Below are 114,776 nucleotides of genomic sequence, written 5' to 3'. Positions count from 1 at the left end.
GGGAAACCCGGCGCCACCGGCGGGTGCGGCGCGGGGCGCCGCGCGACGGGGCGCATCATCGGGGGTACGCGCCGGACCGCGGCCACGGTGGCCGACGGTTCCCGGCGACCGGGTGCGAGCCGGGGGTGGCCGTGGGTGTGAAGGTGCACGTCGACGCGTGGGACCCGTCGTACGGGCGGTCGTTCGAGGCGGACGCCGGCCCGGGTGGCGGTCCGGCGGCGGCGAGCAGCGCGCCGGTGGAGACCGGGGTGGAGCGTCCGGCGGCCGCCTGGTCGCCGCTGACCCCGGCGCCGGACGCGCGCCCGCCGCGGACGGTACTGCTGGTCGACGGCGTACGGCGGATCGACGCGCGGGTGTGGGTGGAGGACGACGAGGGCGTGGCCCGGCCGGGCGTCTGCGCGTCGTACGCGGCGGGGGTGGTGCGCTGCGACCTGGCGGCGGGCGTCGCCGAGCTGGGGTTGTCGGGGGTGTCGCACGGGCTGTTCGCGCCGGGGCCGTCGGTCGCGCCGCTGCGCGCGCACGCCACCGCCGTGTACCGGCCGCACCGGGTCGTGGGCGACGATCCGAGCCAGGTCGACGCCGAGCTGCAACGCCGGCTGTACGAGCTGGAGGTGCAGGTGTCGGAGCGGGCCCGGCGGGACGCCACGGACGACGAGCCGGACCTGCTGGTGGTCGACGGCCCGCTGCGCGGGCGCACCGCGCTCCCCCGGGCCCTGGGATATGCCAAGACGCACCACAAGCAGTACCTGGACGGGGAGCTGACGCGGGTGGTGACGAGCCTCGCGCCCAGTCAGCGCACCCCGTTGTTCCTGCTCGGCGGCCAGTGGCACCGCTACTCGTGGTACCTGCGGCTGCCGTGCGCGCCGGGCTCCCCGTGGTCGGGCATCGTCCGGCTGGAGTGCCCGGCGGACTGGCCCCGCCCGGACGCCGTGCGCTACGCGGACATCTCGGCGGTGACGCTGCCGCGGTTCGCGTCCAGCGCGTACAAGGATCCGCGGGCGCCGCAGAACCTGGTGCCGATCGCGGGGTTGGAGCGCCGGTTGCGCGCGCTGCTCGGCGATCCGCGGTTGCTGTTGCGCGGCCTGCGGTCGGCCGCCGCCCGGACCGCGGCATGACCACCCGCACCGTCACCCTCGCGGCGCCGGACGGTTACGACTTCCGCCGTACGGTCGGGGTGTTGTGTTGCGGCCGTTCGGATCCGACCACCCGGCTGGGCCGGGCGAACCTGTGGAAGGCGGTGCGGACACCCGACGGGCCCGGCACCGTCCACATTGGACACCGCGAGGGCACGCTGTCCGTTGCCGCGTGGGGCGACGGCGCCGGCTGGCTGCTGGACCGCGCCGACGCGCTGACCGGGCTGCGCGACGACCCGGCCGGCTTCCTGCCGCTGGCCCGACAGGACCCCGTGGTCGCGGTGCTCGCCGACGCGATGCCGGGCATCCGGCTGGCCCGTACCGAGCGGGTCTTCGAGGAACTGCTGCGCGCCGTGCTGGCGCAGAAGGTGACCACCGTCGAGGCGACCCGGTCGTACGCGGGGCTCGTGCGGCGGTTCGGCGACCCGGCGCCCGGCCCCGTCGACCTGCTCGTACCGCCGGCGGCGCGGACCGTCGCGGCGGCACCGTACTGGGCGTTCCATCCGCTCGGGATCGAACGACGCCGCGCCGACACCCTGCGCCGGCTCGGCACCGTCGCCGACCGGCTCGAACGTACGGTCGACGGCCCGCCCGCCGAGGCGTGCCGGCTGATGATGACGCTGCCCGGGGTCGGCCCGTGGACGGCGGCCGAGGTGTCCGCCGTGGCGTTCGGTGACCCCGACGCGGTGAGCGTGGGCGACTACCACGTCCCCCACCAGGTCGCGTACGCGCTGGCCGGCGAGCCGCGCGGCACGGACGCCCGGATGCTGGAGCTGCTCGCCCCGTTCCGCGGGCACCGCGCCCGGGTCGTCCGGCTCATCACGCACGGTTCGATCCGGGAACCGCGGCGGGCGCCACGCGCACCGATCCGCTCGTTCGCCCGCTTCTAGCCCGGCCCCGCGCGCCGGATCCGTCTGTCCGGACCGTTCCCCGCCACCGCCGGCGCGCCCGAACCGTCCGCCGGCATCGATCCCGCGCACCGTCCGACCGAGCCGCCGCACGGACGTGGCCGATCCGTTTGTCCACACGCGTTCCGGGCATCGAGGCGGGCAGGCGATCGGCGCGTCCGAACGAATCCGCAGGCACCCGAACGGCTCGTCGGGGACGTCTCGCGCGGGCGCCCGATCCACCCGTCCGGTGGACGCCGATCGGCCAGTCGTACGCACCGCGATCCGTCGCCGCCCGGGCGGGTGCGCGGGACCGCTCCCGTACGCCGGATCCCTTGTCAGCAGGCATTTCGGGGGTCTCCGCACCGCCCGCGTACGGGCGTCGGCGGGGTGCTCCGGCTGCGGCTTTCGGCACGGGCGGATGCGCCGTTCCCGCCGTGTCGGACAGCGCGCGCACGTACGCTGATCGGGCACACACATGGGGGGATGCGTGCGGCACGGTTACCCGTCTGTGTCGGAACCGGCGCCCGACCCGGCACGGGCGGGCCGCCCTCTCACGCCACCGCCCCACCCCGACCGGCGGAACGTGCTGGGGGTGCTCGTCAGCGTGGTGGACTACCGGCAGGTCATCGATCGGCTGGTCGACGCTGCCGTACGGCGCCGGCCACTGACGGTGACCGCGCTGGCGGTACACGGCGTGATGACCGCGGTGCACGACCGGGCGTACGCGGGGCGGTTGAACGGTCTGGACATCGTGGCGCCGGACGGACAGCCGGTCCGGTGGGCCCTGAACCTGCTGCACCGGGCGGGAGTACGGGACTGGGTCAGCGGCCCGGACCTGGTCGGCCGGCTGCTCGCCCGAGCCGCCGCCGACGACCTCCCCGTCTACCTGTACGGATCGACGCCGGACACCGTGTCCGCGCTGGCCACCAGGCTCCGCCGGCGGTACGCGGGGCTGCGGGTGGCGGGCGCCGAACCGTCGGCGTTCCGTACCGGGGGCGGGGTGGAGGTGGCGCGGTTGGCGGGGCGGATCGCCGGCTCCGGTGCGCGGATCGTACTGCTCGGCACCGGGTGCCCGCGGCAGGAGGTGCTCGCGTCCGCGCTCGCGCCGCGGGTGGCGTTGCCGGTACTGGCGGTCGGCGCGGCGTTCGACTACCACGCCGGGCGGCTGCGCCCGGCGCCGCGCTGGATGCAGCGGTACGGCCTGGCCTGGGTGGCCCGGCTGTGGCAGGAGCCGCGGCGGCTGTGGCGGCGGTACCTGCTGCTCGGCCCGGGATACCTGGCGCGGCTGCTGGCGCAGCGGGCCCGCGTGTACCGGCCGGCGCCGGTGCCGGCCGCCCGTGCCGCGCCGTCGTCGGTCCCGATCTGAACTCCGGGCGGGAGTGCGCGAGGAGACGCGGGCGGAGGTGGTTGGCGTGTGCGGAATCGCGGGGATGGTCCACCCCGAACGCGCGGTGTCGCCGCGCCGGCTGCACGCCATGTGCCGGGTGCTGACCCACCGCGGGCCGGACGACGAGGGCGTGTACCGGTCGGGCCCGGCGGGCCTGGTCGCGCGCCGGCTCGCCATCGTCGATCTCGCGAACGGCCGGCAACCGCTGGCGAACGAGGACGGCACCGTGCACGCGGTCGTCAACGGCGAGATCTACAACCACCGGGAACTGCGCGCGATGCTCGTCGCCCGCGGCCACCGGTTCGACAGCGGCAGCGACGCCGCGGTCGTCCCGCACCTGTACGAGGAGTACGGGGAGGGGTTTCCGGCGCGGCTGGAGGGCATGTTCGCGCTGGCGGTGTGGGACGAGCGGCAGGAGAAGCTGGTCCTGGCGCGGGATCGGCTCGGCATCAAGCCGCTGTACTACGCCAGCCACGACGACGGCCTGGTGTTCGGTTCGGAGATCAAGGCGCTGCACGCGGCCGGGGTGCCGCGGACCGTGGACATGCAGGCACTCAGCGACTACCTGTCGCTGATGTACATCCCGGGCCCGCGCACCGCGTACGAGCGGATCCACGCGCTGCCGCCGGCGACGACGCTGGTGTGGCGGCACGGCCGCTACCACGCCTGCCGGTTCTGGGACCTGTCGGCGGTGCAGCCGCGGCGCGACCTGTCACCGGCCAGCGCGGCGGCGATGCTGCGGCAGACGCTGCTGGCGAGCGTGGCCGCGCAGTACGACGCGGACGTGCCGGTGGGGTTCTTCCTGAGCGGTGGCCTGGACTCGGCGAGCGTCCTGGCGACGGCGCGGCGGCTGTGGCCGGAGCGCGAGCTGACGACGTTCTCCGTCGGCTTCGAGGACGCCTCGTACGACGAGCGGCGGCTGGCCCGGCTGGTCGCCGAACGGCTCGGCACCCGGCACGTCGAGGCGGTCGTGACACCGCGGCCGGAGGACGTGCTGGAGACGATCCTGCCGGCGTTCGACCAGCCGTTCGCCGACCCGTCCATGGTCCCGACGTACTACCTGTGCCGGCTGGCCCGGGAGTACGTGGGGGTGGTGCTCGGCGGGGACGGCGGCGACGAGCTGTTCGCCGGGTACCAGACGTACCTGGCGGACAAGCTGGCCCGGCCGTACCGGAACCTGCCGGGGGTGGTGACGCGGCGGATGGTGCCGGCGCTGGTGGGGCGGCTGCCGGCGTCGGGCGCGCGGACGCCGCTGGAGTTCCGGGCGCGGCGGTTCGCCGACAACGCGCTCGCGCACCCGGCGCGCAGCCACTACCTGTGGCGGGTGGTGTTCCGCGAGGCGCACAAGGACCGGTTGCTGACGCCGGAGGCGCGCGCGGGCCTCGACGACAGCTACCACACCCACGCGACGTACGACTACCGGCCGACGGCGTTCGACCCGCTGACGCACTTCCAGTACACCGACGCCAACGTGTACCTGCCGGACGACGTGCTGGTGAAGGTCGACCGGCTGTCGATGGCGAACTCCCTGGAGGTACGGGTGCCGTTGCTGGCGACCGACCTGGTGGAGTTCGCGTTCTCGTTGCCGGACCGGCTGAAGATGCCGGGATACCGGCCGAAGCGGCTGGTCCGGCGGGCGCTGTCGGGGATGCTGCCGGAGGCGACCCTGACCGCGCCGAAGCGCGGCTTCAACGCCCCGCTGCCCCGCTGGCTGTGCGGACCGTTCCGGCCGCTGGTCGACGAGTACCTGGGGCGGCAGACCGTGCAGCGACAGGGCTTCTTCCGGTACGACGAGGTGAACCGGCTGGTCACCGAGCACATGGCCGGGGCGGCGGAGCACGCCCGACAGATCTGGATCCTGCTGATGTTCAGCATCTGGGCCGATCGGCATCGCATCCAGCGGTAGGGGGGAGGCCCGGGTGTACCTGTGGCTGTTCGCCGGGCCGGCGGCACTGTCGGCCGTCCTGACCGCCGGTACGCGCCGGCTGCCGCGCGCCGCCCTCGGCGCCGACCGGCTCGCCGTACTGGTCGCCGTGCTGGTGTCCGCGCCGCTGGCGTGGTGGCGCGCCGGGCCGGTCGCCGCCCTCCTGCTCGTACCGGTCGCCGGGTTCGCCGGCGGCCTCGTCGCCACCGCGCTGCGCACCGGGCTGATCGAGTACAACACGGCGCCGGGGCGGGCGGTGCGCGAGAAGGTGCTGGCGTACCACCTGGACGTGCGGAGACGGCCGCCGCAACCGGCCAAGCGCGCGTTCGACGTGGTGGTCGCGACGATCGGACTCGCGCTCACGTTGCCGCTGTGGCCGGTGATCGCGGCGCTCGTCTGGCTCGCCGAACCGGGCCCCGTGCTGTTCATCAAGTACTCGGTGGGCCAGGGCGGGGTGACGTTCCGGCAGGTCAAGTTCCGGAGCATGCGGTACCGGGCGGAGCAGTCGACCGGCCCGATCGCGTCACCCGCCCACGACGGCCGGGTACTCGCGGTCGGCACGTGGCTGCGCCGCTGGCACCTGGACGAGATCAGCGAACTGCTCAACGTACTGCAGGGCTCGATGAGCCTCGTCGGCCCGCGCCCGCTGCGCACCGTGCTCGTCCAGTACGACCTGGAGCAGCTGCCCGGGTTCGCCGAACGGCACAGCGTCCGCCCCGGCATCGCGTGCATCGCGCAGATCCAGAAGTACAACCTGTCGGTGCACGAACGGCTGCGCAAGGACCGGACGTACATCCGGTGCATGTGCCTGGGACTGGACGTGCGGCTGCTGTGGATGGCCGCCGTCACCACCGCCCGCGGCAGCCGCCGGGCCTGAGCCCGCGCGAACCGGCGTCAGAGGCGGACCTCGTGCAGGTCGGTGACCTCGGTGCGCAGCACCCACGACTGGTAGACACCGCGGTCGAACCGGTCCAGGCCGAGGCGTTCCGCCCGCGGCGCCCGCCCCCCGGTGTACTCCACCCGCAGCCACTCCTCGTGCTCGGCGAGCACCTTCACCGGCTCGCCGCGCAACGCCCCCGCGGTGATCACGTACCCGAACTCGTCCAGGTCGGAGAACGAGACGATCCGCCGGTACCGGCCGCTGGCGACCGCCTCGAAGCCGGGCAGGTCACCCTCCCCGCTGTACAGGTGGGCGCCGCCGCTGCTCGGCGCCGCCTCGTACTCGGCGCCCCGCCAGCGGGCGTAGAAGCCGTCGCGCATCAGACCTCCCGTACCAGTTCCCGGTTGACGAGCCAGCGCTGCTCGTCCGCGTCGTACACGGCCATGAACCGGTGACTGCCGTCCGCGCCGATCCGCCACATCTCCGCCTGGTGCGGCAGCCGGATGCTGTCGATCTTGTACTCGGGGATCCGCAGCCGGGATCCCGGCACCTCACCGGTCCCCGAGAACGGCGGGTGCTCGACCACCCAGCCACCCGGCGTCTCGTCCACCGCCGACTCGTCCGTGCCACCGATCGGCACCCGGTACAGCTCCGACCGGTACGCGGTCCAGCGCAGTACGTGCACCGCGTCGTCGGTGACCGAGAACGGCGACCCCGCGTACGCCAGGCCCAGGTTCCGTACGATGTCCGGCACCGTCTCCAGTTCGGCGGCGTCCTGCCAGCGGTGCACGTAGCCGGCGACCCAGTCGTACCCCTTGTCGAGGTAGAAGCCGACCTGGTCCGGCGGGATCACCTTCTGCATGACCGTCGGTACCGGATCGGTGTCCGGCTCCTCCGCCTCCACCGGCGCGGCCGGCTCGTCGGCGGCGTACCGCGGCGGCCAGTCCCGCGGCGGCTCCTCGGGTACCTCGGCCGCGGGCGACACCGGGCGACCGGCACGCTCGCCGTCCAGATCACCGGCCGGCCCGTCGTCCAGTTCGTCGGCCAGGTCGTCGTGGTCGTCGGTTTCGGCGCCGGTCGTCGCGGCGGCCGGAGACGCCCCGACGGGGTCCGCGGCGGGCGGGTCCGGGTCGGCCGGCGGCAGCGGCACGGTGTCCTGCACCCCGAACTCGCCGCCGGCCATCTGCCGGATCAGGCTGGCCGGCAGGTGCGCGGCCAGCGGCAGGCCGGGGTCGACGACCAGCGACCAGGCCGGGTCCGGCCACGCCGCCACCAGGTCGCGGAACGCGACCGCTCGACCCCCCTCGAACTGGCCGGTCGTGGAGACCGCCATCGCCGCCGGCGAGGTGTACGCCGCGACGAACGTCTGCCCCTCGCTGACGACCGTCGGCCACGCGTCGACGACCGTACCGCCGACGGGCAGGACGAGGTCGGCGGCCGCGAGCAGCCGCAGGTACGTCTCCTGGTCGCCGGTCGCCAGCGCGGCACGCATCCGGAACTCCAGCTCGTTCACCGGCTCGAACTCAGCCACCGTCGGCCCTCCCCCTCGTCGCGCGTACTCGACTCGGACAACGAACCGCCGCGCTACGAGGTTGCTCCACGACGCGTAGTGACGCTCATCGCGGCCGGGACCGGCCCGTACCGACCGGTGTCGGACGGGCCGTGCACCCTCAGGCCTGTTCGATCCGGAGGAAGTTGCCGGCGGGGTCGCGGACGGCGGCGTCGCGGGCACCCCACGGCTGGCTGACCGGCTCCTGAAGTACCTCGGCGCCCGGGGTGGCGGCGATCTTCTCGAACGTCGCGTCCAGATCGTCGGTACGGAAGTGCAGCGGGCGCAGCTCGCCCTTCGCCAGCAGCGCCGCGATCGTGTCGCCGTCCTGCTGCGAACGGCCCGCGTGCGGCTGGGAGAGCACGATCTGGATCTCCGGCTGGCTCGGCGCGTACAGCACGATCCAGCGGAAGCCGTCGTGCGCGACCTCGTTGCGTACGGTGAGGCCCAGGGTGTCGCGGTAGAAGGCGAGCGCGGCGTCGGGATCGTCCACGAGCACGTGCACGGTGCTGATCGAAACGGTCATGCATTCGACCCTAGACGTGCACGGACGCCGATGTTTCTTCAAAACTGCCGGACCGCCGGGCGGGCTTGCGCGGCCGGGTCACCACCATCACCTGGCAGCCCGGCACCACCTGCAACTCGCTGTGGTCGCGCGCCCGGTAGGCGCTCGGCGTCTCCCCCACGACCTGCGTGAACCGGGCCGAGAACGAGCCGAGACTGGTACAGCCGACCGCGAAGCAGACGTCCGTCACGGTCATGTCACCCCGGCGCAGCAGCGCCGTCGCCCGCTCGATCCGCCGCGTCATCAGGTACGAGTAGGGCGTCTCCCCGTACTCGTCGCGGAAGCGCCGGCTGAAGTGCGCGGTGGACATCAGCGCGGTACGGGCCAGCGCCGCCACGTCCAGCGGCTCCGCGTACTCCCGGTCCATCCGGTCGCGGGCCCGCCGCAGCCGCCGCAGTTCGTCGAGGTCCAGCGCGCACATGACCTCATTGTGCGCCCCGCCGGGGCACCGGTCCGCGGCGCGATCCCAGCTCAGCGGCCGAACGAGGGAGGAACCGGGCCGAAGCGCCCGACACCGCAAAGCCCCCGCCGTACGAGCGCGGCCGTGGACAATGGTCGGCATGCGACTGCCCGTGATGCCGCCGGTGAAACCGATGCTGGCGAAGGCCGTGAAGGACATCCCGGACGGCGAGCTGAGCTACGAGCCGAAGTGGGACGGGTTCCGTTCGATCATCTTCCGGGACGGCGACGACGTCGAGATCGGCAGCCGGAACGAGAAGCCCATGACGCGGTACTTCCCGGAGCTGGTCACCGCGTTCCGGGAGCAGCTGCCGGACCGGTGCGTGGTGGACGGCGAGATCATCCTGGTCGGCGAGTCGGGCGACCGGCTCGACTTCGACCAGTTGCAGCAGCGCATCCACCCGGCGGCGAGCCGGGTGAAGCTGCTGTCGGAGACCACGCCGGCCCGGTTCGTCGCGTTCGACCTGCTGGCGCTGGGCGACACCGACTACACCGGGCGACCGTTCGCGGAGCGGCGCGAGACGCTGGTCGACGCGCTGTCCACGGCGGCGGCGCCGGTGCACGTCACCGCCACCACGTACGACCGGGACGTCGCGGCGCGCTGGTTCCAGCAGTTCGAGGGGGCGGGGCTGGACGGCATCGTCGCCAAGCCGCTGGCCGGGACGTACCAGCCGGACAAGCGGACCATGTACAAGATCAAGCACGAACGCACCGCGGACTGCGTGGTCGCCGGGTACCGCCTGCACAAGAGCGGCCCGGACCGCATCGGCTCCCTGCTCCTCGGCCTGTACGACGACGCCGGCGAGCTGATCAGCGTCGGGGTGATCGGCGCGTTCCCGATGGCGCGGCGGCAGGAGCTGTTCACCGAGCTGCAGCCGCTGGTGACCACGTTCGACGACCACCCGTGGGCGTGGGCGAAGCAGGAGGAGGGCACCCGCACTCCGCGCAACGCCGAGGGCAGCCGCTGGTCGGCCGGCAAGGACCTGTCGTTCGTACCGTTGCGGCCCGAGCGCGTCGTCGAGGTGCGGTACGAGCACATGGAGGGCGTCCGCTTCCGGCACACCGCGCAGTTCGCCCGCTGGCGGCCCGACCGGGAGCCCCGCAGCTGCACGTACGAGCAGCTGGAGCAGCCCGTCTCGTACGACCTGGCGGACGTGCTGTCGGCGCGTTGACCTGCCGCGGGCGGTCCCGGACCGGCGAGTAGCATCCGCGCTGGAGTACGGAATCCTGCGAACGGAGTGAGCACACATGGCCCAGGCGCCTGTCAACGTGACCGTCACGGGAGCGGCCGGTCAGATCGGTTACGCCCTGCTGTTCCGGATCGCCTCGGGTCAGCTGCTCGGCGCCGACACCCCGGTGCGGCTGCGGCTGCTGGAGATCCCGCAGGCCGTCAAGGCTGCCGAGGGCACCGCGATGGAGCTGTCCGACTGCGCCTTCCCGCTGCTCGCCGGCATCGACATCACCGACAACGCCAAGCAGGCGTTCGACGGCGCGAACGTGGCGCTGCTGGTCGGCGCCCGCCCGCGTACCAAGGGCATGGAGCGGGGGGACCTGCTGGAGGCCAACGGCGGCATCTTCAAGCCGCAGGGCGAGGCCATCAACGCCGGCGCCGCCGACGACATCAAGGTCCTGGTGGTCGGCAACCCGGCCAACACCAACGCGCTGATCGCCCAGCGGCACGCGCCGGACGTACCGGCGGAGCGGTTCACCGCGATGACCCGGCTGGACCAGAACCGCGCGCTGGCGCAGCTGTCCGCGAAGCTGTCCGTACCGGTGACCGAGATCCGCAAGATGACGATCTGGGGCAACCACTCCGCCACGCAGTACCCGGACCTGTTCCACGCCGAGGTCAACGGTCGCACCGCCGCCGAGCAGGTGGAGCGGGAGTGGCTGGCCGATGAGTTCATCCCGACGGTGGCGAAGCGCGGCGCGGCGATCATCGAGGCCCGTGGCGCGTCCTCCGCGGCGTCCGCCGCCTCCGCCGCCGTCGACCACGTGTACGACTGGGTCAACGGCACCGCCGAGGGTGACTGGACGTCCGCCGGCGTCGTCTCCGACGGGTCGTACGGAGTGCCCGAGGGCCTGATCTCGTCGTTCCCGGTCGTGTCGAAGAACGGCGCGTGGCAGATCGTGCAGGGCCTGGAGCTGGACGAGTTCTCCCGCGGGCGCATCGACGCCTCGGTACGGGAGCTGGCCGAGGAGCGCGACGCGGTCGCCAAGCTCGGCCTGATCTGAGCCACCACGCGCGGCGCCGGTGCCCACCCGGGTACCGGCGCCGCGGCGTGTCAGGCCGTTGCCATGCCGTCGATCGCGGCCATCTCGTCGTCGGTGAGGGTGAAGCCGAAGACGTCGACGTTGGCCGCGATGCGTTCGGGCGTGACCGACTTGGGGATCACGACGACGCCGTGCTGGAGATGCCAGCGCAGGACCACCCGGGCCGGGGTGACACCGTGCGCTTCCGCCGCGTCGACGAGCGGGTCGGCGGTCAGGTTCGTGGCCCGGAACGGGCTGTACCCCTCCAGTACGACGCCGCGGTCGCGGCACTCGGCGAGCCGGGCCGCGTCGTACAGGGCGGGGGCCCACTTGATCTGGTTCACCGCGGGCGCCACGCCGGTCGCGCCGATCAGCTCGTCGAGCTGCGTGGTCGCGTAGTTGCTGACCCCGACCGCGCGGGCCAGTCCCTCGTCGCGGGCGGCGATCAGCTCGCGCCACACGTCGGGACGGGCCGAGCCGCCCGGCGGCCAGTGGATCAGCCACAGGTCCACGTACCCGGTGTCCAGCGCGTCGAGGCTGCGGCGCAACGTGTCCCGGGCCTGGTCGGCGTGGTCCGGCGGCAGCTTCGTGGTCACGAACACCTCGCCGCGGTCCAGCCCGCTGTCCGTGACCGCCCGCCCCACGTCCTTCTCGTTCCCGTACGCCGTGGCGGTGTCCACGTGCCGGTAGCCGGCGTCCAGCGCGGTGGCCACCGCCCGGTACGCCTCGTCGCCGCGGGCCTGCCAGGTGCCGAACCCGAGCAGCGGCATCTCCACGCCGCCGGGCAGCGTCACGGTCCACCCGTTCGCCTGCGTGCCCATCGTTGAACCGCCCCTTCCTCTCGTCTCCTGCCGCCCATCGTCGCCGCTCGCCCGGCGTCCCCGCCCGCGAAACGCCGGTACCGGGCCCGGTCAGGGGGTGACGCGGGCGAGGGCGCCGATCTCCAGCGCCGCCCACACGTTGCCGTCCGGGCAGACGGTGAGCCCGTGCGGCTCCGCCCCCGGCGTACGCAGGTCGTAGGAGGTGGTGGTGCCGTCGGCGGCGAGCCGGCCGATCCGGTTGCCGGCCCACTCGGTGAACCACGGCGTACCGGCGGCGTCGACGGTCACCGCGTGCGGCCGCCCGGCCGGGTCCGGCAGCGGGTACTCGGTGATCCGCCGGTCGGGGTCGATCCGGGCGAGCCGGCCGGCGCCGATCTCGGTGCACCACACCACGCCGCCCGTCCCGGCGGTGATCCCGACCGGCGCGGCGCCGGCGGTCGGCAGCGGGTGCAGCGTGAACGCGCCGTCGGTGGTGAGCCGGCCGATCGCGTCCGCCCGGTTCAGCGCGAACCACAGCGCGCCGTCGCCGCCGGCGGTGATGGCCGCCGGGAACCCGCCGGCGACCGGGAGCGGATGTTCGGTGACCGTGCCGTCCGGGGTGATGCGGCCGATCCGGTCGGCGGCGCTCTCGGTGAACCACAGCGCGCCGTCCGGCCCCGCGACGATCCCGTACGGCCCGCATTCCGGTGTGGGCACGGGGAACTCGGTGACCGCGCCGTCGGTGCCGATCCGCCCGATCCGGTGCGCCGCGTACTCGGTGCACCAGAGCGCGCCGTCCGGGCCCGCGGTGATGGCGGTCGGCCCGGAACCGGGCGACAGGGCGACGCTGGTCGGTCCGTCGCCGGCCGGCACCAGCCGACCGATCCGCCCGGCATGCACCATCGTGTACCACAGCGCGCCGTCCGGCCCGACCGTCACCGCGTACGGTCCGGCGTCGGCGTCCGCCACCCGGTACTCGTCGACCGCGGTCACGACGCACCCGCCGCGGGATCGGCGGCCAACCGGTCGGCGACGACCCGGCGTACGTGGTCGAGGTGGCGCTGCATGAGCGTGCCCGCCGCGCCGGGGCGGCCCGCCTCGATCGCGGCCAGGATCTCCCGGTGCTCCTCGTGGTCGCGGGCCCGGTCGTCGAAGATCCGCAGGATCTCCTGCTGCCCCACGCTGTTCACGCTGGCCAGCGCCTCGATGACGCCGGCGAGGACCCGGTTGCCGCTGGCCGCCGCCACGCCGCAGTGGAACCGCATGTTCAGCCGGTGCAGCGTGTCGTCGTCGTGTTCCAGGTGCTGCCCGGCCTCGGCGAGCAGCCGCCGCAGCGTACGCACCGAATCGGTGTCGCGCCGCCTGGCCGCGCGCCGGGCCAGGTCCGGCTCGATCAGCGCCCGCGCCTCCAGCAGCTCCACCAGACGCTGCCCCTCCACCGGCGACTGGTACGGGTTGGGCAGGAACACGTCCTCGATCGTCGAGCCGACGTAGATCCCGGACCCGTGGTGGATCTGCACCGCACCGGTCGCCTGCAACCGCGCCAGCGCCTCCCGTACGGTCGGGACGGCCACGGCGAACCGTTCGGCCAGCGCGCGGGCGGACGGCAGCCGGTCGCCCGCCGCCAGCCCGTCGTCGTGTACGAGCCGCAGGACCCGTTGCACCAGCGCGTCGGTGACGGTGGTGCGGCCCAGCTCCTCGCCCATCGGCACTCCCCCGTACTGCCACCGCGTGGCACCCAGTATCGCCCTGCCGGCGTGTCCCGTGGACGTACCGGCGGCCGGTCGTCCGGTGCAAACGGCGGCGGCGTGCGACCGGTTCAGTCGTCGGTCGCGACGTGCATCGTCACGTCCGCGCCGAGCTGCACGGTGCGGCTCACCGTGCACAGCCGGTCGTGCGAGGTGCGTACCGCCTCGGGCAGCAGGGCGCGGGCCTTGTCGCCGCCCTCCCCCGCCGGGAACCCGACCCGGAACGTGACCTCCAGGTTCGTCATGTGGTTGCCCTGCTCGTCACGGATCTTGTCGCCGGTGGACGCCACGGTGAACGACTCCGGTTCGGCCCGCCGCGAGGTCAGGATGTCCACGTCGATCGCGGTACAGCCGGCGATGGCGGCGAGCAGCAGCTCGACCGGGGTGAAATCGGTGTTCTGCCCGGACCCGATGGTGATCCGGCCGCCGCGCACGTTCTCCACGTCGTACTGCTGGCTGCCGGTGCGGGTGAGCGACACCGAGCGTTGCGTCTCTTCTGCCATGCCGCCAGCCTGTCACGCCGGAACGGATCCCGCGGTGAGACGTGCCCGACGCCTACGATGGCGCGATGGTACGGGTGGAGCGGGACGGTCCGGTGTGGACGGTGGTGATCGACCGGCCGGAGGTGCGCAACGCCGTGGACCGGCCGACGGCGGAGGCACTGGCGGCGGCGTTCCGGGAGTTCGACGCCGACCCGACCGCCTCCGTCGCGGTACTCACCGGCGCCGGCGGGGTGTTCTGCGCCGGCGCCGACCTGCACGCGTACGGCTCGGACCGGGGCAACCGGGTCGCGCCGGACGGTGACGGTCCGATGGGGCCGACGCGGATGCGGCTCGGCAAGCCGGTGGTCGCCGCGGTGGAGGGCCCGGCGGTGGCCGGCGGCCTGGAGCTGGCGCTGTGGGCCGATCTGCGGGTCGCGGCCGAGACCGCCGTGTTCGGCGTGTACTGCCGGCGCTGGGGCGTACCGCTGATCGACGGGGGCACCGTACGACTGCCGCGGCTGATCGGCGAGAGCCGCGCGATGGACCTGATCCTCACCGGCCGCCCGGTGCCCGCCGCCGAGGCGGAACGCATCGGCCTGGTCAACCGGCTGGTACCGGACGGCGGGGCGCTGCCGGCAGCCCTGCGGCTCGCCGCCGAGCTCGCCGCGCTGCCGCAGACCTGCCTGCGCCAGGACCGACTGTCCACTCTGGACAGTCACGGCGTGGCCGAGGACGTGGCGCTGCGCACCGAGTACGAGCACGGGCTGGTGTCGCTGGCCGACGCGGGGCCGGGGGTGGCGCGGTTCGCCGGTGGCGCCGGCCGGCACGGCACCCCCGCCACCTGACCCGCGCGCCCGGCGCCGGCGCGCCGAAGCGGATCCGGCTCGCCTTGCGCGGCGGCTGACGGTCAGCTCGGCCGGTGCAGCACGTACGGCTCGGTGTGCGCGGACACGCCCCACTCGCCGCCGGACACGCCGAGCCCGGAGTCCTTCGTCCCGGCGAACGGGTCGTCGAACGACATCCGCAGGTGGCTGTTGACCCACGCGGTACCGACCTGGAGCCGTTCGGCGACGGCCACGGCGCGGTCCACGTCGACACCCCACACCGACCCGCACAGCCCGTACGGGGTGGCGTTGGCGCGGGCGACCGCCTCGTCGACCGAGTCGTACGTGAGGACGGGGAGGGCGGGGCCGAACTGTTCCTCGGTGACGATCCGGTCGGTGTCGGCGACGCCGGTCAGGATGGTCGGGGCGTGGAAGTAGCCGTCGCGGTCGAGGGGGCCGCCGCCGGCCGCGGCGCGCGCACCGCCGGACAGTGCCGCCGCCACCAGCCCGGCGACCCGCCGGTACTGCGGCGCGGTGGTGAGCGGCCCGAGCCGCGTACCGGGGTCCGAGCCGGCGCCGACGGGTACGGACGCGGCGCGGGCGGCGAGCGCGTCGACGAGTTCGTCGTGCCGGTCGGCGGCCACGTACACGCGTTTGACGGCCATGCAGATCTGGCCGCAGTTGGCGAAGGCGGACCAGAACAGCGCGTCCGCGATCGCCGGTACGTCGGCGTCGGGCAGCACGATCGCCGCGTCGTTGCCGCCGAGTTCGAGGGTGACGGGGCGCAGGTTCGGCCCGGCGGACGCGGCCACCCGGCGGCCGGTGGCGACCGACCCGGTGAACGTGACCTGGCGGATGCCGGGATGCGCGACGAGCCGCTCCCCCAACGGTTCCGGCCCGGACACCACGTTGAGCACGCCGGGCGGCAGGACCCCGGCGAGCAGCCGGCCCAGCGAGAGCGTCGTCAGCGGCGTGTACGGCGACGGCTTGAGGACGACGGTGTTGCCGGCGGCGAGCGCGGGTGCGATCTTCGCGGCGGCGAGCTGGACGGGGAAGTTCCACGGCGCGATGGCGGCGACCGGGCCGACGGGGCGCCACCGTACCTCGACGCGTTCGGTGCCGTCGTCGCGGAGTACGCGAGGCTCGGGACGAAGGAAAGCGTGGTGCCGCAAGCGATCCGCGGCCCGGACGAGTTCGGCGCGGGCGTCGGCGAGCGGCTTGCCCTGCTCGGCGGTGAGCAGCGGGGCGAGGTCGTCGGCCGCGGCGGCGATCGCGTCGGCGGCGGCGGTGAGCGCGGCGCCGCGGTCCGCCACGCGCCAGGCCGGCCAGGCGTCGTGCGCGGCGTCGACCGCGGCCGACAGTTCCGCGTCGGTACAGGCGGGTGCGGTGGCGAAGACCCGCCCGGTGGCCGGGTCGACGACGTCGAGGCCGGGGGTACCGGCGACGGCGCGCCCGCCGATCGTCAGGGGTTCAGACACCGAGCAGCCTCCCCGGGTTGACCACGCTGACCTGGTGCACCTCGTCGTCGGTCAGCCCGAACGCGCGCATGTGCGCCCGGATCAGCCGCATCGCCTCGACCGTGTTGGGGAACAGCGGTTCGCCCGCGTCGCTGGACAGGGTGACCTGCCCGGTGCCGATCTCCCGGATCGCGGCGCACATCCGCGCCGGGTCCACCCCCAGCAACGGCGAGATCTCGTCGTACGTGAAGTTCAGGTACACGCCGGCGGCGGCCAGCTCCCGCAGCTGCGGTACGGACAGGTCGATGAACGGGCTGAACGGGTGGTCCACGACCGCCCGCGTGATGCCCAGATCCCGTACGGCGTCGGCCATCGCGAAGATCTCGTCGTGCGTACCGTGCGCGAACGACACCATCACCCCGGCGTCGGCCACCATCCGGAACACCTCCCGGTACACGGGTTTCAGCCGGCCGCGCCCGTCGAGCGTGTACTGCCCGACCGCGAGCGCCTTCTCCCACGGCAGCGGCGCGCTCCACTCGCCGGTCTCGCCCCACCAGGCGGGCGGCCCGCCCACCTTGCTGAGGGTGTTGGCGCTGCGGAACACCGGCATCCACACGGCGGACACGCCGTCGTCGAGGTTCGCGCGGCACGCGTCGGTCATCGACAGCCCGCCGGTGAAGCTGGTGATCCAGCCCGACCACAGCCGCGTCGGCGGTACGCCGGTGGCGTCCGACCAGTCGGCGAGGTCCCGCGCCACCTCGCGTACGACACCGGCAGGGCCGACCACGTCGGTACGGTCCCGGCCGCGGATGCTCTTGAACAGCAGGCCGCCCATGCCGGACGCGGAGGCGAGCTGGGCGACGGCGAGCGCGTCCTGCTGGCCCTCGTGCGCGTGGCAGTGGATGTCGATCGCGCCCTCGACGTCGGTCACCGCGGGCGGCCGGAGCGGTTCCGCCCGGTACCCCATCCGCGCCCGGTACGAGGCGACGAAGCGGTCGTACGGTGCGCCGTTGGGGGCGCGCAGGGACGCCTCGGCGGCCAGTTCCGGATCCATTCCGTCCACTGTGGACACTCCTAACGGCTGGGGTCGGTGACGGCCTCGACGAGCGGCCGGCCCGCGGTCTCGGCACCCGCGCGCCACAGCACCAGCGCCGCCACCACCACCGGTACGGCGGAGACCAGGGCGAGCGCGGCGGTGGCCGGCGCGGACGTGAGCAGCAGCGGGCCGAACAGCCCGCCGGCCTTGCCCGCGGCGGCGGCCACCCCGCTGCCGCTGGCCCGCAGCCCCGTCGGGTACACCTCCGTCGCGTACGGGGCGAGCAGGGCGATCATGCCGCCCGCGGCGGTGAGCAGCAGCGCGGTGAGGACCACGAGCGGGACGCCGGCGCCGGGCCGTTCCGGTCGTACGACGGCGAACGCGACGAGCACCAGCGCGGTGGCCGCCGCGTAGCAGACCATGGTGCGCCGGGAACTCCAGCGGGCGTACAGGACGGCGGCGAGGGCGGTGGCGGGCACCGCGAACAGCGACGAGGCGAACAGCAGCGTCGGCGCGCGGGTACCGGTACCGGTCGCCGTCAGGAACGTCGGCAGGAACGTGATGAAGCCCCAGTTGACGATGCCCCAGCCGAGCCCGTACAGGACGATGGTGCCGGTCCGCGCCAGGTACGCCGGGGCGAACACGGCGGCCAACCCGCCGCGCTGGGCGACCGCCGGGGTGGCCGCGGGCGCGGTGGGTCCGGCGACGGGCCGGATGCCGTACCGGGCCATCACGGCGGCGGCCTCGCCGGTACGCCCGACCGCGATCAGGTACCGCGGCGACTCGGGCACGAAACGGCGCAGTACCAGCAGGACCGCGCCGGTCGGTACGCCGAGCAGCCACAGCGAACGCCAGCTGAACACCGGTACCAGCAGGCTCGCCGCACCGCTGGCCACCAGGTACCCGAGGGCGGCGCCGAGCCCGCTGAGCGCCACCACCAGCACGCCCCGGCGCGACGCCGGCACCGACTCGCTGAGCAGCGCGTACACGGTGGGCAGCATGCCGCCGGCGGCGGCGCCCATCGCCGCGCACATGACGAGGTTCCAGCCGAACGACGGCATGAAGCCGCACACCGCCGTCGCCACGTACATCAGGGACGAGAGCAGGATCGTGGCGCGCCGGCCGTACACGTCGGCGAGGGCGCCCCAGACCAGGGATCCGGCGACCGTACCGGCGATGGCGACCAGCGGCAGCATCGCCGCCTGCCCCGCCGTCAGCCCGTACTCGGCGCGCATCCCCGGTACGACGAAGCCGAGCGTCGCCGGCTTCATCGTGTCCACCACCAGCGCCACGGTGAGCACCGCGATCAGCCGGCGGTGCGCGGGCGACAGCCGCGCCCCGTCGAGCGCCGAGTACCGCGCGGCGTCGGTCGCTGCGGCGCCGTCGTGGCCGGCGGTGTCGGAGCCGGGGGTGTCGTGGCGGCGGGCGGCGCGGGCCGGCAGCAGACCCCAGGCCGCGGCGGCCAGCCCGACCACCAGCAGCACCATCCCGACACCCATCGCGGTACTCATCGGCATGCCGGCCATCCGGTAGCCCATCGGCCGCATCGTCAGGAAGTCCGGTACGTGCAGTGCCACGCCGACGCACACCAGCGCCGCGCCCGTCCGGTACGCGATGCGCCTCATCGGCGGTCTCCGGTCACCGGGCAGGCACCGGGGTACGGCCGGCCCTGCGTGTCGTGGTCGGCGAAGTACGTGCGGGCGAGGCCCTGCCGTCGCGCGTCCAGCACCATGTACGTGCCGAGCACGAGCTGGGTGACGCTGCGCGCGACGTCCTCCCACCGGTCCCGCAGCCGCATCACGGCCAGCCGCAGGCGTACCGGACGGGGCGTGTCGCGGGACACCAGCAGGCAGGGGCCGCGGTTCGGCACCGAACGGGTGTGCGCGGCCGACGAGTACGGCAGGAAGCGGCGCAGCACCTCGCGGGTGACGACCCGCATCGTCACGGGCGCCACGCCGCGGGCCGGGCACGGCCGGTTCGCGCTGACCCCGAACGGCAGGAAGTTCATCGACCGCGCCGACTCCCGCTCCCACCGGTCCGGGTCGAACGCGTCGGCGTCGGCCAGCCCCGCCGCGTGGAACTCCGGGTAGCTGAAGCACAGCACGCTGCCCGCCGGTACGGTCCGGTCGCCGCGCACGATGTCCGCGCTGGTGATCCGGTGCGCGATGCCGAACAGCGGGTACCGCCGCAGCGACTCGTCGATCACCCGGTCCAGGTACGCGTCGTCGTCCGGGTCGGCCACCAGCCGCCGGCGTACGTCGGGGTGCTGGGCGACCGCGAGCAGCAGGTGCGTCATCGCCTCGGACATCTGCACGACGGCGGTGTTGAAGAAGGTGCCCTGGAGGTACCGGGCACTGTCCAGTTCGGACAGTCGCGCCGGCAGCGGGTGCCGCGGCGGGTCGTGCCGCACCCGGTCCAGCAGGTACCCGGTGAGGCGGTCGCGGCGGTCCATGTGCCGCAGCCCGCAGCACTTCAGCGCGGTGACCACGTCGTCGGCGTTCGCGACGATCGCGGCCCGGACCCCCGGCGGGCACGGCTCGTCGAACACCAGCCGGTGGTACACCTCGGCCCAGACCGGCATCATCAGGTCGCGCAGCCGTACGGTGGCGACCGGACCGTCCACATCGGACAGTACGGTCCGCGCGGCGCCGGTGGTCACCGCCACCAGGTCCGGCTTCGGCCGGGCCAGGAACCTGCGGGTCGCCCGCGCCACCTCGGCGTACCGGTCGCCCGGCTCCAGGTGTTCCTGGTGCACCTCCGGCCCCGGCGCCAGCCAGTACCAGAAGAGGTCGGAGAGGCCGGCGCCGCGGCTGCGCCCGTCCGCCGCGGGATCCTCGTACAGGGCGCACCAGTCGGCCAGTCCGTACTCGGGGCCCGGCACCGGGATCCCCTCCGTCCCGTTGACCCGGGCGAAGATCCGCATCCGCAGCGCCACCACCACCCGCGGCAACCAGTACGGGAGGCTCGCCGCGACCGCCACGGCGGCGAGCACCACGAGGACGGTCAGCACGGCGGACCGGCCAGTACCAGGTCGCGGGACACCTCGGCGGGGGTGCCGCAGCCGCACAGCATCAGGGTGTGCGCGGTCTCGTCGCGCAGGATGTCCAGCACGCGGGTCACGCCGTCCTCGCCGCCGACGGTCAGACCCCACACCACGGGCCGGCCGACCGCCACCGCGCACGCCCCGTACGCGAGGGCCTTGACGACGTCGGTGCCGCGCCGGATCCCGCCGTCCAGCAGTACGGGGAGGCGGCCGGCGACGGCGTCGACCACCGCGGGCAGCGCCTCGACACTGGCCAGCGCGGTGTCGAGCTGCCGGCCGCCGTGGTTGGACACCACGATCCCGTCGACGCCCTCGTCGGCGGCGATCCGCGCGTCCTCCGGGTGCAGTACGCCCTTGAGCAGGATCGGCAGGTCGGTGAGCGCGCGCAGTCGCGCCACGTGCGCCCAGGACAGGTCCGGCGACAGGTCCACCTGGCGTACGTGGCCGGGTTCGTCGGCGCGCAGCTCGCGCAGGTTCTCGCAGCGCATCCCGGGCGGCAGGTCGTGGAACCCGTTGCGGTCGTTGCGTTCGTGGTGGCCGAGGGCCGGCGAGTCGGCGGTGACGACGAGCGCGCGGACCCCGGCGGCCTCGGCCCGGCGTACGACGGCCTCGGTGAACCCCATGTCGCGCTGGAGGTACAGCTGGAACCACAGGACCGGGTCGGCCGCGACCTTGCGCGCCTCCGCGGCGATGTCCTCGATCGCCACGGTGGACAGCATCGCCGCGACGAGGACCGTACCGGCGCGGGCGGCGGCCCGGGCGGTGGCGCGTTCCGCCTCCGGGTGCGCGAGCCGGTGGAACGCGGTGGGCGCGAGCAGTACGGGCATGCTGGCCGGCTGGCCGAGTACGGTCGTGGCCAGCCGCGGCGTACCGCGACCGCGCAGGACCCTGGGGCGCAACCGGATCCGGGCGAACGCCGAGGTGTTGGCGCGCACGGTGATCTCGTCGCGCGCCCCGCCGGCGAAGTAGTCGTAGTGCACCGGGTCGAGCGCCTCGGCCGCCGGCGCCTCGAAGTCGGCCACGGTCAACAGTCCGTCCACAGTGGACTCTCCTTACCCGAGGTGCGCCGCCAGGAACGCCACCAGCGGCGCGCGGTGCCGGACCGGATCGGTCCAGAGGTTGTCGAGGTTCTCCTTGACCCGGTGCACCGCGCGCTCCTCGCCGTCGACGACGAGGCGCACCACCGGATGCAGGTACCGGTCGTCGCGGCCGTGCTCGGCCTCCCACGCCCGCCCCGCCGGTACGTCGAACGGGTCCAGGTCCTCGTGCCCCGGCCCGTACTCCATCGTCAGGGTCAGAACCGTTGCGGCGCCTGGGATCCCGCCGTCGGCGAGGTAGTCTCGCGGCACCTCCTCCAGGTACCGCGCGCCAGCGGCGCCGAGGCGCACGGTGTCGTCGAGGCACACAGAGCCGTCCAGGCACACGACGTCGGCGAGGAACGTGAACTGCTGCCACAGCCCCGACGTACGGTTGGCGCGGGCGAGCAGCGCGTCGGCGAGCGCCGCCGGTTCGGCGTCCACCGGCCGCGCCGGCCACCCCGTCGCCTCGTACCGCTGGTCGAGCACCTTCGACAGGGCGCGCACGCCGTACCGGAAGCCGTGGATGAACGCGCTGGTGAAGCGCTTGAAGTCGCGGGACTGGGTGAGCGTGCCGGCGAAGTACAGGCCGGGGACGTTGACGGACTCCCACGCCGAGGTCAGCTTCGGGAACCGGTCCCGGATCGTCAGCTCCGGCCGGCAGCCGTCGGCGAAGATGCCCGCGTCCAGCCGGAACCCGGTGCAGCACAGGACCTTGTCGTACCGGAAGCGGACGGTCTCGTCGCGCCGCTGGTAGGTCATCGTCACCTGGTAGCCGTCGCCGTCGCGGTCGATCCGGTCGACCGTGGCGTCCAGCACCGAGTTCTGCGCCTTCAGCTGGTACGTGTCGAGGAAGTTGTTGTTCACCGCGCGCAGGTGCCCGATGAAGTGCGTCTGCCACGCGAACGTCAGCGAGTGCGGTCCGACCACGTGGATCACCGCGGCCCGCTCGGTCAGCGCGTCCGCGGTCTCGAACGCCGAGTTCCCCTTGCCGATGATCAGCACCCGCTGGTTGCGGTAGTCGTCCGCGTCCACCGACATGTCCACGTACTGGTCGGCCAGCTCGATCCCCGGGATGTCCGGCACGTACGGCGCGCCGAAGCCCACCGCGGCCACCACCCGCCGCGCCCGGTACGTGCCGCCGCGCTCGTCGGTGACGAGGAAGTCGCCGTCCCGCGCCACCCGCACCACCCGCGTCCCGTACCGGACGGCGAGGTCGTGCCGCCGCGCGTAGTCGGCCAGGTAGCGCAGGTAGTCGTCGGCGTGCGGGAAGTACCGGTCGGTCCAGCGCGTGAACCGGTACTTCTCGTCGTCGTCGCCGAGCAGCGAGTTCCAGTCGACGCGCAGGTTCAGTTCGGGGTCGTCGCTCCCGGTGTACGGCTTGTTGATCGAGATCATCCGCCGGTGCCGGGGCTGGTCGACGAAGAACGCCCCCGGCACGTCGCCGGCCTCCAGTACCAGGTGGTCGCGCCCGGCCCGGCGCAACAGGTACCCGAGCTGGAGGCCGGCCGGGCCGGCCCCGATCACGAGATAGTCCAGAACCTCCGGCAACGGACACCTCCGTCGGATGGGTAGCCACCACTCGAAGGCGATGTTGGACGGCAAATCTCAGAAGATTCTCAGACCGCCCAGACAGTGGCAAAACACGCCGCCCGCGGGCAGGATCCGGCCATGACCTTCCTGCCCTCGCTGCCGCCCGACGCCGTCCTGCTCGACCTGTTCCGCGCGTACCCGGAGACCGCCGGGCCGCTCGTCGACCACCACCGCGCCCTGCTGCGCGGCCCGTCCGCGTTCACCGTCGGCGAGCGCGAACTGATCGCCGCGTACGTCTCCGGCCTCAACGACTGCGCGTACTGCCACGGCGTGCACGACGCGACCGCGCGCGCCTTCGGCGTACCGGACGGGCTGCTGGCGGCGCTGCTCACCGACCCGGACCGCGCGCCGGTCGCCGACGAACTGCGCCCCGTCCTGGCGTACGTGCGGGTCCTGACCCTGACACCGGCCCGGGTCACCGCCGACGACGCCACCGCCGTCCTCGCCGCCGGCTGGGCCGAATCCGACCTGTACCAGGCGATCGGCATCTGCGCGCTGTTCAACCTGATGAACCGGCTGGTGTCCGGCACCGGCCTGCACGCCGACCGGGCGTACTTCTCGGCCGCGGCCGAACGGCTCGCCGCCGACCCCGAGTACCGCGCGTACCGGGAGAACGCCCGCTGAGGAGGTGGGCGCTGTGCTTTCCTGGGCTCGGCGGTGTCCGGTCCGGGCGGTCGGCTCCGACGTCCGCAGTGCGGCACCACGGGAGTGCCGGTCACGGAGGAACGACCATGAAGTACATGATCATGCTCTTCGGTACGCAGCAGGACTACGACGCGATGGCCGGGCGGCCCGGCGCCGCACCCGGCTGGACCGGGGCGGACGTGGCCCGGCTGGCGGAGTTCATGGAGTCGTGGTGGGCCGAGGTCGTCGAGTCCGGCGAGGCCGTCGACGCGCAGGGCCTCACCGCACCGGTGCACGCGCGCCGGATCCACCTGCGCGACGGCGTCCCCGTCGTCACCGACGGGCCGTACGCCGAGACGCAGGAGGTGCTCGCCGGCTACAACATCGTCGAGTGCGCGAGCTTCGACCGCGCCGTCGAGATCGCCGCCAGGCTCGCCGACACGCCACACCCGGCCGACGCCCAACTGGCCCACGAGTGGTACGTCGACGTCCGGCCGGTCGCCACCGGCGCCGAGGACTCGATCGCCTGAGTACCGGCGTGCCCGAACGGACCGAGGACCTGCTGCGCCGGCTGGCGCCGCGGGTACTCGGTGCCGTCGTGCGCCGGTACGGGCACTTCGACCTGGCCGAGGACGCCGTACAGGAGGCGCTGCTCGCCGCGGCCACACAGTGGCCGACCGACGGTACGCCGGACAACCCGCGCGGCTGGCTGATCACCGTCGCGTCCCGCCGGCTCACCGACCTGCTGCGCGCCGAGACGGCCCGGCGCCGCCGCGAGGACACCGTCGCCCGCCGCGTACTCCCGGACGAGTGGCTTGCCCCCGCCGCCGACCGCTCCCCCGCCACCGACGACACGCTCGTGCTGCTGTTCCTGTGCTGTCATCCGGCGCTCACCCCGGCCGGGCAGATCGCGCTGACCCTGCGCGCCGTCGGCGGGCTGACCACCGCCGAGATCGCCCGCGCGTTCCTGGTACCGGAGGCGACGATGACCCGGCGCATCAGCCGGGCCAAGCGCACCATCGCCGACAGCGGCGTGCCGTTCACGCCGCCGGCACCGGGCGACCACGCCGCCCGGCTCGACGCCGTCCTGCACGTGCTCTACCTGATCTTCACCGAGGGGTACGCCAGCACCGCCGGACCCCGCCTCGCCCGTACCGAGCTGACCGCCGAGGCGATCCGGCTGACCCGGATCGTGCACCGGCTGCTGCCCGCCGACGCCGAGGTGTCCGGGCTGCTCGCGCTGATGCTGCTCACCGACGCGCGGCGACCGGCGCGGACCGGCCCGGACGGCGACCTCGTACCCATGGCCGAGCAGGACCGCGGCCGCTGGGACGCCGCCGCCATCGCCGAGGGCGTCGCGCTCGTCTCCGCCGCCCTGCCACGCGGCCCGACCGGCCGGTACCAGGTGCAGGCGGCGATCGCGGCGGTGCACGACGAGGCGCCGAGCGCGGCCGAGACCGACTGGCCCCAGATCCTCGCCCTCTACGAGGTACTGCTGCGCATCGACGACACCCCCGTCGTACGGCTCAACCACGCCGTCGCGGTCGCCATGGCCCGCGGCCCGCGCGCCGGACTCGCCCTGCTCGACAAGCTGCACGCCGAGGACCACATCGCCGACCACCGGCCGGACGCGGTCCGCGCGCACCTGCTGGAGATGGCAGGCGACACCGCCGCCGCCCGCACGTACTACCTGGCCGCCGCCGGCCGCGCGCAGAGCCTCCCGCACCAGCGCTTCCTGTACGAGCGGGCCGCGCGGCTCGGGGCGGACGGTCAGTAGACGGTGTAGCCGCCGTCCGCGACGAGCACCGCGCCGGTGGTGAACGACGCGGCGTCGCTGGCGAGGTACACGACGCTGGGCGCGATCTCCGCGGGCGTGGCGTACCGCCGCATCGGCGCGTCCTCGATCCAGTGCTGCCGGAACTCGGGCCGGTCCACCGGCGCCATCTCGGTCTTCACGTACCCGGGGGCGAGCGCGTTGACGCGGATCCCGTACGGCGCCCACTCCGCCGCGAGCGACCTCGTCAGCTGGTGCACCGCCGCCTTCGACGCGTTGTACGCCGGCTGCCACTGCGGCCGGTTGACGATCTGCCCGGACATCGACCCGACGTTGACGATCACGCCGCCGCCGCTGTCCCGCATCCGGCGCGCGGCGGCCGTGGCGCACAGCCAGACGCCGTGCACGTTCACGTCGAAGACCCGGTGCCACTCCTCGTCCGGTACGTCCAGCGCGGGCCGGTGGATCGCCACCCCCGCGTTGTTGACCAGCACGTCGATCCCGCCGAGCATCTCGACGGTGGCGGTCACCAGCGCGTCCACGTCCGTACGGGAGGTGACGTCCGCGGCGACCCCGACCGTACGGCGGCCGGTCGCCTCGGCGACCTCGTCGGCCGCGGCCCGCACCGCGTCGCCACCGCGGGCCGCGAGTACCACGTCGGCTCCGGCCTCGGCGAGCGCCTGCGCGAACGCCCGGCCCAGCCCGCGGCTCGCGCCGGTGACGAGCGCCCGCCGTCCGGTCAGCGCGAACCTGTCCAGCACCCCACCCACGGACACCACCTCCGGGTACGTCTGCCCAGCACGGTAGCGGGCGTAGCGCCCGGTCGCGCGGGTCGTACGGTGGGGTGGAAGCGGGTGACGGATCTCGCCGAGAGATGCCACCCGATGCGAAGGGTTTCGACCTGAGGCTAAATTGGCCGAAGATCACACCGGGCGTCCCCCGGCGGCCGAGTAGCGTCCAAGTTACTGGCACGTAACGGCGGTTCGGGGAGCGCGAGCACGGAGAAACCTGCCGCCACAAGCGGCAGCGAACGGATCGGCGGATAAGGACACTCCCCGCCTGAGGACGAAAGGCCACCCATGACAGACCAGAGCAGCACCGTCCTTCGGTACCCGGACGGCGAGCTCGACATGCCGATCATTCGGGCGACGGAGGGAAACTCGGGGATCGACTCCTCCAAACTCCTGGCCAAGACCGGCCTGGTGACGCTGGATACCGGCTTCGTCAACACCGCGTCCTGCACGTCCGAGATCACGTACATCGACGGCGACGCCGGCATTCTGCGCTACCGCGGGTACCCGATCGAGCAGCTCGCGCAGCAGTCCAGCTTCCTGGAGGTCAGCTACCTGCTGCTGCACGGTGAGCTGCCGAGCACCGACCAGCTCGCCGAGTTCGACGCCGCGATCCGGCACCACACCCTGCTGGACGAGGACCTGAAGCGGTTCTTCGACGGCTTCCCGCGTGACGCGCACCCGATGGCCGTGCTCGCCTCCGCCGTGAACGCGCTCTCCACGTTCTACCCGGACGACCTCAACCCGACCGACCCCGCCGGCGTCGAGCTGTCCACGATCCGCCTGCTCGCCAAGCTCCCCACCATCGCGGCGTACGCGTACAAGAAGTCGGTCGGCCAGCCGCTGCTGTACCCCGACAACTCGCTGGAGTTCGTGTCGAACTTCCTGCGCCTGACGTTCGGCGTACCGGCGGAGAAGTACGAGGTCAACGAGACGGCGCGGGCCGCGCTGGACCTGCTGCTGATCCTGCACGCCGACCACGAGCAGAACTGCTCCACCTCCGCGGTGCGTACGGTCGGGTCGGCGCAGGCGAACCTGTTCGCCTCGATCGCCGCCGGCATCAACGCGCTGTCCGGCCCGTCGCACGGCGGCGCCAACCAGGCCGTACTGGAGATGCTGCGCGGGATCCACGCCTCCGGCGACGACGTCGCGGCGTTCGTCCGCAAGGTGAAGAACAAGGAGGCCGGCGTCCGCCTGATGGGCTTCGGTCACCGGGTCTACAAGAACTACGACCCGCGCGCCGCCCTGGTCAAGACGATGACCGACGACGTACTGACCAAGCTCGGCGTCTCGGACCCGCTGCTGGACATCGCGATCCAGTTGGAGCAGGTCGCCCTCTCCGACGAGTACTTCATCGAGCGCAAGCTGTACCCGAACGTCGACTTCTACACCGGCCTGATCTACAAGGCGCTGGGCTTCCCGGAGTCGATGTTCACGGTGCTGTTCGCGATCGGCCGGCTGCCCGGCTGGATCGCCCAGTGGCGCGAGATGATGAGCGACCCCAAGCTCAAGATCACCCGGCCGCGGCAGATCTACACCGGCCCGACCGCCCGCGACTACGTCGGCATCGAGAAGCGCTGACCGTCGCGTCCGTGTACGGAACGCCCCGTCGGCCGCCGGTCGACGGGGCGTTTCGCGTCGGACACCCGGGCTACGGAGAGTTGCCGGCATGGCGGGCGATGTACGGATCACGGTGCCGACGCCGCGGGTACTCGCGGCCCTGCTGGAGGACCCCGACGCCGAGACGTACGGCCTGGTCCTGATCGAGCGCACCGGCCTCGCGTCCGGCAGCCTCTACCCGATCCTCACCCGGCTGCGCGACGCCGGCTGGGTCGAGGCCCACTGGGAGGACGTCGACCCGGTCGCGGCGGGCCGCCCCGCCCGCCGCTACTACCGGCTCACGCCCGAGGGCACCACCCGCGCCACCGCCGCGCTCCGGCGGTGTCCAGCCCGTCTGGTGACCGTGCCGGCCCCTAGGCCCGGATCCGGCCCCGCGCACGTGCCCCGGCCCCGGCCGGCGACCGCCGGCACAGATCGCTCAGTCCACCCCGTGTACGTCCGCCTGCCGGGCGATCGTCGCCGCGGCCCGGCGTACGGCGTTGACGGGGGCGTGCGGCATCAGGTCGTCGAGGAACGCGTAGCGGCGCAGCAGGGAGGCGTGGTAGGCGTCGACCGCGCCGACCCGGCGTACGCCGTGCCACCAGTCGGCGAGGTCGCCCCAGCCCGGCGCGGCCAGCGACCCGCCGAACTGTTGCACCGACAGCGCCGAGCAGGCGCTGGCGAACGCCAACCGGTGCGGCAGCGGCCAGCCGGCGAGCGTACCGAGGACCATGCCGGCACCGAAGACGTCGCCGGCGCCGGTCGGGTCGAGCGCGGCGGTCTGCAGCGCGCCGACCTGCGCCTCCTCGCCGGTGGTCGAGTCGATCGCCATGGCCCCCTCGGCGCCGTTGGTGACGACGGCCAGCGGTACCAGGTCGGCCAGCACGTACAGCGCGTCCCGGGCGTGCTCGGTCCGGGTGTACGCCATGGCCTCGACGGCGTTCGGCATGAAGGCGTGGCAGGCCGCGAGCTGGCGGAGCACGGCGGGATCCCACTCGCCGCTGGCGTCCCAGCCGACGTCCGCGAACACCAGCGAGCCGCCGTCCGACGCCCGGTCCGGCCACGCCACCCCGCCCGGTACGCCGATGCGTTCGGGCGCGGCGAGGTCCACCATGACCGCCCGGGTACGCGGGGGCTCGCCGATCATCTCGCTGGCGGAGATCGGCGCGTCGTGCCCGTGGGTGACCATGCTGCGGTCACCGGCGTGCGCCATGGACACCGTCACCGGCGAGTGCCAGTCGTCGAACCGGCGCGACCGGGACAGGTCGACGCTCTCCTGCTCGGCGAGCGTCCGCCAGCAGAAGTCGCCGTACGCGTCGGTGCTGAACGCCGCGGCCAGTGACGTACGCAGGCCGAGGCGGCTGGTGGCGATCGCCAGGTTGGCGATGCCGCCGGGGCACGACCCCATCCCGTCGGCCCAGATCTCGGTACCGGCGGTCGGCATCGAACGCAGTCCGGTGAACACGATGTCCAGGAACACCATCCCGGACAGGAACACGTCGAACTCCGGTTCGTCCGGCGTACGCAGCCGGGCGAGCGGGTCGTACGTGCTGTCGGTCATCTCCTGATCCCCCCACGGTCAGTCGCGCAGCGCCCCGGCCAGCATCCCGCGGATGAAGTGCCGTTGCAGGAACATGTACAGCAGCACCACCGGCAGCGCGACGACCATCGACGCGGCGGCCAGCAGCGAGAACTGGGTCGTGTGCTGCCCCTGGAAGAACGTCAGTCCCAGCGGCGCGGTACGCAGCCCGTCGCTGGTGACCATCACCAGCGGCAGCAGGAACTCGTTCCACGTCCACATGAACACCAGCATCGCCATGGTCAGCAGCGCCGGCCGGCCGATCGGCACCAGGATGCGCCACAGCCGGGTGAAGTCCGGGGCCCCGTCCAGCTGCGCGGCCTCCACGATGGACGACGGTACGGAGCGGAAGAAGTTGCGCATCCAGAACACGCCGAAACCGAGCGACTGCGCCGTCTGCGGCAGGATCAGCGCCCAGTACGTGTCGGTCACGCCGACGCCGCGCAGGTCGAAGTACAGCGGGATGACGAACGCCTCGGCCGGCACCATCAGCCCGACCAGCGTCACCGCGAACAGCACCCCGCGGCCCGGGAACCGGAACGTGGCGAACGAGTACCCGGCGAGGATGGCGAGCACCGAGGTCAGCAGTACGGTGACGACCGCGACGAGCAGGCTGGACCGCAGGTACGTGCCGAAGTGGCCCTGCTGCCAGGCGGTTGCGAAGTTGCCGAGGTAGAGCGAGTGCGGCACGGTGAACGACGGCGACGACTGCGCCGGCGGGGTCACCGCGGAGAACACCACGCCCAGCACCGGGAACACCGCGAGTACGGCGAACAGGGTGAGGACCGCGTAGTTGAGAACGGTCTCGCCGCGGCGGCTCACTCGCCACCTCCCGACACCCGGTTGATCACCAGCGTGATCACCAGGATCACCGCGGTCAGGACCACCCCGACCGCGCACGCCGACCCGACCTGGCTCAGGTTGAACGCCCGGTCGTAGATCAGGTACGCCGGGACGACGGTGCTGGTGCCCGGCCCGCCGTGCGTCGTCACGTACACCAGGTCGAAGGTCTTGAACGCGGCGATCACGGTCAACGTCAACGCCACCGCGATCTGCCCGCGCAGCCCCGGCAGCGTCACCGCGAAGAACTCGCGGACGATGCCGGCGCCGTCGAGGCGGGCCGCCTCGTACAGCTCGCGGGGGATCTGCGCGACGCCGGCCAGGAACAGCACCAGGCACAGGCCGATCTCCACCCACGTACCGATCAGGCCGACGGCGGGCAGCGCGGTGCCGAAGTCACCCAGCCACGGCCGGGTCACCATCTTCAGCCCGATCAGCGCGAGGAACCCGTTGAGCACGCCGTCCGGGGCGTAGATCGCCACCCAACTGGTCGCCACCACGACCGACGCGATCACCTGCGGCAGGAACAGCACCACCCGGTACACCGACAGGCCGCGCAGCTTCACCGCCCGGCCCATCACCGCCACGAGCGTCAGGGCGAACAGGATCGGGAGTACCGCGAAGCCGACGACGAGGACCAGGGTGTGCCCGAAACCCGACCGCAGCACGGGATCCCGGGCCAGGTCGACGTAGTTGGCGACGCCGGCCCAGGTGGCGGGTGACAGGCCGTCCCAGTGGTACAGGGAGATCTGCACGCACTGGCCGAGCGGGACGAGCAGGAAGACGGTGAGCACCGCGAGCGCCGGCAGGATGTACAGGTAGCCGACCCACTGGATGCGCCGCCGCCGACGCGGCGCGCCGGCCTGCGCCGTGTCGCGCCGCGTGGCGGTCCGTGCGTCGACAGCCATCTAGCGGTTCTTCCGGAACGTGTCGTAGTCGGTCTGCAGCTGCTTCCCGAACGCCGCCGGCGTCAGGTGCCCGGCCAGCAGTTCCTGCAGGCCGGTCGTCAGCGTGTCGTAGAACGTCGGCGTGGTGTAGTCCAGGTACGGCACCAGCCCGTCGCCCGTGCTGACCTTCCGCCAGTACGCCAGGATGTCCGCGGCCACCGTGCCCTTCGGCGGCTGGTACGACGCGGGCGGCAGCGCCGGCAGCGCACCGGTCCGCGCGATCTCCGTCATCGCCGCCGGGTTCGTGATGAAGTTCAGGTACGCCGCGGCCACGTCCGGGTGCTTGCTCTTGGACGTGATCGACCAGGCCAGCCCCTCACCGCCCTGCGTCACCGGCGTGGCGCCCGCCGACGGGGCCAGCGCCACGAAGCCGACGTTGCCGGCGCCGAGCTTCTGCTGCACGTCGGCCTGCGCCCACGTGCCGTTCAGCATGAACGCCGTCTTCCCGCCGGTGAACTGGGTCTGCGCCGAGTCCATCGTCATGCCGTTGAACCCGGGCGACAGGTACCCCTTCTTCGCCCAGCTCTGGATGGTCGTCGCGGCCTTCTCGCTGCCGGCGTTCGTCCACGACTTCCCGTGCTCGTCGAACACCAGGTCGCGTACGGTCTGCTTGCCGGCGGTGTTCGCGTTCGTCACGCCGAACAGCTGGATCGCCGGGCTCTTGTCCGAGTTGCCGAACGCGACCGGCAGCGTGCCCTTCGCCTTCACCTTCGGCAGCGCCGCCGCGAAGTCCGCGTACGTCACCGGCGGCGCGACGCCGAGCTTCTTCAGGACCGCCTTGTTGTAGTACACGCCGACGATCTCGCCGGTCTGCGAGATGCCGTACAGGTCGCCGGTACGCCAGGTCTTGCCGTCCGCGCTGAACCTGTTGAGGTTCAACAGTTCCGCCGGGTACGCCTTGCCCCAGCCGTAGACGTCCGAGTACCGGTTGACGGGGGTGAGCAGGCCGGCCTTCACGAACGCGCCCATGTCCGGGTAGCCCTGGTTGGCCTGCACGACGTCCGGCGGGTCGTTCGACGACAGCGCGAGCTTGAGCGTGGTCTTGAGGTCCTGGAAGCTGCGCGACACCCGCTTGATCGTGACGTTCGGATACTTCTTCTCGAACGCCTTGTTCAGCGCCTCGGTCGCGTCGTTCATGCCGCTGTCGGAGGTGTTCTGGTCCCACTCGGTCAGCGTGACCTTCCCGGCCTTCGCCGGATCCGTACTCACCGGGCCGCTCGGCGCCGCCCGCTTCGTGCCGGTGGCACCGGTGCCCGGCGCGCACGCCGCGACCGCGAACAGCCCCGCCGCGGCGGCGGCCACCGCCACCACCCGAAGCCGCCGGTCGGTCCCACCCAGCGCGATCCCGCGTACCGACCGCTTCCGGTCTGCGCTCACGGCCAACAGCCTCCTTCGTCGCTCGGGTACTGGCGCGCCACCGGGTCGGCGTCGGCGTGGACGTCCCCCGTGACCTGGCGGCCCAAAGTTGGCCAAGTATGAGCACTCGGTGGATCGGACGGCAAGAGTCGGTCAGAAGATTGCGCGAAGTCGGTCAGGATCACTACGGTGCGGTGCATGACATTGCGCAGGCGGCAGGACGGCCTCCTGGCGGCGATCCGCGACCGCGGCGTCGCGTCGGTCCGCGAACTCGCGGCGACGCTCCGGGTCAGCGAGTCCACGGTGCGGCGCGACCTGGCCCGGCTGGACCGGATCGGCGAGGTCACCCGCACGTACGGCGGGGCCGTGCTGGCCCGCAACGCCACCTCCGACGACGGCACCCCCGAGGTGCCGTACGCGGTGAGCGACGAGGAGCACCGCCCGTACAAGGAGGCGATGGCGGCGAAGGCGGCCGAGCTGGTGCCGGACGAGAGCGTCGTGCTGCTCGACATCGGCACCACCACCCCGCTCGTCGCCCGGCACCTGCGCGGCCGGCCGATCACCGTCATCACCGGCAACCTCGCCGTACTCGACCAGCTGCGCGCGGACCCGGTGGTACGCCTGGTGCTGCTCGGCGGGGTGGTGCGGGGCAACTACCAGACGCTGGTCGGTTCGCTCACGCTCAAGGCGCTCGACCAGATCAGCGCCGACGTGATGTTCCTGTCCTGCACCGGGGTCCGGCGCAACGGCCACGTCGTCGACGACATGGCCGTGGAGGCGCCGATCAAGCAGGCCATGATGGACGCCGCCGGCCAGGTGGTACTGCTCGCGCACGAGGCGAAGGTGCCCGGTACCGGATCGTTGCGGCTCTGCTCGCTGTCCGACGTCGACACGCTGATCAGTACGGCCGGCGTCGATCCGGCGATCGTCGCGCTGTGCCGTGAGGCCGGCGGAAGGGTGGTCCTGGCATGAAACTCGCGATCCTCGGCGGTGGCGGCTTCCGCGTGCCGTACGTCTACCGGGCGCTGCTGCGCGACACCGGCAGCCCGCGCGTCGACGACGTCTGGCTGTACGACACGGATCCGGTCCGGCTGGACGCGATGGTCACCATCCTCGCGCAGCTCGCCGACGGCGTACCGGACGCGCCGCGGGTCACGGCGAGCGGCGACCTGTCCGCCACGGTCGCCGGCAGCGACTTCGTCTTCGCCGCGATCCGGGTCGGCGGCACCGAGGGCCGTACCGCCGACGAACGCGTCGCGCTCGACCTCGGCGTCCTCGGCCAGGAGACCACCGGGCCGGGCGGCATCGCGTACGGGTTGCGCACGATCCCGGTGATGCTGGACGTGGCGCGGACCGTACGGGAGCTGGCGCCCGAGGCGTACGTCATCAACTTCACCAACCCGGCCGGCATGATCACCGAGGCGATGCAGTCGGTCCTCGGCGAGCGGGTGCTCGGCATCTGCGACACCCCGTCCGGGCTCGGCCGGCGGGTCGCGGGCGCGCTCGGCGTCGACCCCGACCGGGTACAGCTCGACTACGTGGGGCTCAACCACCTGGGCTGGCTGCGCCGGGTCGTCGCGGACGGCGTCGACCTGCTGCCCCGGCTGCTCGCCGACGACACCGCGCTCGCCGGTCTGGAGGAGGCCGACGTCTTCGGCACGGACTGGCTGCGCGCTCTCGGCTGCGTACCCAACGAGTACCTGTACTACTACTACCGCAACCGGGACGCGGTGCGCGCGATCGTCGACTCCGGGGAGACCCGCGGCGAGTTCCTGGTACGCCAGCAGCGCGAGTTCTACGCCACCGTCCGCCGATCCGACGACCCCGCCGGGTACTGGCAGCGCACGATCGACGCGCGCAGCGCCGCGTACATGGCGGAGGCGCGGCAGGGCGCGGCGCACGCCGAGGACTCCGACCCCGCCCACCACGGGTACGCGGCGGTCGCCCTGGACGTCATGGCGGCCATCAGCCGGAACCGGCGCGCCACGATGATCCTCAACGTACGCAACGGATCCACGGTGCCGGCGCTGCCGCCCGACGCGGTCGTCGAGGTACCGGCGCTGGTCGACGCGAACGGTGTGCACCCGCTCGCCACCGCCGGCCCGGACCTGCACCAGGCCGGCCTCATGCAACAGGTCAAGGCCGTCGAACGCGCCACCATCGAGGCGGCGACGACGGGTTCGCGCGCGGCCGCGCTGCGGGCGTTCGCGCTGCACCCGCTCGTCGACTCGCTCCAGATCGCCCGCCGGCTCGTCGACGGCTACGCCGCCCGCATCCCCGAGATCGCCGCCGTCCTCTCCCGCTGATTCCCCGTGGTACCAACGGAAACGGTGGGTCAGTGGAAGACGGTGCGGGTGGGGTCGCGGTGCCAGGCGAACGCGTCCGGCACGGTCAGCCGCGTGCCGCCCGTCAGGTCGAGCGCGCACGCCTCGGCCTCGGTGCACCAGGCGAACGCGGTCACCTCGTGGTTGACGGTGAGCGCACCGCCGTCCGGCCGGCACCCGAACACCAGCGTGTACGCGTGCCACCCGCGGACCGGCCCGGGTTGGAGTCGGCTGTCGTACACGCCGAGCAGGTGGGTGGCGGTGACGTGCAGCCCGGTCTCCTCGCGTACCTCGCGCACCGCGGCGGCCGACGGGGACTCGCCCACGTCTGCCGCGCCACCGGGCAGGCACCACCGGCCGTTGTCGGCGCGCCGGGTGAGCAGCAGCCGGCCGTCGTCGTCGAACAGCGCGGCGGCGGCACCGACCGCCGGCGTCAGCAGACCCAACCCGCCCCGGTATGCCCGCTCGATCTCGGCCGCCGACCGCGGATCGGCCAGCGACAGCAGTTCGGCGGCGATCCCGACGAGCCGTTCGTACCGGGCCCGGTCGTACGTGTCGTGCGCGTAGTGCAGGCCGTTCGCCGCCATGCCACGAATCTCGTCGGCGAGCGCCGCGATCCGGTCGCCGGTGTCCACAGTGGACTCACACGGCCCGGACGCGGATCTCGGCCGGCTCGCCGACCGTCGAGTCGGCGAGCATCGGCTGGCTGGCGCGGGTGCCGGCCAGCAGCGCCGGATCAAGGTCCGCGACCACCAGCGCCTGCCCCGTACCGGGCGCGCGGACCAGCGGCCGGCCCTCCGGGTCGTACACGGTGCTGGTGCCGGTGAACGTCCACGGCGCGGGACCGTCGACCGCGTTCGCGAGTACCACGAACATGGTGTTGTCCAGGGCGCGGGCCGCGTAGTACAGGTCGCGGCGGTGGTCGCCGCCCGGCAGGTACGCCGCCGGGCACAGGTACGCGTGCGCGCCGGCCAGCGCCGCCGCCCGCGCGTGCTCGGGAAAGCAGCCGTCGTAACAGATCCCCAGCCCCAGCCGCCAGCCGTCGACCGTCACCGCCGCCCCCTCCGTACCGGGGGCGAACAGGTCGGTCTCCTCCGGCCCGCACAGATGCCGCTTGTGGTAGACGTCGCGCACCGAACCGTCCGGACCGGCGAGCAGCGCCGCCAGGTACCGGACGCCGTCGGCGGCCCGGACGCTCGCACCCACCAGCACCGCCGTCCGGTGCGCCGCCGCCGCGGTACGCAACGCGTCCAGTCGCGGATCGGTCACCTCGCCGGCCGCGTCCGCCGTGACGTCGCAGCGGGTCGGCTCCGCCGCCAGCATCGGCGGATGGTACGCGGGAAGGAACAGCTCGGGCAGCACCAGCACCCGGACGCCGTCGTCCGCACCGCGCGCCACCAACCGGGCCGCGGTCGCCGCGTTGCGCGCCAGCTCGCCCGGCTCGGCCGCCGCCTGCCCGGCCGCGACCCGCAGCGCGGACGTGGGCAGCGGCGTGCCGTGATCCGGCCGGACGGTACTGCCGCGATCGGTACTCATGCCGCCATCGTGCCAGGCCCGCCCGGTGCCCGCCCGCCGTCCCAGCCGCCCGCGCCCCAGCCGCCGGTACCTCGGCCGCCGGTGCCTCAGCGCGTCGCAGCCGTCAGTGCCTCGTGCCGTCGGCGCTTCAGCCGTCGATGTCTCAGCGGTAGTTGTCTCAGCCGTCGGTGCCTCAGCCGTCGGTGCCTCAGCCGTCGGTGCCTCAGCTGGCGGTGCCTCAGCCGTCGGTGCCTCGGCGGTCGGTGCCGAGCACGGCGTGGATCGCCTCGGCCGCCGTGTCCGCCACCACCGTCGGCCGGTACGCGGTCTCCACCCAGGTACGCCCCAGGTGCAGCCACGCGGTGGACAGGCCGAGACGGTACGCGCCGAAGACGTCGGCGACGGGGTTGTCGCCCAGCATCCACGCGCCGTCGAGCGTGCCGTCCACGGCGCGGGCCGCCGCGTGGAACATCGCCGCGTCCGGCTTGTCCGCCCCGACGGCACCCGACACCACCCAGCCCGCCACGTACTCGGCGAGGCCGGCGACCGCGATCTTCCGTTCCTGTTGGGCGACGAGGCCGTTGGTGACGATCACCGGCGTCCACCCGGCCGTACGCGCGGCGACCAGCGCGGCGCGCGTCTCCGGCGCCAGCACCACGTTCTCCGCCGCGCCGGCGCGCAGGAAGTCCACGAGCGTGTCGAGCGGCAGGCGCAGCCCGTACCGGTCGCGGATGGCGGTGGCGACGGCCTCCCGCGGCGCGGTCCCGTGCTCGTCGAGGGCGCACACCCAGTCGACGTCGGCGGCCGGCAGGTCGTGGTCGGCCAGCAACCGCACCACCCCGGTACGGAACGCGGCGTCCCGGTCCAGCAACGTGTTGTCCAGGTCGGCGAGCAGCAGCGGCATGGGGGCAGTATGGCAACGACGTACCGAGGCGAAGGAGCGCGCGCGATGGCTGGTCCACTCGACGGGATCCGGGTGGTGGAGCTGGCCGGGATCGGCCCGGCGCCGTTCGCCACGATGCTGCTCGCCGACCTCGGCGCCGACGTCGTACGGGTCGACCGGCCCGGCGGCCGCTCCACCCCGGTCGACGCCGGGCACCGGATCCTGGGCCGTGGCAGGCGTTCGCTCGCCGTCGACCTCAAGCACCCGGACGGCGTCGCCGTCGTACTCCGGCTCGTGGGGACCGCCGACGCGCTCGTCGAGGGGTACCGCCCGGGTGTGGCCGAACGGCTCGGTGTCGGCCCCGAACCGTGCCTCGCCGCCAACCCGCGCCTGGTGTACGCGCGGATGACCGGGTGGGGGCAGGACGGTCCGCTGGCGCAGCGCGCCGGGCACGACATCGACTACATCGCGCTGGCCGGCGCGCTCAGCCTGGTCGGCCGGCGCGGCGAGGCGCCGACCGTACCGCTGAACCTGATCGGCGACTTCGGCGGCGGCGGGATGCTCATGGCCGTGGGCGTACTGGCCGCCCTGCTCGGCGCCCGTACCACCGGACGTGGCCAGGTCGTCGACGCGGCGATGGTCGACGGTACGGCGACGCTGCTGTCCATGCTGCTCGGCCTGCGCGCCGCCGGGATGTGGGGCGAGCGGGGCGGCAACCTGCTCGACGGCGGCGCCCCGTTCTACGACGCGTACCGGTGCGCCGACGGCGGGTACGTCGCGGTCGGCGCGCTGGAGGACCCGTTCTACCGCGAGCTGCTGGCCGGGCTGGGCCTGGCCGACGATGCGACGTTGCCGCCGCGGGACGATCCGGCGCAGTGGCCGGCGTTGCGGGAACGGCTGGCCGCGGCGTTCGCCACGCGTACCCGGGACGAGTGGGCGGACCGGTTCGCCGGCACGGACGCCTGCGTCGCCCCCGTACTCGACCCGGACGAGGCGGCCGACCATCCGCACCTCGCCGCCCGCGGCACGTACCGGCGGGACGGCGGGCTGCTGCAACCGGCGCCCGCGCCGCGCTTCTCGGTGACCCCGCCGTCGGTGCCGGAGCCGGCGCCGGCGATCGGTGCGCACACCACCGCGCTCCTCGCCGAGCTCGGGTACGACGAGGCCGCCCGCGCCGCGCTCACCGCATCCGGCGCCGTAGCCGGCTAGCGTCCGCCGAGCCGGCCGGTTGGCGCGGAGCTGCGCGGACACGCCCTAGCAATCCGTACGTACGGATTGCATTCGGCCGGTCCGGCTGTCAGGATCGACAGGTGCCCCGGGTCAGCCAAGAGCATCTCGACGCGCGCCGCAACCAGATCCTGACCGGTGCGCGGGCCTGCTTCGCCCGGCACGGGTACGAGGGGGCCACGGTCCGGCGCCTGGAGGAGGCGATCGGCCTGTCCCGTGGTGCGATCTTCCACCACTTCCGGGACAAGGAGTCGCTGTTCCTCGCGGTCGCCGAGGACGACGCGGCCACGATGGTCGCCACCGTCGCCGACAACGGCCTCGTCCAGGTCATGCGGGACATGGCGGCGCGGGCGCACGAGCCGGAGATCACCGGCTGGCTGGGTACGCAGCTGGAGGTGTCGCGCCGGCTGCGGACCGATCCGCTGTTCGCGAAGCGCTGGGCGCAGCGCAGCGACGCGATCGCGCAGGCCACCCGCGAGCGACTGGAACGCCAGCGCGAGGCGGGCGTGCTGCGCGCCGACGTACCGATCGACCGGTTGCAGCGGTTCCTGGAGCTGGCGCACGACGGTCTGGTGCTGTACCTGGCGATGGGGCGTTCGGTGGACGACATCGAACCGGTGCTGGACCTCATCGAGGAGGCCGTCCGCCGGCGCTGAAAGTTTCCAACGGGACATCGCCTGCCTGGTGCACATTTCCGTGCTGTTTCGCTAGGGTGCGGACAACTCGCACGGAGGTGATCGATGAACGACCGACCCCGGTGGTCCCGTCGGAACGTGTTCGTCGGCGGTGCCCTGGCAGGCCTCGCCGCGACCGGAGTGGCCGCGTTCGGCGCGCCGACCAGCGCCCTGGCCGAGACGTACCCCGAGCCGGTGGAGCTGGCCGCGGACGCGTTCCGGCTCACGGCCGGGCCGTCCAACACCGCGCTGCTGCACCGCCTCGACCGGCTGCTGCCGGTGACCCGGGTGACCGACGTACTGGACGGAGCGGACCGGGTCGGCGCCGCCGCCACCCCGCACGCGAACGGCCTGACGCGGGCGTTCACGTGGAACGACGAGGACGGTGCCACCGAGCTGTGGTACCCGCAGGGCGTCAGTACGAGCGCCGACGCCCACCCCAGCGGCCGGTACGACGGGCGCACCGTGATCTTCGCCAGCTGGTACTCGAAGAGCACGGCGCCGGACATGGGTTCGCGGGTGTCGTTCATCGACTACTCGAACCCGGCCGCGCCCCGCTACCGGCACGTCCTGCTGGTCGAGCCGTACGTCGACGACGCGGGCAACGCCGACTTCCGGGCCGTACCGGTGCACGCCGGCGGCATCATCGTGTACGGCCACCTGCTGTTCGTGGTCGACACCTGGAACGGGTTCCGGGTGTTCGACCTGCGGCACGTCTGGCAGGTCGACGACACCGACCCGACGGCGGTCGGCCGCGCGGACGACGGCACCTACCGCGGCTACGGCCACGCGTACGTGCTGCCGCAGTCGGTCGCGTACCTGTCGTCGACGGTCGACGGGGTCGAGCCGCTGCGCTACTCCTGCTGCGGGCTGGACCGCAGCGGGCCGACGCCGAGCGTCATCGTCGCGGAGTACAACGTGGAGGGCGAGGACCGGACGGGTGCGGGCGCCCGCGTCGTACGGTTCCCGCTGGACCCGTACGGTCCGCTGTTCGCCACGGAAGGCGACGGGCAGGTGCACGGCACCGAGGCGTACCAGGTGTTCGTGCGCAGCGTGCAGGGCGGCGTCGCGCACGGCGGCCGGTTCTTCCTGTCCCGCAGCAACGGCACGACCAACTACAGCGGGCTCGTGACGTTCACCGCGGGGACCGCGCCGGCGCTGGCGTCCGAGTCGATGCCGGTCGGCACCGAGGACCTCGCGTACTGGCCCGGCCGCGACGAGGTCTGGACGCTGTGCGAGCACCCCGGCAAGCGGTTCGTCCTGGCGGTCCGGGCGTCCGCGTTCTGAGTACGACGGCCCGGCCGGTCGCGGACCCGGCCGGGCCGCGTGTCATCGTGCTCGGGTGCGACCCACCCCCGAGCAGCTCGCCGCCGCCGCGGACGGCACCCTCCCGGACGTCGTCGCGCCCGGCCTGACCGTCCTGTTCTGCGGCATCAACCCCAGCCTGTACTCGGCGGCCACCGGCCACCACTTCGCCCGCCCCGGCAACCGCTTCTGGCCGGCGCTGCACCGTTCCGGGTTCACCGACCGGCAGCTCGCCCCCGCCGAACAGCACCTCCTCCCCCGGTACGGCCTGGGTGTCACGAACGTCGTCGACCGGGCCACCGCGAAGGCCGCCGAACTGTCCGCCGCGGAGTACCGGGAGGGCGGGGTGAGGTTGGTGGCGAAGCTGGCGCGGCTGCGGCCGGCGTGGCTCGCGGTGCTCGGCATCACCGCGTACCGGGCGGCGTTCGGTGCGCCGGATGCCGGGGTGGGGCCGCGAGACGAACCGCTCGGCGACACCCGGGTGTGGGTGCTGCCGAGCCCGTCCGGGCTGAACGCGCACTGGGACCTGCCCGCGCTGGCCGCGGCGTACGCCGAGCTCCGGGCGGCGGCGGCATGATCCTGCGCTCCGCCACCGACCTGCGTCCGAGCACCGAGACCGAGCCGACGTACCTGCGCCGCGACGGCGACACCCTCACCGTACGGCGCGGCGGTGCCGTCCGGCGGTTGCCGCTGACCGGCCCCGACGCCGTCGACGAACTCGTCACCTACGAGTACGAGCAGCGCGGGGCGCGCGGCGCACCGTACCGGAAGTTCGGGTTGCTGGTACGCAGCGGGGACCGGACGGTCGCGCACCTGGGTCGGGCGCTGAGCCCGATGTGGGACACCGCCGAGGTACGGCGCTTCGCCGGGGAGTGGGGACTGCGGGCCCGGCACGCGCACTTCTCCGACAACGCCGCCTTCGCCGAGAAGTACCCGAAGGTCGAGCGGGCGAACGTCACCACCAGGCCCGGCACCGTCGGCGGCTGGCTGATGGTGCTGATGGTCGTGGTCGTGCCGATCGCCGGCGCGGTCGGCGGGCTGGCCGGGCTCCAGGCCCTCGCCGAGGTGACCGGGCTGGCGGAACGCCCGGGGATCGACACGGCGTTGTTCGTGCCGGGAGTCGCGCTCGGCGGGGTGGGCTGCCTGTTCCTGTTCTTCGCCGCCGTCGACCTGGTACGGCGCACCACCGCGGCGCTGCGCGCCCGCACGGTACGCGACGGTGCGCTGCGGCCCACCCCGCGCCGCGGCGTCACCCGGCTCACCGTCGACCGCGCCGAACTCGTCCTCACCGCGCCCGACGGCGTCCGGCTCGTCCTGCCCCGTACCGCGGTGCTCCGGCCGTACCGGGTGTCCACATCGGACGGTGAGACCGGCCTGTACGTCGACGTCGACGGCCGCACCGCCCTCGCCGTACGGTGCGGGTTCGCGCCCGGCGACGTGACCCGCTTCGGCGCCGCCACCGGCGTACCGGTCGGGGACGAGGTCACCGCCTCCCCCGGCGCGCACCAGCTCCGCCTCGGCACCCTCGACCCCGACGCGGTCGTCACGCCGCGCCAGTCCCCCGGCTTCTTCACCGTCACGGTCGGCGCCACCGTGCTCGGCGTCCTCGCGTACACGCCGCTCGTGGTGGGGCTGGTCCTGCTGCTCGGGCTGTTCCTGCCCGAACCCGTCGTCCGCATGGTCGGGTTCCTGGCCGGGCTGGCGCCGCTGCCGCTGCTCGGACCCGTGTCGTACCGGGTGATGCGGCGGCGCTCGTAGCCGGGCGCCTCAGCTCGGCCGGCCCGCCGGCTCGCGCTCGGCAGCGACGGCGGAGCGCTCCAGCGCCGCGCCCGCCACGTCCAGCGACGGCAGCCACCGCGGCAGCTGCCTGGCCCCTGCCGAGCAACGCCGTCGGTACGCCACCGTCCGTACCACGATCGCGTCGAGCACCACGCCCGCGGCCGGCGCGAACGCGATCGGCCTGATCGTCGCGTCCCCCTCCGGTACGAACCCGGCGAACACCCCGAACATGATCGACGCGGCGGCCAGTACGACCGGCACGGCCTGGGGGAACCCGGCCACGATCGCGTCCCGTGGCCGGGCGCCGTGAGGGTGCGCCTCGTGCATCCGCGACGCCAGGAACACCGGGTAGTCCATCGCCAGACCGAACGGCACCAGGCCGTAGGCTCGGCGCATGGATCTCGGACTCTCCGACGCCGTGTACGTCGTCACCGGCGGCACCGACGGCCTCGGCTTCAGTACGGCGCGGGCGCTGGTGGACGACGGCGCGCGCGTGGTGGTGTCGTCCCGCCAGGACGACAAGGTGGCCCGCGCGGTGGAACGGCTCGGCGGCGCCGACCACGCCGTCGGGGTGGTCGCCGACCTGGCCGCCGAGGACACCCCGGCCCGGCTGGTCGCCGCCGCGACCGAGCAGTACGGGCGGCTCGACGGTGCGCTGCTGTCCGTGGGCGGCCCGCCCGCGACGACGGCGGCGAGCGCGACGGACGAGCAGTGGCGTACCGCGTTCGACACGGTGTTCCTGGGTGCGGTGCGGTGCGCGCGGGTGGTGGCCGGGGCGCTGACCGCCGGCGGCGCCATCGGGTTCGTGCTGTCCTCGTCGGTGAAGGCGCCGATCCCCGGGCTCGGCATCTCGAACGGGCTGCGGCCCGGCCTCGCGATGGTGGCCAAGGACATGGCGGCCGAGTTCGGCCCGCGCGGCGTCCGTACGTTCGGGCTGCTGCCCGGCCGGATCGCCACGAACCGGATGGTCGAACTGGACGCCGGCGGCACCCCCAAGGTCGCCGGCATCCCCCTCGGCCGCTACGGCGACCCCGCCGAGTTCGGCCGCGTCGCCGCGTTCCTGCTCTCCCCTGCGGCCAGTTACGTGACCGGCAGCATGATCCCGGTCGACGGTGGCGCGCTGCCCGTCCTCTGACCGGAAACCCTTGGTACCGAGCCGATTCCGGTGTGGCCGCCCCGATGGTACGGATCAGGGCGGCCACACGGCGCCCGGCCACAGCCGGACAGGCGGCCGGACAGCACGGACGTTAACCACGCGAGGGTTGCAACGGCGTTGCGTACGCACCGAGCTCGGCGTCGAGCCGGGCCAGCCGGGCCACGAACCGTGCACGCCGCGGTGACGTCGCCGGCAGTACTGCCAGGCAGGCGTGCAGTGCCTCCACGTCGTCGCCGCCGAGCTCGCTGCCCGCGTACCGGACGAGCAGGTCCGGGTCGCCCGCCCGGAGCACCGCGGACCGCAGCGACACCGCGAACTCCTCGCGCAGCTCCCGTACCGCGGGAGCTTCGGAACGCGGCAGCACCGGGCCGGGCGCCATCGTCAGCGCGCGCCCCGGCACGCCCCGCGCCACGAGCGCCCGCGCCTCCGCCAGGTCCGTCGTCACCGGCCGCCCCAGCCGGTACGGCCGGGACCGCAGCGCCAGCTCCGGCAGCAGCGCCCGCAGCCGCGACAGCTCCGCGCGTACGGTCACCGGCGCCGCCTCACCCGGGTACAGCGCCAGCGCCAGCTGCTCCGCCGTACGCCCGGCCGGGTGTTCGGTCAGGACGAGCAGCAGCTCGGCGTGCCGCTGGCTCAGCTCCACCGTCCGGTGCCCGAGCGTGAGCCGGCCGGTACCGCCGAGCACGCTGAGCCGCGCCGGCGCCTCCGGGTGTACCCGGCCGCCGGTCAGCCGGTGCACCCGCAGCTCGCTCTCCACCGCCGCCACCGTGGCCCGGACCAGCGCCAACGTGGGCGGGGCGGCCACCTGGTCACCGCCGGTCACGTCGATGACGCCGATCAGCGCGCCGGTGTCCGGGTCGTGCACCGGAGCCGCCGAGCAGCTCCACGACGCGACCGGACTGGCGAAGTGCTCCGCCGCGAAGATCTGTACGCAGTGGTTCAACGCCAGCGCCGTACCGGGTGCGTTGGTGCCGGCGTGCCGCTCGTCCCAGTTCGTCCCCGGTACGAAGTGGATGCCCTCGGCGAGCGAGCGCACCGTGCGGTCGCCCTCCACCCACAGCAGCCGGCCCGCCTCGTCGGCCACCGCGACGATCAGCCCGGCCGCGCCCGCCGCGTCCACCAGCAGCCGGCGTACGACCGGCATCGCCGCCGCCATCGGATGATCCGCCCGGTACTCCCGCAGGTCGTCGTACGCGAGGTCGAGCGGCGGCGGCGCCCCGTCCGGGTCGACCCCGCTCGCCTTCGACCGCCGCCACGAGTCGGCGACCACGCTCCGTACCCCGTCGGGTGTCGCCCCCGTCGACACGAACCGCTCGCGTGCCACGGACAGTTCACGGGACAGGTCGACCGGGTCGCACCCGTTCGGCCACGCCACCCACATATCGCTCATGTACGCCTCGTCCACCCCAGGACCGACGATGCGACCGCCATCAGGCCCACCGCTGACGGGGACGCCAGATCCCCCCGGCCGGCATCGTTGAGCGATGAGTTTCCCGTACCGTCGCGGTTCGGGTCAACGCGGCGTTAACCCACCAGAGACCTTGACCATTTATCGCTATTCGCCATGGCCGGCGAGTTCGGCGATCCGGCGCGCCTGCGCCTCGCGTTCGGCCGTCTCCTGCTCGGCGAAGCCACGACCGGCGGCGGCCAGCAGCAGCGCCTTCGTCTCGACGACGGCACCGCGGGGCGCGGCCAGTACGGCGGCGGTCAGGTCGTTGGTGGCCGCCGCCAGCTCCGCGGCCGGTACGGTCACCGTCGCCAGCCCCATACGCTCAGCCTCGGCCGCACCGACCCGGCGACCGGTCACGCAGATCTCCAGTGCGCGGCCGTACCCGACGAGTTCGACGAGGCGCTTCGTGCCACCGAGGTCGGGCACCAGGCCCAGGCTGGTCTCGGCCATCGCGAACCGGGCGTCGTCGGCCAGAATGCGCAGGTCACAGGCGAGAGCGAGCTGGAACCCGGCGCCGACCGCGTGCCCATGCACCGCGGCGACCGTGATCAGGTCCGGCCGGCGCAGCCAGTCGAACGCCTCCTGGTACCCCGCGATCACGGTGCTCACCTCGTCCGCCGGCAGCTCCGCCAGCTCGGCGAACGTCAACCCACCCGGTACGGACGCGCCGGTCAGCGCGGCGGTGTCCAGCCCGGCGGAGAACCCGCGGCCCGCGCCCCGTACGACGACGACTCGCACGTCGCCGGTCAGCTCCCGGCCGATCTCGCGCAGCCGGGCCCACATCGCCGGAGTCTGCGCGTTGTACACCGCGGGGCGGTTGAGCGTGATGGTGGCGACGCCGGCCTCGACCGACACGAGTACGTCGTCCTCGGGCACCGGAGCTCCTCCTTGACGTACGGACGGGAGCAGTCACGGTACCGGGACGGAGGCAGCGACGCACGGGCCGGCGCGCGCAGGCGGAACCGGTCGGACCTGGCCGGGCCGGCCGGCCGGCGCGACACGCCCAGCCAGCCGGTGACGGTCGTCAGGACTTCTTGCGACGGCGAGCGCCTCCGCGCTGGCGGAGCTGCACGCCGGACTCGGTCAACACCCGGTGGATGAACCCGTACGAACGGCCGGTCGAGGCCGCGAGGGAACGGATGCTCTCCCCGCCGTTGTACCGTTTGACCAGGTCCTTCGCCAACGTCTGACGTTCGGCGCCGACGATCCGCCGCCCCTTCTCCGTGCTCGTGGTGGTGCCGGTGGCAGCCATATCGATCCCTCACGTTTCACGGTGAGTGGTCCAACGGCCCCCGTTGGACCGTCATGAACGATCATGCGGCACGAGCACCCCTCCCGCCAACCGAACACGCACTTGCTGTCGCCTACCCGATACCGTGATCGGCCGTGACGGACAGCGAGCAGCCCAGATCCCCCGGCCACCAGGTACGCGACCTGGTCGTCTGGACCGTACTGACCGGTCTCGGCCTGGTCGCGGTGCTGGTCGGCGCCCGGCACGCGGCGCTCGGCACGCAGGCGGCACCGTTCCTCGGGCGGTACCGGGTGGCGCCGGGTCCGTGGCTCGCCGTGGCCGCGCTGCTCGCCGTCGCCGTCCTCCTCGTGGCCTGGCGTACCCGGCGGGCGGCGCCGCCGTTCGGTCTCGTCCAACTCGTCTCGTACGGCGCGGCGCTGGCCTGGACGCTGACCCTGTCGGCCGGCGCCGGGCTCGGCGCGCGTACGGGAGAGGCCGGGGTGGCGGCCGGGTCGCCGCTGGCGTACCTGCGGGACTTCGTGGACCGGCACGCCGCCGCGGCGCACGGGCATCCGCCGGGTCCGGCGCTGCTGCTGTGGGCGTTGCGCGAGGCCGGGCTGCCGGTGGCGTTCACGGTCACCGCGCTCGGCGCCCTGGCCGTACCGCTGGCGCTGGCCGCCGTGCGCAACGTGGCGGGCGACCTGCCCGCCCGCCGGTACGCGCCGGTGCTGGTGCTGGCGCCGTACCTGCTGTTCCTGGCCGGTAGTCCGGACGGGGTCGCCGCGGCGCTCGGCGCGGGCATGGTCGCGGCCGGCGCGCGGGCGAGCGACCGGCGCCGTACCGGATGGCCGGCAACCGGCTGGGCGCTCGGGTGCGGGCTGCTGCTCGGCCTCGCCGGGATGGCCAGCTACTCCGTGGTCTGGCTCGGCGTCTCCGTCGTCCTGCTGTACTTCGCCCGCCGCCGCGCCTTCCTCAACGTCGCCACCGGGCTCGGCGCGCTCGTCGTACCGGTGGTGGCGGCGGCGCTCGGGTTCAGCTGGCCGGCCGGGCTGCTCACCGCGCACGCCGGCTTCACCAGCCGACCCGCCTCCGAGCTGCTGTGGGGCCCGGTCAGTCTCGTCACGTTGCTGCTGGTCGCCGGGCCGCCGCTGGTGGCGAGCATGCGCAAGATGCGCAACACGCCGGGCTGGCCGTGCCTGGTCGGCGCCGGCATCGCCGTCGCGTTCTCGGTCGTCGCCGGGGTCGCGCACGGCGGGGCGGAGACCGCGTGGCTGCCGTTCATCGGGTTCCTCACGCTCGCGGCCACCGCACCGGAACGCCAGGCCGGCCCACCGGTACCGGCGCCGCTGCTGCTCACCGCCGTCGGCGCCGGCACCGCGCTCGTCCTGGCCGCGATCCTCACCCCCGCCTGACCGCGCCGGATCGGCTCAACGGCGCGGGATCTCGGGTACGAGAGGGGCGGCGAGACGGTCGCCGAGGGCGCTGCGGGCGTACAGGACGGCGCGGCCGCTGCGGGCACGGGTGAGCAGGCCCGCCGCGTACAGGACGGCGAGTTGCTGGCTGACCGCAGCGGCCGTGATCCCCAGCCGGTACGCGAGTTCGGTGGTGCTGGCGGGGTGTTCGAGCAGGGCGAGCAGCCGGGCCCGGGGCGCGCCGATCAGCTTGGCCAGGGCCGCCTCGGTGGGCGGTTCCGCGGACTCCCACAGCGTCGACCGGCCGCGCGCCGGGTACGAGATGACCGGTGGACCGTGCGGGTCGATGACCGTCATCGCGCCGCGGGCGAACACGCTCGGTACCAGCGGCAGCCCGCGTCCGTCGACGGCCACGGTGTGCCGCTCCGGCCGGCTGGACTGCCGGACCGTGAGGACGCCGTCCGACCAGGACACCCGTTCGTGCAGGTCGGCGAAGAGTGCCTGGGCGCCACCGGCGGCGAGGCGCCGGCTCCGGTAGACGATGTCGGCGTCGAGGACCGCCCGAAGCCGCGGCCACCACGGCCGTACGCAGCGGCGCCAGTAGCGGTCGAGGACGGTGGCGATCCGGTCGGTCAGCGCGTCGGGGTGTTCGGCGCCGCCGTCGAGTACGGGTGGCAGCCGGTGCGGACCGTACGCGGCGAGGATGTCGTGCCAGGCGACGGCGCCCGGGGTGGCGCGGATGGTGGCGAGTTCGTCGGCGAAGCGCGGCGCCGTCGCGCGCGGGCGCGGGGTGAGGAAGTCGGGCAGCCACCGGCGCGGCGGCATCATCGCGTACAGCAGCTCGACGTCCTCGGGATTGAGCCGGTCGGCGACGTCGTCGTGCCAGGGCAGCCGCGGCGCGTACACGCCGGGCAGGACGAGAGCGCGGATGCTGAACACGGTCTCCTGGACCGGCGAGTACGCGAACCACATCGCCGCGAGATCGGTCACACCCAGTCGAAGCTGCAACATTAGGCACCAGACTAAATGCATTGCCGCTCCGCGCGGCGCTGGGTGGGCTGGAGGCATGACCACCGCGCCCCCGGACACCCCCGCGACCGTGACCCTGCGTACCAGGTTGGTCGGGTTGCTGCCCGACGACCGGGTGACCCGGCGGCTGGCCGTGCAGACGCTGGTCAACACGCTCGGCAACGGGCTGTTCATGACCACGAGCGCGGTGTTCTTCACCCGTTCGGTGGGGCTGTCCGCGGTACAGGTCGGGTTGGGGCTGACGATCGCGGGCGCCTGCGGGGTGGCCGCGGGCATGCCGCTGGGGCAGCTCGCGGACCGGCTCGGCGCCCGCCGGATGCTCGCCGTGCTGTACCTGGCGCAGGCGGTCGGGCTGCTCTGCTACGCGCTGGTCGGCTCGTTCCCGGCGTTCCTGGTGGTGGCGTGCCTGGTGACGATGCTCGACGCGGGCGGCCGCGCGGTGAAGAACGCGCTGCTGGCGACGGCGCTGCCGGCGGAGAGCCGGGTCCGCGGCCGGGCGTACCTGCGGGCGGTGACGAACGTGGGGATCGGTGCCGGGTCCGCACTCGCCGCGTTCGCGCTGCAGATCGACACCCGGACCGGCTACCTGACGCTCATCGCGGTCGACGCGGCGACGTTCGTGGTCACCGCGCTGCTGCTGCGCGGCCTCCCCGCCGGTACTCCCGCGCGCGGTGCGGACCGCCCGAAGCCGGCCCGCCGGTTCGGCGCCCTGAGCGATCCGGCGTTCCTGGCGATCACCGCGCTGAACGGCGTCCTGGCGATCCAGTTCAGCCTGATCGACGTGACGGTGCCGTTGTGGGTGGTGGGGCACACGAAGGCGCCGGCCGCGGTCGTCTCGGCGATCATGCTCACCAACACCGTCCTGATCGTACTTTTCCAGGTCCGCGCCACCCGCGGCATCGACCGGCCGGCGCCGGCCGCACGGGTCGCCCGCCGGTCCGGGCTGCTGCTCGCCGCCGCGTGCGTCGTGTTCGGGCTGGCGCACGGGCTCGGCCCGGTGTGGGCCGTCGTGGTCCTGGTCGGCGCCGCGGTGATCCAGGCGGTCGCCGAGATGCTGTCGTCGGCGGCCGGCTGGGCGCTCAGCTACGAACTCGCCGACCCCGCGGCCCCCGGCGCCTACCAGGGGTTGTACAACTCGGGCTTCGCCGCGGCGTCGATGATCGCGCCGGCGCTGACCACCGGTACGGCGATCCGGTTCGGGTTGCCGGGCTGGCTGCTGCTCGGCGCGATGTTCGCGGTCGCCGGCGCCGCGCTCGTACCGGTGACCCGCTGGGCACTGGCCACCCGACCGTCCACTGTGGAGGGAACCGCATGACCGAGCCGCTCACCGTACGGCAGGCGCACCGGGCCGACGTCGCCGCGATCGTCGCGATGCTCGCCGACGACCCGCTCGGCGCGACCCGCGAGGCGCCCGACGACCCCGCGCCGTACCTCGCCGCGTTCACCGCGATCGACGCCGACCCGAACCAGTACCTGGCGGTCGCGGAGGTCGGCGGCGAGCTGGTCGGCACGCTGCAGCTGACGTACCTGCCGGGGCTGTCGCACCGCGGCGCCTGGCGCGCCCAGATCGAAGCCGTACGCGTCGCCCGGTCGCACCGCGGCGGCGGCCTCGGTACCGCACTGGTGCGGTGGGCCGTCGACACGGCCCGCGAACGCGGCTGCCACCTGGTGCAACTCAGCTCGAACGCCAGCCGTACCGACGCGCACCGCTTCTACACCCGGCTCGGCTTCACCGCCAGCCACGTCGGCTTCAAGCTGACGCTCTGACGTACCAGGGCGGCGGGGTCAGGCCAGCTCGACGAGTTCGAGCAGGTCGTCGCTCCAGGCGTCCTCGTCGCCGTCCGGCAGCAGGATCGCCCGGTCCGGGCGGAGCGCCTGCACCGCGCCCGGGTCGTGGGTGACCAGCACGATCGCGCCGGGGAACCGGGCGATCGCGTCGAGCACCTGCTCTCGGCTGACCGGGTCGAGGTTGTTCGTCGGCTCGTCGAGGAGCAGCACGTTCGCCCCGGACGTGACGAGCTGCGCCAGCGCCAGCCGGGTCTTCTCGCCGCCGGAGAGTACGCCGGCGGGCTTGTCGACGTCGTCGCCGGAGAACAGGAACGCGCCGAGGATCTTCCGCAGCTCGGTGTCGGTCTGCTTCCCGCCGTTCTCCGAATCGGCGCTGCGCATGTGATCCAGCACCGTACGGTCCACGTCGAGCGTCTCGTGCTCCTGCGCGTAGTACCCGATGCGCAGGCCGTGGCCGGGCACCAGCTCGCCGGTGTCGGGCTGCTCGGACCCGCCGATCAGGCGCAGCAGCGTCGTCTTGCCCGCACCGTTGAGACCGAGGATGACCACCCGCGAGCCGCGGTCGACGTTCACGTCGACGTCGACGAACACCTCCAGCGACCCGTACGACTTGGACAGGCCGCGGGCGGTCAGCGGGACCTTCCCGCACGGCGCCGGCTCCGGGAAGCGCACCTTCGCGACCTTGTCCGAGACCCGGACCTCGTCCAGCCCGGCGATCAGCTTCTCCGCGCGGCGCGCCATGTTCTGCGCGGCGGTCGCCTTGGTGGCCTTGGCACCCAGCTTCGCCGCCTGCGCCTGGAGCGCGCCCGCCTTGCGCTCGGCGTTCGCCCGCTCGCGACGCCGCCGCCGCTCGTCGGTCTCCCGCTGCTCCTGGTACTTCTTCCACCCCATGTTGTACGCGTCGACCACGGAGCGGTTGGCGTCCAGGTACCACACCTTGTTGACGACGTCGGCGAGCAACTCGACGTCGTGGCTGATCACGATCAGGCCGCCCTTGTGGCCGGACAGGAAGCCGCGCAGCCAGGTGATCGAGTCGGCGTCGAGGTGGTTGGTCGGCTCGTCGAGCAGCAGCACGCCGTTGTCGGCGCCCTCGGAGAACAGGATCCGGGCCAGCTCGATCCGCCGCCGCTGACCACCGGACAGCGTCCGCAGCGGCTGGGCGAGGGCGCGGTCCGGCAGCGACAGGTTCGCGCAGATCCGGGCCGCGTCGGCCTCCGCCGCGTACCCACCGAGGGCGGCGAACCGGTCCTCCAGGTTGCCGTACCGCCGGACGAGCTTGTCGCGCTTCGCGTCGTCGGCCGTCTCGGCCAGCGCGGTCTGCAGCTTGTCCATCTCGGCCATCAGGGTGTCCAGGCCGCGGGCGGACAGCACCCGGTCGCGCCCGGTGACGTCGAGGTCCCCGGTACGCGGGTCCTGCGGCAGGTAGCCGACGGGGCCGCGGCTGTCGACGGATCCCGCGTACGGCTGGCCCTCGCCGGCGAGGACCTTCAGCGTGGTGGTCTTGCCGGCGCCGTTGCGGCCGACCAGGCCGATCCGGTCACCGGGCTGCACCCGCAGCGTCGTGTCGGACAGCAGGATGCGGGAACCGGCGCGCAGTTCCAGGCCGTTGACGGTGATCATCGCTCAAACGCTCACTCTCGGGGGAAAGGGGACTGACCAGGGCACGAAAATGCACCGGCCGGACGTGTCACGGTCGGTGCGGTGCGGGTCAGTCTTCGCAGAGGAGCACGCGGCAAGTGTACCGGAGCGTCCCGCGGCACCTGCCAGTGATTTACGGCAACCCCGCCGGGGCCGCCCAGTAAGGTCTTGAGGCCATGGGGATCAACGACGACGCGGACCTCGACACCAGCCAGGTGCAGGATCTGCGCGGCTCGGGCGGCGGCGGTGGCGGATCGTTCGGCTGGCTGCCCGGTGGCGGGCTCACCGCCGGCGGCGGCATCGTCGGACTCCTGGTCGTGGTCGTACTCGGGGTCCTCGGTGGCACCGGTCACCTCGGCCTCGGCGGCGGTTCGCAGACGGGTACGGACCTCGGCCGGACCTGCTCGACCGCCAACCCGGACCGCTTCGAGCGCACCGACTGCCGCAACGTCCTCTACGTGAACTCCGTCCAGGCGTACTGGCGACAGGCGTTGCCGCAGACCTTCGGCGCCACGTACCGGACGGCGCCGACGCGGTACTTCTCGCAGGTGGTGCAGACCGGGTGCGGGCGCGCGGACTCCGGCGTCGGCCCGTTCTACTGCCCGGCCGACGGCGCCGTCTACATCGACCTCACCTTCTACGACCAGCTCGCCGGCAGGCAGTTCGGCGCACCCGGCCAGTTCGCCCAGGCGTACGTGCTGGCGCACGAGTACGGGCACCACGTGCAGTCGTTGCTCGGCACCGAGCGCAAGGTACGCGAGGCGCAGCAACGCGACCCGGGCAACGCCAACCGGTACTCGGTGGCGTTGGAGCTGCAGGCCGACTGCTTCGCCGGGGTGTGGGCGAAGCACGCCGCGCAGACGACCGACGAGAAGGGCAACGCACTGTTCACCGGCGTGTCCGCGACGGACATCGACCAGGCGCTCACCGCGGCGCAGTCGGTCGGCGACGACACCATCCAGCGCAAGGCGGGTGCGGACATCGACCAGGAGACGTGGACGCACGGCTCGGGCGAGCAGCGCCGGCACTGGTTCACCACCGGCTACGAGACCGGCGACCCGAAGTCCTGCCGCACGTTCTCCTGACGGGCGGCCGGGGTCACGGCTCGCGGACCAGGATCCGGACCTCGCGGTACCGGCGCGCCGCTTCGACGAGCGTCGCGTGCCGCGGCTCCGGTACGTCGGGCAACTCGACGCGCGGCAGCTCGCGCAGCGGGGCCAGCCGGCGGTCGTCGAGTACGGCGGCGGTCATGGCCCGGTCTCCCCCGGTGACCAGGCCGGTCAGCGTCGCCACGGCCGGCAGCAGTACCCGGGCGGCGTGGTCGGCGGCCGAGTCGGTCGACTCCCGGGTCTGCTTGTCCCGGCGGCGCGCGAAACGCTGCTGCGACCAGCCACCCGCGGCGGTACGCCCCTGCACGTACCGGGTGTCCACTTTGGACGCGGCGAGGTCCGCGCCGTCCGCGACACCCACCGCGTGCGCGCCGCGCCGGATCAACAGCACCCCCACCCGCCACCGGTACGCCGCGGCCGCGGCCAGCGCGTCGGCCGGCTCCGTACCGTGATTGGCGGCGGGCCAGCCGAACGGGAGGTGGCAGTCGGCGGTCGCACCGTCCGCGGCGGCGACGAGCAGGCCGCCCGCCGTACGCTCCGCGGTGGTGGCGCCGTGCCGCTCGCCGAACCCGGCCAGCCAGCGCGCGATCCGCTCCGGCGGCACCGACACCCACCGGCCACCGCCCGCGGCCGGTCGCGTCCCCGCCATCGCGTACTCCCCCGATCCGGCGATCCAGCACCCTGCCCGGGCAGCGTACGCAATGCTAGGGGCGTGGCGGACAGCGCAGCCGAGCCGGACGTGCCGCGGCTCGTGCTCGACCGGCTCGCCGGGGCGTACGAGCCGGCGCGCAACGCCGCCCGGGCCCGCGCCATGTCGAGCTACATGCGTGACGCGTTCCCGTTCCTGGGGATTCCGGCGCCACGACAGCGGCTGCTCGCCCGGCAGGCCGTCGCCACGCTCCCCCGCCCCACCGAGGCCGACCTGCGCGCGGTCGCGCTCGCCTGCTGGGCCCTGCCGGAACGCGAGTACCAGTACTTCGCGTGCGGCTACCTGCGCCGGTACGTGCGGCTCTGCTCACCGGCGTTCCTCGGTACCGCCGCCGAGCTGATCACCGCCAAGTCCTGGTGGGACACGGTCGATCCGCTCGCCGCGCACGTCGTCGGCGGCCTCGTCGCCCGGCACCCGAAACTCGCCGCGGACATGGACGACTGGGCGCTCGACAGCAACGCGTGGCTGGTGCGCAGCGCGGTCCTGCACCAGCTCCACTTCCGCGAGAACACCGACGCCGAGCGCCTCTTCCGGTACTGCACCGAGCAGTCCAACCACCCCGACTTCTTCGTACGCAAGGCGATCGGCTGGGCGCTGCGGGAGTACGCGAAGACCGACCCGGGCGCGGTCCGCCGCTACGTCGCCGCGCACCGCGGCCGGATGTCGACCCTTTCGGTACGCGAGGCGCTCAAGAACCTCACCGTGTGAACTCCGTCGCCGTATGCGAAGATCCGCACCACCTGAACTGTCCGGGGAGGTACGGGTGAGCGGTGCGGACGGGGTCGCCGACCCGCTGCTGTCCGCGGACGGCGAGGTGAGCCTGGCCCGGCTCGCGCTCGGCGACGGCGACCTGACGCACGCCGCCCGCCACGCGGCCCGCGCACTCACCACCGACCCCACCCTGCCCGCCGCGTACGCGCTGGTGGTGGAGCTGGCGCGGCGAGCGGACGGCGGCCCGGACCTGTTCGCGCCGGCCGGACCCACCACCGTCGGTACTGTCGTCGCCCGGGCGCACGCCCTGGCCGCCACCGGCGACCCGGCCGCGGCCCTCGACCTGCTGGCCCTCGCGCAACGGCACGAACCGGCCGGGGCGTGGGCCGCCGTCCCGTGGCTGGCCGACGCCGCGCTGCCGGCTCGGCTGCCGCCCGACCACTGGTTCCGGCTGGTCGGCGTCCTGATCGGCGCGGTCGACGAACCCGCCGACGACGGGTACCGGGCCGCGTTCGCGCCCTGGCTGGCCGCCGTCCGCGGCGCGGTCGACGCGTACCCGGGGCAGGGGCGGCTGGCGTGGGCGGCGTCGATCCTGGCCCGGCGGCTCGGCCACCACGCCGACGCCGTGACCCTCGCCGAACTCGCCGAGCGGCGCGAACCGTCCGAGCAGGCGGCGATCGCGCTCGGCTACGCGTACCGTGCGCAGGGCCGGTACGACGACGCCGAACGGGCCTGGCTGCGCGCCCTCCACCACGCCCCCGACAACCTCGCCGTGTACTCCGACATGGCGGAGATGCTCGCCGAGGCCGGCCGCCTCGACGACGGCATCGACTGGGCCGAACGTGCCCTCGCCACCGACCCCACCCACGACTGCGCCGCCGTCGTCCGCTCCGCCCTGCGCTACCGGCGGGACGCCGACGTCGACCACCTGGTCGGGCTCGCCGACCGGCTGCGCACCGTACCGGGGGACGTGCACGAGGCGCGGCACGCCGACCAGGCGCTCGCCACCGAGTCCGCCGGACGGCCCTGGCTCGGGTACGTGCCGGCCGGGACCGAGGCGGTGCTGTCCGTGCTGCGCCAGGTACTCGCCGACCCGGACGCCGGCGCGCACATCGACCTGACGGTGTCCGCGCCCGAACCGCCCAGCGCGCTGCTCGCCTGCGCCCGCGCGCTGCCGGGACTCGCGGTGACCATCGGCGACGTCCCGTCACCCGACCCCCGGCACACCGTCCCCGAGGTACTCGACGTCGCCCCGGTACGGGCCGTGTTCGGCCGGGTCTGGGGCTACCACGGGCGTACCGCGCACCCGGTGCCGGCGCCCGCCGGACCCGACTCGGTCGCCGCGGTCACCGGGCTCGTGCACCGCTGGCGCCACCTGCCCGCCGCGTACGACGAGGCCGTACGGCTCGCCGCAGTACCGCTGCCGGACCTGCTGGGGATGCTCGTCCACCCGCCCGAGCCGCCGACCGCCGACCCGGGCGTGTGGCCCGACTGGATCCGCCTCGTACAGGCGTGGGCCTGCCTCGGCATCGCGCACCACCGGGTCGACGAGCCCTGGCCACGGTCGGTCCGCCGCGCCACCCTCGTCGACCTCGCGTACGGGCCGGAGGACTGGGTCAGCGAAGCGGCGCTGCTCGCGCTGGTCGCCACCGCGTGGATGGAGCCCGACGTACGCCGGGACGTGGCGGAACTGGTCGCCTGGCGCCTGGTCGCCGCCGGCCGCGCCGCGCAGACCCGCGCGGTGACGATCCTCGGGTCGCTCGCCGCGCTCGCGCTGGCCACACCCGACCTCGACCCGCGGATCCGCGACCTCGCGGCCGACCTGGCGACCCGCGAGGCGCCCTGACCGCGGACACGACGACGCCCGGATCCGTGCCGGACCCGGGCGTCGGTGACGACTCGCTCAGACGTTGAAGCCGAGGGAGCGCAGCTGCTCGCGGCCGTCGTCGGTGATCTTGTCAGGACCCCACGGCGGCATCCACACCCAGTTGATCCGCACCTCGTTGACCAGTCCGCCACCGGGGCCGGAGCACAGCGCCTGCTGCGCCTGGTCCTCGATCACGTCGGTCAACGGGCAGGCCGCCGAGGTCAGCGTCATGTCGACGGTGGCGACGTTGTCGTCGTCCACGTGCAGCCCGTACACCAGGCCGAGGTCGACGACGTTGATGCCCAGCTCCGGGTCGACGACGTCCTTCATCGCCTCTTCGACGTCCTCGACCTTCGCCTTGGTCGCGGGCGTGGCCGGCGGGTCCGCCGGGGCGGCGGGCGCCGTGGTGTCGGCGACCGCCGGCTCCTCCGCGCCGGACAGGCCGGCCGGATCGACGGTCCGCGTGTACTGCTCGGTCATGGGGTGCCTCCCGCGCTCGCCGCGGTCGCCCGTGCCGCGGCATCCTTGAACGCCATCCAGGACAGTAGCGCGCACTTCACCCGGGCCGGGTAGCGCGCGACGCCGGCGAATGCCACGGCGTCCTCCAGCAGGTCCTCGTCCGGCTCGACCTGGCCACGACCGGTCAACAGCTCGTTGAACGCCTCGTGCCGCGCGAACGCGTCCGTCAGGGTGTGCCCCGCGACCAGGTCGTGCAGCACGCTCGCGGACGCCTGGCTGATCGAGCACCCCATCCCGTCGTACGACACGTCCTCGACGCGGACGTCGTCGCCCTCGCCGGACAGGTGTACCCGGACGGTCATCTCGTCACCGCAGGTCGGGTTGACGTGGTGCGCCTCCGCCTCGAAGGGGTCGCGCAGCCCGCGCCCGTGCGGGTGCTTGTAGTGGTCCAGGATGATCTCCTGGTAGAGCGAGTCAAGCTGCATCTGCGGTCATGATCCTCGATCGAGTCGGTTCTCCGTGCGGCCGCACGGAATCGGAATCGGCGGCTCCGGGACCGTCATCGCCCGACGCCGCGCGGCCACCTCTCATCCGAACAGCTTCCGCACGCTGCCGATTCCGCGGACCAGCGCGTCGATCTCCTCGGTCGTCGTGTACAGGTAGAACGAGGCACGGGTGACCGCGGGCACGCCGAACCGGGCACAGGTGGGACGTGCGCACCCGTGTCCGACCCGTACGGCGACACCCTCGGCGTCGAGCACCTGTCCGACGTCGTGCGGGTGTACGCCGTCCAGCGCGAACGAGATCGTCCCGCCCCGCCCCACCGGTACGGCCGGGCCGAAGATCGTCAGCCCGGGGATCTCCGTGAGCGCGTCCAGCGCGTACGCGGTGATCTCCTTCTCGTGCCAGCGGACCGCGTCCATGCCCAGCGAGGTGAGGTAGTCGACGGCCGCGCCGAGGCCGACGGCCTGCGCGATCGGCGGCGTACCGGCCTCGAAGCGGGCGGGCGCCGGCGCGAACGTCGAGCCCTCCATGCGGACCGTCTCGATCATCTCGCCGCCGCCCAGGAACGGCGGCATCGCGTCGAGCAGCTCCGCCCGGCCCCACAGCACGCCGATGCCGGTCGGGCCGCACATCTTGTGCCCGGTGAACGCCAGGAAGTCGACGCCCAGGTCGACCACGTCGACCGGCCCGTGCGGGACGGCCTGCGAGGCGTCCAGCATCACCAGCGCGCCGACCTCGTGCGCCCGCGCGACGATCGCCGACGTCGGGTTGATCGTGCCCAGGATGTTCGACTGCAGCACGTACGACACGATCTTGGTGCGCTCGTTGACCAGCTCGTCGAGCGCGCTCGTGTCGAGCCGGCCCTCGTCGGTGATGCCGAACCAGCGCAGCGTCGCGCCCGTACGCTGGCACAGCAGCTGCCACGGCACGATGTTCGAGTGGTGCTCCATCTCGGAGATCACCACCTCGTCACCCGGGCCGAGGCGGAACCGCGGGTCCACGTCTGCGCCCTGGTGGCCGAACGAGTACGCCACCAGGTTCATCGCCTCGGACGAGTTCTTCGTGAAGACGATCTCGCCGGGTGCGTTCGCGCCCACGAACCGCGCGATCTTCGCCCGCGCCCCCTCGTACGCCTCGGTCGCCTCGGTGCCGAGCGTGTGCACGGCGCGGGCCACGTTGGCGTTGTGCCCCTCGTAGAACGAGGTCAGGGTGTCGAGCACCGGCCGCGGTTTCTGCGACGTGTTCGCCGAGTCGAGGTAGACCAGCGGATGCCCGTCGATCTCGCGGGACAGGATCGGGAAGTCGGCCCGCACCTTCTCGACGTCGAACCGCGGCCGGTCCGCGTACTGCGGCATGCCGGACCGTGGCTGCCAGCCCGACGTCCGCGGGCCGCTGGTCACCTCGGTCATGGTGCTACGCCCCCACCTTGCCGTTGACGAACCGCTCGTACCCGGACGCCTCCAGGTCGTCGGCCAGCTCCTTGCCGCCCTCCTCCACGATGCGCCCGCCGACGAACACGTGCACGAAGTCGGGCTGCACGTACCGCAGGATGCGGGTGTAGTGGGTGATGACGACCAGGCCGGTCGACCCGGCGTCCTTGACCCGGTTGATGCCCTGGCTGACCTCGCGCAGCGCGTCGATGTCCAGGCCGGAGTCGGTCTCGTCGAGGATCGCCATCTTCGGCTTGAGCAGTTCGAGCTGCACGATCTCGTGCCGCTTCTTCTCGCCGCCGGAGAAGCCCTCGTTCACGTTGCGCTCGGCGAAGGCCGGGTCCATGCCCAGCTTCTCCATCGAGGTACGCAGCTCCTTGACCCAGGTACGCAGCTTCGGCGCCTCCCCGTCCACCGCGGTCTTCGCGGTACGCAGGAAGTTCGCCACCGACACGCCCGGCACCTCCACCGGGTACTGCATGGCGAGGAACAGGCCCGCGCGGGCGCGCTCGTCGACGGTCATCGACAGCACGTCCTCGCCGTCCAGCGTCACGCTCCCGCTGGTGATCTTGTACTTGGGGTGGCCCGCGATCGCGTACGCGGTGGTGGACTTGCCCGAGCCGTTCGGCCCCATGATGGCGTGCGTCTCGCCGGACCGGATGGTCAGGTCGACGCCGTGCAGAATCGGCTTCAGCTCGTCCTCGGACACCTGCACCGACGCGTGCAGGTCGCGGATCTCCAGAACGCTCACGTCACAGTCCTCGTCAGTTCTTCTTCTCGGGGCACACGTAGATGTCGTTGTCGCGGATCTCGACCGGGTAGACGGCCACCGGCTCGGTCGCCGGCAGCCCGGTCGGCGCACCGGTACGCAGGTCGAAGCGCGAGCCGTGCAGCCAGCACTCCAACGTGCAGCCCTCGATCTCGCCCTCGCTCAGCGGCACCTCGGCGTGCGAGCACACGTCGTGGATGGCGAACACCTCGCCGTCGTCGGTGTGCACCACCGCGAGCGGTACGTCGTCGATGTCGACGTGCACCGCGGTGCCCTTGTCGATCTCGTCGACGGCACAGATGCGCAGGTAGTCGGCCATCAGGCGCCCGCCTTCGACAGCCGGTCGTCGATCGCCGCGGCCAGCCGCTCGCGCAGCTCGTCGGCCGGGATCTTCTCCAGCAGCTCCACGAAGAAGCCGCGCACCACCAGCCGGCGCGCCGCCAGCTCCGGGATGCCCCGCGACATCAGGTAGAACAGGTGCTCGTCCTCGAACCGGCCGGTCGCGCTCGCGTGCCCGGCGCCGACGATCTCGCCGGTCTCGATCTCCAGGTTCGGCACCGAGTCGGCGCGCGCGCCGTCGGTCAGCAGCAGGTTCCGGTTCACCTCGTACGTGTCGGTGCCGGTGGCGCCGGCCCGGATCAGCACGTCGCCGACCCACACCGTGTGCGCGTCCGCGCCCTGCAGCGCCCCCCGGTACGTGACGCGGCTGCGGCAGTCCGGCTCGCCGTGGTCCACGAACTGGCGGTGCTCCAGGTGCTGGCCGCCGTCCGCGAAGTACACCCCGTACGCCTCGACCTCGCCGCCGGGCCCGCCGTACTCGACCGACACGTACTGCCGGACGAGGTCGCCGCCGAGGTTCACCGCGACATGGGTGGCGCGGGAGTCGCGGCCCAGCCGTACCTTCTGGTGCTGGACCTGGACGGCGTCCGGCGCCCAGTCGGCCACCGTCACCAGCGTGAGCTTCGCGCCGTCGCCGACGATGACCTCGACGTTGTCGGCCAGCGTGGTGCTGCCGACGTGGTCGAGCACGACGGTGACCTCGGCCAGCTCGCCCACCGCGATCACGGTGTGGCCGAAGTTCGCACCCTCGGCGCCCTGGCCGACGACCCGGACCGTCACCGGCTCCGCCACGACCGCCTCGCGGGCCACCTCGACGGTCAGCGCCCCCGCCGACCGCCCGTACGCCAGCGCGCTGATCCGGTCGAACGGCACCAGCACCGAGCCCTTGCGCGGGTCGTCGCCCGTCCGCACGGTCACCCCGGCCGGCAGCTCGCCGTACTCGTGGCGCGGCGGGGTGCCGTCGGCGGTGAAGCTGCCGTCCTGCAACCCGCGCAGCCTCTTCAGCGGCGTGAACCGCCACTCCTCCTCGCGCCCGGTCAGCGCCGGGAAGTCCGCCACGTCGTACGAGCGCAGCGCCTGTGCCTTGGTCTCCGCCGGTTTCGTGGCGGCCGCCGCGTCGCCCCCATGGCTGTGGGGCTTGGACACGACGGGTGCGTCAGTCGTCATCGTGCGAGCAATCTCCTTGTACTCCAACGTTTCGCGCATGGTCTGGGCACACCGCCGCCCGTCCGGCGCCCTGCACCGGCGGTACGCCGACGCGGGGGCCGGCGCACCGGGCGGCCGGCGCGGGTCAGCCGACCGCGCCCTCCATCTGCAGCTCGATCAGCCGGTTCAGCTCCAGCGCGTACTCCATCGGCAGCTCCTTGGCGATGGGCTCGATGAAGCCGCGGACGATCATGGCCATCGCCTCGTCCTCCGTCATGCCCCGGCTCATCAGGTAGAAGAGCTGGTCGTCGGAGATCTTCGAGACGGTCGCCTCGTGGCCCATCTGCACGTCGTCCTCGCGCACGTCCACGTACGGGTACGTGTCGGAGCGGGAGACCGTGTCGACCAGCAGCGCGTCGCACTTCACCGTCGACTTCGAGTGCTCGGCGCCCTCCAGCACCTGCACCAGCCCCCGGTACGACGTGCGGCCGCCGCCACGCGCGATCGACTTCGAGATGATCGTCGAGGACGTGTTCGGCGCCTGGTGCACCATCTTCGCGCCGGCGTCCTGGTGCTGGCCCTCGCCGGCCATCGCCACGCTCAGCACCTCGCCCTTGGCGTGCTCGCCCAGCATGTACACCGACGGGTACTTCATGGTGACCTTGGAGCCGAGGTTGCCGTCGATCCACTCCATGGTCGCGCCGGCCTCGCAGGTCGCGCGCTTGGTGACCAGGTTGTAGACGTTGACCGACCAGTTCTGGATGGTCGTGTAGCGGCAGCGGGCGCCCTTCTTCACGACGATCTCCACGACCGCCGAGTGCAGCGAGTCGGACTGGTAGATCGGCGCCGTGCAGCCCTCGACGTAGTGGACGTACGCGTCCTCGTCGACGATGATCAGCGTCCGCTCGAACTGGCCCATGTTCTCGGTGTTGATCCGGAAGTACGCCTGCAGCGGGATCTCGACGTGCACGCCCTTCGGCACGTAGATGAACGACCCGCCGGACCACACCGCCGTGTTGAGCGCGGCGAACTTGTTGTCACCGGACGGGATGACCGTCCCGAAGTACTCCTCGAACAGCTCCGGGTGCTCCCTGAGACCGGTGTCGGTGTCCAGGAAGATGACGCCCTGCTCCTCCAGGTCCTCCCGGATCTTGTGGTACACGACCTCCGACTCGTACTGCGCGGCCACGCCGGCGATCAGGCGCTGCTTCTCCGCCTCCGGGATGCCGAGCTTGTCGTACGTGTTCTTGATGTCCTCGGGCAGCTCGTCCCAGCTCGTCGCCTGCTTCTCGGTCGACCGGACGAAGTACTTGATGTTGTCGAAGTCGATGTCCGACAGGTCGGCGCCCCAGTTCGGCATCGGCTTGCGGTCGAACAGCTTCAGCCCCTTGAGCCGGCGCTTGAGCATCCACTCCGGCTCGTCCTTCTTGGCCGAGATGTCCCGGACGACGGCCTCCGACAGGCCACGCTTCGCCGAGGCACCGGCCACGTCGGGGTCGGCCCAGCCGTACTGGTAGCGGCCGATCCGCTCCAACTCCTCCGCCTGCGCGGCGATCGGGTCGAGCACCTCGACCGGTGTCTGGTTGGTCGTCTCTGCCGTCATCGCATCCTCACCGGATTCGGATCATCCTGTTTACGGTCCGCCGTCCCGTGCTCCACACGGTTCAACGGGGTACCACCAGCAACGGGCTCGGCGCCCGCCGTACGGTCCGCGGGCGTGGGCAACCGCCGCGGACCCGGAATGTGGCTCGGGTCGGGAATGTACGTGGTGCACACGCCGTCGCCGTTGGCGATGGTCGCCAGCCGCTGCACGTGCGTGCCGACCAGCCGGCTGATCACCTGCGTCTCCGCCTCGCACAGCTGCGGGAACTCGGCGGCCACGTGCGCCACCGGGCAGTGGTGCTGGCACAGCTGGCCGCCGGCGGCCAGCGCGGACGCGCTCGCCGCGTAGCCCTCCGCGGACAGCGCGCGGGCCAGCGCCTCGGCCCGGGCCAGCGGGTCGTCGCCGGCGTCCTCCATGGCCGCCCGGCACCGCCCCTCCAGCGCCTCGACCTGCGCGGACACGAACGCCGACACCGCGTCGGGGCCGCCCGACGCGGAGATCCACCGCAGCGCCGCGGCCGCGAGGTCGTCGTACGTGTGCGGGCCGCAGCTGCCGCGGCCGGACTCGGTGAGCACGAACTCCCGGGCCGGCCGGCCACGCCCGCGGCGGCCGCGGACCACGCGGTCCCGGTCGGCGACGAGGCCGTCGGCGAGCATCGCGTCCAGGTGGCGGCGGATGGCGGCCGGGCTGACACCCAGCTCCTCGCCCAGCTCGGCCGCGGTCAGCGCGCCGCGCTCCAGCAGCAGCTGGGTGACCGCGTCGCGGGTGCGGCCGTCACGCGCAGGCGCGTCCGGGCCGGTCCCTGCGGAGCCGACCGCGAACGCCCCGGCGTGCGGGGTCGCCTTGGCCGCGTTTTTCACAACATCAGTGTGACGTATTTCCGGGACCCGGCGCAAACACGTCCCGTAGTGAAACCAGACACTGAGCCTAGCCTTGCCTGAGTCGCCCCCTCTACGGGACGTAGAACGTGCTCGTCTACGCTGCCGTGGTGAATCTGGATCGCCTGCGCGCCTCCGACGCGACCGTACGTCGACTGGCGCTGTCCTCCGTGGTGGTCAACGTGCTCCTCGTGGTCACCGGCGGTGCGGTCCGGCTGACCGGATCCGGCCTCGGCTGCCCCACCTGGCCGAAGTGCACCGACTCCTCGTACCACAACACCCCGGCGTACGGATTCCACGGATACATCGAGTTCGGTAACCGTCTGTTGACGTTCGTCGTGGCCGTGGTCGTCACGCTGACGTTCCTCGCGGCGGTGTTCGCGGTGCGCCGGCGCCGCTCGGTCGTCTGGCTGTCGTTCGTCAACGGCCTGACCATCCCGGCACAGGCGGTCATCGGCGGCCTCACCGTGCTGACCAAGCTCAACCCGTACGTGGTGGCCGCGCACTTCCTGTTCACCGTGCTGATCATCGCGGCGTCGTACGCGCTGTGGAAACGGACGCGGGAGGGCGACGAGCCGGCGCGTTCCGTGGTCCGGCCGCCACTGCGGCCACTGACCGCCGGGCTCGCCGGGCTGACCGTGGTCGTCCTGACCATCGGTACCGTCGTCACCGGGTCCGGGCCGCACGCCGGCGACCAGCACGCCAAGCGCACCGGGCTGGACCCGGGCATGATCGCCCAGCTGCACGCCGACGCGGTGATGCTGCTGATCGGCGCCTCCGTCGCGGCCTGGTTCGCGTTCCGCGCCACCGACGCACCGCATCCGGTACGCCGGGCCGCGCTGGTACTGGTCGGCCTCGAACTCGGCCAGGGCGCCATCGGCTTCGTCCAGTACTTCACGCACCTGCCGGTACTGCTGGTCGGCCTGCACATGGCGGGGTCGGCGGCGGTGTGGCTGGCGGCGCTGGCGCTGCTGTTCGCCACGCGTACGCGGGGGCCGGTGCCGGCCGGGCGCGCAAGCTCCGCCGTACTGCCGGAGTAGTCGCCGGCCGGCGCCCGGCCGCGTGACGTTCGCCATCGGCGACGTTGGATAATTTCGTACCGGGACCTGCTGGTTGACCCGCGCGACGGGCAAGATCGACGACCTCGACGAAGGGTCGCGCGGTCGTCGCGCTGCGCCGTCGTCGCGGGCAACCCGCGGTTCGGCCGGCGACCGGCGAACGTATACCGTGTCGTGGCCACGGGACGGCGACCGCCGGGCCCGCAGCAGTCGACGGCCGGGGAGGGCGCAGGTGGCGGACGACCACAGCGGTGGTGCGGAGACGGGCGGCGTGGGCGGCCGGTTGGCCGGCGCGCACGTGCTGCTCACCGGCGCGACCGGGTTCCTCGGCCAGGCCACGCTGGAGAAACTGCTCTCCGACTACCCGGACACCCGGGTGTCCGTGATGATCCGCAAGAAGGGCAGCACGCCCGCCGCGCAGCGCCTGACCAGCATGCTGCGCAAGCCGGTGTTCAGCCGCTGGCGCGAGCGGGTCGGCGACGACGAGGTGGCCCGGATCGCCGCCGAGCGGGTCGACGTGGTCGAGGGCGACCTCGGCGGCAACCCGCCCGTCCTGCCGGACGACCTCGACGTGGTGATCCACTGCGCGTCGACGGTGTCGTTCGACCCGCCGATCGACGACGCCTTCCGTACCAACGTGTCCGGCGTGGTGAACCTGTACCAGGCGATCGAGGCCACCGGCACGGACCCGCACGTCGTGCACATCTCCACGGCGTACGTGGCGGGTGCCCGCAAGGGCGTCGTACCGGAGGCGTCGCTGGACCACACGGTCGACTGGCAGACCGAGCTGGCCGCCGCGCTGGAGGCGCGCGACGAGGTCGAGCGCGACTCGCGCCGGCCGGAGGCGCTGCGCAAGGCGTTGGCCGACGCCCGCGAGGACCACGGCAAGGCCGGTCCGCAGTCCGCGGCGCTCGCCGCCGAGGACGCGCGCAAGGAGTGGGTCGCCAAGCGCCTCGTCGACTACGGGCGGCTGCGCGCGCAGAGCCTCGGCTGGCCGGACGTGTACACGTTCACGAAGGCGTTGGGCGAGCGGGCGGCCGAGCAGATGTGGGCCGGCGCCGGGCACCGGCTGTCGATCGTACGGCCGGCGATCGTCGAGTCGGCGCTGAAGTACCCGTATCCGGGGTGGATCGACGGGTTCAAGATGGCCGACCCGATCATCCTGGCGTACGGGCGGGGCATCCTCCAGGAGTTCCCCGGGCTGCCGGACGGCGTGCTGGACATCATCCCGGTCGACCTGGTCGTCAACGCGACGCTCGCGGTGGCCGCCGCGCCGCCCGAGCCGGCCGACCCGAAGTACTTCCACGTCGGCTCCGGGCACTCCAACCCGCTGCACTTCCGCGACATGTACTCGACGGTCCGGGCGTACTTCGAGGCGCACCCGATGCCGGACGGCGGGCGCGGCGAGATCAAGGTGCCGATCTGGAAGTTCCCGGGTCAGCGCTCGGTCGAGCGGCTGCTGCGGACCGGGGAGCGGGCGACCGGCTTCGCCGAGCAGGCGCTGCTGAAGCTGCCCGCCTCGGAGCGCACCCGCGACTGGATGACGAAGGTCCACCGCAAGCAGCGCGAGCTGGAGTTCCTGCGCAAGTACTCGGACCTCTACGGGGTGTACACCGAGGCCGAGGTCATCTACACCGACGACCGGCTGCTGGCGCTGCACGAGACGCTGCCGGACGACGCGAAGGAACGGGACGGCTTCGACCCGCGCGTCATCGACTGGCGCCACTACCTGCAGGACGTGCACTACCCCGCGGTCACCGCCGCGATGCGCGCGGTCGCGTCCCGTCCCCGGTCGAAGGCCGTGGCGAGGAAGGCCGAGCTGCCCGAGGGCACCGACGTCGTCGCCGCGTTCGACCTGGAGGGCACGGTCATCGCCTCGAACATGATCGAGGCGTACCTGTGGGCGAAGCTCGCCGGTAAGACGAAGACCGGCTGGGTCGGCGAGCTGGCCGACCTCGCCTCCGCGATGCCGAAGTACCTGGCGGCCGAGCGGCGGGACCGCGGCGACTTCGTCCGCACGTTCCTCCGGCGGTACGAGGGCGCCGACGCGGCCGAGCTGCGCCGCCTGGTGACCGACCGGCTGGGCGACACGCTGCTGCTGCGGGCACTGCCCGAGGCCGTCCGGCAGGTACGCAAGCACAAGGCCGCCGGGCACCGCACGCTGCTGATCACCGGCGCGATCGACGTGCTCGTCTCGCCGTTGGAGGCGCTGTTCGACGAGGTCGTGGCCAGCCGGCTGCACGTCGTCGACGGCGTGTTCACCGGCTACCTGGACGCGCCGCCGCTGACCGGTGAGGCGCGCGCCGCGTACCTCCGGCGTTACGCGCTGAAGGGCGGCTACGACCTGGCCAAGTCGTACGCGTACGGGGACAGCTTCTCGGACCGGCCGATGCTGGAGGCCGTCGGGCACGCCAACGCGGTCAACCCCGACCCCAAGCTGTACCGGCACGCGAAGCGCAAGAAGTGGACGATCCAGCAGTGGGGCCGGCACACGCTGGGTCCGGTGGAGGCGTTGATGGAGTCGAGCGAGGACAGCCAGCTCGCGGGCAGCTGGGGCATCGCCGCCCCGGCGGGCGCGCCGGAGGTGACCCGGTGATCCTGGCGCTGGAGTACCACCGGTCCCCCGCGCGCTACCTGGCCACTCGGACCGCGACCGGTACGAAGCTGGGCGGCCGGATGGCGGGGCTGATCGCCGGCAACATGGCGCCGCTGCGGCTGACCAACAAGGCCGAGCCGCGCCGGCCGGGCGACGACTGGACCCGGCTCAAGCCGCTGCTGTCCGGCATCTGCGGCTCCGACCTGGGGCTGCTCAACGGCCGCAACTCGCCGTACCTGACGCCGATGATCTCGATGCCGTTCACCCCCGGCCACGAGATCGTCGCCGAGACCATGGACGAGCTGCCCGGCCTGCCCAAGGGCAGCCGCGTGGTGATGGACCCGGTGCTGTCCTGCGGGCCGCGCGGCGTCGAGCCGTGCATGTGGTGCGCGACCGGCCGGCAGTCCCGCTGCGACCACGTCACCGGCGGCAGCGTGTCCGCCGGGCTGCAGACCGGCTTCTGCGCCGACACCGGCGGCGGCTGGAGCCGGCAGCTCGTCGCGCACGCCAGCCAGCTCCACCGGGTACCGGACGAGCTGAGCAACGAGCGCGCCGTACTGGTCGAGCCGATCGCCTGCGCGGTGCACTCGGTCCGCCGCGTGCACGTACCGGCGGGTGCGTCGGTGCTGCTGATCGGGGCCGGCACGGTCGGACTGTTCACGCTGCTGGCGCTGCGCGAGTTCACCCAGGCCGGCCCGATCTACGTGGTGGCCAAGCACGGCCACCAGCGCGCACGGGCCAAGGAACTGGGCGCCACCGAGGTGTTCGAGCCGAAGCGGGCGCCAAGGGCGCTGCGCCGCGCGACCGGCGGCTCGTTGCAGCACCCGGAGATCGGCGACGAGTTCCTGCTGGGCGGCGCGGACATCGCGTTCGAGTGCACGGGCGGGGCGGCCGGGCTGTCCACCGCGCTGCGGCTGGTCCGCGCCGGCGGCACCGTCGTCGTGTCCGGCATGCCGAACTCCGGCGTCGACCTCACCCCGCTGTGGTACCGGGAGCTGAACCTGGTCGGGGCGTACGCGTCGGACCACGGTGGGCCCGGTGCGCTCGGCGACGACGTACCGAACGCGGCGGAGGAGAAGGTACGGGCGGACGGCCGCGGTGGTGACTTCGCCGAGGCGATCTCGCTGGCGGCGGGCGCCCCGCTGGACGGGTACGTGGACGCGGTGTACCCGCTGAGCCGGTGGCGCGACGCGATCGGACACGCGTTCGCCGCGGGTCGGCTCGGTACGGTGAAGGTCGCCTTCGACCCGGGACAGCAGTGATGGACGACAGATTCGTTGGGACGCAACGGGAGGCGGCGGCGTGAGCAGGCCAGGGTTCGTACTTGAGGTCGACGAGCGGACCCCACCGCTGCTGATCCACCAGGGCGAGGGGTTCCGGCTGGAAGGGCTGCCGCTGGGCAGCAAGGTGATCTACCCGCCGGACTCGCTGCCCGGCATCCGCGACGTGAACGCCGCGATCCGGCACGCGCTGCTGCACCCGCACGGCATGGAGCCGCTGCCGGAGCTGCTCAAGCCGGGCATGAAGCTGACGATCGCGTTCGACGACATCTCCATCCCGCTGCCGCAGATGCAGACCCCGGACATCCGGCAGCGGATCCTGGAGCACGTACTGGAGCTGGCGGCGCGCAAGGGTGTCGACGACGTCGAACTCGTCGCGGCGAACGCGCTGCACCGCCGGATGACGCCGTCGGAGCTGAAGCGGGCGGTCGGCGAGCGGGTGTTCCGCGCGTTCTTCCCGGAGCACCTGCGCAACCACGACGCCGAGGACAAGGCGAACCTGGTCAACCTCGGCAAGACCGACCACGGTGAGGACGTCGAGCTGAACAAGCGGGCCGTCGAGTCCGACCTGCTCATCTACGTCAACATCAACCTGACCGCGATGTCCGGCGGTCCGAAGTCCGTGTCGGTGGGCCTGGCCAGCTACAACAGCCTGCGCCACCACCACAACTCGCACACGTTGAAGCACTCCCGGTCGTTCAACGACCCGCCGAACTCCGCGATGCACCACTCGTACAACCGGATGGCGGATCTGCTGGGCGGGCACGTCAAGGTCTTCACGATCGAAACGACGATGAACAACGAGCCGTTCCCCTCCGCGATGAGCTTCCTGAACAAGCGCGAGTGGGAGTGGAACCTCAAGGACCAGGCGTCGTACCTGGCGGTCAAGCGCGGCAACGACATGCTGCCGCCGAAGATGCGCCGCAAGCTCTGGCAGTCGTCGTACGCGCCGTACGGCGTGACCGGCATCAACGCCGGCGCGCCGAGCCAGGTGCACCCGCTGACCCTGCAGAAGGTGCACCAGCAGCAGCGGGTCGAGGTCAACGGGCAGTCCGACGTCGGCATCTTCGGCGTGCCGTTCATCTGCCCCTACAACGTCAACTCGATCATGAACCCGATCCTGGTGACGTCCATGGGCCTCGGCTACCAGTTCAACATGTATCTCAACCAGCCGATCGTCCGGAAGGGCGGCGTCGGGATCTTCTACCACCCGATGCCGAACGAGTTCCATCCGGTGCACCACCCGAGCTACATCGACTTCTTCGAAGAGGTGCTCGCGGAGACCACCGACCCGGCGCAGCTGGAAGCCAAGTACGAGAAGCAGTTCGCGACCGACGAGTGGTACATCCACCTGTACCGCAACTCGTACGCGTACCACGGCGTGCACCCCTTCTACATGTGGTACTGGGCGGCGCACGCCATGGACCACCTGGGTGACGTGATCTTCGTCGGCGCGGACCGGCGGACCGCCGGGCGGCTCGGCTTCCGTACCGCGTCGACGTTGGGCGACGCGCTGGAGATGGCCAAGCACACCGTCGGCAGCAGCCCGGAGATCAGCTACCTGCACATGCCGCCGCTGACGCTCGCGGACGTGAGGTAGGGCCATGGGTCTGATCAGTGAGGCCAAGCTCCTCACCCGGGGGCGGGACTGGCGCGGCCGGTCCCGTACCCCGCGGTCGGCGGAGAAGTGGGCCGAGAAGGTCGAGCCGAAGGAGTTCCCGACCGGCTGGGCGCGGACCCCGGTCACCGGCATCGTGCGTACCGCGATCCAGCGGGGCGTGCTGAAACCGGTGGCCTGGAGCCAGACCCGGGTACAGGTCGAGGGCGCCGAGTATCTGGACGGGCTGCGGGGGCCGGCGGTGTTCATCGCCAACCACTCCAGCCACCTGGACACCCCGGTGATCCTCGGGTCGCTGCCGCGCCGGTTCACCGACCGGCTCGCGGTCGGCGCCGCCGCGGACTACTTCTTCGACGCGCGCTGGCGGGCGTTCACGACGGCGCTGGTGTTCAACACCTTCCCCGTCGAGCGGTACGGGTCGCGTCGACTGCGCGGCCTCGCCGGCAAGCTCGTCGACGACGCGTGGTCGCTGCTGCTGTTCCCGGAGGGCACCCGCTCCCAGGACGGCTGGATGAACCCGTTCAAGCTGGGCGCCGCGGCGCTGTGCCTCAGCAAGGGCATCCCGTGCGTACCGATCGCGCTGCGCGGCACGTACGGGGCGATGCCGCGCGGCCGCAACTGGCCCCGCCCCGGCCGTCCCAAGGTCGTCATCCGGTACGGCCGCCCCATCCGGCCCGACGCCGACGAGGGTGTCCGCGACTTCAGCTTCCGGATGATGTCCGAGGTCACCCGGCTGTGGAACGAGGAGGAGCTGGGCTGGTACCAGGCGATCCGGGCGTCCGCCGCCGGTGAGCTGTCCCCGCCGACCGGCCCCGCCGCCATCGCCGCGACGCCGGCGGCCGCCGAGTCCGACGGTGCCGCGTCGACCGACGTGGCGGTACCGGATCCGGCCGGTGCGGCCCGCTGGCGCCGGATCTGGGAGTCGACCCGTCCGCTCGACGACGAGCGCCCACGGCCCGTCTGGTCGCGCCGCTGAGCCATCCCGTACGACGGCGCCGTCGTACGGGACTCGCGCCGCTCGGGGCGGGTGCCGACGGCGCACCGTTCCGACAGACCGTCCTGACACGACGAAGGCCCCGCCGGATCCCGGCGGGGCCTTCCTCGTTGCTGTCAGCGGGTGAGGGCGGTGCGGCCCATGGACTCCCAGAGGCCGGGTCCGCCGTGCATGTTCTCGGTCAGCTCGCGCTCCCAGCCGTTCTCGACCGGGACGCCCGCCTCCTTGCAGGCGGCGCGGGCCACGTCGGTGGCTGGAGCGAGCTGGTCGCCCCACGCGCCGTCCTCGCCGACGAGCACGATCCGCGCGCCACGCCGACCCACGTACTCGATGACCGCGGTGGCACCGGAGTGCGCCGCGGTGAACGACTTGAGTCCGGCGACGATCCCGGCCGGGACCGGCTCGGACTCCTGCGATGAAGCCACGGGGGTGTCTGGCATGTGAAGGAGCGTAGGCACGTCGCCAACGTCCACGCGGACAACTTGTGTGAACGTGTGACGTGACTTACCGCTCAGCAGCCCGTAACACCCGGTTTCGTCCGCAATGCCGACCAGCCCCGGACGACCCCGTCGTACGCCATGAGAAGGCTCACGGCCGGCGGCTACAGGAACGCGTCCACCGCGAGCGCCACGAACAGCAGCGTCAGGTACGTGATCGACCAGTGGAACAGGTACATCGGCTTGATCTTCTGGCCGCGCTGGTGCCGCCAGTAGAGCCGGTGCACCTCGACGAGGAACAGCGCGCCGAGCACGATCGCGGCGATCCCGTACACCGGGGTGGTGGCGAGCGGCCACACGGCGACGGACGCGGCGACCATGAGCCACGAGTACGCGATGGTCTCGGCGAGGACCCGGCGCAGCGAGGCGACCACGGGCAGCATCGGCACGCCGGCCGCCGCGTAGTCCTTCTTGAACTTGATGGCCAGCGCCCAGAAGTGCGGCGGCTGCCAGAAGAACACCACGGCGAACACCATCCACGGCGTCCAGCCGAGCCCGCCGGTGACCGCCGCCCAGCCGATCAGCACCGGCGCCGACCCGCAGATCCCGCCCCAGAACGTACTGGCGGCGGTGCGCCGCTTGAGCAGCAGCGTGTAGACGACGTCGTAGTAGACGATCGAGGCGAGGGTGAGACCGGCGGCCAGCAGGTTGGTGAACGCGGCGATCAGCACCACCGACAGCACGCCGATGACCAGCCCGAACACCAGCGCGGCGCGCGGCGAGACGGTGTGCCGGACCAGCGGCCGGGTCGACGTGCGCCGCATGACCTGGTCGATGTCGCGGTCGATGTAGCAGTTGAGCGCGTTGGCGCTGCCGGCGGCGAGCGCGCCGCCGACCACCACGACCAGCATCGTCACGATCGACGGCAGGCCGCGCGCGGCGAGGAACATCGTCGGCACGGTCGTGATCAGCAGCAGCTCGACGATCCGCGGCTTGGTGAGCGCCACGTACGCCTTGACGACCGCGCCGATCCGGCTACGTCCGGTCGGAAGGGCGGCCTGCGCCGACTCCGCGGTTGCGGCGCCGGCTGCTGAGGTGTCGGGGTCGGCGACCGTACTCACGCGGATCCAGCCACCTTCCGGCGTCGGGGACGAACGCACCGCGCGGACCGCACCGGTGCCGTACTACGAGTCGTAGAACAGACTAATGCCGGGGTCTCGGCCACTGGCCGGCAGGGGTGACAATGCCGCTCGACGGGGTACAGGATGCGTGGGCCCGCGGTACACCCTGGCACACCGTCCACCAGGTGACCACACGAGGGATCCGACCACGCTCCGTGCGGGGCGTGGGTAGGGTCGAGTCGGCGGGTACCCCCGGCTCGGACACGCATGCCGCGACCTGCCAATCGCAGGAACGTTGAGGACAGGAGAGCCAAACCGTGACCGACACACCATTCGAATGGTCTGAGCTCGACCGGCGCACGGTGGACACGATCCGGGTTCTCGCCGCCGACGCCGTGGAGAAGGCCGGCAACGGCCACCCCGGTACCGCGATGAGCCTGGCCCCCGCCGCCTACCTGCTGTTCCAGCGGGTCATGCGGCACGACCCGGCCGATCCGAACTGGGCGGGCCGGGACCGTTTCGTGTTGTCGTGCGGGCATTCCAGTCTCACCCTCTACATCCAGCTCTACCTCGCCGGGTACGGCCTGGAGCTGGAGGACCTCAAGCAGCTGCGCCAGTGGAACTCGCGTACCCCCGGCCACCCCGAGCACGGGCACACCGCCGGCGTCGAGACCACCACCGGTCCGCTCGGGCAGGGCCTGGGCAACGCGGTCGGCATGGCGATGGCCGCCCGCCGCGAGCGCGGTCTGTTCGATCCGGAGGCGCCGGCCGGCCAGAGCCCGTTCGACCACTTCGTGTACGCCATCTGCTCGGACGGCGACATCGAGGAGGGCGTCACGCACGAGGTGAGCGCCCTGGCCGGACACCAGAAGCTCGGCAACCTGGTCGTCATCTACGACGACAACCACATCTCCATCGAGGACGACACCGACGTCGCCAAGTCCGAGGACGTCGCCGCGCGGTACGAGGCGTACGGCTGGCACGTGCAGACGGTGGACTGGACCACAGGTGGCGATTATCACGAGGACCCGGAGCAGCTGTACCGGGCGATCGAGGCCGCGAAGGCCGTGACGGACAAGCCGTCGTTCATCTCGCTGCGCACCATCATCGGCTGGCCCGCGCCGAACAAGCAGAACACCGGCAAGATCCACGGCTCGGCGCTGGGCGCCGACGAGCTGGCCGCCACCAAGAAGGTCCTGGGCTTCGACCCGGAGAAGCACTTCGAGGTCGCCGACGACGTCCTGGCGTACGCGCGGCAGGCGCGCGAGCGCGGCACCGCCGAGCAGGCCGCGTGGCAGCGGACGTTCGACGCGTGGGCGGCGCAGAACGCCGAGGCCGCGGCGCTGTACGAGCGGCTGTCCCGTCGCGAGCTGCCCGACGGCTGGCACGAGGCGCTGCCGGTGTTCCCGGCCGACGCCAAGGGTATGGCCAGCCGGAAGGCGTCCGGCACGGTCATCGACGCGCTCGCCCCCGTACTGCCGGAGCTGTGGGGCGGTTCGGCCGACCTCGCGGAGAGCAACAACACCACCATCAGCGGCGCCGAGTCGTTCCTGCCCACCGAGTACTCGACGAAGGAGTTCCCGGGGAACCCGTACGGGCGGGTGCTGCACTTCGGCATCCGCGAGCACGGCATGGGCTCGATCCTCAACGGCATCGTGCTGCACGGCGGCACCCGGCCGTTCGGCGGCACGTTCCTGGTGTTCAGCGACTACATGCGCCCCGCGGTACGGCTCGCGGCGCTGATGAAGCTGCCGGTCGTGTACGTGTGGACGCACGACTCGATCGGGCTCGGCGGCGACGGCCCGACCCACCAGCCGATCGAGCACCTGACCGCGCTGCGCGCCATCCCCGGCCTCGACGTGGTCCGCCCGGCGGACGCCAACGAGACCGCGTGGGCCTGGCGCGGCGCGCTGGAGCACACCGACCGGCCGACCGCGCTGGTGCTGTCCCGGCAGAACCTGCCGACCTTCGACCGCACGGCGTACGCGTCGGCCGAGGGCACCGCGAAGGGCGGGTACGTGCTGGCCGACGCCGAGGGCGGCGCGCCCGAGGTCGTCCTGATCGCCACCGGCAGCGAGGTGTCGCTGGCCGCGAAGGCGCGCGAGCGGCTCCAGGCCGAGGGCGTACCGACCCGGCTGGTGTCGATGCCGTGCCGCGAGTGGTTCGACGCCCAGCCGCAGGCGTACCGGGACCAGGTCCTGCCGCCGGCGGTCCGGGCACGGGTCTCGGTCGAGGCCGGCATCGCGATGTGCTGGCGCGACCTGGTCGGCGACATCGGCGAGTCGGTGAGCATCGAGCACTACGGCGCCAGCGCCCCCGATACGGTCCTGTTCGAGGAGTTCGGGTTCACCGTGGACAACGTGGTCGCGGCGGCGCACCGGACCCGGGAGCGTGCCTGAGGGAACACCCTGCCGGGGAACGTTTACCACCCGGTCGCCGGTTGAACACAACAGAGCACTAGACACGACACAGCGCCGCGCGCCCGGCCGGCGGGCATGGCGAGCGGCAGGAGGTGAAAGCTCATCATGACCGACAGACTCGCCGATCTCTCCGCTGCCGGTGTGGCGGTGTGGCTCGACGACATCTCGCGGCAGCGGCTCGCGTCCGGCAACCTGGACGCGCTCCGGCGGGAGAAGCACGTCGTCGGTGTCACCAGCAACCCGACGATCTTCGCGAAGGCGCTGTCGGACGCGGATGACTACGCCGACCAGATCGCCGACCTCGCCGTCCGGGGCGTCTCGCTGGACGAGGCCACCCGCATGATCACCGCGTACGACGTGCGCTGGGCCTGCGACGTGCTGCGCCCGGCGTACGACGAGAGCGACGGGGTCGACGGCCGGGTGTCGCTGGAGGTCGACCCGCGGCTGGCGAACGAGACGGACAAGACCATCGCCGAGGCCGGCGCACTCTGGTGGCTGGTCGATCGGCCGAACCTGTTCATCAAGATCCCGGCGACCCGGGCGGGCCTGCCGGCGATCACCGCCGCCCTGGCGCAGGGCATCAGCGTCAACGTCACGCTGATCTTCAGCCTGGAGCGGTACGGCGAGGTCATCGACGCGTTCCTCACCGGCCTGGAGCAGGCGAAGGCCAACGGGCACGACCTGTCGAAGCTGGCCAGCGTGGCGTCCTTCTTCGTGTCCCGGGTGGACACCGAGGTGGACAAGCGGCTGGCCGCCATCGGCGGGCCGGACGCGGAGAAGCTGAAGGGTACGGCGGCGATCGCCAACGCGCGGCTGGCGTACCAGCTGTACGAGGAGCGCTTCGCCTCCGACCGGTGGCAGGCGCTGGCCGCCGCGGGTGCCCACCCGCAGCGTCCGCTGTGGGCGTCCACCAGTACCAAGGACCCCAACCTGCGCGACACGCTGTACGTGGAGGAGCTCGTCGCCCCCGGCATCGTCAACACCATGCCGGAGAAGACGATCCTGGCGTACGCGGACCACGGCGAGACGCGCGGTGACACCATCACCCCGGCGTACGCGGAGGCGCAGCAGGTCCTGGACTCCCTCAAGAAGCTGGGCGTCGACTACGACGACGTGGTCGAGGTCCTGGAGCGCGAGGGTGTCGAGAAGTTCGAGAAGAGCTGGACGGAGCTGCTGGACAGCGTGCGCACCCAGCTCGGTCGGGCGCAGTGAGGCCAACCGCCGCGCACGCGGGCACCTCGGCCGCCGGGCAGATCCGCCCGGCGGCCCCGATCCAGGGAGGGCACCAGTGAGGCGGTCCGCCTCCAAGGAGACCGACAAGACGGCCGAGCCGTCGGTCAATCCGCTTCGTGATCCGCAGGACCGGCGGCTGCCCCGGGTACCCGAGCCGTGTGCTCTGGTGATCTTCGGAGTGACCGGCGACCTGGCCCGCAAGAAGCTGATCCCGGCCGTGTACGACCTGGCCAACCGGGGGCTGCTGCCGCCCGGTTTCGTCATGCTGGGCTTCGCCCGGCGTGACTGGGGGCACGGCGACTTCGAGCAGATCGCCCGGGACGCCGCGCAGCAGCACGCGCGTACGCCGTGGCGCGAGCAGGTGTGGGCCCGGTTGCAGGGCAACATCAAGTTCGTACCGGGGTCGTTCGACGACGACGAGGCGTTCGACACGCTGGCCCGTACGTTGGACGAGCTGCGCAGTTCGCACGGCATCCGCGGCAACGCCGCCTTCTACTTCTCGATCCCGCCGGCGGCGTTCCCGACGGTGCTGAAGCAGCTGCAGCGCACCGGGATGTCCGACAACGACGCGTCGGGCGGCTGGCGCCGGGTCGTGGTGGAGAAGCCGTTCGGGCACGACCTGGACTCGGCGCGGGACCTCAACGGCCTGGTGGACAACGTGTTCACCGCGCAGGACGTCTTCCGTATCGACCACTACCTGGGCAAGGAGACCGTTCAGAACATCCTCGCCCTGCGGTTCGCCAACACCCTGTTCGAGCCCGTGTGGAACTCGCACTACGTCGACTCGGTGCAGATCACGATGGCCGAGGACGTCGGCATCGGCACCCGCGCCGGGTTCTACGACTCGGCCGGCGCCGCCCGTGACGTACTGCAGAACCACCTGCTCCAGCTGCTCACCATGGTGGCGCTGGAGGAGCCGGTCAGCTTCGACTCCGAGGCGCTGCGGGTGGAGAAGCTCAAGGTGCTGCGGGCGATCACCCTGCCCGAGGACCTCAAGCGGTACGCCATCCGCGGTCAGTACGCGCAGGGCTGGGTCGCCGGTGAGCGTGCCCTCGGGTACCACCAGGAGAAGGACGTGCCCGCCGACTCCACCACGGAGACGTACGTGGCGGTCCGGTTGGGTGTGCAGAACCGCCGCTGGGCCGGGGTGCCGTTCTACATCCGGGCCGGCAAGCGGCTGCCGCGGCGCGTCACCGAGATCGCCGTGTCGTTCAAGACGGCGCCGCACCTGCCGTTCGCGAAGACCGACACCGAGGAGCTGGGCCACAACCAGCTCGTCATCCGGGTGCAGCCGGACGAGGGCGTGACGCTGAAGTTCGGGTCGAAGGTCCCGGGCACCTCGATGGAGGTCCGCGACATCGCGATGGACTTCCTGTACGGCGAGGCGTTCACCGAGTCCAGCCCGGAGGCGTACGAGCGGCTCATCCTGGACGTCCTGCTCGGCGACAAGACCCTCTTCCCGAACTCGCAGGAGGTCGAGGAGAGCTGGAAGATCGTCGACCCGCTGGAGGAGTACTGGTCGGGCACCACGCCGTACCACTACCGGGCCGGCGAGTGGGGCCCGCGCGAGGCGGACGACATGCTCGCGCGCGACGGCAGGACCTGGAGGCGGCCGTGATCGCACTGTGGGACACCACCGGTACCGAGGTGGTCAAGGCACTGGCGGCCGAGCGGCGCAGCGCCGGCGGCGTGACCAGCGGCCTGGCGCTGACCCTGGTCGCGGTGGTCGACGAGCGGCACGTACGGGACACCGAGCAGGCCGCGATGATCGCCGCGCAGCAGCACCCGTGCCGGCTGCTCATCGTGGTCCGGCGCAACGTACTCGACCAGGAGTCCCGGCTGGACGCCGAGATCATGGTCGGCGGGCGGCTCGGCCCGTGCGAGGCGGTCATCATGCGGATGCACGGCCGGCTCGCGCTGCACGCCGAGTCGGTGGCGCTGCCACTGCTGGCCCCGGACGTACCGGTGGTCACGTGGTGGCACGGCGACCCGCCGGAGAAGATCGCGTACGACCCGCTCGGCGTGGTCGCCGACCGCCGGATCACCGACTCCGCGCAGTCGGCCGATCCGGACGGTGCGCTCAAACTGCGCGCCGAGGACTACGCGCCGGGCGACACCGACCTGACGTGGACGCGGCTCACGCCGTGGCGTACCACGCTGGCCGGGGCGTTCGACACCGCGGACAGCGCGGCGACGTCGGCGAAGATCACCGCCGACCCGCACGACCCGAGTTCGCGGCTACTGTCCGGCTGGCTGCAGGCCCGGCTCGGCGTCAAACCGAAGATCACCGACTCGCACGGGTCGGGGCTGTCCGAGGTCGAGCTGACCCTCGCCAGCGGTACGACGCTGACGGTGCACGGGAACGACGGCACGGCGACCCTGTCGCGTACCGGGTTCCCGGACCGGACGATGCCGCTGCTGGCCCGCCCGCTCGGGGAGGAGCTGGCCGAGGAGTTGCGCCGGCTCGACCCCGACGAGCCGTACGCGGCGGCGCTGGCCGCCACGACCGGTCTGAAGGGACTCAACGACCGGGACAGCAAGCGGGTGCACATCTGGCACGACCCGGCCCTGGCGGAGAAGCCCGAGCCGGAGGAGTCGGAGACCTCGACGGCCAGGACGGCCAAGAAGCCCGCGAAGGCGTCGAGCTGACCCATCATGAAGGGGCACGTCACCACGGTGACGTGCCCCTTTCGTTACGCCGAGAACGGAGACACCGGTGACCTCCAGCGTGATCGTGCACGCGGACCCGACGCTGCTCGCCGAGGCGGTCGCCGCCCGGCTGACCACCCGGCTGATCGACGCGCAGGCCGCCCGCGGCTTCGCGAGCGTCGTACTGACCGGCGGCCGGATCGCCGACGCCGTACACCGGGCGGTCCGGGACGGCCGGGCCCGGGACGCCGTCGACTGGTCCCGGGTGGACGTCTGGTGGGGCGACGAGCGCTTCCTGCCGGCCGGGCACCCCGACCGCAACGAGACGCAGGCCCGCGCCGCCCTGCTGTCCGCGGTACCGCTGGATCCGGCGCGGGTGCATCCGATGCCGGCGAGCGACGGCCCGGACGGCGACGACCCCGAGTCGGCCGCCGCCCGGTACGCCGAGGAGCTCGCCGCCGGCCCCGGCCACCAGGCGGTACCGCACTTCGACGTGCTGATGCTGGGCGTCGGCGAGGACGGGCACGTCGCGTCGCTGTTCCCGGAGCACCCGGCCAACCACCCGGACAGCTACGCCGACCGCACCACCACCGCCGTACGTGGCGCGCCGAAGCCGCCGCCGGTGCGGATCAGCCTCACTCCCCCGGCCATCAACAGCGCCGAGGAGGTGTGGCTCGTCGCCTCCGGTACGGGCAAGGCACGGGCGGTCGGGCTCGCGCTGGCCGGTGCCGGCCCGGTACAGGTGCCGGCCGCTGGCGTACACGGAACCGGGGACACGTTGTGGCTGCTGGACCAGGACGCCGCCGCGGACCTGCCGGCCCGTTTCCGCAGCCCGTTGCGGTGACCGCTTTCCGCAGCCCGTTGCGGTGACCGCGAAGCACCCGGGGCGGCCGCCCGCGGCACACCGTCGCCGGCTCCGGGTGCCCACGCACACGGAGCCTCCGCCCCGGCTCACCGCACCCGATGCCCGCCACCGCCGGCGGGAACGCGGCAGGTTCAGCCGTCGCGCCGCGCGCGGAGCTTGGCGAGCGCCTCGGCGAGGATGGCCGCGCCGTCGGTCTCGCTGCGCCGCTCCTTCACGTACGCCAGGTGCGTCTTGTACGGCTCCGTGCGCGGCCGGTCCGGCGGGTTGTCCCGGTCCCGGCCGGCGGGCAGCCCACACCGCGGGCAGTCCCACGTGTCGGGTACCGCCGCGTCCGCCGCGAAGAGCGGCTGAGCCTCATGGTCGTTGGCACACCAGTAGCTGACGTGCCGTCGGGGCGCCGGTTCCCCGTGTTCGGGCAGGCGCACGGGTCCAGCGCCCACTCGTGTTCCGCGGATGGCGTTGCCACTGGCCACGGTCGTTTGCTCCTGTCTTCGCGCTGGGGGGTCAGAACGCAAGACACGACCGAGTCCGCCGGCCTCCCCGGGACGGACTCAGCGCGCGACCCGAACCGGGTCGCGCGCTGAGTTTATGACGAATCCCCAGTTCAGGCACGTGCCTGGGGCCATTTTTCACATTACGACTTTGCTTGGAACACCTTGAGCAACAGCCCCAAGCCGACAATGCACGCGAACCACAGAACGCCGACGATCACCGTGAAGCGGTCCAGGTTCTTCTCCGCCACGGAGGAGCCCGACAGGCTCGACGACACGCCACCGCCGAACATGCTCGACAGGCCGCCGCCCTTGCCCCGGTGCAGCAGGATCAGCAGAACGAGGATCGCGCTCGTCACGATCAACAGACCGGTCAGAACGTAGGCCAACCAGTTCATGCGGGGCTAATCCTCTCGGGTCCACCAGGCTTGCCGTGCCGTCCGCGGGCATCGTACGCCGCGTGACCGGTGTCCCAGCATAGCCGCCCGCCCGGCACCCGGCAGCGGCAGACCCGGCCCGTCACGCGACACCGAGTCCCAGTACGTCCGGTTCACCGTACAGGGACTGCATGACGGCGCCGCGCACGTCGCTGCCGTACATCGCGAGGCCCCGCTCGTACAGGATGGGGATGGCGGCGCCGCGGGCCAGCACGGCGGCGTCGACGCTGGCCCACAGCGCGTTCTGGACGGCCGGGTCGTGCTGGGTCCTCGCCTGGTCGATCAGCGCGTCGATGCGCGGATCGTCGAGCTGGGCGAGGTTGTAGTTGCCGCCGTCGCGGTGCTGGGCCAGCAGCCGCCCGTCGAACAGCGCCGGGATGATCGACGACCCGTTCGGCCAGTCCGGCACCCAGGCGGCGAGTACCAGGTCGTGCTCGCGCGACGGCCGCCCGACCACATCGTAGAACCGGGACTTGGGGATCGGGTTGAGCCGAACCCGGATCCCGATCTTCTGGTACGAGTCGAGGATGCTCAGCGCCGCCTGCCGGTAGCTCGCCACGTCCTGGTAGTCGAGGGTCAGCTCGGTCGGGCAGCCGCCGGCCGTCTCGACGAGGACCGCGGCCCGGCGCGTGTCGCCCCCGGTACGCGACGAGTTGCCGTACGGGTCGACGGCGCGGTGCGCGGGCACCCCCGGCGGGATCATCGTCGTCGCGTACTCCCCCGCCACGAACCCGCCGACCACCATCCGGTACGCGGACTTGTCGAGGGCGTACCCGAGGGCGCGGCGGCAGTCCAGGTCGCGCACCCTGGTCGTGTTGATGGCCAGGTACCGGATCGCGCCGGTCAGGCCGGAGACCGTGCGCCGGGACAGGACCGGGTCGTTGATGACCTGCTGGACGAAGTTCGGCGGCACGTTGTAGTCGAGCTGGATCGACCGCCGCGCCGTCCCCGTGTCGTTGACCAGATCGTTGGTGGACACCACCGGATCGGCGCCGAAGCGTACGACGAAGCGGTCCGGGTAGGCGGGGCGAACCGGGTCGGTCTCCTGGCGCCAGTACGGGTTGCGGGTCAGGACCATCTGGTGGTCGTCGCGCTGGGCGATCACGTATGGGCCGTCGGACATCGGCCGCTCGTCGTAGCCGCCGCGCGCGTCGACGTCCGGGCGTACCGGGGCGAAGACCGGCATCGCCACCACGTCACCGAAGTCGCCGCACGGCTGGTTCAGCTCGAACCGGATCGTCCGGCCGGTGCAGGTCACCGACGACAGGTCGCCGTCCGCCGGCCCGTGGTAGTCGTCTCCCCCGGCCAACAGTTCCCGCGGGTACGCCGGGCCGCCGGCACTGCCCGGCGCGAAGCTGCGCTCCACGCCGTACCGGACCTGCTCGCAGGTGACCGGCTGCCCGTCCTCCCAGGCCGTACCTGGGCGGAGGGTGAACTCCCAGACGCGGTTGCCGTCGCTGGCCTGGCCGAGGTCGGTGGCGAGGTCCGGATGCAGGACGCCGGCCGGATTCCGCGCCGTGGCACGGAACGCGGTGAGCGTGCGGTAGACGAGACGGCCGACGTTGAGCGCCGCCGTGGTGTAGTTGAGCTGCGGGTCGAGGTGGGTGAACCCGTTCGACTCGGTCAGCAGGTAGACGGTCCCGCCGCGGTGCGGCCCGCCGGCTGCGGCGCCGTTCCCGGCGCGGGAGCAGCCGGTGGCGGCGCATCCCAGGACAACGAGGCAGAGCAGCGCCGAACCGACACTGCGTAGCGTGAAGGACACTTTCTGCACATCGAGAACCTACCAACAGCTCTCCGCAGTCGTGTCGTCACCATACGACGACGGGGCGGACACCGTGTCGGTGCCCGCCCCGTACGCCGTCGTGCCGCGCTCAGGTCGTGAACAGATCCTTGTAGCGGCAGATCAGCACGAACTCCTCGACGTCCAGGCTGGCCCCACCGACCAGCGCGCCGTCGATGTCCGGCTCCGCCATGATCCCGGCGATGTTCTTCGACTTCACCGAGCCGCCGTACAGGATGCGGACGCGCTCGGCGGTCTCCCCCGAGTACAGCTCGGCCAGCCGTGCCCGGAGCGCGCCGATGACCTCCTGCGCGTCGTCCGGCGTCGCCGTCTTGCCCGTACCGATCGCCCAGACCGGCTCGTACGCCACGACGACCGTCTCCGCCTGCTCCGCCTTGACGCCCTTCAGCGCCGCGTCGAGCTGCGCCGTGCAGTACGCCACGTGCTCGCCCGCCTCGCGGACCTCCAGCCCCTCGCCGACACACAGGATCGGCGCGATTCCGTGCTTCAGCGCCGCCTTCACCTTCGCGTTGACCGTCGCGTCGTCCTCGTGGTGGTACGCCCGGCGCTCCGAGTGCCCGACCGCCACGTACGCGCAGCCGAGCTTCGCGAGCATCGGCCCGGAGATGTCCCCCGTGTACGCGCCCGAGTCGAACGGCGACAGGTCCTGCGCGCCGTACCCCAGCAGCAGCTTGTCGCCCGCCACCAGGGTCTGCACGCTGCGGATGTCCGTGAACGGCGGCAGCACCACCGTCTCCACCTCGGACAGCTGCTTCTCCGTCAGGCTGAACGCCAGCTTCTGGGTCAGTGCGATGGCCTCAAGATGGTTGAGGTTCATCTTCCAGTTGCCGGCCATCAACGGCCGACGCGCCGGCTTCTCCGACTTCGCCACTCAGACCTCCAGCGCCGCGACGCCGGGCAGGGACTTGCCCTCCAGGTACTCCAGGGAAGCGCCGCCGCCGGTCGAGATGTGCGAGAACCGGTCCTCGTCGATGCCGAGCTGGCGCACCGCGGCGGCCGAGTCACCACCGCCCACGACGCTGAACCCGGCGCCGGTGACCGCTTCGGCCACCGTACGGGTGCCGGCCGCGAACGGCTCGAACTCGAACACGCCCATCGGACCGTTCCAGAACACGGTCGCCGCGCCGGACAGCTCCGCCGCGAACGCCCGGCCGCTCTCCGGCCCGATGTCCAGACCCTTGTCGCCGGCGGCGATCTGGTCCACGCCGACCACGCGGGTCTCGGCCGTCGCGGACAGCTCCGCCGCGACCACGACGTCGGTCGGCAGTACGATCTTGTCGCCGCCCTCGGCCAGCAGCCGCTTGCACGTGTCGATCTGGTCGGCCTCCAGCAGCGAGTCACCGACCCCGTGGCCCTGCGCCGCCAGCAGCGTGAAGCACATGCCGCCGCCGATCAGCAGCTTGTCCACCTTCGGCAGCAGGTTGGTGATGACACCCAGCTTGTCGGACACCTTCGCGCCGCCCAGCACCACCACGTACGGCCGCTTCGGCTCGGCGGTCAGCGTGGACAGCACCTCCAGCTCGCGCAGCACCAGGCCACCCGCGAAGTGCGGCAGCAGCTTCGGTACGTCGTACACGCTGGCGTGCTTGCGGTGCACGGCACCGAACGCGTCGTCCACGTACGCCTCGCCGTAGGTGGCGAGCTTCGCCGCGAACGCGCCGCGCTCCGCGTCGTCCTTGCTGGTCTCGCCCGCGTTGAAGCGCAGGTTCTCCAGCAGGGCGACCTCGCCGGCCGCGAGCTTGCCGGTGACCTCGTCGGCCGACTCGCCCACCGTGTCCGTGGCGAACGCGACCGCCGAGCCCAGCAGCTCGGAGAACCGCACCGCCACCGGCGCCAGCGTGTACTTCGGGTCCGGCGCGCCCTTCGGGCGGCCCAGATGCGAGCAGACCACGACCCGCGCGCCGGCCTCCGCCAGCTTCGTGACCGTGGGCAGCACCGCCCGGATCCGACCGTCGTCGGCGACCGCGACCGTGTCGTCGGTCCTGCTCAACGGAACGTTCAGGTCGGCGCGCACCAGCACGCGCCGACCGTCGACGCCCTCGGCGAGCAGATCGTCCAGGGTTCGCATCGAACTCCCTACAGGTCCGCGCCGACCAGCTTGACCAGGTCCACCAGCCGGTTGGAGTAGCCCCACTCGTTGTCATACCAGCCGACGACCTTGACCTGGTTGCCGGTGACCTTGGTCAGCGGCGCGTCGTAGATGCAGGACGCCGGGTCGGTGACGATGTCGCTCGACACGATCGGCTCGTCGTTGTACCGCAGGTAGCCGGCCAGCGCACCCTCCGCCGCCGCCTTGTACGCCGCGTTCACCTCGTCCACGGTGACCTCGCGGGCCAGGTTGACCGTCAGGTCGGTGGCCGAACCGGTCGGCACCGGCACCCGCAGCGCGTACCCGTCGAGCTTGCCCTTCAGCTCCGGCAGCACCAGGCCGATCGCCTTCGCGGCGCCGGTCGAGGTCGGCACGATGTTCAGCGCGGCGGCGCGCGCCCGGCGCAGGTCCTTGTGCGGCCCGTCCTGCAGGTTCTGGTCCTGCGTGTACGCGTGGATCGTGGTCATCAGGCCACGCTCGATCCCGAACGCGTCGTTCAGCACCTTCGCCAGCGGCGCGAGGCAGTTCGTCGTGCACGACGCGTTCGAGATGATGTTGTGGTTCGCCGCGTCGTACTGGTCGTCGTTGACGCCGAGCACGACGGTCAGGTCCTCACCCTTGGCCGGGGCCGAGATGACGACCTTCTTCGCCCCCGCCTCCAGGTGGCCGCGGGCCTTGTCCGCGCTGGTGAAGATGCCGGTCGACTCGACGACCACGTCGGCGCCCAGGTCCTTCCACGGCAGCGCGGCCGGCCCGGCCTTCTCGGCGAACGCGGCGATCCGCTTGCCGTTGACCGTGATCGACGTGTCGTCGTGGCTGATCTCGGCGTCCAGCCTGCCCAGCACCGAGTCGTACTTGAGCAGGTGCGCGATCGTGGCGGTGTCGCCCAGATCGTTGTAGCCGACCACCTCCACGTCGGCGCCCTGTTCGAGCGCGGCACGGAAGAAGTTGCGGCCGATCCGGCCGAAACCGTTGATGCCAACCCGGATGGTCACGCGACCCATCTCCTCGCCAGAAGTCTGCCGGCCGCAGCCGGCCCGTAGTTCCACACCCTTGGGGGCCGCCTCGTCACGCCGGTCGGTGGACGTCCGCAGAGTCCGCCGGACTCTCGGAAGCCGGAGGGCCGGCGGCGAGGGGCCGAGATGTCGGCCCCATCGCCGAACACGTCTCGACCCTATCGAAGCGGTCCGGGCGCCATGCAGCGACCTTCGCGTTCCCGGCGGACGACCTGCGTGTCGCTGCTCACGCCTCGCTGGCGAGCATCTCCGCGGTGACCGCCGACTCCGTGTCCGGAATGGACTGGTCGTGTGCCCGCTTGTCGGCCAGCGCCAGCAACCGGCGGATCCGGCCCGCGATGGCGTCCTTGGTCAGCGGCGGGTCGGCCAGCGCGCCCAGCTCCTCCAGCGACGCCTGCCGGTGCTCCAGCCGCAGCCGGCCGGCGATGACCAGATGGTCCGGCGCGTCCTCGGCCAGGATCTCCAGCGCCCGGGTGACCCGGGCCGCGGCGGCCACCGCGGCGCGCGCCGACCGGCGCAGGTTCGCGTCGTCGAAGTTCGCCAGCCGGTTCGCCGTCGCCCGTACCTCGCGGCGGACCCGACGCTCCTCCCACGTCAGTACGCTGCCGTGGGCGCCGAGGCGGGTCAGCATCGCGCCGATCGCGTCGCCGTCCTTGATCACCACCCGGTCGATCATGCGCACCTCCCGGGCCCGGGCCATGATGCCGATCCGGCGGGCCGCGCCGACCAGCGCCAGCGCCGCCTCCGGGCCGGGGCAGCTCACCTCCAGCGCGCAGGACCGGCCCGGCTCGGTCAGCGACCCGTGCGCCAGGAACGCGCCGCGCCACGCCGCCACCGCGCAGCACACGTTCGCCGAGACGACGTGCGACGGCAGCCCGCGCACCGGCCGCCCGCGTACGTCGAGCAGGCCGGTCTGGCGCGCCAGCGACTCACCGTCCCGTACGACCCGGACGATGTAGTGGCTGCCCTTGCGCAGGCCACCCGACGCCAGTACGTGGATCTCGCTCGGGTACCCGTACACCTCGGCGATCTCGCGGCGCAGCCGGCGGGCCACGGCGCCGGTGTCCAGCTCCGCCTCGACCACGACCCGGCCCGAGATGATGTGCAGGCCCCCGGCGAACCTGAGCATCGCGGCCATCTCCGCCTTGCGGCAGCACGGCTTCGCTACGTCGACGCGGCTCAGCTCGTCCTTCACGGCCCCCGTCATGGCCATCGTGTCGCTCACCTCATGTCGGCCCGGTCCGCGGGACCGGGGATCGGCTTCGTGTGCCCGAGGATCGGGCCGAGTGCCGCGGCCAGCGCGGCGGGATCGTGTCGCGGCCCGCCGTCGGCCACCGCTACCGGTGCCGTGACGAGCCGGGCACCCAGCGATTCTGCCGCAGCGCGCAAGGGCTCGTCCCCGTCGACCGCGCGCGCGTCCGCGAGGACGACGTCGAGCCGCAGCTCAGGCAGGTACCGGCCGAGTTCGGCCAGGTGGTCGGCGGCGGACAGGCCGGTGGTCTCCGACTCGGTCGCCAGGTTGAGCGTGACCAGCCGGCGGGCCGGACTCTTCGCGATCGCCTCGCGCAGCTCCGGCACCAGCAGGTGCGGAATGACGCTCGTGTACCAGGAGCCCGGGCCGAGCAGCAGCCAGTCGGCGCCACCGACCGCCTCCACGGCCTCCTGGCAGGCGGCCGGCTCCGGCGGCACCAGCCGCACCTCGCACACCTCGCCGGTACTGACCGCCACCTCGTGCTGTCCGCGCACCACGACCCGGTCGGCCGGGCGGTCCGGGTCGGCGCCCCGGATCTCCGCCTCGATGGACAGCGGCAGCCGGGACATCGGCAGTACCCGGCCGGTCGCCCGGACCATCTCGGCGGCGTGGTCCAACGCCACGACCGGATCGTCCAGTACTTCGAAGAGCCCGAGCAGCAGCAGGTTGCCCACGGCGTGCCCGGACAGGTCGTCGGTACCGGCGAAGCGGTGCTGCATGAGCCGGGCGTTCGTGGCGCTGGTGTCGTCCTCGGCGGCCAGCGCGGCGAGCGCCTGCCGCAGGTCGCCGGGCGGCAGGATCGGCCGGGACGCGCGCAGCCGGCCGCTGGACCCGCCGTTGTCGGCGACGGTCACCACGGCGGTGGGCGCCAGGCCGAGCCGGCGCAGCGCGCGCAGCGTCGCGGACAGCCCGTGTCCGCCGCCGAACGCCACGACCCGGCCGGGTCTCGTCGCCTCCGGGCCGCTCATTCGCGCCCCAGGTCGCGGTGCTGGGCGTGGGCGGCGAGGCCGGCGTCGCGGAGCCGGCCGGCCAGTGCCTCGGAAATCGCCACGCTCCGATGCTTACCACCGGTACATCCGACCGCCACCGTCAGGTACCGCTTGCCTTCGCGTTCGAAGCCGCCCGCGGTGGCGCCGACGAGCGTCGCGTACCCGTCGACGAAGTCCTCGGCGCCCGGCTGGCCCAGCACGTACGCGGAGACGTCGGGTTGCATGCCGGTGTGGTCGCGCAGCTCCGGCACCCAGAACGGGTTCGGCAGGAAGCGCGCGTCGACGACGAAGTCGGCGTCCGGCGGCAGCCCGTATTTGAAGCCGAAGGACAGCACGGTGATCCGCAACGTGCGCACGTCCGGCGTACCGAAAAGCTCCTCGACCCGGGCGCGCAGCTGGTTGACGTTGAGCTGGGAGGTGTCGATGAGCACGTCGGCCTCGGCGCGGGCGGTGGCGAGCAGCGCGCGTTCGGCGGCGATGCCGTCGGCGAGCCGTCCCTCGCCCTGCAACGGGTGCGACCGGCGCACCGACTCGAACCGGCGGATCAGCACCTCGTCGGCGGCGTCGACGAACACCACGTGCGGGCGGAAGCCGCGGGCCTTGAGGTCACGCACCGCGCCGGACAGGTCGGTGGAGAACGCCCGGCTGCGCACGTCGAGCACCATCGCGGTGCGCCGGGTCGACCCGCCCGACCGGTACGCCAGCTCGGCCATGGTGACCATGAGCGTCTGCGGCAGGTTGTCGACCACGTAGTAGCCCACGTTCTCCAGGGCGCGGGCGACGGTGGACCGGCCGCCGCCGGAGACGCCGGTGACGATGACCAGCTCCATCTCCGCGTGCCGCGGCCGGTCGACGTCCGCGACGCCCTCCGGGCCGCCCCCGGCCACCACGACGTCCACCGACGCCGTCGCGTGGTTGCTCACTCGCCCCCCTCGTTCCCGCGGCCGTCGCCGGCCCCGTCGGCCGGTCCGGCCCCGGACGACAGTACGTCGCCGGGATCCGTCGGCGTGGCGGTTTCGCCCGACTCGTCCGGATGCAGCGCCGCGAACACCAACGCCGCCGTACGGTCGCCGATGCCCGACACCGAACCGATCTCGCCGACGCTCGCCGCGCGCAGCCGCTTCACCGAGCCGAAGTGCCGCAACAGCGCCTTCTTGCGGATCTCCCCCAGCCCCGCCACACCGTCCAGCACCGAGGTCGTCATCCGTTTCGAACGACGCTGCCGGTGGTACGTGATGGCGAACCGGTGCGCCTCGTCCCGTACCCGCTGCAACAGGTAGAGACCCTCGCTGGTGCGCGGCAGGATCACCGGGTACTCGTCGACCTCGGACGGCAACCAGACCTCCTCCAGCCGCTTCGCCAGCCCGCACACCGTCACGTCGTCGATGCCCAGCTCGGCCAGCACCCCCGCCGCCGCGTCGCACTGCGGCTGGCCACCGTCCACCACGACCAGCTGCGGCGGGTACGCGAACTTGCGCGGTCGCCCGGTCGTCGGGTCGATGCCCGGCACGCCGCCCTCCGGCCGCTCGTCCGCGGCACCAGACACCGCCGGAGAGTCGTCACCGGACTCCGACCCGTCGGCGGCGTCGATCGGGTCGCCCGACTCGGCACGCGCCTCCAGGTACCGCGAGAAGCGGCGGCGCAGCACCTCGGCCATCGCCGACACGTCGTCGGTACCTGTCCCGTCCGGGTTGCCGCGCACCGCGAACCGCCGGTACTCGCTCTTGCGCGCCAGCCCGTCCTCGAACACCACCATGCTGGCCACCACGTCGGTGCCCTGGATGTGCGAGATGTCGTAGCACTCGATGCGCAGCGGGGCGGTCTCCATGCCGAGCGCGTCGGCGATCTCCTGCAACGCCTGGCTGCGCGCCGTCAGGTCGCCCGAACGGCGCAGCTTGTGCTGGGCCAGTGCCTGTGACGCGTTGCGTGCGACCGTCTCGGCCAGCGCCCGCTTGTCGCCGCGCTGCGCCACCCGCAGGCTCACCCGCGCGCCACGTACCTGTGACAGCCAGTCGGTCAGCGCCGCCGCGTCCTCCGGCAGTTCCGGCACGAGCACCTCACGCGGGATGGCGGTGGCCGCGTCGCCCCCGCCGTACACCCGGAGGCAGAACTGCTCGACCAGGTCGCCGGTCGTGACGTCGGAGACCTTCTCCACCACCCAGCCGCGCTGGCCGCGCACCCGCCCACCGCGCACGTGGAACACCTGCACCGCGGCCTCCAGCGGATCCTCCGCGAACGCCACCACGTCCGCGTCGGTGCCGTCGGCCAGCACGACCGCCTGCTTCTCCACTGCTCGGCGCAGCGCCGCCAGGTCGTCCCGGATCCGCGCCGCCTTCTCGAACTCCAGCTCCTCCGACGCCTGCTGCATCTCCTGCTCCAGCCGGCGCACCATCCGGTCCGTGCGCCCCGCCATGAACTCGCAGAAGTCGTCCACGATCTGCCGGTGCTCCTCGGCGCTGACCCGGCCGACACACGGCGCCGAACACTTCCCGATGTACCCCAGCAGGCACGGCCGGCCGATCTGCCCGGACCGCTTGAACACCCCCGCCGAGCAGGTCCGCGCCGGGAACACCCGCAACAGCAGGTCCAACGTCTCCCGGATCGCCCAGGCGTGCGAGTACGGCCCGAAGTAGCGCACGCCCTTCTTCTTGGCGCCGCGCATCACCTGCAGCCGCGGATACTCCTCGTTGAGCGTGACCGCAAGGTACGGGTAGCTCTTGTCGTCCCGGTACTTGACGTTGAAGCGCGGGTCGTACTCCTTGATCCAGGTGTACTCCAGCTGCAGCGCCTCGACCTCGCTGGACACGACCACCCAGTCCACCCGGGCCGCCGTCGTGACCATCGTGTACGTCCGCGGATGCAGGCCGGCGGGGTCCGCGAAGTACGAATTCAGTCGGCTGCGCAGGCTCTTCGCCTTGCCGACGTAGATCACGCGACCGCTCGGATCACGGAACCGGTACACCCCGGGCGCATCCGGAATCGTCCCCGGCGCTGGACGGTAGCTCGACGGATCCGGCACCTCACAAGCCTAACGACCGCCACCGACAACCCCGCCGGGTGGGAACCGCCGGTTGCGTACGGTGGCTACCGTGACGCCGCCGGAGCGCACAGACAGGTCGGGGAGGGACGCGCCGTGACGCACACACCGTGGGGCCCGGACCCCGCGGACCGGTCCCCGCGGGACACCGACCACGTACCACCGTCCGACGTCACCGGCCCCCTCCCACCCGCCTCGTCGCCCGGTACCGGCCACGACCGGTCACCGGCGCCCGACGCCGCCGGCCCGGGCACGCCACCGAGCCCCGACCCCACGGGACACGGCACCCTTCCCCCCGGGTACGAGCCGGCCGGCGCGCGTACCGGGCCGTGGTCGGACGACGCCCCGTGGTCGGACCGCACCATGCCCGGCGGCGGCGCGACGCCCGGCGGGACCGCGGCGTTCGGTACCGCGTCGGGTGGCGGGGCCGTGTCCGGCGGGGTGGGGCCCGGCGTCCCGCCGTCGGGGGCCGGTGTCGGGCACTCCGAGAGCGGCGGCCCCGTTCCGCCACGGGACGGCGCCGGGTACGTGCCGCCCACGCCCTGGTCGACCCCACCACCGGGCACCGCCTGGTCGCCGCAGCCGACCACCGGACGCGGGCGGATCGTCCCGCTGATCGTCATCGCCTGCGTCCTGGTCCTGGTCGCGGGCTGCGTCGGCGGCGTCTGGGCGTACTCGTCGCCCGACGACCACCGGACCACCGCGAACGGCGCCGCGCCCGTACACAGCGCCGGCAGCGGAACAGGGTTGGGCGCCACCCCGGGTGACGGCGACCGGCTGAGCGAGAAGCAGTACCACGACTGGCGGTTCCGGCTCGGCGACGTGGCGCTCAGCGCCGACAAGACCGGCGGCCGGGATGCCGACACCTGCGGACCGTTCGAACGCGACCGGAGCATGACCAGCCACGGCTGCCGGTACGGCATCGAACTCGACTACACCGCCGACCACGACCGGATCCGCTTCCTACACGTGATCCTGGCCTTCGACACCGCCGCCCACGCCAAGCAGGTCGACGGTGCTCTCACCGAGGACGATCTGGTGTTCAACGGCAAGGCGCTGCACCCGAAGAGCGCCACCAAGGCCGGCAAGTGGACGCACCGCAACACCAACGAGTACATCGTGGTCACCGTCTGCACCACGTCCAGCGCGGCCGACGTCGAGCAGGTCGACACGTACCTGCACTACGCCAACGCCGACGAGGCCAGCGCCCTGCTCTGGCACGACTGACCGCCCGCACCTCGCCGCCGCATCCCGCCGCCTGGTCGGCCACGGCGCGCACACGCATCCCGCCACGTGGTCGGCCAGACGCGCACCATCCACATCGCGTTCCGGCACGTCGTCGGCCAGACGCGAACCATCCACATCGCATCCCGCCACGTGGTCGGCCCAGGCGCGCACCGTCCATGACTGGCGCATCGCGCCTCGCCGCTCGCCTCTGGCGTTGCCGTCAGCGTGGCGCGGGGCGACGGGGTCGGCAGCGCGAGTGTGACCCGCGGCGGGCCTGGTGCCGGTGCCGGACCGGCACCGGCGTGCGTCGCGGGTCAGCGCGGGACGGTCATCGAGCCTTGGTACTGCGGCGCGACGTGGACCCCTTCGCAGCGGTGGACTTCCCGGTGGTGGACTTTGCCGTCGTACCGGTCGCACCGGTCGCCGCGGTCTTGCGCGTCGCCGTACGCGGCTTGCTCGCGGCGACGGTGCGCTTGCGCGTGGCCGGCGCCGGGGTGACGGTGCCGTCGAGTACGTGGCGGAGGAAGCGGCCGGTGTGGCTCTCCTCCACCTCGGTCAGCGCCTCGGGCGTGCCGGCGGCGACGACGGTGCCGCCCTTGTACCCGCCCTCGGGGCCCATGTCGACGATCCAGTCGGAGGTCTTGATGACGTCGAGGTTGTGCTCGATGACGATGACGGTGTTTCCCTTGTCCACCAACGACTGCAGCACGTGCAGCAGCTTACGGATGTCCTCGAAGTGCAGGCCGGTGGTGGGCTCGTCCAGCACGTACACCGTGCGTCCGGTGGACCGCTTCTGCAGTTCGCTGGCGAGCTTGACGCGCTGCGCCTCGCCGCCGGACAGGGTCGGTGCCGGCTGGCCGAGCCGGACGTATCCGAGGCCGACGTCGACGAGTGTCTTCAGGTGGCGATGGATCGACGTGATCGGTTCGAAGAAGCCGGCGGCCTCCTCGATCGGCATGTCGAGCACCTCGGCGATGGTCTTGCCCTTGTAGTGCACCTCAAGGGTCTCCCGGTTGTACCGGGCGCCGTGGCAGACCTCGCACGGCACGTACACATCGGGGAGGAACTGCATCTCGATCTTGATGGTGCCGTCGCCGGCGCACGCCTCGCACCGGCCGCCCTTGACGTTGAACGAGAACCGGCCCGGCGTGTATCCGCGCACCTTCGCCTCGGTGGTCTCGGCGAACAGCTTGCGGATGTTGTCGAAGACCCCGGTGTACGTGGCCGGGTTGGACCGCGGCGTACGCCCGATCGGCGACTGGTCGACGCCGACGACCTTGTCGACCTGGTCGAGACCGGTGATCCGGGTGTGCCGGCCGGGCACCATCCGGGCTCCGTTGAGCTGGTTGGCGAGCACCGCGTACAGGATGTCGTTGACGAGGGTCGACTTGCCGGAGCCGGAGACGCCGGTCACCGAGATCATGCAGCCCAGTGGGAACGCCACGTCGATGGTGCGCAGGTTGTGCTCGCGGGCCCCCTTCACCACCAGCTCGCGGCCCTTGGTCAGCGGCCGGCGGACGGCCGGCACGGGGATCGCGGTGCGCCCCGACAGGTACGCCCCGGTCAGTGACTTGGGGCTGGTGAGCAGGCCGGAGACCGAGCCGGAGTGCACGATGTGGCCGCCGTGCTCGCCGGCACCGGGTCCGATGTCGACGACCCAGTCGGCGGTCCTGATGGTGTCCTCGTCGTGCTCGACCACGATCAGCGTGTTGCCGAGGTCGCGCAGCCGGGTCAACGTCTCGATCAGCCGATGGTTGTCCCGCTGGTGCAGGCCGATGGACGGCTCGTCCAGCACGTAGAGCACGCCGACGAGGCCGGAGCCGATCTGGGTGGCGAGCCGGATCCGCTGCGCCTCCCCGCCGGACAGCGTCGCCGACGGCCGGTCCAGCGACAGGTAGTCGAGGCCGACGTCGAGCAGGAACCGCAGCCGGGCCTGGATCTCCTTCAGCACCGCCTCGGCGATCAGCTTCTGCCGCCTGGTCAGCGTCAGCTTGCCCAGCAGCTCGGCGCACTGGTCGATGGCCAGCGCGCAGACCTCGGCGATGTTGTGGCCGGAGATCGTCACGGCCAGGATCTCCGGCTTGAGCCGGGTGCCGGAGCACGCGGGGCACGGGATGTCCCGCATGTACCCCTCGTACTTGTCGCGGCTCCACTCGCTCTCGGTCTCGCCGTGCCGCCGCTCCAGGAACGGCACCACGCCCTCGAAGGCCGCGTAGTACGACCGCTCCCGCCCGTACCGGTTGCGGTACTTGACGTGGACCTGGGCGTCGGAACCGTGCAGCACGGCCTTCTGCGCGCGGGCCGGCAGCTTGCGCCACGGGGTGTCCAGGTCGAAGCCGAGCTGGTCGCCGAGGCCCTGCAGAAGACGCAGGAAGTACTCCATGTTGTGGCCGGACGACCAGGGTTGGATCGCGCCTTCGGCGAGGGAACGCTCCGGGTCCGGCACCACCAGCTCCGGGTCGACCTCCTTGCGGGTGCCGATGCCGGTGCAGGTCGGGCACGCACCGTACGGCGCGTTGAAGGAGAACGAGCGCGGCTCCAGCTCCTCGATGCCGAGCGGGTGGTCGTTCGGGCAGGCGAAGTGCTCGGAGAAGCGGCGCTCGCGGTGCTCGTCGTCCTCCGGCAGGTCGACGAAGTCGAACACGACCCGGCCGTCGGCGAGCCCGAGCGCGGTCTCCACCGAGTCGGTCAGCCGCTGCTTGCTGGACGGCTTCACCGCCAGCCGGTCGACGACCACCTCGATCGAGTGCTTCTCCTGCTTCTTCAGCTTCGGCGGCTCGGTCAGCGGGTGCACGACGCCGTCGACCCGGACCCGCGCGTACCCCTTGGACTGGAGCTCGGCGAACAGGTCGACGTACTCCCCCTTGCGGCCGCGGACGACGGGGGCGAGCACCTGGAACCGGGTGCCCGCGTCGTATCCCAGCACGCGGTCGACGATCTGCTGGGGCGTCTGCTTGCTGATCTTCTCGCCGCACACCGGGCAGTGCGGCTCGCCGATGCGCGCGAACAGCAGCCGGAGGTAGTCGTAGACCTCGGTGATGGTGCCGACGGTGGACCGCGGGTTGCGGGAGGTGGACTTCTGGTCGATCGACACCGCCGGGCTCAGACCCTCGATGAAGTCGACGTCCGGCTTGTCCATCTGGCCGAGGAACTGCCGCGCGTACGCCGAGAGGGACTCCACGTACCTCCGCTGGCCCTCGGCGAAGATCGTGTCGAAGGCGAGGCTCGACTTGCCCGAACCGGACAGGCCGGTGAACACGATCAGCGCGTCGCGCGGCAGGTCCAGGCTGACGTCACGCAGGTTGTGTTCGCGCGCACCACTGATGATCAGGCGATCTGCCACAGTCTCCCGCTCTTCCGCTCCGTCGGGCCGGCCGACCGACCCCACCCCCACGACACGGTGTACACCCAGCCAACGACACGACGATGACGGCGGCGACGCGCTGGGACCGACCGGACCGCCCGAGCGACCGCGGACGACCGGGGCGGGCCATGGGGCACACCCAGAGGGCAACTGTATCCGCGCCCTCCGACAGAACCGCCGGGCCAGCGACGACGCCTACGAAACAGGGCCCCGACGGGCCCGTGCCACCTGGATCACGACCGCGCTCGCGGCCGGACGACACCGCCGCAAATTCAAACACATGTACGACGGCACCGCCAGCGGCGGGCGGCGTGTCGTCAGGTACCCGGGAGCGTGCCGCGGCCGTCGACGCGGCGCCGGGCGAGCGCGCGGACCCGGCGGGTCTCCGCGCGGTCGACGGCGGCCAGCCGGGCCCCCCGCCGGTCGGCCTGCCAGCGCAGTTCGGCCTGGAGTTTCCGCCAGCTCGCCAGGCGGCGCGGCGGGAGACTGCCGTCGGCGACCGCGGCCAGGACCGCGCAGCCCGGTTCGGCCTCGTGCCGGCAGTCGGCGAACCGGCACTCCGCCGCGAGCCCGGCCACGTCCGCGAACGTACGGTCGAGCCCGTCGGCGGTCTCGTCCAGCCCGACCGACCGGATCCCCGGCGTGTCCAGTACGGAGCCGCCGTCCGGTACCGGGACCAGCGCCCGGTAGGTGGTGGTGTGCCGGCCCTTGCCGTCGGCCCGCAGCGCCCGGGTCGCCAGCACGCTCGTCCCGACCAGCGTGTTGACCAGCGTCGACTTGCCGACGCCGGACGCGCCGAACAACCCCAACGTCCGGCCGTACGCGAGGTGCTCGTGCAGGGGCAGCAGGGAAGCCGGGTCACTGCCACAGACCGGGTACACCGGCACGCCGGGCGCGGCGCGGCCCAGCAGGTCCGCCAGCCCGGCCGGATCCGGTACCCGGTCGGCCTTGGTGAGTACCAGGATCGGGGTGGCGCCGGACTGGTGGGCGAGCGCGAGCAGGCGCTCGATGCGGCCCTCGTCGGGACTCGGGTCGAGCGGTTCGACCACGGCGGCCGTGTCGATGTTGGTGGCCAGCACCTGGCCGAGCGAGTCGCGGCCGGCACCGTTCCGGATCACCGCGGTACGCCGCGGCAGCACCGCCTCCACCGTGGTGCGCCGGTCCGGCCAGTCGCGCAGCGCCACCCAGTCGCCCGCGACGGGCAGGATCAGCAGGTCGCGCGCGGCGTCGGCGAGCAGCCGACCGGCGGCGGTGGCGCGCACCGTGCCGTCCGCGGCGAGCACCGTGTACACCCCGCGGTCCACCCGGCCGACCCGGCCGAAGCGGCACCCGGAGCGCCCGTACGGTGCGAAGCTGTCGGCCCACCCGGCATCCCAGCCGAGCGCGCCCAGATTGATCGACATCGTTGCAGCGACACCCTCACGTTTCGTGCGGGCGCGGCGCGCGCGTCAGCGCGGCGGGCGACCCGCGGGGTTGCGGTGGACCAGACGCGTCGCCGGCCACCAGTGCACGTCTCGCACCGTCACCTCCCGTACGTCCGCGCCGTTCGTTCCGGGGCCGACACTACGGCGGGATCCCCCGCGCACCAAGCGAATAACGGTGGTACCGGTAGCGTTCCCGGCATGAGTCGCGACCCGTACGCCGATGCGAACCTGCTGGCCAGCGCCACCGACCGCCTGCTGGCGGCGGTGCGCACGATGGACGACGGGCAGGTGGCCGCACCGTCCGGTCTGCCCGGCTGGAACCGCGGGCACGTGCTCGCCCACCTGAGCCGGCAGGCCGACGCGCTGTCGAACCTCGCCGGTTCCGCCATCAGCGGCGAACCCGCCGTCATGTACGCCTCGCCCGAGGCGCGCAACGCCGACATCGCCGCCGGCGCCGGCCGCGGCCAGGCCGAGCAGTTCGCCGATCTGGCCGCCGCGTCCGGACGGCTGGCCGGCCTGATCGACGCGGTACCGGCGGAGCGGTGGGCGGCCGAGGTGGCGTACCGGCAGGGTCCGGGGCCGGCGACGCTGGTCCCGTGGGCGCGGCTGCGCGAGGTGGAGATCCACCACGTCGACCTGGCCGTCGGGTACACGGTGGACGACTGGGACGCCGGGTTCGCCGCGGAGCTGTGCGCCGAGCTGGCCGCCGAGTTCGCGGACCGTCCCGCCCCGCCGGCGGTCGAACTGCGCGCCACCGACACCGGCGCGGTGTACCGGATCGGCGCCGGCCCGACCGTCAGCGGTACGGCGGCGCGGCTCGCCGGCTGGCTGCTCGGCCGGCCCGCCGGCGAACTGGCGGTCGATCCGGCCGGCCCGCTGCCGGTACCGCCGGCCTGGAAGTAACCTTCGCACCATGACCTACACCGGACACGTACGGCCGGGTGGCGCGCCGGCGACCCGTTCCCTGGACCGGCTGTCGATCACGAAGGTGTCGGTCGGCCCGATGGACAACAACGCGTACCTGCTGCGCTGCCGGGCCACCGGCGACCAGGTGCTGGTGGACGCCGCGAACGACGCGGACCGCCTACTGGACCTGGTCGACGACAAGGTGCTGCGCGCCGTGGTGACCACGCACCGGCACGGCGACCACTGGCAGGCGCTGGCCGAGGTGGTCGCGGCGACCGGCGCCCGCTCCGTCGCCGGCCGGTACGACGCGGCCGAGTTGCCGGTGCCCACCGACGGCCTGCCCGACGGCGCGGCCGTACCGGTGGGGCGGTGTCAGCTGTCGGTGATCCACCTGGTCGGGCACACGCCCGGCGCGATCGCCCTGCTGTACCGGGATCCGGCGGGGCGGCCGCACCTGTTCACCGGCGACTCGCTGTTCCCCGGCGGGCCCGGGAAGACGACGAACCCGCGCGACTTCACGAGCCTGATGGACGACCTGGAGGCGAAGGTGTTCGGGCCGCTGCCGGACGACACCTGGGTCTACCCGGGGCACGGCGACGACACGACGCTCGGCGCCGAACGCCCGCACCTCGCCGAGTGGCGCGCCCGCGGCTGGTGACACGACGACGGCCCGGCACGGTCCCGCGCCGGGCCGTCGCGCATCCGCTAGTAGACGCTCACGCCGTACGCGCTGAGCGCCGCCGTGACGGGCTGGAAGTACGTGGTGCCGCCGCTGGTGCAGTCACCGCTGCCGCCGGAGGTCAGGCCGAGCGCCTTCGACCCGTCGAACAGCGCGCCGCCGCTGTCGCCGCCCTCGGCGCACACGTTCGTCTTGATCATGCCGGTGACGGTGCCCTCGGCGTAGTTGACGGTCGCGTTGAGGCCGGTGACGGTACCGGAGTGCACGTGCGTGGTGCTGCCGCTGCGGCGTACGGACTCGCCGACCGTCGCGTTGCCGGACGACGTGATGTCCTGCGACCCGCTGTACAGGTCGACGGTGCCCGAGTAGTTGGTGTAGGTCGAGCTGTACGTGACGATCGCGTAGTCGTGGCCGGGGAACGTGCTCGCCCGGGTGGTGCCGAGCAACGTCGTGTGCCCCGAGTTCGAGTACCAGGAACTGGCGATGTTGCCGCAGTGCCCGGCGGTCAGGAAGTAGTGCGTGCCGGCGCTGTTGCGCACGTTGAAGCCCAACGAGCACCGGTACTGCCCGCCGTAGATGGCGTCGCCGCCGGCGATCCGGGTACTCAGCACGCCCGCGGTGCGCTGCACGGTCACGGCCGTGCCGTACCGCCCGGCGACGGTGCGCAGCCGGGTGAGCGCCGCGCCGGTCACCGTACGGTCCGCGGTGACGACGACCCGGTCGGTACGCGGGTCCACCGACCACGCGGTGCCCGGGATGCGCGCCGAGTCGTCCAGCGCGGCGGTGACGGTACGCAGCTCGGCCGCGCCGTACCGGACGGATCTGGGGGTGAGGCCGGCGGACCGGACGGCGGCCGCGGCGCTCTCGGTCGTGACGGTGACGACCGTGCGGCCACCGTCGAGGTAGCTGCCGGCGGTGGCGTCGCCGAGCCGGTGCACGAGGGTGTCGGCGAGCGCCGGCTGGGCCGACGCGGGCACCGACGGGGCGGACTGTGCGGGCGCGGCGACGAGCAGCGCGCCGGCGGCGAGTGCCGCGACGGCGACACCGGCCCGACGCAGCGTACGGGGGACGGAGTGACTCACTGGGGGCCTCCTGGGGTCGGGGGCGTGGAGGGGATCGGCTCGCGGAGGGGTCGCGAGGACCCGCCGAGAAAGATCATGAAATGACCTAAAACTCACGAGCCACGCCAAGTATCGCGTTCACCGGAAAACACTTCAAGATTTGACAAACGGCCTCCGGATGTGCGGCCCACCCCGTACCGGACCGGTCGCGGGCACGCCGCTAGGGTTCGGGGCGTGACGTCGGTCCCACTCACCGAGGCGCGCGGGGCCCGCGCGACCGCAGCCCGGCCCGGCCGCCTCCCCGCTGTCACGTACGCGGTGCTCGGCGCGCTGCTGCTGGCGCTGCTCGCGCTGACCGCCCCGCACGGCGAGTGGGTGTCCGACTCGTGGATCCACGCCGCGACCGTCGCCGAGGCCGCCCGCCACCCGCTGCACCCGCTCGAACCGCTCACCGGCGAGCACGCCCCCTTCGCGTACTTCTCGCCCTGGGCGATGGTGCTCGGCTGGGCGATGCGGCTGACCGGCGCGTCGGTCTGGGTGGTCCTCACGATCGGCGGCCTGCTCGGCACCGCGCTCCTGCTGACCACCTGGTACCGGTTCGTCCGCGCGGTGAGCGCGGCGCGCTGGGCGCCGGTGCTCGCGCTGGCGCTGATGCTGCTGCTGTGGGGTACCGGGACGTGGTTCTGGTCCGGGTTCCCGATGCTCGGCTCGCTCAGCCTCGGGTTCGGGTGGCCGAGCGTGTTCGCCGGCGCGTGCTGGTTCGAGCTGTGGCGTACCGCGCTGCGGATCGACGCGGTGCGCCGCGCCCACCGCATCGCGGTCTTCGCCGTACTGCCCGGGCTGACGCTGCTGGTGCACCCGTTCACCGCCGCCATCGCCGCGCTGTCCGTGGCGATCACCCTGGCGTTCCGGGTACGCCGGCATCCGCGCCCGGTCGCCGAGGTCGCCGTGGCCGCCGTACTCTCCGGGCTCGCGGCGCTGGCCTGGCCGTGGATCAGCCTGCGCGCCATGCTCGGCGACCAGGCCGGCTTCGACGCCATCCACCACATGCTCTACCAGGGCGTACTTGCCAAGTACGCGCTGCTGCCGCTGATCGTGCCGGCGCTGGTGCTCCGCCTCGTACGGGACCGGCGCGACCCGCTGTTCTGGACCGCCGCCGCCTGCGCCGTCGGTGTCCTCGCCGGCGGCCTCACCCACACCTGGTCGCTCGCCCGGCTCGGCCCCGGGATCGCGCTGCCCGGCCAGGCCGCACTCGCCGTCCTGCTCGCCGGCTGCTGGGACACCCGCCGCGTACTGACCGGCGCACGGCGCGCCGGCGCCGTCCTGCTCGCCGCGCTGACCGCACTCGCCCTCGTCGTCGGCGCCGACGCGAACGCCTGGGCCATCGCGCGCGCGCTGCCCGGCACCGCGCTGCGCGCCCGCGCCGAGACCGCCACCGACTCGCAGCTGCCGTACCCGCGGCTGGGCTGGATCGCCCGGTACGTCCCCGACGGCGACGTCGCGGTCGCCAACAACTGGCAGACCCGCCGCGAACTCCCCACGTACGGGCTGCGCTCGGTACGGACGCAGTGGCCGTCGCCGGGCGTACCGGACGAGGCTCGGCGGGCGAGCGACGAGGACCGGATTCTCGGCTGGGCACCCGCCACACCCACCGAACGCGGCGCGCTACTCGCCCGCTACCGCGTCCGCTGGATCCTCTGGCGACCCACCGCACACACCCCGGTCTGGCCGTACCCGGGGGCCCGGCTCGTCGCCTGCGGACCCGGCCGGATCGCCCTGCTACGCGTCGATCCCGCCGCCACCACCCGCCCCGCCGCCTGCCCCTGACCCCCGCGTTCCGCTCAACAGAGCCGATCCCGCGACGCCCGCTCCCCCGCCACCGGGTCGAAACCGCGCGCACGCCGCGGCGATCCACGGTCCACCAGGCCGGTTCCGCGCCGGCGTCACGTGCCACGTTCCGCGCGGTCGAGCCGATGGAAGACCCGAGCGCGCAGCCGGACCGACGGTACGGCGGCCCGGTCGTCGTGCCTGCGTATGCGCCGCGTCCACGTACGATCCGGGCCGGCCCGGCACCACCGACATCCGCGGACCACGGACCCGCATTCCCCACCGCTGAGCCGATCTCGCCCCTCGATGGCCCTGTCGAACCCGCACGGCGAGACGCCGGCCAGCGGTGTCGACACCGAGATCCGTACGCCGTCGCCCGCGTCCTCCGCCGCCGTCCCGGTCCGGCGTTCCGGCGCCACCGCGGATCCTTCCGCCGAGCCGATCCCGCGCCTTCGCTCGGCCGCCAGCTCTGCGCCGCCGCGAGCACGTGCCGGGCCTGACGCAACCGGGACTGCTGCCGCTGAGCCGATCCGGCGCGTCCACGCCGCCGCGTTCTCCTGGCACTGAGCCGATCCCGGACGGAGCCACGGTGGTGTCGGGGATGCGGACCGGGCGGGCGTGAGTGGGACGGTACGACCCGGGCGGCGGGCGGTACCGGTGGGCGGCCTACCGTCGCGGACGTGAACGTGTCGATCGACCACCTGACCCCGGCGGACCTGCGGACCGTACTGGCGGAGCAGCACCGGTACTGGGGTGACCGGGACATGCGCTCGCTGCACCACCCGACGTACGTGCACGAGTTCGGTGGCACCGCGCTGGCCGCCCGCGCTGGCGGTGTCGTGGGGTACCTGCTGGGTTTCGTGGCCCCGACCGGCGACGGGTACGTGCATCTGGTCGCGGTACGCGACGACGCGCGCGGTGCCGGCGTCGCCCGGGCGCTGTACGACCGGTTCGCGGAGCTGGCGGCCGGGCGCGGGGCGACGGGGCTGAAGGCGATCACGACGCCGGGCAACGCCGACTCGGTGGCGTTCCACCGGCGGCTGGGGTTCGCGGCCGACACGGTCGCCGACTACTCGGGGCCGGGCGCGGACCGGGTGGTGTTCCGCCGGCCGTTGCCGCCGGGTGTCGTCGTCGGTCCGGCGCGGCCAGCGGACGCGGGTGAGCTGCTGACCGTCCAGCACGCCGCGTACGTCCGGGAGGCCCTGCGGTACGGGGTGGCCATCCCGCCGATCGTCGAGGACGCCGCGGGCGTGGGCGCCGCGATCGAGGCCGGCGGGGTGCTCGTGGCGCGCGACGGCGGCCGGATCGTGGGCACGGTCCGGGTCCGGCGGGTCGGCGCGGACGCCGAGATCGGACGCCTCGCCGTCGCGCCGGACCGGCAGGGCGGCGGACTCGGTACCCGGCTGCTGACCGCGGCCGAGGCGGCCGAGCCCGACGCCGCCCGGTACGTCCTGTTCACCGGGCACGCCAGCGACCGCAACCTCGACCTGTACCGGCGCCTCGGGTACGCGGAGACCCACCGGGCGCCCGGGCCGACCGGCGTCGAGCTGGTTTATCTGGCCAAACCGAACCCGACGGGATGAATCGAGCGGGAGGCCGGTCTCATATCCGGTCCCCGCCGCACGGTGCCGCCGGCGGGCACGGGAGGATGGTGGCATGGCAGTACGCACCGACCTCCGCAATGTCGCGATCATCGCGCACGTCGACCATGGCAAGACCACTCTCGTCGACGCCATGCTTCGACAGTCCGGCGCGTTCGGCGCGCACCTGTCCGCCCACGAGGCCGAGGACCGGGTCATGGACTCGATGGACCTCGAACGCGAAAAGGGCATCACGATCCTCGCCAAGAACACGGCGATCCACTACACGCCGGCCGACGGCGGCGACCCCACCACGATCAACATCGTGGACACCCCGGGGCACGCCGACTTCGGCGGCGAGGTGGAGCGCGGACTGTCCATGGTGGACGGTGTGGTGCTGCTGGTGGACGCGTCCGAGGGCCCGCTCCCGCAGACCCGGTTCGTGCTGCGCAAGGCGCTCACCGCCAAGCTTCCCGTCGTACTCGTGATCAACAAGGTGGACCGCTCGGACGCCCGGATCGCCGAGGTCCTCGACGCGACGTACGAGCTGTTCTTCGACCTGGACGCGACCGACGAGCAGATCGACTTCCCCGTCGTGTACGCGTCGGCCCGGTCCGGCCGGGCGAGCCTGGAGCGCCCCGAGGACGGCGGCCAGCCCGACTCGCCCAACCTCGAACCGCTGTTCCGCACCATCCTGGAGACCATCCCGGCCCCCTCGTACACGGAGGGCGCGCCGCTGCAGGCACACGTGACGAACCTGGACGCGTCGCCGTTCCTCGGCCGCATCGCGCTGTGCCGGGTACACGAGGGCACGATCCGCAAGGGCGAGACGGTCGCCTGGTGCCGGCACGACGGCACGGTCGAACGGGTCCGCATCTCCGAGCTGCTGATGACCGAGGCGTTGGAGCGCAAGCCGGCCGAGTCGGCCCGGCAGGGCGACATCATCGCGATCGCCGGCATCGCCGACATCATGATCGGCGACACGCTGGCCGACCCGGAGAACCCGAAGCCGCTGCCGCTGATCACGGTGGACGAGCCGGCCATCTCGATGGTCATCGGTACCAACAACTCGCCGCTGGTGGGCCGGGTCAAGGGTTCCAAGGTCACCGCCCGGCTGGTCAAGGACCGGCTCGACCGCGAACTCGTCGGCAACGTGTCGCTGCGGGTGCTGCCGACCGAGCGGCCGGACGCCTGGGAGGTGCAGGGCCGCGGCGAGCTGGCGCTGGCCATCCTGGTCGAGATCATGCGCCGGGAGGGCTACGAGCTGACCGTCGGCAAGCCGCAGGTGGTCACCCAGACCGTCGACGGCAAGATCCACGAGCCGACCGAGCGGCTGACCGTGGACGCGCCGGAGGAGTACCTGGGGACGGTCACGCAGCTGCTCAACCTGCGCAAGGGCCGGATGGAGAACCTGGTCAACCACGGCACCGGCTGGGTCCGGATGGAGTGGATCGTGCCGTCCCGCGGCCTGATCGGCTTCCGCACCGAGTTCCTCACCGAGACCCGCGGCACCGGCATCGCGCACCACGTCTTCGAGTCGTACGAGCCGTGGTTCGGCGAGCTGCGTACCCGGAACACGGGGTCGCTGATCGCCGACCGGGCGGGCGTCGCGGTGGCGTTCGCCATGCACAACCTGCAGGAGCGCGGCACGCTGTTCGTCGAGCCCGGCACCGAGGTGTACGAAGGCATGATCGTCGGGGAGAACTCCCGCGCCGACGACATGGACGTCAACATCACCAAGGAGAAGAAGCTCACCAACATGCGCTCCTCCACCGGCGACGAGCTGGAGCGGCTGGTACCGCCGCGCAAGCTGTCGCTGGAGCAGGCGCTGGAGTTCTGCCGCGGCGACGAGTGCGTCGAGGTCACGCCGGACACGGTGCGGCTGCGCAAGGTGGTGCTGTCGGCGCAGGAGCGCGGCCGGGCCCGCGGGCGCGCGAACCGTTCCTGAGTCGTGGTCGGCCCCGGGCGGCGGTGACGCGCGCGGGGCCCGGCGGCCGCCGACCACGTAGGGTGCGGGCATGACGCTCCCGCACCTGGCCGCCCTGGACCCCGTGCTCGCCGCCGCCCCCGGCACCGTCTCGGTGTACGTGGGGCCGCTGTCCGGGCCGCCGGCGTACACCCGGCTGCCGGACGCCCCGCACTACGCGGCGAGCACGATGAAGGCGGCGCTGCTGGCCACGGCGTACCGGTTGGCGGACGCGGACGCGGTGGACCTGGCCGAGGAGCTGGCGGTGCACGACGAGTTCGGCTCGGCGGCGCCGGACGGCGGGCGTTTCGCCATGCGCCACTCGTACGACAACGACGACGAGGTGTGGGCCCGGCTGGGGCGCACCGCGCCGCTGGAATGGTTGCTGCGCCGCATGATCGTGCGCTCCTCCAACCTGGCCACCAACCTCGTCCTCGAACGCATCGGTACGCCCGCGGTCGCGCACACGCTCGCCGACGCCGGCGCCGCGGTGATGGTCGTGGGCCGCGGCATCGAGGACGGCGCGGCCGAGCACGCCGGCCGTACCAACCGGGTCACCGCGGCCGACCTGGCCCGGCTGCTCGCCTCGATCGCCGACCACCGGATCGCGTCGCCCGCGTCGTGCGCGGCGATGATGGAGATCCTGCTCGCCCAGGAGTGCACCGAGGACCTGGCCGCGGGTCTGCCGCCGGGCACCCGGATCGCCCACAAGAACGGCTGGGTCGACGGCATCCGGCACGGCGCCGGGGTGGTGCTGCCCGACGACGCCCCGGCGTACGCGGTGGCGGTGTGCACCACCACCGACCTCGGCGACGACGCCGCCTGCCGGCTGGTCGCCGACGTGTCCGCCGCCGCGTGGGCCGACCGGCACGCCATCGCCTGACGCCGCGCCGGTCCCGCGCACGTGCCGTCAGCCGGTGCGCCGCCGGTACTGGCAGCGCCGAGCACGACCGCACCGAGCGTCGCGGGAACGCCTGCCACGAGCCGGATCGCGCCCGCCACGGCAGCCCAGCGAAGCCAGCCCGCCGCGGCGACCAGCCCGGCCCGCGGGCGGGTGGCCGAGGTCGGTGAGCTGCTCGCTCACGATCCGCGGCCGGCAACGGGCGGCGGCTGATCCGGCTCAACCACACCGTTTCCGCGGTCAGTGCCCGTCCAGCAACGCATCCGCGAGCGCCGCCCGTACTCCCGCGTCCAGTCCCAGCCCGTCCGCCACGAACCCGTCGAACGTGCCGAACCGCCGGTCCACCTCGTCGAACGCCGCCGCCAGGTACTCCGGGCGCACGTCCAGCAGCGGCTGCAGCAGCTCCGGCTCGGCCATCACCCGCGCCCCGCGCAGCCCCGCCAGCATCGTCGCGGCGGCCTCCCGCACGATCGGGTTCGACGCCAGATAGTCCTCGTACACGGTGTCGCGGTCGACGCCGAGCAGCGTCAACAGCACCGCCGTGGTCCAGCCGGTACGGTCCTTGCCGGCGGTGCAGTGGTACAGCAGCGGCGTGCCGCCCGCGTCGGCGATGCGCCGCAGCAACGCACCGAACCGGTCCCGCGCACCCTCGTCCGACACGAACCAGCGGTACATGTCGGTCATGAACCGCTCGCCGCCGCCGTCGGCCAGCTCCGCGCGCTGCCGGACCGCGTCCCGGCTGCCGATCAGCTCGCCGAGCAGCCGGTACAGGTCGGTCGTGGCGTCGAGGATCGGCAGGTGCACCGCGGTGACGCCGGGCGGCAGCCGGTCCGCGCCGAGCTGGTCCACCTCGCTCTGCCCGCGCAGGTCGACCACGGTGGTGACGCCGGCGCCGGCCAGCGCGGCGAGATCGTCGTCGGTCAGCTTCGCCAACGCGTCCGACCGGTACACCCGGCCGGTGCGGACCGGGCCCCGCGCCGTGGCGTACCCGCCGATGTCGCGGGCGTTGGTCGCCCCGGACAAGCCCAACCCGCGCCCCATGCGCCGCTCCCCTCGCTCGTCGGCGCCCACACTACGGAACCGGTACGCTGCCGCGTGTGCCGATCCTGGATGTGACGACCCACCTGGTCAGTGCCCCCCTGCACACGCCGTTCGTGACCGCGCTGCGGCGCACCACGACCACCGACACGGTGGTGGTCGTGGTGACCGACGAGCACGGCCACCGCGGCTACGGCGAGGCCCCGCAGGTCTGGCGGGTGACCGGCGAGTCGCTGGCCGGCGCCCGCGCCTGCATCGACGGCCCGCTGCGCGACGCGGTGCTCGGCCGCGACCCGGACGACCTCCACGACCTGCTGCGTACGGTGCGGGGCGCGGTGGTCGGCAACCACGGCGCGAAGGGCGCGGTGGACGTCGCGCTGCACGACCTCGCCGCCCGCCGCCTCGGCGTACCGCTGGCACAGTTCCTCGGCGGGTCGGCCACGACCGCGCGTACCGACGTGACGCTGTCGGTCGCCGAGCCGGACGAACTCGCGGCCACCGCGGCGGCCCGCGTCGCCGAGGGCTTCGACGTACTCAAGATCAAGGTCGGTACGGACGCGGTCGGCGACGTGGCCCGGGTGCGCGCGATCCGCGCCGCCGTCGGCCCCGGCGTACGGATCCGGCTGGACGCCAACCAGGGCTGGACGCCACGCCAGGCAGTACGGGCGATCCGGGCGATGGAGGACGCCGGCACCGACGTCGAGCTGGTCGAGCAGCCCGTCGACGGGCACGACGTGGCCGGTCTCGCGCACGTCACCGCACACGTGGACACCCTCACCCTCGCCGACGAGGCCGTGTACGGCATCCGCGAGCTGCTCGCGGTGATCGAGCGGCGGGCCGCCGACATGGTGAACGTCAAGCTCGCCAAGTCCGCCGGCCTCGGACCGGCCCGCACGCTGCTGGACCTGGCGGAGGCGGCCGGCATGGGCACCATGGTCGGTTCGATGATGGAGACGCACATCGGCGTCGGCGCGGCCGCCAGCCTCGTCGCCGCGTACGGCACGAGCGCGGTCAGCGACCTCGACGCCGCGTGGTGGCTCACATCGGCCCCCGTGACCGGCGGCATCACGTACGAGGGGCCCACCGTACGGCTGCCCGATGCGCCCGGTCTGGGCATCGATGCGCTGACAGTCGCCGAACCGTGACGCACGCCCAACCGGCCCGGTGCGGCACGAACCGGGCGGGTTCCGTATTCTCGGAGGTCACAGGTACCGCGGGGTGGGACACCGGCAAGTCCGGAAGCGGTGCGCCGCGAGCCGTCTCGCGCCTGCCAGCCGGCACGGTCCGGGTCACCGCTCGCCGCGACCGCCGAGGTCGGGTCGTACCGGCGCATCCGTGAGGGGGCAGGGAGAAGTCGTGACCACCAGAAGGACAACATCCGCGCAGCGGACCGCACCGGCGGCCGGGCAGGAAGCGATCGTCGCCGTACCGGTGGCGACCGTGTGGACCGGGCCCGACGCGGTCCGCGCGGTGGACCGGCCGGCCGTCGCCGACCTGCCCGACGTGCGGCGCTGGGTGAGCGCGATGAGCAAGCAGCAGCTGCTCGACCTCGACGGTCGCACGGAGACCCAGCTACTGCTCGGCGAGCGGGTCCTGGTCGAGCAGGTGGACGGCGACTGGGCGCGCGTCGTCGCCGTCGAGCAGCCGTCCGGCAAGGACGAGCGCGGCTACCCGGGCGTCGTCCGGCTGGCGCACCTCGCCGTGCCCGACGCCCCGGCCCGCGGCCGGCAGATCGTCGTCGACGCGACCGCCACCGCCCTGTGCGACGAGCCGAACGGTGACGTCGTGCTGCCCGGCGTCGTCATCGGCACCAGCCTGACCGCGACCGGCCGTTCCGACCGCGGCTGGCTGCCGGTCTCCGCGCCCGCCCACGACACCGCCCTCTGGGTACGCGAGGCCGACGTCGCGCCCGCCCCGACGTCCGCGCCGTCCGCCAAGGACCTGCTCGCCGTCGCCGAACGGCTCATCGACGTGCCGTACGTGTGGGGTGGCCTGTCCGCGTACGGGATCGACTGCTCGGGGCTGGTGCACCTGGCGCACCGGCGACTCGGCGTGAAGGTGCCGCGCGACGCCGACGACCAGGCGCTCGTCGGCGAGGCCGTCGAGGCCGGTACCGAGCAGCCCGGCGACCTGTACTTCTTCGCCCGCGCCGGCCGCGCCCCACACCACGTCGGCATCGTCGCCGCGGCCACCACGGCCGACGAGCCGCGCCAGATGCTGCACGCCTCCGGTCAGGACGCCGCCGGCCGCGTCGTCAACGAGCCGATGACCGACGACCGGACCGCCACCCTCACCGGCGCCCGCCGTACGTTGAGCTGACCGTCACCGTTCCGCGTGTGCCGCGCGGCGGGCCTGGACGCTCGTCTTCACCAGGCTCGCCGCGGTGGTCACCGCCAACGCCGCCACGATCACCGACAACGACAGCCAGATCGGTACGTGCGGCGCCCACGTGATCGGCTGCCCGCCGTTGACGAACGGCAGCTCGTTCTCGTGCATGGCCTCCAGGATCAGCTTCACGCCGATGAACCCGAGGATCACGCCGAGCCCGACGTTCAGGTACACCAGGCGTTCCATCAGGCCACCGAGCAGGAAGTAGAGCTGGCGCAGGCCCATCAGGGCGAACACGTTGGCGGCGAACACCAGGTACGCCTCCTTCGTCAGGCCGAAGATCGCCGGGATCGAGTCCAGCGCGAACAGCAGGTCCGTCGTACCGATCGTGATCATCACGATCAGCATCGGCGTGACCATCCGCCGCCCGCCCTCCCGGACCAGCACGCGCCCCTCGCCGAACTCCCGTGACAGCGGCAGTCTCCGGCGCGCCCACCGCACCAGCGGGTTCACCTTGAACTCGTCGGCCTCGTCGCCCTCCTTGTGCACCGCGGTCTTCACCGCCGTGTACACCAGGAACGCGCCGAAGACGTAGAACACCCAGGCGAACCGCTCGATCATCGCGGCGCCCGCGGCGATGAACAGGCCGCGCATCACCAGCGCCAGCACGATGCCGATCAGCAACACCTTCTGCTGGTACCGGCGCGGCACCGCGAACCGCGACATGATGATCACGAAGACGAACAGGTTGTCCACCGACAGGCTGTACTCGGTGATCCAGCCGGCGAAGAACTCGGTGGCCGGCTTCGGCCCGGACAGCAGATAGAGACCGAGGCCGAACAGTCCGGCGAGCCCGACGTACAGCACCACCCAGAGCGTGCATTCGCGCATCGACGGCACATGTGGGCGTCGTCCGATCACCGCCAGATCGATCAGCAGGATCGCCAGGAGGACCACGATCGTTGTGGCCCAGACCCACCCATGTACCACCACGCCGGGAATCCCTCCGGTAGATACGACTGTCTACCGGAGGTCTCCTCCACCATGGCCGGAGCCACAGCCGCCGGGCCCGGGGTGTCACCGGCCGGTTGGGCCGGGGCACGCCGTGTTGACGGAGCCGACGCGTAGGGAGTACTCCCCTCCTCGTCCATATTCTCTCCCTTGAGTGGCCGATGCGCGCAACCGGGGTGACCGAACTCGCAGCGCAATCCGCTGGTCACGGCGGTGTGGCGGGACGACGCGCGGCGCGGCGCCCGCGTACTGCGGCGGTACGTCCCGTCTCGGCCCGAACGACCCCGCGACACCGTCCCAACCCCCGGATCCCTTCCGCCCCACCGCACACCGACCATCCCCCGGTACGAGGCCCCGACCGGCAGGCCCCCGTACCGGTGCGGCATCCTGGCCGACATGGTGTGGGAAGTGGGACTCATCGACGTCACCCCGGGTGGCGAGGACGACTTCGTCGACGCGTACCGGAAGGCGCGGTCGCTGCTCGCGGAGACGCCCGGCTGCCGCTCGGTCCGGATGACCCGCGGCGTGGAAAGCCCGTCCCGCTTCGTCCTGCTCGTCGAATGGGACTCGGTCGAGGCGCACGAGCAGAACTTCCGCGCCACCGACCGCTTCACCGCCTGGCGCGGCCACATCGGCCCGTACTTCGCCGCCCCGCCGCGCATCGAGCACTTCACCGACCTGGACTGAACCGGCCTGGACCGACCACCGCGGCGGTGCGTCAGGGCGGCGTCATCCGGTACATCGCGCCGACGTCGAACAGGGTGTCGATCCGCTCGCCGAGACCGGCTTGCTCGTCACCCCACACCCGGACCGCCACGACGTCCTCGTCCGACACGCGCGCCAGTACCACCACCAGCCGGGCCGCCCCACCCTGCAGAGCATGCACGTACCACCCGGTGGTGGCCGCGTCGTCGGTGCCGACCAGCCCCGACTCGACGGCCTCCCACTCGTCCGGATCAGAGCCGCTGCCCGCGTACATCGCCAGCAGTTCCAGCAAGGGGCGGATGTTCTCCGGCAGGATCCGGCCGCCGCCGAGCAGCGTCAGGTCGTCCACGCCCGGAGGCAACGGCAGCGCCCCGCGACCGGGCGACACCTCACTTCACCCCGGCCGCGTCCATGCCGCGCAGTTCCTTCTTGAGATCCGAGATCTCGTCGCGGATCCGCGCCGCCAGCTCGAACTGCAGCTCCCGGGCCGCCGCCAGCATCTGGTCGTTGAGGCTCTGGATCAGGTCCGCCAGCTCGGCCCGGGCCATCCCGGCACGCGCCGGCTCCCCCGTCGCCTTCCCCGTACGCGCCCGGCTGCGCGTCTCCGGCACCGGCGCCTTGCCCCGCGACTGCTGCCGACCGCCGCCACCGACCAACGCCTCCGCGTCGTCGGCCTCCCGGTAGATGTCGTCGAGGATGTCGCCGATCTTCTTCCGCAGCGGCTGCGGGTCGATCCCGCGCTCCTCGTTGTACGCGATCTGCTTGGCGCGGCGCCGGTTCGTCTCCTCGATCGCGTGCGCCATCGACGGCGTGACCTGGTCCGCATACATGATCACCTGGCCGGAGACGTTACGCGCGGCACGCCCGATCGTCTGGATCAGACTCGTACCCGAGCGGAGGAAGCCCTCCTTGTCCGCGTCGAGGATCGCCACCAGCGACACCTCCGGCAGGTCCAGGCCCTCCCGCAGCAGGTTGATGCCGACGAGCACGTCGTACTCCCCCTGGCGCAGCTCGCGCAGCAACTCCACCCGGCGCAGCGTGTCCACCTCGGAATGCAGGTAGCGCACCCGGATGCCGTGCTCCAGCAGGTAGTCCGTCAGGTCCTCGGCCATCTTCTTCGTCAGCGTGGTGACCAGGACCCGCTCGTCCTTCGCGGTGCGCTGGTTGATCTGCTCCATCAGATCGTCGATCTGACCCTTCGTCGGCAGGATCACCACCTCCGGGTCGACCAGCCCGGTCGGCCGGATCACCTGCTCCACGAACTCGCCCTGCGCCTGCTCCAGCTCCCACGGACCCGGCGTGGCCGACATGTACACCGCCTGACCGACCCGCTCCTCGAACTCGTCGAACCGCAGCGGCCGGTTGTCCGCCGCCGACGGCAGCCGGAACCCGTGCTCGATCAGGGTCCGCTTGCGCGACGCGTCCCCCTCGTACATGCCGCCGATCTGCGGGATCGTGTTGTGCGACTCGTCGATGATCGTCAGGAAGTCGTCCGGGAAGTAGTCGAGCAGGGTGTGCGGGGCGCTGCCCGGTTCCCGGCCGTCCATGTGCAGCGAGTAGTTCTCGATGCCGGAACAGAAACCGACCTGCCGCATCATCTCGATGTCGTACTGCGTGCGCATCCGCAGCCGCTGCGCCTCCAGCAGCTTGCCCTGCCGGTCCAGCTCGGCCAGCCGCTCCGCCAACTCCCGCTCGATGTCGCGGATCGCCCGCTCCATCCGCTCCGGCCCCGCCACGTAGTGACTCGCCGGGAAGATCATCAGGTCGTCCGCCTCGCGGATCACCTCACCCGTCAACGGATGCAGGTAGTACATCTTCTCGACCTCGTCGCCGAACAGCTCGATGCGCACCGCGAGCTCCTCGTACGCCGGGATGATCTCGATCGTGTCCCCGCGGACCCGGAACGTGCCCCGCTGGAAGGCCAGATCGTTCCGCGTGTACTGCACGTCGACCAGCCGGCGCAGCAGCTTGTCCCGGTCGATGTCGGCGCCGACCTTCACCCGCACCGCCCGCTCGATGTACTCCTGCGGCGTGCCCAGCCCGTAGATCGCCGAGACGGTGGCGACCACGATCGTGTCCCGGCGGGTCAGCAGGTTCATCGTCGCCGCGTGCCGCAGCCGGTCCACCTCCTCGTTGATCGACGAGTCCTTCTCGATGTACGTGTCCGTCTGCGGGATGTACGCCTCGGGCTGGTAGTAGTCGTAGTAGCTGACGAAGTAGCCGACGGCGTTGTTCGGCATCAGCTCGCCCAGCTCCTTCGCCAACTGGGCGCAGAGCGTCTTGTTCGGCGCGATCACCAGGGTCGGCCGCTGCAGCCGCTCGACCAGCCACGCCGCCGTCGCGCTCTTGCCCGTGCCGGTCGCGCCGAGCAGCACCGTGTGCCGCTCGCCCGAGGAGACCCGGCGCTCCAACTCGGCGATCGCGGTCGGCTGGTCACCGGAGGGCTCGAACTCACTGATGACCTCGAAGCGGCCCTCACGCCGGGGGATCTCAAGCGTCATGCCACCACCGTACGACGACCCACCGACAAGTTCGGCGGGGCCGGCCGAGCGCCCGGACGACACCGCCGCGGCGTACCCAAAACACCCGAAACGGCGGGACCGCGTGGCCTCCCGCCCGGAACGGCTTGTGTGACCCGTGCCACCGGTCTACGGTCGAAGGTCAGCAGGTTGCTTGCGGCACCGGCGGAGAAGACGAGCGGGCCGATCCACTCACGGTTCCGTACCGCATCTCCGCAGGGGGTAGCAGCCCCGCCCGAAAGGGTCGGCGAGCGCGCCCGAGGCGACCGCCGTGGAGGCGATCCGCCCACCGCGGGCGACCTGCCCGGCGAGACCCCGGCCCACGGGCCGGGGTCTCGCATCGGGCGACACCTGTCCGCGGAGCGCGCGGACCGTGGGTGCGAGACTGATTCTTTCCGGGGGCGCGGCCCCCGGAACCCGCGCCGGTGGGGCTTCGCCCCCCGGCACCCCCGCCGGCCGTGCCGTCTCCCGGCGTGTTGGGACCGCGGGATTCGGCTTCACCGGGCGGATTCCGCTTCGCTGCGCTCGCGTCCACCGCGCCCTCCCGCCGCCGCCACCCGCCCGGATTCACCACCTTGCCGTGCCCGCGCCGCACTACCGCGGAATCCGCGCGGCGGTGCTTGGCGTCGTTCGCGGTTGCCACCGGCTGTGCTCGCACTGCACTCGCGGATTCCGCGGCGATGGGGCTCGCCGCGTTCGGGGTCAGAGCCAGCCGTTGTGGTGGGCGATGCGGGCGGCCTCGGTGCGGTTGCGGGCGGCGGTCTTGCCGATGGCGCTGGACAGGTAGTTGCGGACGGTACCGGCGGACAGGGCGAGGGTGGCGGCGATGTCGGCGACGGAGGCGCCACCCTCGGCGGCGCGCAGGACGTCGCGTTCGCGGTCGGTGAGAGGGCTCGGACCGCTGCCGAGGGAGGCCACGGCGAGCGACGGGTCGAGGACGATCTCCCCGGCCGCGACCCGCCGTACGGCGGCGGCCAGGTCCGCGGCCGGCGCGTCCTTCACCACGAAGCCGCGCGCCCCGGCGTCCATGGCGCGCCGCAGGTAGCCGGGCCGGCCGAACGTGGTGAGGATCAGCACGCGTACCTCCGGGGCGGCGCGACGGATCTCGGCCGTGGCGTCGATGCCGGTCAGTACGGGCATTTCGATGTCGAGCAGCGCCACGTCCGGCCGGTACTCGACCGCCGCGGTCACCGCCTCCGCGCCGTCCGCCGCCTCCGCCACGACGGTCATGTCCGCCTCCAGGCCGAGCAGCGCGGACAGCGCGCCCCGTACGAGGTGCTGGTCCTCGGCCAGCAGCAGCCGGATCATCCGGT

The 114,776-nt window shown here is 72.8% G+C and carries 103 protein-coding genes and 2 pseudogenes (1 of these 105 only partly in view); 47 read left to right on the top strand and 58 right to left on the bottom strand.

The window, feature by feature from the left end; translation table 11 throughout:
- Positions 1-137 precede the first annotated feature (137 nt).
- From Aru02nite_RS01810 to Aru02nite_RS01790, 5 genes are all read left to right on the top strand, one after another.
- Entirely contained in the window at positions 138-1,115 is a 978-nt protein-coding gene (locus Aru02nite_RS01810) for a hypothetical protein (RefSeq protein WP_239076336.1), read from the top strand.
- A complete protein-coding gene (locus tag Aru02nite_RS01805; protein ID WP_203654309.1) occupies positions 1,112-2,023 on the top strand; it encodes a DNA-3-methyladenine glycosylase family protein in 912 nt (303 codons plus the stop codon). The genes Aru02nite_RS01810 and Aru02nite_RS01805 overlap by 4 nt, the downstream gene beginning before the upstream one ends.
- 592 nt (positions 2,024-2,615) lie before the next feature.
- A complete protein-coding gene (locus Aru02nite_RS01800; RefSeq protein ID WP_239076279.1) occupies positions 2,616-3,389 on the top strand; it encodes a WecB/TagA/CpsF family glycosyltransferase in 774 nt (257 codons plus the stop codon).
- 46 nt (positions 3,390-3,435) lie between these two features.
- Entirely contained in the window at positions 3,436-5,316 is a 1,881-nt protein-coding gene (gene asnB / locus Aru02nite_RS01795) for an asparagine synthase (glutamine-hydrolyzing) (RefSeq protein WP_203654305.1), read from the top strand.
- Between the two features lie 13 nt (positions 5,317-5,329).
- Positions 5,330-6,211: a sugar transferase gene (locus Aru02nite_RS01790; RefSeq protein WP_203654303.1), complete on the top strand. Its 882-nt coding sequence runs from the start codon at positions 5,330-5,332 to the stop codon at positions 6,209-6,211.
- A 17-nt stretch (positions 6,212-6,228) separates the two neighbouring features.
- On the opposite strand, the gene Aru02nite_RS01785 is transcribed toward Aru02nite_RS01790, so the two are convergent.
- The 4 genes from Aru02nite_RS01785 to Aru02nite_RS01770 form a co-directional block, all read right to left on the bottom strand.
- The gene (locus Aru02nite_RS01785; protein ID WP_203654596.1) at positions 6,229-6,597 is read right to left on the bottom strand and encodes a UCP033725 family protein; all 369 of its coding nucleotides are present in this window, start codon (positions 6,595-6,597) and stop codon (positions 6,229-6,231) included.
- Complete coding sequence (locus Aru02nite_RS01780) at positions 6,594-7,745, bottom strand: SseB family protein (RefSeq protein WP_203654301.1); 1,152 nt, start codon at positions 7,743-7,745, stop codon at positions 6,594-6,596. Before Aru02nite_RS01780 ends, Aru02nite_RS01785 begins: the two co-directional genes overlap by 4 nt.
- 139 nt (positions 7,746-7,884) lie before the next feature.
- Positions 7,885-8,289 carry a VOC family protein gene (locus tag Aru02nite_RS01775; RefSeq protein WP_203654299.1) on the bottom strand — a complete coding sequence of 135 codons (405 nt, stop codon included), beginning with the start codon at positions 8,287-8,289 and terminating at the stop codon, positions 7,885-7,887.
- A 10-nt stretch (positions 8,290-8,299) separates the two neighbouring features.
- Positions 8,300-8,749 carry a helix-turn-helix transcriptional regulator gene (locus Aru02nite_RS01770; RefSeq protein ID WP_203654298.1) on the bottom strand — a complete coding sequence of 150 codons (450 nt, stop codon included), beginning with the start codon at positions 8,747-8,749 and terminating at the stop codon, positions 8,300-8,302.
- A gap of 139 nt (positions 8,750-8,888) precedes the next feature.
- On the opposite strand from Aru02nite_RS01770, the gene Aru02nite_RS01765 reads away from it, so the two are divergent.
- Positions 8,889-9,959, top strand: a complete 1,071-nt coding sequence (locus Aru02nite_RS01765; protein ID WP_203654297.1) for an ATP-dependent DNA ligase — start codon at positions 8,889-8,891, stop codon at positions 9,957-9,959.
- 76 nt (positions 9,960-10,035) lie between these two features.
- Positions 10,036-11,022 carry a malate dehydrogenase gene (locus tag Aru02nite_RS01760; RefSeq protein ID WP_203654296.1) on the top strand — a complete coding sequence of 329 codons (987 nt, stop codon included), beginning with the start codon at positions 10,036-10,038 and terminating at the stop codon, positions 11,020-11,022.
- A 50-nt stretch (positions 11,023-11,072) separates the two neighbouring features.
- Here the strand turns inward: Aru02nite_RS01760 and Aru02nite_RS01755 are convergent, their stop codons facing one another.
- The 4 genes from Aru02nite_RS01755 to Aru02nite_RS01740 form a co-directional block, all read right to left on the bottom strand.
- Positions 11,073-11,861, bottom strand: a complete 789-nt coding sequence (locus Aru02nite_RS01755) for an aldo/keto reductase (protein ID WP_239076277.1) — start codon at positions 11,859-11,861, stop codon at positions 11,073-11,075.
- A gap of 90 nt (positions 11,862-11,951) precedes the next feature.
- Entirely contained in the window at positions 11,952-12,833 is an 882-nt protein-coding gene (locus Aru02nite_RS01750) for a Vgb family protein (protein WP_203654295.1), read from the bottom strand.
- Entirely contained in the window at positions 12,830-13,546 is a 717-nt protein-coding gene (locus Aru02nite_RS01745; RefSeq protein ID WP_203654294.1) for a FadR/GntR family transcriptional regulator, read from the bottom strand. The genes Aru02nite_RS01750 and Aru02nite_RS01745 overlap by 4 nt, the downstream gene beginning before the upstream one ends.
- Positions 13,547-13,659: 113 nt before the next feature.
- Positions 13,660-14,091, bottom strand: coding sequence for an OsmC family protein (locus Aru02nite_RS01740; RefSeq protein WP_203654293.1), 432 nt, complete (start codon positions 14,089-14,091; stop codon positions 13,660-13,662).
- Positions 14,092-14,156: 65 nt separating this feature from the next.
- Here Aru02nite_RS01740 and Aru02nite_RS01735 point away from each other — a divergent pair, with 65 nt between their 5' ends.
- Positions 14,157-14,915, top strand: a complete 759-nt coding sequence (locus Aru02nite_RS01735) for a crotonase/enoyl-CoA hydratase family protein (protein ID WP_203654291.1) — start codon at positions 14,157-14,159, stop codon at positions 14,913-14,915.
- Between the two features lie 62 nt (positions 14,916-14,977).
- Here Aru02nite_RS01735 and Aru02nite_RS01730 read toward each other — a convergent pair whose 3' ends face one another.
- Genes Aru02nite_RS01730 through Aru02nite_RS01705 form a run of 6 tightly spaced genes read right to left on the bottom strand, consistent with a single transcriptional unit; the run spans position 14,978 to position 23,057 of the window.
- A complete protein-coding gene (locus tag Aru02nite_RS01730; protein WP_239076275.1) occupies positions 14,978-16,372 on the bottom strand; it encodes an aldehyde dehydrogenase family protein in 1,395 nt (464 codons plus the stop codon).
- Entirely contained in the window at positions 16,365-17,405 is a 1,041-nt protein-coding gene (locus Aru02nite_RS01725) for a DUF6282 family protein (RefSeq protein WP_203654289.1), read from the bottom strand. The genes Aru02nite_RS01730 and Aru02nite_RS01725 overlap by 8 nt, the downstream gene beginning before the upstream one ends.
- 20 nt (positions 17,406-17,425) lie before the next feature.
- A complete protein-coding gene (locus tag Aru02nite_RS01720; protein ID WP_203654287.1) occupies positions 17,426-19,012 on the bottom strand; it encodes an MFS transporter in 1,587 nt (528 codons plus the stop codon).
- Positions 19,009-20,397, bottom strand: a complete 1,389-nt coding sequence (locus tag Aru02nite_RS01715; RefSeq protein ID WP_239076273.1) for a cytochrome P450 — start codon at positions 20,395-20,397, stop codon at positions 19,009-19,011. Before Aru02nite_RS01715 ends, Aru02nite_RS01720 begins: the two co-directional genes overlap by 4 nt.
- A complete protein-coding gene (locus Aru02nite_RS01710) occupies positions 20,391-21,470 on the bottom strand; it encodes an alpha-hydroxy acid oxidase (protein WP_239076271.1) in 1,080 nt (359 codons plus the stop codon). The genes Aru02nite_RS01715 and Aru02nite_RS01710 overlap by 7 nt, the downstream gene beginning before the upstream one ends.
- Positions 21,471-21,482: 12 nt before the next feature.
- Positions 21,483-23,057 carry an NAD(P)-binding domain-containing protein gene (locus Aru02nite_RS01705; RefSeq protein ID WP_203654285.1) on the bottom strand — a complete coding sequence of 525 codons (1,575 nt, stop codon included), beginning with the start codon at positions 23,055-23,057 and terminating at the stop codon, positions 21,483-21,485.
- 120 nt (positions 23,058-23,177) lie between these two features.
- On the opposite strand from Aru02nite_RS01705, the gene Aru02nite_RS01700 reads away from it, so the two are divergent.
- The 3 genes from Aru02nite_RS01700 to Aru02nite_RS01690 all read left to right on the top strand — a co-directional run bounded on the left by Aru02nite_RS01700 (position 23,178) and on the right by Aru02nite_RS01690 (position 25,500).
- The gene (locus tag Aru02nite_RS01700; RefSeq protein ID WP_203654283.1) at positions 23,178-23,723 is read left to right on the top strand and encodes a carboxymuconolactone decarboxylase family protein; all 546 of its coding nucleotides are present in this window, start codon (positions 23,178-23,180) and stop codon (positions 23,721-23,723) included.
- Positions 23,724-23,830: 107 nt separating this feature from the next.
- On the top strand, positions 23,831-24,253 hold the full coding sequence (locus Aru02nite_RS01695; protein WP_203654281.1) for a YciI family protein: 423 nt from the start codon (positions 23,831-23,833) through the stop codon (positions 24,251-24,253).
- 8 nt (positions 24,254-24,261) lie between these two features.
- Positions 24,262-25,500 carry an RNA polymerase sigma factor gene (locus tag Aru02nite_RS01690; RefSeq protein ID WP_203654279.1) on the top strand — a complete coding sequence of 413 codons (1,239 nt, stop codon included), beginning with the start codon at positions 24,262-24,264 and terminating at the stop codon, positions 25,498-25,500.
- On the opposite strand, the gene Aru02nite_RS01685 is transcribed toward Aru02nite_RS01690, so the two are convergent.
- Positions 25,494-26,267 (bottom strand): SDR family NAD(P)-dependent oxidoreductase, encoded by a 774-nt coding sequence (locus Aru02nite_RS01685; RefSeq protein WP_239076270.1) that lies wholly within the window; start codon positions 26,265-26,267, stop codon positions 25,494-25,496. The genes Aru02nite_RS01690 and Aru02nite_RS01685 overlap by 7 nt on opposite strands.
- A 309-nt stretch (positions 26,268-26,576) precedes the next feature.
- On the opposite strand from Aru02nite_RS01685, the gene Aru02nite_RS01680 reads away from it, so the two are divergent.
- Positions 26,577-27,869 (top strand): citrate synthase, encoded by a 1,293-nt coding sequence (locus tag Aru02nite_RS01680; RefSeq protein ID WP_203654275.1) that lies wholly within the window; start codon positions 26,577-26,579, stop codon positions 27,867-27,869.
- Between the two features lie 88 nt (positions 27,870-27,957).
- Positions 27,958-28,197, top strand: a pseudogene (locus tag Aru02nite_RS01675) (PadR family transcriptional regulator); the annotation flags it as partial.
- A gap of 129 nt (positions 28,198-28,326) precedes the next feature.
- Here Aru02nite_RS01675 and Aru02nite_RS01670 read toward each other — a convergent pair.
- Genes Aru02nite_RS01670 through Aru02nite_RS01655 form a run of 4 tightly spaced genes read right to left on the bottom strand, consistent with a single transcriptional unit; the run spans position 28,327 to position 32,630 of the window.
- Positions 28,327-29,448 (bottom strand): PfkB family carbohydrate kinase, encoded by a 1,122-nt coding sequence (locus Aru02nite_RS01670; RefSeq protein WP_203654273.1) that lies wholly within the window; start codon positions 29,446-29,448, stop codon positions 28,327-28,329.
- An 18-nt stretch (positions 29,449-29,466) separates the two neighbouring features.
- Positions 29,467-30,288, bottom strand: coding sequence for a carbohydrate ABC transporter permease (locus Aru02nite_RS01665; RefSeq protein ID WP_203654271.1), 822 nt, complete (start codon positions 30,286-30,288; stop codon positions 29,467-29,469).
- Positions 30,285-31,214 (bottom strand): carbohydrate ABC transporter permease, encoded by a 930-nt coding sequence (locus tag Aru02nite_RS01660; RefSeq protein ID WP_203654269.1) that lies wholly within the window; start codon positions 31,212-31,214, stop codon positions 30,285-30,287. Before Aru02nite_RS01660 ends, Aru02nite_RS01665 begins: the two co-directional genes overlap by 4 nt.
- A complete protein-coding gene (locus Aru02nite_RS01655) occupies positions 31,215-32,630 on the bottom strand; it encodes an ABC transporter substrate-binding protein (protein ID WP_203654267.1) in 1,416 nt (471 codons plus the stop codon).
- 177 nt (positions 32,631-32,807) lie between these two features.
- On the opposite strand from Aru02nite_RS01655, the gene Aru02nite_RS01650 reads away from it, so the two are divergent.
- Both Aru02nite_RS01650 and Aru02nite_RS01645 read left to right on the top strand, forming a co-directional pair.
- The gene (locus Aru02nite_RS01650) at positions 32,808-33,581 is read left to right on the top strand and encodes a DeoR/GlpR family DNA-binding transcription regulator (RefSeq protein WP_203654264.1); all 774 of its coding nucleotides are present in this window, start codon (positions 32,808-32,810) and stop codon (positions 33,579-33,581) included.
- On the top strand, positions 33,578-34,915 hold the full coding sequence (locus Aru02nite_RS01645; protein WP_203654263.1) for a 6-phospho-beta-glucosidase: 1,338 nt from the start codon (positions 33,578-33,580) through the stop codon (positions 34,913-34,915). The genes Aru02nite_RS01650 and Aru02nite_RS01645 overlap by 4 nt, the downstream gene beginning before the upstream one ends.
- A gap of 29 nt (positions 34,916-34,944) precedes the next feature.
- On the opposite strand, the gene Aru02nite_RS01640 is transcribed toward Aru02nite_RS01645, so the two are convergent.
- From Aru02nite_RS01640 to Aru02nite_RS01630, 3 genes are all read right to left on the bottom strand, one after another.
- The gene (locus Aru02nite_RS01640; protein WP_203654261.1) at positions 34,945-35,568 is read right to left on the bottom strand and encodes an NUDIX hydrolase; all 624 of its coding nucleotides are present in this window, start codon (positions 35,566-35,568) and stop codon (positions 34,945-34,947) included.
- A 7-nt stretch (positions 35,569-35,575) separates the two neighbouring features.
- The gene (locus Aru02nite_RS01635) at positions 35,576-36,469 is read right to left on the bottom strand and encodes a carbon-nitrogen hydrolase family protein (protein ID WP_203654259.1); all 894 of its coding nucleotides are present in this window, start codon (positions 36,467-36,469) and stop codon (positions 35,576-35,578) included.
- A 217-nt stretch (positions 36,470-36,686) separates the two neighbouring features.
- Positions 36,687-37,352, bottom strand: coding sequence for an HAD family hydrolase (locus Aru02nite_RS01630; RefSeq protein ID WP_203654258.1), 666 nt, complete (start codon positions 37,350-37,352; stop codon positions 36,687-36,689).
- A gap of 45 nt (positions 37,353-37,397) precedes the next feature.
- Between Aru02nite_RS01630 and Aru02nite_RS01625 the strand changes: the two genes are divergently transcribed.
- The 5 genes from Aru02nite_RS01625 (at position 37,398) to Aru02nite_RS01605 (ending at position 42,295) form a co-directional block, all read left to right on the top strand.
- Positions 37,398-38,540 carry a CaiB/BaiF CoA transferase family protein gene (locus Aru02nite_RS01625; protein ID WP_203654256.1) on the top strand — a complete coding sequence of 381 codons (1,143 nt, stop codon included), beginning with the start codon at positions 37,398-37,400 and terminating at the stop codon, positions 38,538-38,540.
- A 101-nt stretch (positions 38,541-38,641) separates the two neighbouring features.
- Positions 38,642-39,214: a TetR/AcrR family transcriptional regulator gene (locus Aru02nite_RS01620; protein WP_203654254.1), complete on the top strand. Its 573-nt coding sequence runs from the start codon at positions 38,642-38,644 to the stop codon at positions 39,212-39,214.
- Between the two features lie 84 nt (positions 39,215-39,298).
- A complete protein-coding gene (locus Aru02nite_RS01615) occupies positions 39,299-40,519 on the top strand; it encodes an LVIVD repeat-containing protein (RefSeq protein WP_203654252.1) in 1,221 nt (406 codons plus the stop codon).
- A gap of 55 nt (positions 40,520-40,574) precedes the next feature.
- A complete protein-coding gene (gene mug, locus Aru02nite_RS01610; protein ID WP_203654250.1) occupies positions 40,575-41,114 on the top strand; it encodes a G/U mismatch-specific DNA glycosylase in 540 nt (179 codons plus the stop codon).
- Positions 41,111-42,295, top strand: a complete 1,185-nt coding sequence (locus Aru02nite_RS01605) for a hypothetical protein (RefSeq protein WP_203654248.1) — start codon at positions 41,111-41,113, stop codon at positions 42,293-42,295. The genes mug and Aru02nite_RS01605 overlap by 4 nt, the downstream gene beginning before the upstream one ends.
- Before the next feature lie 9 nt (positions 42,296-42,304).
- Here the strand turns inward: Aru02nite_RS01605 and Aru02nite_RS01600 are convergent, their stop codons facing one another.
- Positions 42,305-42,712, bottom strand: a complete 408-nt coding sequence (locus Aru02nite_RS01600) for an MMPL family transporter (RefSeq protein ID WP_203654247.1) — start codon at positions 42,710-42,712, stop codon at positions 42,305-42,307.
- Between Aru02nite_RS01600 and Aru02nite_RS01595 the strand changes: the two genes are divergently transcribed.
- Positions 42,711-43,451, top strand: a complete 741-nt coding sequence (locus tag Aru02nite_RS01595; RefSeq protein WP_203654246.1) for an SDR family oxidoreductase — start codon at positions 42,711-42,713, stop codon at positions 43,449-43,451. The genes Aru02nite_RS01600 and Aru02nite_RS01595 overlap by 2 nt on opposite strands.
- Before the next feature lie 112 nt (positions 43,452-43,563).
- Here the strand turns inward: Aru02nite_RS01595 and Aru02nite_RS01590 are convergent, their stop codons facing one another.
- From Aru02nite_RS01590 to Aru02nite_RS01580, 3 genes are all read right to left on the bottom strand, one after another.
- A complete protein-coding gene (locus Aru02nite_RS01590; protein WP_203654245.1) occupies positions 43,564-44,862 on the bottom strand; it encodes a GAF domain-containing protein in 1,299 nt (432 codons plus the stop codon).
- Between the two features lie 165 nt (positions 44,863-45,027).
- On the bottom strand, positions 45,028-45,798 hold the full coding sequence (locus Aru02nite_RS01585) for an enoyl-CoA hydratase/isomerase family protein (RefSeq protein WP_203654244.1): 771 nt from the start codon (positions 45,796-45,798) through the stop codon (positions 45,028-45,030).
- 148 nt (positions 45,799-45,946) lie between these two features.
- On the bottom strand, positions 45,947-46,174 hold the full coding sequence (locus Aru02nite_RS01580) for a helix-turn-helix domain-containing protein (protein WP_203654243.1): 228 nt from the start codon (positions 46,172-46,174) through the stop codon (positions 45,947-45,949).
- A gap of 134 nt (positions 46,175-46,308) precedes the next feature.
- Here Aru02nite_RS01580 and Aru02nite_RS01575 point away from each other — a divergent pair, with 134 nt between their 5' ends.
- Positions 46,309-47,565, top strand: a complete 1,257-nt coding sequence (locus Aru02nite_RS01575) for a hypothetical protein (RefSeq protein ID WP_203654242.1) — start codon at positions 46,309-46,311, stop codon at positions 47,563-47,565.
- Positions 47,566-47,580: 15 nt separating this feature from the next.
- Here Aru02nite_RS01575 and Aru02nite_RS01570 read toward each other — a convergent pair whose 3' ends face one another.
- Positions 47,581-48,576 carry an ArsR/SmtB family transcription factor gene (locus Aru02nite_RS01570; protein ID WP_203654241.1) on the bottom strand — a complete coding sequence of 332 codons (996 nt, stop codon included), beginning with the start codon at positions 48,574-48,576 and terminating at the stop codon, positions 47,581-47,583.
- A gap of 55 nt (positions 48,577-48,631) precedes the next feature.
- Between Aru02nite_RS01570 and Aru02nite_RS01565 the strand changes: the two genes are divergently transcribed.
- Both Aru02nite_RS01565 and Aru02nite_RS01560 read left to right on the top strand, forming a co-directional pair.
- Positions 48,632-49,909 (top strand): MFS transporter, encoded by a 1,278-nt coding sequence (locus Aru02nite_RS01565; protein WP_203654240.1) that lies wholly within the window; start codon positions 48,632-48,634, stop codon positions 49,907-49,909.
- Entirely contained in the window at positions 49,906-50,361 is a 456-nt protein-coding gene (locus Aru02nite_RS01560; RefSeq protein ID WP_203654239.1) for a GNAT family N-acetyltransferase, read from the top strand. The genes Aru02nite_RS01565 and Aru02nite_RS01560 overlap by 4 nt, the downstream gene beginning before the upstream one ends.
- 18 nt (positions 50,362-50,379) lie before the next feature.
- Here the strand turns inward: Aru02nite_RS01560 and Aru02nite_RS01555 are convergent, their stop codons facing one another.
- Positions 50,380-52,002, bottom strand: a complete 1,623-nt coding sequence (locus Aru02nite_RS01555; protein ID WP_203654238.1) for an ABC-F family ATP-binding cassette domain-containing protein — start codon at positions 52,000-52,002, stop codon at positions 50,380-50,382.
- 194 nt (positions 52,003-52,196) lie between these two features.
- Here Aru02nite_RS01555 and ypfJ point away from each other — a divergent pair, with 194 nt between their 5' ends.
- Positions 52,197-53,105, top strand: coding sequence for a KPN_02809 family neutral zinc metallopeptidase (gene ypfJ, locus Aru02nite_RS01550; RefSeq protein ID WP_203654237.1), 909 nt, complete (start codon positions 52,197-52,199; stop codon positions 53,103-53,105).
- A 13-nt stretch (positions 53,106-53,118) separates the two neighbouring features.
- On the opposite strand, the gene Aru02nite_RS01545 is transcribed toward ypfJ, so the two are convergent.
- Positions 53,119-53,778, bottom strand: coding sequence for an acVLRF1 family peptidyl-tRNA hydrolase (locus tag Aru02nite_RS01545; RefSeq protein ID WP_239076269.1), 660 nt, complete (start codon positions 53,776-53,778; stop codon positions 53,119-53,121).
- A gap of 63 nt (positions 53,779-53,841) precedes the next feature.
- Here Aru02nite_RS01545 and Aru02nite_RS01540 point away from each other — a divergent pair, with 63 nt between their 5' ends.
- Together Aru02nite_RS01540 and Aru02nite_RS01535 are read left to right on the top strand one after the other, a co-directional pair.
- Entirely contained in the window at positions 53,842-54,546 is a 705-nt protein-coding gene (locus Aru02nite_RS01540) for a DNA alkylation repair protein (protein WP_239076268.1), read from the top strand.
- Between the two features lie 55 nt (positions 54,547-54,601).
- Entirely contained in the window at positions 54,602-56,395 is a 1,794-nt protein-coding gene (locus Aru02nite_RS01535; RefSeq protein ID WP_203654236.1) for a tetratricopeptide repeat protein, read from the top strand.
- A gap of 57 nt (positions 56,396-56,452) precedes the next feature.
- On the opposite strand, the gene Aru02nite_RS01530 is transcribed toward Aru02nite_RS01535, so the two are convergent.
- The 8 genes and pseudogenes from Aru02nite_RS01530 to Aru02nite_RS01495 all read right to left on the bottom strand — a co-directional run.
- The gene (locus Aru02nite_RS01530) at positions 56,453-56,896 is read right to left on the bottom strand and encodes a metal-sulfur cluster assembly factor (protein ID WP_203654234.1); all 444 of its coding nucleotides are present in this window, start codon (positions 56,894-56,896) and stop codon (positions 56,453-56,455) included.
- Positions 56,893-57,360 carry a Fe-S cluster assembly sulfur transfer protein SufU gene (gene sufU, locus Aru02nite_RS01525; protein ID WP_203654233.1) on the bottom strand — a complete coding sequence of 156 codons (468 nt, stop codon included), beginning with the start codon at positions 57,358-57,360 and terminating at the stop codon, positions 56,893-56,895. Before sufU ends, Aru02nite_RS01530 begins: the two co-directional genes overlap by 4 nt.
- Before the next feature lie 102 nt (positions 57,361-57,462).
- Complete coding sequence (locus tag Aru02nite_RS01520; RefSeq protein WP_203654232.1) at positions 57,463-58,788, bottom strand: cysteine desulfurase; 1,326 nt, start codon at positions 58,786-58,788, stop codon at positions 57,463-57,465.
- Between the two features lie 4 nt (positions 58,789-58,792).
- Complete coding sequence (gene sufC, locus Aru02nite_RS01515; protein ID WP_203654231.1) at positions 58,793-59,560, bottom strand: Fe-S cluster assembly ATPase SufC; 768 nt, start codon at positions 59,558-59,560, stop codon at positions 58,793-58,795.
- A 13-nt stretch (positions 59,561-59,573) separates the two neighbouring features.
- Positions 59,574-59,897, bottom strand: coding sequence for a non-heme iron oxygenase ferredoxin subunit (locus tag Aru02nite_RS01510; RefSeq protein WP_203654230.1), 324 nt, complete (start codon positions 59,895-59,897; stop codon positions 59,574-59,576).
- The gene (gene sufD / locus Aru02nite_RS01505) at positions 59,897-61,084 is read right to left on the bottom strand and encodes a Fe-S cluster assembly protein SufD (protein WP_203654229.1); all 1,188 of its coding nucleotides are present in this window, start codon (positions 61,082-61,084) and stop codon (positions 59,897-59,899) included. Before sufD ends, Aru02nite_RS01510 begins: the two co-directional genes overlap by 1 nt.
- Positions 61,085-61,208: 124 nt before the next feature.
- The gene (sufB, locus tag Aru02nite_RS01500) at positions 61,209-62,666 is read right to left on the bottom strand and encodes a Fe-S cluster assembly protein SufB (RefSeq protein WP_203654228.1); all 1,458 of its coding nucleotides are present in this window, start codon (positions 62,664-62,666) and stop codon (positions 61,209-61,211) included.
- Between the two features lie 113 nt (positions 62,667-62,779).
- Positions 62,780-63,526 (bottom strand): annotated as a pseudogene (locus Aru02nite_RS01495) (helix-turn-helix transcriptional regulator); the annotation flags it as partial.
- A gap of 128 nt (positions 63,527-63,654) precedes the next feature.
- Here Aru02nite_RS01495 and Aru02nite_RS01490 point away from each other — a divergent pair.
- From Aru02nite_RS01490 to Aru02nite_RS01470, 5 genes are all read left to right on the top strand, one after another.
- Positions 63,655-64,584, top strand: coding sequence for a COX15/CtaA family protein (locus tag Aru02nite_RS01490; protein ID WP_203654225.1), 930 nt, complete (start codon positions 63,655-63,657; stop codon positions 64,582-64,584).
- 250 nt (positions 64,585-64,834) lie between these two features.
- On the top strand, positions 64,835-67,198 hold the full coding sequence (locus Aru02nite_RS01485; protein WP_203654223.1) for an HAD-IB family hydrolase: 2,364 nt from the start codon (positions 64,835-64,837) through the stop codon (positions 67,196-67,198).
- The gene (locus Aru02nite_RS01480) at positions 67,195-68,460 is read left to right on the top strand and encodes a zinc-dependent alcohol dehydrogenase (protein ID WP_203654221.1); all 1,266 of its coding nucleotides are present in this window, start codon (positions 67,195-67,197) and stop codon (positions 68,458-68,460) included. Before Aru02nite_RS01485 ends, Aru02nite_RS01480 begins: the two co-directional genes overlap by 4 nt.
- Before the next feature lie 40 nt (positions 68,461-68,500).
- Positions 68,501-70,078, top strand: coding sequence for an NPN-dependent hydroxyacid isomerase, LarAH14/15/16 family (larAH, locus tag Aru02nite_RS01475; RefSeq protein WP_203654220.1), 1,578 nt, complete (start codon positions 68,501-68,503; stop codon positions 70,076-70,078).
- 4 nt (positions 70,079-70,082) lie between these two features.
- Positions 70,083-71,072, top strand: a complete 990-nt coding sequence (locus tag Aru02nite_RS01470) for a lysophospholipid acyltransferase family protein (protein ID WP_203654219.1) — start codon at positions 70,083-70,085, stop codon at positions 71,070-71,072.
- Positions 71,073-71,206: 134 nt separating this feature from the next.
- Here Aru02nite_RS01470 and Aru02nite_RS01465 read toward each other — a convergent pair whose 3' ends face one another.
- Both Aru02nite_RS01465 and Aru02nite_RS01460 read right to left on the bottom strand, forming a co-directional pair.
- Complete coding sequence (locus tag Aru02nite_RS01465; RefSeq protein ID WP_203654218.1) at positions 71,207-71,530, bottom strand: hypothetical protein; 324 nt, start codon at positions 71,528-71,530, stop codon at positions 71,207-71,209.
- Positions 71,531-71,691: 161 nt separating this feature from the next.
- Positions 71,692-72,648 (bottom strand): heme o synthase, encoded by a 957-nt coding sequence (locus Aru02nite_RS01460; RefSeq protein ID WP_203654217.1) that lies wholly within the window; start codon positions 72,646-72,648, stop codon positions 71,692-71,694.
- Between the two features lie 317 nt (positions 72,649-72,965).
- Between Aru02nite_RS01460 and tkt the strand changes: the two genes are divergently transcribed.
- The 5 genes from tkt (at position 72,966) to pgl (ending at position 79,794) form a co-directional block, all read left to right on the top strand.
- Entirely contained in the window at positions 72,966-75,047 is a 2,082-nt protein-coding gene (gene tkt, locus Aru02nite_RS01455) for a transketolase (protein ID WP_203654216.1), read from the top strand.
- A gap of 126 nt (positions 75,048-75,173) precedes the next feature.
- Positions 75,174-76,280, top strand: coding sequence for a transaldolase (tal, locus tag Aru02nite_RS01450; protein ID WP_203654214.1), 1,107 nt, complete (start codon positions 75,174-75,176; stop codon positions 76,278-76,280).
- Positions 76,281-76,356: 76 nt separating this feature from the next.
- Positions 76,357-77,919, top strand: a complete 1,563-nt coding sequence (gene zwf, locus Aru02nite_RS01445; RefSeq protein WP_203654212.1) for a glucose-6-phosphate dehydrogenase — start codon at positions 76,357-76,359, stop codon at positions 77,917-77,919.
- Entirely contained in the window at positions 77,916-78,950 is a 1,035-nt protein-coding gene (locus Aru02nite_RS01440; protein ID WP_203654210.1) for a glucose-6-phosphate dehydrogenase assembly protein OpcA, read from the top strand. The genes zwf and Aru02nite_RS01440 overlap by 4 nt, the downstream gene beginning before the upstream one ends.
- Before the next feature lie 67 nt (positions 78,951-79,017).
- The gene (gene pgl / locus Aru02nite_RS01435) at positions 79,018-79,794 is read left to right on the top strand and encodes a 6-phosphogluconolactonase (protein ID WP_203654209.1); all 777 of its coding nucleotides are present in this window, start codon (positions 79,018-79,020) and stop codon (positions 79,792-79,794) included.
- Positions 79,795-79,946: 152 nt separating this feature from the next.
- Here the strand turns inward: pgl and Aru02nite_RS01430 are convergent, their stop codons facing one another.
- The 10 genes from Aru02nite_RS01430 to uvrC all read right to left on the bottom strand — a co-directional run bounded on the left by Aru02nite_RS01430 (position 79,947) and on the right by uvrC (position 90,909).
- Positions 79,947-80,288 carry an RNA polymerase-binding protein RbpA gene (locus Aru02nite_RS01430; protein WP_203654208.1) on the bottom strand — a complete coding sequence of 114 codons (342 nt, stop codon included), beginning with the start codon at positions 80,286-80,288 and terminating at the stop codon, positions 79,947-79,949.
- Positions 80,289-80,449: 161 nt separating this feature from the next.
- Positions 80,450-80,704, bottom strand: a complete 255-nt coding sequence (gene secG, locus Aru02nite_RS01425) for a preprotein translocase subunit SecG (protein ID WP_203654207.1) — start codon at positions 80,702-80,704, stop codon at positions 80,450-80,452.
- Between the two features lie 121 nt (positions 80,705-80,825).
- Entirely contained in the window at positions 80,826-82,514 is a 1,689-nt protein-coding gene (locus Aru02nite_RS01420; RefSeq protein ID WP_203654206.1) for an ABC transporter substrate-binding protein, read from the bottom strand.
- Between the two features lie 100 nt (positions 82,515-82,614).
- Positions 82,615-83,379: a triose-phosphate isomerase gene (gene tpiA / locus Aru02nite_RS01415; protein ID WP_203654588.1), complete on the bottom strand. Its 765-nt coding sequence runs from the start codon at positions 83,377-83,379 to the stop codon at positions 82,615-82,617.
- 36 nt (positions 83,380-83,415) lie between these two features.
- Entirely contained in the window at positions 83,416-84,612 is a 1,197-nt protein-coding gene (locus tag Aru02nite_RS01410; RefSeq protein WP_203654205.1) for a phosphoglycerate kinase, read from the bottom strand.
- Positions 84,613-84,620: 8 nt separating this feature from the next.
- Positions 84,621-85,628 carry a type I glyceraldehyde-3-phosphate dehydrogenase gene (gene gap, locus Aru02nite_RS01405; RefSeq protein ID WP_203654204.1) on the bottom strand — a complete coding sequence of 336 codons (1,008 nt, stop codon included), beginning with the start codon at positions 85,626-85,628 and terminating at the stop codon, positions 84,621-84,623.
- A 247-nt stretch (positions 85,629-85,875) separates the two neighbouring features.
- Complete coding sequence (gene whiA / locus Aru02nite_RS01400) at positions 85,876-86,862, bottom strand: DNA-binding protein WhiA (protein WP_203654202.1); 987 nt, start codon at positions 86,860-86,862, stop codon at positions 85,876-85,878.
- Positions 86,863-86,870: 8 nt separating this feature from the next.
- A complete protein-coding gene (locus Aru02nite_RS01395; RefSeq protein WP_203654201.1) occupies positions 86,871-87,869 on the bottom strand; it encodes a gluconeogenesis factor YvcK family protein in 999 nt (332 codons plus the stop codon).
- Positions 87,866-88,720 (bottom strand): RNase adapter RapZ, encoded by an 855-nt coding sequence (gene rapZ / locus Aru02nite_RS01390; RefSeq protein ID WP_203654587.1) that lies wholly within the window; start codon positions 88,718-88,720, stop codon positions 87,866-87,868. Before rapZ ends, Aru02nite_RS01395 begins: the two co-directional genes overlap by 4 nt.
- A gap of 89 nt (positions 88,721-88,809) precedes the next feature.
- Positions 88,810-90,909: an excinuclease ABC subunit UvrC gene (uvrC, locus tag Aru02nite_RS01385; RefSeq protein ID WP_203654200.1), complete on the bottom strand. Its 2,100-nt coding sequence runs from the start codon at positions 90,907-90,909 to the stop codon at positions 88,810-88,812.
- 114 nt (positions 90,910-91,023) lie between these two features.
- On the opposite strand from uvrC, the gene Aru02nite_RS01380 reads away from it, so the two are divergent.
- Positions 91,024-92,154, top strand: a complete 1,131-nt coding sequence (locus Aru02nite_RS01380) for a hypothetical protein (RefSeq protein WP_203654199.1) — start codon at positions 91,024-91,026, stop codon at positions 92,152-92,154.
- A gap of 328 nt (positions 92,155-92,482) precedes the next feature.
- Here the strand turns inward: Aru02nite_RS01380 and uvrA are convergent, their stop codons facing one another.
- Positions 92,483-95,497 carry an excinuclease ABC subunit UvrA gene (uvrA, locus tag Aru02nite_RS01375; RefSeq protein WP_203654198.1) on the bottom strand — a complete coding sequence of 1,005 codons (3,015 nt, stop codon included), beginning with the start codon at positions 95,495-95,497 and terminating at the stop codon, positions 92,483-92,485.
- A gap of 338 nt (positions 95,498-95,835) precedes the next feature.
- The gene (rsgA, locus tag Aru02nite_RS01370; protein WP_203654197.1) at positions 95,836-96,921 is read right to left on the bottom strand and encodes a ribosome small subunit-dependent GTPase A; all 1,086 of its coding nucleotides are present in this window, start codon (positions 96,919-96,921) and stop codon (positions 95,836-95,838) included.
- A gap of 219 nt (positions 96,922-97,140) precedes the next feature.
- Here rsgA and Aru02nite_RS01365 point away from each other — a divergent pair, with 219 nt between their 5' ends.
- The gene (locus Aru02nite_RS01365) at positions 97,141-97,845 is read left to right on the top strand and encodes a maleylpyruvate isomerase family mycothiol-dependent enzyme (protein WP_203654196.1); all 705 of its coding nucleotides are present in this window, start codon (positions 97,141-97,143) and stop codon (positions 97,843-97,845) included.
- A gap of 10 nt (positions 97,846-97,855) precedes the next feature.
- Positions 97,856-98,506 (top strand): MBL fold metallo-hydrolase, encoded by a 651-nt coding sequence (locus Aru02nite_RS01360; RefSeq protein WP_203654194.1) that lies wholly within the window; start codon positions 97,856-97,858, stop codon positions 98,504-98,506.
- A gap of 47 nt (positions 98,507-98,553) precedes the next feature.
- On the opposite strand, the gene Aru02nite_RS01355 is transcribed toward Aru02nite_RS01360, so the two are convergent.
- Positions 98,554-99,609 (bottom strand): S1 family peptidase, encoded by a 1,056-nt coding sequence (locus tag Aru02nite_RS01355; RefSeq protein WP_203654192.1) that lies wholly within the window; start codon positions 99,607-99,609, stop codon positions 98,554-98,556.
- 213 nt (positions 99,610-99,822) lie between these two features.
- Here Aru02nite_RS01355 and Aru02nite_RS01350 point away from each other — a divergent pair, with 213 nt between their 5' ends.
- From Aru02nite_RS01350 to Aru02nite_RS01335, 4 genes are all read left to right on the top strand, one after another.
- Complete coding sequence (locus Aru02nite_RS01350) at positions 99,823-101,415, top strand: hypothetical protein (RefSeq protein WP_203654190.1); 1,593 nt, start codon at positions 99,823-99,825, stop codon at positions 101,413-101,415.
- A 680-nt stretch (positions 101,416-102,095) separates the two neighbouring features.
- Positions 102,096-102,998: a GNAT family N-acetyltransferase gene (locus Aru02nite_RS01345; RefSeq protein WP_239076266.1), complete on the top strand. Its 903-nt coding sequence runs from the start codon at positions 102,096-102,098 to the stop codon at positions 102,996-102,998.
- A 73-nt stretch (positions 102,999-103,071) separates the two neighbouring features.
- Positions 103,072-104,943 (top strand): translational GTPase TypA, encoded by a 1,872-nt coding sequence (gene typA, locus Aru02nite_RS01340; RefSeq protein WP_203654188.1) that lies wholly within the window; start codon positions 103,072-103,074, stop codon positions 104,941-104,943.
- 70 nt (positions 104,944-105,013) lie between these two features.
- Positions 105,014-105,844, top strand: a complete 831-nt coding sequence (locus tag Aru02nite_RS01335) for a serine hydrolase (protein ID WP_203654186.1) — start codon at positions 105,014-105,016, stop codon at positions 105,842-105,844.
- Between the two features lie 258 nt (positions 105,845-106,102).
- Here Aru02nite_RS01335 and Aru02nite_RS01330 read toward each other — a convergent pair whose 3' ends face one another.
- Positions 106,103-106,903 (bottom strand): tyrosine-protein phosphatase, encoded by an 801-nt coding sequence (locus Aru02nite_RS01330; protein WP_203654185.1) that lies wholly within the window; start codon positions 106,901-106,903, stop codon positions 106,103-106,105.
- A 56-nt stretch (positions 106,904-106,959) separates the two neighbouring features.
- Here Aru02nite_RS01330 and Aru02nite_RS01325 point away from each other — a divergent pair, with 56 nt between their 5' ends.
- Both Aru02nite_RS01325 and Aru02nite_RS01320 read left to right on the top strand, forming a co-directional pair.
- Complete coding sequence (locus tag Aru02nite_RS01325; protein ID WP_203654183.1) at positions 106,960-108,045, top strand: mandelate racemase/muconate lactonizing enzyme family protein; 1,086 nt, start codon at positions 106,960-106,962, stop codon at positions 108,043-108,045.
- 211 nt (positions 108,046-108,256) lie between these two features.
- Entirely contained in the window at positions 108,257-109,219 is a 963-nt protein-coding gene (locus tag Aru02nite_RS01320; protein WP_203654181.1) for a C40 family peptidase, read from the top strand.
- A gap of 3 nt (positions 109,220-109,222) precedes the next feature.
- On the opposite strand, the gene Aru02nite_RS01315 is transcribed toward Aru02nite_RS01320, so the two are convergent.
- A complete protein-coding gene (locus Aru02nite_RS01315) occupies positions 109,223-110,221 on the bottom strand; it encodes a TerC/Alx family metal homeostasis membrane protein (RefSeq protein ID WP_203654179.1) in 999 nt (332 codons plus the stop codon).
- Between the two features lie 414 nt (positions 110,222-110,635).
- On the opposite strand from Aru02nite_RS01315, the gene Aru02nite_RS01310 reads away from it, so the two are divergent.
- The gene (locus Aru02nite_RS01310; protein WP_203654176.1) at positions 110,636-110,926 is read left to right on the top strand and encodes an antibiotic biosynthesis monooxygenase family protein; all 291 of its coding nucleotides are present in this window, start codon (positions 110,636-110,638) and stop codon (positions 110,924-110,926) included.
- 31 nt (positions 110,927-110,957) lie between these two features.
- On the opposite strand, the gene Aru02nite_RS01305 is transcribed toward Aru02nite_RS01310, so the two are convergent.
- The 4 genes from Aru02nite_RS01305 to Aru02nite_RS01290 all read right to left on the bottom strand — a co-directional run.
- Positions 110,958-111,293 carry a hypothetical protein gene (locus Aru02nite_RS01305; RefSeq protein ID WP_203654174.1) on the bottom strand — a complete coding sequence of 112 codons (336 nt, stop codon included), beginning with the start codon at positions 111,291-111,293 and terminating at the stop codon, positions 110,958-110,960.
- A gap of 40 nt (positions 111,294-111,333) precedes the next feature.
- Complete coding sequence (gene uvrB / locus Aru02nite_RS01300; protein ID WP_203654172.1) at positions 111,334-113,445, bottom strand: excinuclease ABC subunit UvrB; 2,112 nt, start codon at positions 113,443-113,445, stop codon at positions 111,334-111,336.
- A 720-nt stretch (positions 113,446-114,165) separates the two neighbouring features.
- The gene (locus Aru02nite_RS01295; RefSeq protein ID WP_203654170.1) at positions 114,166-114,771 is read right to left on the bottom strand and encodes a response regulator transcription factor; all 606 of its coding nucleotides are present in this window, start codon (positions 114,769-114,771) and stop codon (positions 114,166-114,168) included.
- Positions 114,768-114,776: the 3' end of a sensor histidine kinase gene (locus Aru02nite_RS01290; RefSeq protein WP_203654168.1), read on the bottom strand. It continues 1,110 nt past the right edge of the window; only the last 9 of its 1,119 coding nucleotides appear in the window; its start codon lies off the right edge, out of view; it ends in the stop codon at positions 114,768-114,770. Before Aru02nite_RS01290 ends, Aru02nite_RS01295 begins: the two co-directional genes overlap by 4 nt.

Source organism: Actinocatenispora rupis, assembly GCF_016861975.1.
Classification (GTDB): Bacteria; Actinomycetota; Actinomycetes; order Mycobacteriales; family Micromonosporaceae; genus Actinocatenispora; species Actinocatenispora rupis.
Note: the sequence above shows the minus strand (reverse complement) of the source record. Positions and strands in the feature narration are given on the sequence as shown.

Coding starts and splice junctions, on each gene's coding strand:
- Aru02nite_RS01765 (WP_203654297.1), top strand. CDS start 8,889: ATGCGACTGCCCGTGATGCCGCCGGTGAAACCGATGCTGGCGAAGGCC.
- Aru02nite_RS01570 (WP_203654241.1), bottom strand. CDS start 48,576: ATGTTGCAGCTTCGACTGGGTGTGACCGATCTCGCGGCGATGTGGTTC.
- Aru02nite_RS01680 (WP_203654275.1), top strand. CDS start 26,577: ATGACAGACCAGAGCAGCACCGTCCTTCGGTACCCGGACGGCGAGCTC.
- Aru02nite_RS01725 (WP_203654289.1), bottom strand. CDS start 17,405: ATGGATCCGGAACTGGCCGCCGAGGCGTCCCTGCGCGCCCCCAACGGC.
- Aru02nite_RS01625 (WP_203654256.1), top strand. CDS start 37,398: ATGGCTGGTCCACTCGACGGGATCCGGGTGGTGGAGCTGGCCGGGATC.
- Aru02nite_RS01605 (WP_203654248.1), top strand. CDS start 41,111: ATGATCCTGCGCTCCGCCACCGACCTGCGTCCGAGCACCGAGACCGAG.
- sufD (WP_203654229.1), bottom strand. CDS start 61,084: ATGACGACTGACGCACCCGTCGTGTCCAAGCCCCACAGCCATGGGGGC.
- Aru02nite_RS01660 (WP_203654269.1), bottom strand. CDS start 31,214: ATGGCTGTCGACGCACGGACCGCCACGCGGCGCGACACGGCGCAGGCC.
- Aru02nite_RS01545 (WP_239076269.1), bottom strand. CDS start 53,778: ATGGCGGGGACGCGACCGGCCGCGGGCGGTGGCCGGTGGGTGTCGGTG.
- Aru02nite_RS01470 (WP_203654219.1), top strand. CDS start 70,083: ATGGGTCTGATCAGTGAGGCCAAGCTCCTCACCCGGGGGCGGGACTGG.
- sufB (WP_203654228.1), bottom strand. CDS start 62,666: ATGACGGCAGAGACGACCAACCAGACACCGGTCGAGGTGCTCGACCCG.
- Aru02nite_RS01650 (WP_203654264.1), top strand. CDS start 32,808: ATGACATTGCGCAGGCGGCAGGACGGCCTCCTGGCGGCGATCCGCGAC.
- secG (WP_203654207.1), bottom strand. CDS start 80,704: ATGAACTGGTTGGCCTACGTTCTGACCGGTCTGTTGATCGTGACGAGC.
- Aru02nite_RS01530 (WP_203654234.1), bottom strand. CDS start 56,896: ATGACCGAGCAGTACACGCGGACCGTCGATCCGGCCGGCCTGTCCGGC.
- sufU (WP_203654233.1), bottom strand. CDS start 57,360: ATGCAGCTTGACTCGCTCTACCAGGAGATCATCCTGGACCACTACAAG.
- Aru02nite_RS01365 (WP_203654196.1), top strand. CDS start 97,141: ATGAGTCGCGACCCGTACGCCGATGCGAACCTGCTGGCCAGCGCCACC.
- Aru02nite_RS01590 (WP_203654245.1), bottom strand. CDS start 44,862: ATGAGCGATATGTGGGTGGCGTGGCCGAACGGGTGCGACCCGGTCGAC.
- Aru02nite_RS01630 (WP_203654258.1), bottom strand. CDS start 37,352: ATGCCGCTGCTGCTCGCCGACCTGGACAACACGTTGCTGGACCGGGAC.
- Aru02nite_RS01395 (WP_203654201.1), bottom strand. CDS start 87,869: ATGAGCGGCCCGGAGGCGACGAGACCCGGCCGGGTCGTGGCGTTCGGC.
- Aru02nite_RS01335 (WP_203654186.1), top strand. CDS start 105,014: ATGACGCTCCCGCACCTGGCCGCCCTGGACCCCGTGCTCGCCGCCGCC.
- rsgA (WP_203654197.1), bottom strand. CDS start 96,921: ATGTCGATCAATCTGGGCGCGCTCGGCTGGGATGCCGGGTGGGCCGAC.
- Aru02nite_RS01330 (WP_203654185.1), bottom strand. CDS start 106,903: ATGGGGCGCGGGTTGGGCTTGTCCGGGGCGACCAACGCCCGCGACATC.
- Aru02nite_RS01555 (WP_203654238.1), bottom strand. CDS start 52,002: ATGATCACCGTCAACGGCCTGGAACTGCGCGCCGGTTCCCGCATCCTG.
- Aru02nite_RS01670 (WP_203654273.1), bottom strand. CDS start 29,448: ATGACCGACAGCACGTACGACCCGCTCGCCCGGCTGCGTACGCCGGAC.
- Aru02nite_RS01465 (WP_203654218.1), bottom strand. CDS start 71,530: ATGCCAGACACCCCCGTGGCTTCATCGCAGGAGTCCGAGCCGGTCCCG.
- Aru02nite_RS01310 (WP_203654176.1), top strand. CDS start 110,636: ATGGTGTGGGAAGTGGGACTCATCGACGTCACCCCGGGTGGCGAGGAC.
- tpiA (WP_203654588.1), bottom strand. CDS start 83,379: ATGGCCGGCAACTGGAAGATGAACCTCAACCATCTTGAGGCCATCGCA.
- Aru02nite_RS01755 (WP_239076277.1), bottom strand. CDS start 11,861: ATGGGCACGCAGGCGAACGGGTGGACCGTGACGCTGCCCGGCGGCGTG.
- Aru02nite_RS01595 (WP_203654246.1), top strand. CDS start 42,711: ATGGATCTCGGACTCTCCGACGCCGTGTACGTCGTCACCGGCGGCACC.
- Aru02nite_RS01410 (WP_203654205.1), bottom strand. CDS start 84,612: ATGCGAACCCTGGACGATCTGCTCGCCGAGGGCGTCGACGGTCGGCGC.
- Aru02nite_RS01770 (WP_203654298.1), bottom strand. CDS start 8,749: ATGTGCGCGCTGGACCTCGACGAACTGCGGCGGCTGCGGCGGGCCCGC.
- Aru02nite_RS01700 (WP_203654283.1), top strand. CDS start 23,178: ATGACCTTCCTGCCCTCGCTGCCGCCCGACGCCGTCCTGCTCGACCTG.
- rapZ (WP_203654587.1), bottom strand. CDS start 88,720: ATGGAGCTGGTCATCGTCACCGGCGTCTCCGGCGGCGGCCGGTCCACC.
- Aru02nite_RS01360 (WP_203654194.1), top strand. CDS start 97,856: ATGACCTACACCGGACACGTACGGCCGGGTGGCGCGCCGGCGACCCGT.
- Aru02nite_RS01565 (WP_203654240.1), top strand. CDS start 48,632: ATGACCACCGCGCCCCCGGACACCCCCGCGACCGTGACCCTGCGTACC.
- Aru02nite_RS01600 (WP_203654247.1), bottom strand. CDS start 42,712: ATGCGCCGAGCCTACGGCCTGGTGCCGTTCGGTCTGGCGATGGACTAC.
- Aru02nite_RS01560 (WP_203654239.1), top strand. CDS start 49,906: ATGACCGAGCCGCTCACCGTACGGCAGGCGCACCGGGCCGACGTCGCC.
- Aru02nite_RS01745 (WP_203654294.1), bottom strand. CDS start 13,546: ATGGGCGAGGAGCTGGGCCGCACCACCGTCACCGACGCGCTGGTGCAA.
- Aru02nite_RS01295 (WP_203654170.1), bottom strand. CDS start 114,771: ATGATCCGGCTGCTGCTGGCCGAGGACCAGCACCTCGTACGGGGCGCG.
- Aru02nite_RS01720 (WP_203654287.1), bottom strand. CDS start 19,012: ATGAGGCGCATCGCGTACCGGACGGGCGCGGCGCTGGTGTGCGTCGGC.
- tal (WP_203654214.1), top strand. CDS start 75,174: ATGACCGACAGACTCGCCGATCTCTCCGCTGCCGGTGTGGCGGTGTGG.
- Aru02nite_RS01735 (WP_203654291.1), top strand. CDS start 14,157: ATGGTACGGGTGGAGCGGGACGGTCCGGTGTGGACGGTGGTGATCGAC.
- Aru02nite_RS01760 (WP_203654296.1), top strand. CDS start 10,036: ATGGCCCAGGCGCCTGTCAACGTGACCGTCACGGGAGCGGCCGGTCAG.
- Aru02nite_RS01580 (WP_203654243.1), bottom strand. CDS start 46,174: ATGGCTGCCACCGGCACCACCACGAGCACGGAGAAGGGGCGGCGGATC.
- typA (WP_203654188.1), top strand. CDS start 103,072: ATGGCAGTACGCACCGACCTCCGCAATGTCGCGATCATCGCGCACGTC.
- Aru02nite_RS01740 (WP_203654293.1), bottom strand. CDS start 14,091: ATGGCAGAAGAGACGCAACGCTCGGTGTCGCTCACCCGCACCGGCAGC.
- uvrB (WP_203654172.1), bottom strand. CDS start 113,445: ATGACGCTTGAGATCCCCCGGCGTGAGGGCCGCTTCGAGGTCATCAGT.
- Aru02nite_RS01775 (WP_203654299.1), bottom strand. CDS start 8,289: ATGACCGTTTCGATCAGCACCGTGCACGTGCTCGTGGACGATCCCGAC.
- Aru02nite_RS01805 (WP_203654309.1), top strand. CDS start 1,112: ATGACCACCCGCACCGTCACCCTCGCGGCGCCGGACGGTTACGACTTC.
- Aru02nite_RS01510 (WP_203654230.1), bottom strand. CDS start 59,897: ATGGCCGACTACCTGCGCATCTGTGCCGTCGACGAGATCGACAAGGGC.
- Aru02nite_RS01615 (WP_203654252.1), top strand. CDS start 39,299: ATGAACGACCGACCCCGGTGGTCCCGTCGGAACGTGTTCGTCGGCGGT.
- Aru02nite_RS01635 (WP_203654259.1), bottom strand. CDS start 36,469: ATGAGTACCGATCGCGGCAGTACCGTCCGGCCGGATCACGGCACGCCG.
- Aru02nite_RS01520 (WP_203654232.1), bottom strand. CDS start 58,788: ATGACCGAGGTGACCAGCGGCCCGCGGACGTCGGGCTGGCAGCCACGG.
- ypfJ (WP_203654237.1), top strand. CDS start 52,197: ATGGGGATCAACGACGACGCGGACCTCGACACCAGCCAGGTGCAGGAT.
- Aru02nite_RS01695 (WP_203654281.1), top strand. CDS start 23,831: ATGAAGTACATGATCATGCTCTTCGGTACGCAGCAGGACTACGACGCG.
- Aru02nite_RS01645 (WP_203654263.1), top strand. CDS start 33,578: ATGAAACTCGCGATCCTCGGCGGTGGCGGCTTCCGCGTGCCGTACGTC.
- whiA (WP_203654202.1), bottom strand. CDS start 86,862: ATGGCCATGACGGGGGCCGTGAAGGACGAGCTGAGCCGCGTCGACGTA.